At 39.2% G+C, this 115,343-nt stretch carries 111 protein-coding genes and 1 riboswitch (2 of these 112 cut by a window edge); of the genes, 55 read left to right on the top strand and 56 right to left on the bottom strand.

All coding sequences use genetic code 11. The features are described from left to right. A protein-coding gene (gene dnaE, locus G3I01_RS06320) for a DNA polymerase III subunit alpha (RefSeq protein ID WP_219552098.1) crosses the window boundary here: on the bottom strand, positions 1-2,179 show its 5' end (the start). Its footprint begins 2,207 nt before the window's first position; 2,179 of the gene's 4,386 nt are visible here — the first part of the coding sequence; the start codon lies at positions 2,177-2,179; its stop codon lies off the left edge, out of view. Positions 2,180-2,469: 290 nt separating this feature from the next. Then, complete coding sequence (locus G3I01_RS06315; protein WP_219552097.1) at positions 2,470-2,916, bottom strand: PA2169 family four-helix-bundle protein; 447 nt, start codon at positions 2,914-2,916, stop codon at positions 2,470-2,472. Between the two features lie 273 nt (positions 2,917-3,189). On the opposite strand from G3I01_RS06315, the gene G3I01_RS06310 reads away from it, so the two are divergent. Together G3I01_RS06310 and rimM are read left to right on the top strand one after the other, a co-directional pair. Beyond that, positions 3,190-3,786 (top strand): 30S ribosomal protein S16, encoded by a 597-nt coding sequence (locus tag G3I01_RS06310; protein ID WP_219552096.1) that lies wholly within the window; start codon positions 3,190-3,192, stop codon positions 3,784-3,786. 13 nt (positions 3,787-3,799) lie between these two features. After that, the gene (gene rimM, locus G3I01_RS06305) at positions 3,800-4,327 is read left to right on the top strand and encodes a ribosome maturation factor RimM (protein WP_219552095.1); all 528 of its coding nucleotides are present in this window, start codon (positions 3,800-3,802) and stop codon (positions 4,325-4,327) included. On the opposite strand, the gene ald is transcribed toward rimM, so the two are convergent. The 3 genes from ald to G3I01_RS06290 all read right to left on the bottom strand — a co-directional run bounded on the left by ald (position 4,324) and on the right by G3I01_RS06290 (position 9,421). Beyond that, on the bottom strand, positions 4,324-5,424 hold the full coding sequence (ald, locus tag G3I01_RS06300; RefSeq protein ID WP_219552094.1) for an alanine dehydrogenase: 1,101 nt from the start codon (positions 5,422-5,424) through the stop codon (positions 4,324-4,326). The genes rimM and ald overlap by 4 nt on opposite strands. A 102-nt stretch (positions 5,425-5,526) precedes the next feature. Beyond that, complete coding sequence (gene leuS, locus G3I01_RS06295) at positions 5,527-8,340, bottom strand: leucine--tRNA ligase (protein ID WP_219552778.1); 2,814 nt, start codon at positions 8,338-8,340, stop codon at positions 5,527-5,529. A gap of 148 nt (positions 8,341-8,488) precedes the next feature. After that, positions 8,489-9,421: a 2-dehydropantoate 2-reductase gene (locus G3I01_RS06290; RefSeq protein WP_219552093.1), complete on the bottom strand. Its 933-nt coding sequence runs from the start codon at positions 9,419-9,421 to the stop codon at positions 8,489-8,491. 282 nt (positions 9,422-9,703) lie between these two features. On the opposite strand from G3I01_RS06290, the gene G3I01_RS06285 reads away from it, so the two are divergent. Genes G3I01_RS06285 through G3I01_RS06250 form a run of 8 tightly spaced genes read left to right on the top strand, consistent with a single transcriptional unit; the run spans position 9,704 to position 14,948 of the window. Continuing rightward, the gene (locus G3I01_RS06285; RefSeq protein WP_108171183.1) at positions 9,704-10,582 is read left to right on the top strand and encodes a permease-like cell division protein FtsX; all 879 of its coding nucleotides are present in this window, start codon (positions 9,704-9,706) and stop codon (positions 10,580-10,582) included. A 3-nt stretch (positions 10,583-10,585) separates the two neighbouring features. Continuing rightward, entirely contained in the window at positions 10,586-10,849 is a 264-nt protein-coding gene (locus tag G3I01_RS06280) for a DUF3098 domain-containing protein (RefSeq protein ID WP_219552091.1), read from the top strand. 5 nt (positions 10,850-10,854) lie between these two features. After that, positions 10,855-11,649, top strand: a complete 795-nt coding sequence (locus G3I01_RS06275; RefSeq protein WP_108171180.1) for an undecaprenyl-diphosphate phosphatase — start codon at positions 10,855-10,857, stop codon at positions 11,647-11,649. Next, a complete protein-coding gene (truB, locus tag G3I01_RS06270; protein ID WP_219552090.1) occupies positions 11,639-12,355 on the top strand; it encodes a tRNA pseudouridine(55) synthase TruB in 717 nt (238 codons plus the stop codon). Before G3I01_RS06275 ends, truB begins: the two co-directional genes overlap by 11 nt. A 22-nt stretch (positions 12,356-12,377) precedes the next feature. Continuing rightward, positions 12,378-13,106 carry an energy transducer TonB gene (locus G3I01_RS06265; RefSeq protein ID WP_219552089.1) on the top strand — a complete coding sequence of 243 codons (729 nt, stop codon included), beginning with the start codon at positions 12,378-12,380 and terminating at the stop codon, positions 13,104-13,106. 4 nt (positions 13,107-13,110) lie between these two features. Next, the gene (locus tag G3I01_RS06260; RefSeq protein ID WP_219552088.1) at positions 13,111-13,701 is read left to right on the top strand and encodes a DNA-3-methyladenine glycosylase I; all 591 of its coding nucleotides are present in this window, start codon (positions 13,111-13,113) and stop codon (positions 13,699-13,701) included. A gap of 1 nt (position 13,702) precedes the next feature. Beyond that, a complete protein-coding gene (locus G3I01_RS06255) occupies positions 13,703-14,281 on the top strand; it encodes a hypothetical protein (protein ID WP_219552086.1) in 579 nt (192 codons plus the stop codon). Further along, entirely contained in the window at positions 14,262-14,948 is a 687-nt protein-coding gene (locus G3I01_RS06250; RefSeq protein ID WP_219552085.1) for a DUF2490 domain-containing protein, read from the top strand. The genes G3I01_RS06255 and G3I01_RS06250 overlap by 20 nt, the downstream gene beginning before the upstream one ends. On the opposite strand, the gene aat is transcribed toward G3I01_RS06250, so the two are convergent. The 3 genes from aat to G3I01_RS06235 all read right to left on the bottom strand — a co-directional run bounded on the left by aat (position 14,949) and on the right by G3I01_RS06235 (position 17,056). Continuing rightward, positions 14,949-15,587: a leucyl/phenylalanyl-tRNA--protein transferase gene (gene aat / locus G3I01_RS06245; RefSeq protein ID WP_219552084.1), complete on the bottom strand. Its 639-nt coding sequence runs from the start codon at positions 15,585-15,587 to the stop codon at positions 14,949-14,951. It abuts the gene before it with no gap. Between the two features lie 213 nt (positions 15,588-15,800). After that, positions 15,801-16,175 (bottom strand): DUF3127 domain-containing protein, encoded by a 375-nt coding sequence (locus G3I01_RS06240; RefSeq protein WP_011710888.1) that lies wholly within the window; start codon positions 16,173-16,175, stop codon positions 15,801-15,803. Positions 16,176-16,183: 8 nt separating this feature from the next. Then, complete coding sequence (locus G3I01_RS06235; protein ID WP_219552083.1) at positions 16,184-17,056, bottom strand: flavin reductase family protein; 873 nt, start codon at positions 17,054-17,056, stop codon at positions 16,184-16,186. A gap of 114 nt (positions 17,057-17,170) precedes the next feature. Here G3I01_RS06235 and G3I01_RS06230 point away from each other — a divergent pair, with 114 nt between their 5' ends. Further along, on the top strand, positions 17,171-18,319 hold the full coding sequence (locus tag G3I01_RS06230) for a HAMP domain-containing sensor histidine kinase (RefSeq protein ID WP_219552082.1): 1,149 nt from the start codon (positions 17,171-17,173) through the stop codon (positions 18,317-18,319). Here the strand turns inward: G3I01_RS06230 and G3I01_RS06225 are convergent. The 3 genes from G3I01_RS06225 to greA form a co-directional block, all read right to left on the bottom strand. Beyond that, positions 18,316-18,729, bottom strand: a complete 414-nt coding sequence (locus G3I01_RS06225; protein WP_219552081.1) for a thioesterase family protein — start codon at positions 18,727-18,729, stop codon at positions 18,316-18,318. The two genes, G3I01_RS06230 and G3I01_RS06225, sit on opposite strands and share 4 nt — an antisense overlap. Next, positions 18,726-19,121 (bottom strand): HIT family protein, encoded by a 396-nt coding sequence (locus G3I01_RS06220; protein ID WP_219552080.1) that lies wholly within the window; start codon positions 19,119-19,121, stop codon positions 18,726-18,728. The genes G3I01_RS06225 and G3I01_RS06220 overlap by 4 nt, the downstream gene beginning before the upstream one ends. A gap of 97 nt (positions 19,122-19,218) precedes the next feature. Beyond that, a complete protein-coding gene (greA, locus tag G3I01_RS06215; RefSeq protein ID WP_219552078.1) occupies positions 19,219-19,695 on the bottom strand; it encodes a transcription elongation factor GreA in 477 nt (158 codons plus the stop codon). Between the two features lie 253 nt (positions 19,696-19,948). Between greA and G3I01_RS06210 the strand changes: the two genes are divergently transcribed. Next, entirely contained in the window at positions 19,949-20,377 is a 429-nt protein-coding gene (locus G3I01_RS06210; protein WP_219552077.1) for a hypothetical protein, read from the top strand. A gap of 66 nt (positions 20,378-20,443) precedes the next feature. Here G3I01_RS06210 and G3I01_RS06205 read toward each other — a convergent pair whose 3' ends face one another. Further along, positions 20,444-22,825 carry a TonB-dependent receptor gene (locus G3I01_RS06205; protein ID WP_219552076.1) on the bottom strand — a complete coding sequence of 794 codons (2,382 nt, stop codon included), beginning with the start codon at positions 22,823-22,825 and terminating at the stop codon, positions 20,444-20,446. Positions 22,826-22,927: 102 nt separating this feature from the next. Beyond that, positions 22,928-23,022: riboswitch (TPP riboswitch) on the bottom strand. An 87-nt stretch (positions 23,023-23,109) separates the two neighbouring features. Here G3I01_RS06205 and G3I01_RS06200 point away from each other — a divergent pair. Next, a complete protein-coding gene (locus tag G3I01_RS06200) occupies positions 23,110-25,551 on the top strand; it encodes an ATP-binding protein (RefSeq protein ID WP_219552075.1) in 2,442 nt (813 codons plus the stop codon). Here G3I01_RS06200 and G3I01_RS06195 read toward each other — a convergent pair. The 7 genes from G3I01_RS06195 to G3I01_RS06165 all read right to left on the bottom strand — a co-directional run bounded on the left by G3I01_RS06195 (position 25,541) and on the right by G3I01_RS06165 (position 31,427). After that, complete coding sequence (locus G3I01_RS06195) at positions 25,541-26,893, bottom strand: sigma-54 dependent transcriptional regulator (RefSeq protein WP_219552074.1); 1,353 nt, start codon at positions 26,891-26,893, stop codon at positions 25,541-25,543. The two genes, G3I01_RS06200 and G3I01_RS06195, sit on opposite strands and share 11 nt — an antisense overlap. A 345-nt stretch (positions 26,894-27,238) precedes the next feature. Further along, a complete protein-coding gene (locus G3I01_RS06190; protein ID WP_219552073.1) occupies positions 27,239-27,574 on the bottom strand; it encodes a hypothetical protein in 336 nt (111 codons plus the stop codon). Between the two features lie 505 nt (positions 27,575-28,079). Further along, the gene (gene arfB, locus G3I01_RS06185) at positions 28,080-28,481 is read right to left on the bottom strand and encodes an alternative ribosome rescue aminoacyl-tRNA hydrolase ArfB (protein WP_219552071.1); all 402 of its coding nucleotides are present in this window, start codon (positions 28,479-28,481) and stop codon (positions 28,080-28,082) included. A gap of 1 nt (position 28,482) precedes the next feature. Next, positions 28,483-30,021, bottom strand: a complete 1,539-nt coding sequence (locus G3I01_RS06180) for a DUF4301 family protein (protein WP_219552070.1) — start codon at positions 30,019-30,021, stop codon at positions 28,483-28,485. Beyond that, positions 30,018-30,590 (bottom strand): ATP-binding protein, encoded by a 573-nt coding sequence (locus tag G3I01_RS06175; protein WP_219552069.1) that lies wholly within the window; start codon positions 30,588-30,590, stop codon positions 30,018-30,020. The genes G3I01_RS06180 and G3I01_RS06175 overlap by 4 nt, the downstream gene beginning before the upstream one ends. Next, a complete protein-coding gene (pnuC, locus tag G3I01_RS06170; protein WP_219552068.1) occupies positions 30,551-31,183 on the bottom strand; it encodes a nicotinamide riboside transporter PnuC in 633 nt (210 codons plus the stop codon). The genes G3I01_RS06175 and pnuC overlap by 40 nt, the downstream gene beginning before the upstream one ends. Next, the gene (locus tag G3I01_RS06165) at positions 31,167-31,427 is read right to left on the bottom strand and encodes a YkoF family thiamine/hydroxymethylpyrimidine-binding protein (RefSeq protein WP_219552067.1); all 261 of its coding nucleotides are present in this window, start codon (positions 31,425-31,427) and stop codon (positions 31,167-31,169) included. The genes pnuC and G3I01_RS06165 overlap by 17 nt, the downstream gene beginning before the upstream one ends. A 98-nt stretch (positions 31,428-31,525) precedes the next feature. Here G3I01_RS06165 and G3I01_RS06160 point away from each other — a divergent pair, with 98 nt between their 5' ends. Further along, entirely contained in the window at positions 31,526-31,855 is a 330-nt protein-coding gene (locus G3I01_RS06160; protein WP_219552065.1) for a hypothetical protein, read from the top strand. Positions 31,856-31,861: 6 nt separating this feature from the next. On the opposite strand, the gene G3I01_RS06155 is transcribed toward G3I01_RS06160, so the two are convergent. The 3 genes from G3I01_RS06155 to G3I01_RS06145 form a co-directional block, all read right to left on the bottom strand. After that, a complete protein-coding gene (locus G3I01_RS06155) occupies positions 31,862-32,248 on the bottom strand; it encodes a VOC family protein (RefSeq protein WP_219552063.1) in 387 nt (128 codons plus the stop codon). A gap of 239 nt (positions 32,249-32,487) precedes the next feature. Then, positions 32,488-33,201, bottom strand: coding sequence for a geranylgeranylglyceryl/heptaprenylglyceryl phosphate synthase (locus G3I01_RS06150; protein WP_219552061.1), 714 nt, complete (start codon positions 33,199-33,201; stop codon positions 32,488-32,490). Next, the gene (locus G3I01_RS06145) at positions 33,201-33,848 is read right to left on the bottom strand and encodes a 4'-phosphopantetheinyl transferase family protein (protein ID WP_219552059.1); all 648 of its coding nucleotides are present in this window, start codon (positions 33,846-33,848) and stop codon (positions 33,201-33,203) included. The genes G3I01_RS06150 and G3I01_RS06145 overlap by 1 nt, the downstream gene beginning before the upstream one ends. A 64-nt stretch (positions 33,849-33,912) precedes the next feature. Between G3I01_RS06145 and ahcY the strand changes: the two genes are divergently transcribed. Further along, the gene (gene ahcY / locus G3I01_RS06140) at positions 33,913-35,229 is read left to right on the top strand and encodes an adenosylhomocysteinase (protein WP_219552056.1); all 1,317 of its coding nucleotides are present in this window, start codon (positions 33,913-33,915) and stop codon (positions 35,227-35,229) included. Positions 35,230-35,289: 60 nt separating this feature from the next. On the opposite strand, the gene G3I01_RS06135 is transcribed toward ahcY, so the two are convergent. Beyond that, entirely contained in the window at positions 35,290-35,913 is a 624-nt protein-coding gene (locus G3I01_RS06135; protein WP_219552054.1) for an intradiol ring-cleavage dioxygenase, read from the bottom strand. 187 nt (positions 35,914-36,100) lie between these two features. Between G3I01_RS06135 and G3I01_RS06130 the strand changes: the two genes are divergently transcribed. After that, complete coding sequence (locus tag G3I01_RS06130; RefSeq protein WP_219552052.1) at positions 36,101-36,601, top strand: nuclear transport factor 2 family protein; 501 nt, start codon at positions 36,101-36,103, stop codon at positions 36,599-36,601. A 43-nt stretch (positions 36,602-36,644) separates the two neighbouring features. Here the strand turns inward: G3I01_RS06130 and G3I01_RS06125 are convergent, their stop codons facing one another. Further along, entirely contained in the window at positions 36,645-36,878 is a 234-nt protein-coding gene (locus tag G3I01_RS06125; RefSeq protein WP_219552050.1) for a hypothetical protein, read from the bottom strand. Positions 36,879-37,040: 162 nt separating this feature from the next. Here G3I01_RS06125 and dinB point away from each other — a divergent pair, with 162 nt between their 5' ends. Both dinB and dnaE (G3I01_RS06115) read left to right on the top strand, forming a co-directional pair. Continuing rightward, positions 37,041-38,261: a DNA polymerase IV gene (dinB, locus tag G3I01_RS06120; protein WP_219552047.1), complete on the top strand. Its 1,221-nt coding sequence runs from the start codon at positions 37,041-37,043 to the stop codon at positions 38,259-38,261. Positions 38,262-38,412: 151 nt separating this feature from the next. Next, positions 38,413-41,391, top strand: a complete 2,979-nt coding sequence (dnaE, locus tag G3I01_RS06115; RefSeq protein WP_219552045.1) for a DNA polymerase III subunit alpha — start codon at positions 38,413-38,415, stop codon at positions 41,389-41,391. 30 nt (positions 41,392-41,421) lie between these two features. Here the strand turns inward: dnaE (G3I01_RS06115) and G3I01_RS06110 are convergent, their stop codons facing one another. Continuing rightward, positions 41,422-42,984 carry an FAD-dependent protein gene (locus G3I01_RS06110; protein WP_219552043.1) on the bottom strand — a complete coding sequence of 521 codons (1,563 nt, stop codon included), beginning with the start codon at positions 42,982-42,984 and terminating at the stop codon, positions 41,422-41,424. Between the two features lie 109 nt (positions 42,985-43,093). Between G3I01_RS06110 and G3I01_RS06105 the strand changes: the two genes are divergently transcribed. Further along, positions 43,094-43,528, top strand: a complete 435-nt coding sequence (locus tag G3I01_RS06105) for a retropepsin-like aspartic protease (RefSeq protein WP_219552042.1) — start codon at positions 43,094-43,096, stop codon at positions 43,526-43,528. A gap of 243 nt (positions 43,529-43,771) precedes the next feature. Here G3I01_RS06105 and odhB read toward each other — a convergent pair whose 3' ends face one another. The 3 genes from odhB to G3I01_RS06090 all read right to left on the bottom strand — a co-directional run bounded on the left by odhB (position 43,772) and on the right by G3I01_RS06090 (position 49,013). Beyond that, entirely contained in the window at positions 43,772-45,046 is a 1,275-nt protein-coding gene (odhB, locus tag G3I01_RS06100; RefSeq protein ID WP_219552041.1) for a 2-oxoglutarate dehydrogenase complex dihydrolipoyllysine-residue succinyltransferase, read from the bottom strand. Between the two features lie 44 nt (positions 45,047-45,090). Beyond that, on the bottom strand, positions 45,091-47,871 hold the full coding sequence (locus G3I01_RS06095) for a 2-oxoglutarate dehydrogenase E1 component (protein ID WP_219552039.1): 2,781 nt from the start codon (positions 47,869-47,871) through the stop codon (positions 45,091-45,093). Positions 47,872-48,038: 167 nt separating this feature from the next. Then, on the bottom strand, positions 48,039-49,013 hold the full coding sequence (locus G3I01_RS06090) for a polyprenyl synthetase family protein (RefSeq protein WP_219552037.1): 975 nt from the start codon (positions 49,011-49,013) through the stop codon (positions 48,039-48,041). Positions 49,014-49,152: 139 nt separating this feature from the next. Between G3I01_RS06090 and G3I01_RS06085 the strand changes: the two genes are divergently transcribed. Genes G3I01_RS06085 through G3I01_RS06070 form a run of 4 tightly spaced genes read left to right on the top strand, consistent with a single transcriptional unit; the run spans position 49,153 to position 55,843 of the window. Next, positions 49,153-49,755, top strand: a complete 603-nt coding sequence (locus tag G3I01_RS06085) for a TetR/AcrR family transcriptional regulator (protein WP_219552036.1) — start codon at positions 49,153-49,155, stop codon at positions 49,753-49,755. Next, a complete protein-coding gene (locus G3I01_RS06080) occupies positions 49,745-51,184 on the top strand; it encodes a TolC family protein (RefSeq protein WP_219552035.1) in 1,440 nt (479 codons plus the stop codon). The genes G3I01_RS06085 and G3I01_RS06080 overlap by 11 nt, the downstream gene beginning before the upstream one ends. A 22-nt stretch (positions 51,185-51,206) precedes the next feature. Next, positions 51,207-52,376, top strand: a complete 1,170-nt coding sequence (locus G3I01_RS06075; protein ID WP_219552034.1) for an efflux RND transporter periplasmic adaptor subunit — start codon at positions 51,207-51,209, stop codon at positions 52,374-52,376. Between the two features lie 5 nt (positions 52,377-52,381). Next, positions 52,382-55,843 carry an efflux RND transporter permease subunit gene (locus tag G3I01_RS06070; RefSeq protein ID WP_219552033.1) on the top strand — a complete coding sequence of 1,154 codons (3,462 nt, stop codon included), beginning with the start codon at positions 52,382-52,384 and terminating at the stop codon, positions 55,841-55,843. Between the two features lie 55 nt (positions 55,844-55,898). On the opposite strand, the gene G3I01_RS06065 is transcribed toward G3I01_RS06070, so the two are convergent. Beyond that, positions 55,899-56,264, bottom strand: a complete 366-nt coding sequence (locus tag G3I01_RS06065) for a nicotinic acid mononucleotide adenyltransferase (protein ID WP_219552032.1) — start codon at positions 56,262-56,264, stop codon at positions 55,899-55,901. A 230-nt stretch (positions 56,265-56,494) separates the two neighbouring features. Here G3I01_RS06065 and aspS point away from each other — a divergent pair, with 230 nt between their 5' ends. The 4 genes from aspS (at position 56,495) to G3I01_RS06045 (ending at position 60,683) form a co-directional block, all read left to right on the top strand. After that, positions 56,495-58,243, top strand: a complete 1,749-nt coding sequence (gene aspS / locus G3I01_RS06060; protein ID WP_219552029.1) for an aspartate--tRNA ligase — start codon at positions 56,495-56,497, stop codon at positions 58,241-58,243. A 56-nt stretch (positions 58,244-58,299) separates the two neighbouring features. After that, complete coding sequence (locus G3I01_RS06055; protein ID WP_219552028.1) at positions 58,300-60,090, top strand: chloride channel protein; 1,791 nt, start codon at positions 58,300-58,302, stop codon at positions 60,088-60,090. Positions 60,091-60,169: 79 nt separating this feature from the next. Then, positions 60,170-60,397 carry a hypothetical protein gene (locus G3I01_RS06050; protein WP_257710802.1) on the top strand — a complete coding sequence of 76 codons (228 nt, stop codon included), beginning with the start codon at positions 60,170-60,172 and terminating at the stop codon, positions 60,395-60,397. 91 nt (positions 60,398-60,488) lie between these two features. Then, the gene (locus tag G3I01_RS06045; RefSeq protein WP_072553653.1) at positions 60,489-60,683 is read left to right on the top strand and encodes a cold shock domain-containing protein; all 195 of its coding nucleotides are present in this window, start codon (positions 60,489-60,491) and stop codon (positions 60,681-60,683) included. 53 nt (positions 60,684-60,736) lie between these two features. Here the strand turns inward: G3I01_RS06045 and G3I01_RS06040 are convergent, their stop codons facing one another. Then, positions 60,737-61,696: an NAD-dependent epimerase/dehydratase family protein gene (locus tag G3I01_RS06040; protein WP_219552024.1), complete on the bottom strand. Its 960-nt coding sequence runs from the start codon at positions 61,694-61,696 to the stop codon at positions 60,737-60,739. Positions 61,697-61,849: 153 nt separating this feature from the next. On the opposite strand from G3I01_RS06040, the gene G3I01_RS06035 reads away from it, so the two are divergent. The 4 genes from G3I01_RS06035 to G3I01_RS06020 all read left to right on the top strand — a co-directional run bounded on the left by G3I01_RS06035 (position 61,850) and on the right by G3I01_RS06020 (position 67,605). Beyond that, positions 61,850-62,428: a hypothetical protein gene (locus G3I01_RS06035; RefSeq protein ID WP_219552023.1), complete on the top strand. Its 579-nt coding sequence runs from the start codon at positions 61,850-61,852 to the stop codon at positions 62,426-62,428. Positions 62,429-62,443: 15 nt separating this feature from the next. Beyond that, positions 62,444-62,974: a nuclear transport factor 2 family protein gene (locus tag G3I01_RS06030; RefSeq protein ID WP_219552022.1), complete on the top strand. Its 531-nt coding sequence runs from the start codon at positions 62,444-62,446 to the stop codon at positions 62,972-62,974. A 186-nt stretch (positions 62,975-63,160) separates the two neighbouring features. Further along, positions 63,161-65,227 (top strand): M13 family metallopeptidase, encoded by a 2,067-nt coding sequence (locus G3I01_RS06025; RefSeq protein WP_219552021.1) that lies wholly within the window; start codon positions 63,161-63,163, stop codon positions 65,225-65,227. Positions 65,228-65,448: 221 nt separating this feature from the next. Continuing rightward, complete coding sequence (locus tag G3I01_RS06020; RefSeq protein WP_219552019.1) at positions 65,449-67,605, top strand: prolyl oligopeptidase family serine peptidase; 2,157 nt, start codon at positions 65,449-65,451, stop codon at positions 67,603-67,605. A 100-nt stretch (positions 67,606-67,705) separates the two neighbouring features. On the opposite strand, the gene G3I01_RS06015 is transcribed toward G3I01_RS06020, so the two are convergent. Together G3I01_RS06015 and G3I01_RS06010 are read right to left on the bottom strand one after the other, a co-directional pair. Then, entirely contained in the window at positions 67,706-68,065 is a 360-nt protein-coding gene (locus tag G3I01_RS06015) for a YraN family protein (RefSeq protein WP_219552017.1), read from the bottom strand. A gap of 12 nt (positions 68,066-68,077) precedes the next feature. Beyond that, on the bottom strand, positions 68,078-68,659 hold the full coding sequence (locus G3I01_RS06010) for a hypothetical protein (RefSeq protein WP_219552016.1): 582 nt from the start codon (positions 68,657-68,659) through the stop codon (positions 68,078-68,080). A 124-nt stretch (positions 68,660-68,783) separates the two neighbouring features. Here G3I01_RS06010 and metG point away from each other — a divergent pair, with 124 nt between their 5' ends. The 9 genes from metG (at position 68,784) to G3I01_RS05965 (ending at position 83,153) form a co-directional block, all read left to right on the top strand. Further along, positions 68,784-70,859, top strand: coding sequence for a methionine--tRNA ligase (metG, locus tag G3I01_RS06005; protein ID WP_219552015.1), 2,076 nt, complete (start codon positions 68,784-68,786; stop codon positions 70,857-70,859). A gap of 129 nt (positions 70,860-70,988) precedes the next feature. Next, positions 70,989-73,439: a hypothetical protein gene (locus tag G3I01_RS06000; protein ID WP_219552014.1), complete on the top strand. Its 2,451-nt coding sequence runs from the start codon at positions 70,989-70,991 to the stop codon at positions 73,437-73,439. Positions 73,440-73,478: 39 nt separating this feature from the next. Then, on the top strand, positions 73,479-74,090 hold the full coding sequence (locus G3I01_RS05995) for a hypothetical protein (protein WP_219552013.1): 612 nt from the start codon (positions 73,479-73,481) through the stop codon (positions 74,088-74,090). Between the two features lie 48 nt (positions 74,091-74,138). Further along, a complete protein-coding gene (locus tag G3I01_RS05990) occupies positions 74,139-74,351 on the top strand; it encodes a hypothetical protein (RefSeq protein WP_219552010.1) in 213 nt (70 codons plus the stop codon). A gap of 270 nt (positions 74,352-74,621) precedes the next feature. Beyond that, the gene (locus tag G3I01_RS05985; RefSeq protein ID WP_219552009.1) at positions 74,622-77,051 is read left to right on the top strand and encodes a hypothetical protein; all 2,430 of its coding nucleotides are present in this window, start codon (positions 74,622-74,624) and stop codon (positions 77,049-77,051) included. A gap of 21 nt (positions 77,052-77,072) precedes the next feature. Next, positions 77,073-77,975: a histone deacetylase gene (locus G3I01_RS05980; RefSeq protein ID WP_219552007.1), complete on the top strand. Its 903-nt coding sequence runs from the start codon at positions 77,073-77,075 to the stop codon at positions 77,973-77,975. Between the two features lie 94 nt (positions 77,976-78,069). Beyond that, the gene (locus tag G3I01_RS05975; protein ID WP_219552006.1) at positions 78,070-78,327 is read left to right on the top strand and encodes a DUF4212 domain-containing protein; all 258 of its coding nucleotides are present in this window, start codon (positions 78,070-78,072) and stop codon (positions 78,325-78,327) included. A gap of 22 nt (positions 78,328-78,349) precedes the next feature. Then, a complete protein-coding gene (locus tag G3I01_RS05970) occupies positions 78,350-80,122 on the top strand; it encodes a sodium:solute symporter family protein (RefSeq protein WP_219552004.1) in 1,773 nt (590 codons plus the stop codon). 256 nt (positions 80,123-80,378) lie between these two features. Then, positions 80,379-83,153 (top strand): pitrilysin family protein, encoded by a 2,775-nt coding sequence (locus tag G3I01_RS05965; RefSeq protein ID WP_219552003.1) that lies wholly within the window; start codon positions 80,379-80,381, stop codon positions 83,151-83,153. Between the two features lie 50 nt (positions 83,154-83,203). Here the strand turns inward: G3I01_RS05965 and ssb are convergent, their stop codons facing one another. After that, positions 83,204-83,536 carry a single-stranded DNA-binding protein gene (ssb, locus tag G3I01_RS05960; RefSeq protein ID WP_219552002.1) on the bottom strand — a complete coding sequence of 111 codons (333 nt, stop codon included), beginning with the start codon at positions 83,534-83,536 and terminating at the stop codon, positions 83,204-83,206. A 231-nt stretch (positions 83,537-83,767) separates the two neighbouring features. Here ssb and G3I01_RS05955 point away from each other — a divergent pair, with 231 nt between their 5' ends. The 7 genes from G3I01_RS05955 to G3I01_RS05925 all read left to right on the top strand — a co-directional run bounded on the left by G3I01_RS05955 (position 83,768) and on the right by G3I01_RS05925 (position 87,630). Continuing rightward, complete coding sequence (locus G3I01_RS05955; protein WP_219552001.1) at positions 83,768-84,280, top strand: PepSY domain-containing protein; 513 nt, start codon at positions 83,768-83,770, stop codon at positions 84,278-84,280. Continuing rightward, a complete protein-coding gene (locus tag G3I01_RS05950; RefSeq protein ID WP_219552000.1) occupies positions 84,281-84,904 on the top strand; it encodes a class I SAM-dependent methyltransferase in 624 nt (207 codons plus the stop codon). Continuing rightward, positions 84,901-85,191, top strand: a complete 291-nt coding sequence (locus tag G3I01_RS05945) for an antibiotic biosynthesis monooxygenase (RefSeq protein WP_347709001.1) — start codon at positions 84,901-84,903, stop codon at positions 85,189-85,191. Before G3I01_RS05950 ends, G3I01_RS05945 begins: the two co-directional genes overlap by 4 nt. Before the next feature lie 78 nt (positions 85,192-85,269). After that, complete coding sequence (locus tag G3I01_RS05940) at positions 85,270-85,770, top strand: hypothetical protein (RefSeq protein ID WP_219551999.1); 501 nt, start codon at positions 85,270-85,272, stop codon at positions 85,768-85,770. Positions 85,771-85,804: 34 nt separating this feature from the next. After that, positions 85,805-86,758, top strand: coding sequence for a hypothetical protein (locus G3I01_RS05935; RefSeq protein WP_219551997.1), 954 nt, complete (start codon positions 85,805-85,807; stop codon positions 86,756-86,758). 51 nt (positions 86,759-86,809) lie between these two features. Continuing rightward, entirely contained in the window at positions 86,810-87,157 is a 348-nt protein-coding gene (locus G3I01_RS05930; RefSeq protein WP_219551996.1) for a hypothetical protein, read from the top strand. Between the two features lie 47 nt (positions 87,158-87,204). Beyond that, entirely contained in the window at positions 87,205-87,630 is a 426-nt protein-coding gene (locus tag G3I01_RS05925) for a DUF4174 domain-containing protein (protein WP_219551995.1), read from the top strand. Here the strand turns inward: G3I01_RS05925 and G3I01_RS05920 are convergent, their stop codons facing one another. Then, positions 87,631-88,098 (bottom strand): CBS domain-containing protein, encoded by a 468-nt coding sequence (locus tag G3I01_RS05920; RefSeq protein ID WP_219551993.1) that lies wholly within the window; start codon positions 88,096-88,098, stop codon positions 87,631-87,633. Between the two features lie 123 nt (positions 88,099-88,221). On the opposite strand from G3I01_RS05920, the gene G3I01_RS05915 reads away from it, so the two are divergent. Together G3I01_RS05915 and G3I01_RS05910 are read left to right on the top strand one after the other, a co-directional pair. Further along, on the top strand, positions 88,222-90,543 hold the full coding sequence (locus G3I01_RS05915; protein WP_219551991.1) for a M20/M25/M40 family metallo-hydrolase: 2,322 nt from the start codon (positions 88,222-88,224) through the stop codon (positions 90,541-90,543). Position 90,544: 1 nt separating this feature from the next. Continuing rightward, positions 90,545-91,348, top strand: coding sequence for an SDR family NAD(P)-dependent oxidoreductase (locus G3I01_RS05910; protein ID WP_219551990.1), 804 nt, complete (start codon positions 90,545-90,547; stop codon positions 91,346-91,348). 8 nt (positions 91,349-91,356) lie between these two features. Here the strand turns inward: G3I01_RS05910 and G3I01_RS05905 are convergent, their stop codons facing one another. The 3 genes from G3I01_RS05905 to hflX form a co-directional block, all read right to left on the bottom strand. Next, positions 91,357-91,917, bottom strand: coding sequence for a hypothetical protein (locus tag G3I01_RS05905; protein WP_219551989.1), 561 nt, complete (start codon positions 91,915-91,917; stop codon positions 91,357-91,359). Between the two features lie 150 nt (positions 91,918-92,067). Next, a complete protein-coding gene (locus G3I01_RS05900) occupies positions 92,068-92,790 on the bottom strand; it encodes a hypothetical protein (RefSeq protein WP_219551988.1) in 723 nt (240 codons plus the stop codon). Positions 92,791-92,860: 70 nt separating this feature from the next. Next, the gene (hflX, locus tag G3I01_RS05895) at positions 92,861-94,084 is read right to left on the bottom strand and encodes a GTPase HflX (protein WP_219552777.1); all 1,224 of its coding nucleotides are present in this window, start codon (positions 94,082-94,084) and stop codon (positions 92,861-92,863) included. Positions 94,085-94,310: 226 nt separating this feature from the next. Between hflX and G3I01_RS05890 the strand changes: the two genes are divergently transcribed. Further along, positions 94,311-95,402, top strand: a complete 1,092-nt coding sequence (locus tag G3I01_RS05890) for a hypothetical protein (RefSeq protein ID WP_219551986.1) — start codon at positions 94,311-94,313, stop codon at positions 95,400-95,402. Between the two features lie 57 nt (positions 95,403-95,459). Here G3I01_RS05890 and G3I01_RS05885 read toward each other — a convergent pair whose 3' ends face one another. The 13 genes from G3I01_RS05885 to G3I01_RS05825 all read right to left on the bottom strand — a co-directional run bounded on the left by G3I01_RS05885 (position 95,460) and on the right by G3I01_RS05825 (position 105,587). Next, entirely contained in the window at positions 95,460-96,359 is a 900-nt protein-coding gene (locus G3I01_RS05885) for a DUF3078 domain-containing protein (protein WP_219551985.1), read from the bottom strand. A 2-nt stretch (positions 96,360-96,361) separates the two neighbouring features. Then, a complete protein-coding gene (locus G3I01_RS05880; protein WP_219551984.1) occupies positions 96,362-96,874 on the bottom strand; it encodes a DUF2480 family protein in 513 nt (170 codons plus the stop codon). A 9-nt stretch (positions 96,875-96,883) separates the two neighbouring features. After that, positions 96,884-97,207 (bottom strand): iron-sulfur cluster assembly protein, encoded by a 324-nt coding sequence (locus G3I01_RS05875; RefSeq protein WP_026914726.1) that lies wholly within the window; start codon positions 97,205-97,207, stop codon positions 96,884-96,886. Between the two features lies 1 nt (position 97,208). Continuing rightward, on the bottom strand, positions 97,209-97,631 hold the full coding sequence (locus G3I01_RS05870) for a SufE family protein (protein ID WP_219551983.1): 423 nt from the start codon (positions 97,629-97,631) through the stop codon (positions 97,209-97,211). 37 nt (positions 97,632-97,668) lie between these two features. Further along, complete coding sequence (locus G3I01_RS05865; protein WP_219551981.1) at positions 97,669-98,100, bottom strand: hypothetical protein; 432 nt, start codon at positions 98,098-98,100, stop codon at positions 97,669-97,671. 81 nt (positions 98,101-98,181) lie between these two features. After that, on the bottom strand, positions 98,182-99,156 hold the full coding sequence (locus G3I01_RS05860; protein WP_219551979.1) for a zinc metalloprotease: 975 nt from the start codon (positions 99,154-99,156) through the stop codon (positions 98,182-98,184). Between the two features lie 415 nt (positions 99,157-99,571). Further along, entirely contained in the window at positions 99,572-99,763 is a 192-nt protein-coding gene (locus tag G3I01_RS05855) for a PLDc N-terminal domain-containing protein (RefSeq protein WP_219551977.1), read from the bottom strand. 41 nt (positions 99,764-99,804) lie between these two features. Further along, positions 99,805-101,043: a cysteine desulfurase gene (locus G3I01_RS05850; RefSeq protein WP_219551975.1), complete on the bottom strand. Its 1,239-nt coding sequence runs from the start codon at positions 101,041-101,043 to the stop codon at positions 99,805-99,807. Positions 101,044-101,067: 24 nt separating this feature from the next. Further along, positions 101,068-102,384, bottom strand: coding sequence for a Fe-S cluster assembly protein SufD (gene sufD / locus G3I01_RS05845; RefSeq protein ID WP_219551973.1), 1,317 nt, complete (start codon positions 102,382-102,384; stop codon positions 101,068-101,070). Between the two features lie 78 nt (positions 102,385-102,462). Beyond that, positions 102,463-103,215 carry a Fe-S cluster assembly ATPase SufC gene (gene sufC / locus G3I01_RS05840; protein WP_108171096.1) on the bottom strand — a complete coding sequence of 251 codons (753 nt, stop codon included), beginning with the start codon at positions 103,213-103,215 and terminating at the stop codon, positions 102,463-102,465. A 46-nt stretch (positions 103,216-103,261) separates the two neighbouring features. Then, a complete protein-coding gene (locus G3I01_RS05835) occupies positions 103,262-103,648 on the bottom strand; it encodes a hypothetical protein (RefSeq protein WP_219551971.1) in 387 nt (128 codons plus the stop codon). Between the two features lie 25 nt (positions 103,649-103,673). Beyond that, entirely contained in the window at positions 103,674-105,119 is a 1,446-nt protein-coding gene (gene sufB / locus G3I01_RS05830) for a Fe-S cluster assembly protein SufB (protein WP_219551969.1), read from the bottom strand. Positions 105,120-105,257: 138 nt separating this feature from the next. Continuing rightward, entirely contained in the window at positions 105,258-105,587 is a 330-nt protein-coding gene (locus G3I01_RS05825; RefSeq protein WP_219551967.1) for an iron-sulfur cluster assembly accessory protein, read from the bottom strand. A gap of 224 nt (positions 105,588-105,811) precedes the next feature. On the opposite strand from G3I01_RS05825, the gene thiL reads away from it, so the two are divergent. After that, on the top strand, positions 105,812-106,867 hold the full coding sequence (gene thiL, locus G3I01_RS05820) for a thiamine-phosphate kinase (protein ID WP_219551965.1): 1,056 nt from the start codon (positions 105,812-105,814) through the stop codon (positions 106,865-106,867). Here the strand turns inward: thiL and G3I01_RS17105 are convergent. The 3 genes from G3I01_RS17105 to G3I01_RS05805 all read right to left on the bottom strand — a co-directional run bounded on the left by G3I01_RS17105 (position 106,864) and on the right by G3I01_RS05805 (position 109,351). After that, on the bottom strand, positions 106,864-106,989 hold the full coding sequence (locus G3I01_RS17105; RefSeq protein ID WP_257710801.1) for a hypothetical protein: 126 nt from the start codon (positions 106,987-106,989) through the stop codon (positions 106,864-106,866). The genes thiL and G3I01_RS17105 overlap by 4 nt on opposite strands. 198 nt (positions 106,990-107,187) lie before the next feature. Continuing rightward, positions 107,188-107,967, bottom strand: a complete 780-nt coding sequence (locus tag G3I01_RS05810) for an alpha/beta hydrolase (protein WP_219551961.1) — start codon at positions 107,965-107,967, stop codon at positions 107,188-107,190. 91 nt (positions 107,968-108,058) lie between these two features. Next, the gene (locus G3I01_RS05805; RefSeq protein ID WP_219551959.1) at positions 108,059-109,351 is read right to left on the bottom strand and encodes an aminopeptidase P family protein; all 1,293 of its coding nucleotides are present in this window, start codon (positions 109,349-109,351) and stop codon (positions 108,059-108,061) included. A 120-nt stretch (positions 109,352-109,471) separates the two neighbouring features. Here G3I01_RS05805 and G3I01_RS05800 point away from each other — a divergent pair, with 120 nt between their 5' ends. Then, a complete protein-coding gene (locus G3I01_RS05800; protein ID WP_219551957.1) occupies positions 109,472-109,990 on the top strand; it encodes a GNAT family N-acetyltransferase in 519 nt (172 codons plus the stop codon). A gap of 10 nt (positions 109,991-110,000) precedes the next feature. On the opposite strand, the gene G3I01_RS05795 is transcribed toward G3I01_RS05800, so the two are convergent. Genes G3I01_RS05795 through G3I01_RS05785 form a run of 3 tightly spaced genes read right to left on the bottom strand, consistent with a single transcriptional unit; the run spans position 110,001 to position 111,732 of the window. Beyond that, entirely contained in the window at positions 110,001-110,291 is a 291-nt protein-coding gene (locus tag G3I01_RS05795; protein WP_219551955.1) for a chaperone modulator CbpM, read from the bottom strand. Next, the gene (locus G3I01_RS05790) at positions 110,288-111,208 is read right to left on the bottom strand and encodes a J domain-containing protein (RefSeq protein WP_219551953.1); all 921 of its coding nucleotides are present in this window, start codon (positions 111,206-111,208) and stop codon (positions 110,288-110,290) included. Before G3I01_RS05790 ends, G3I01_RS05795 begins: the two co-directional genes overlap by 4 nt. Before the next feature lie 14 nt (positions 111,209-111,222). Then, positions 111,223-111,732, bottom strand: coding sequence for a DinB family protein (locus tag G3I01_RS05785; RefSeq protein WP_219551951.1), 510 nt, complete (start codon positions 111,730-111,732; stop codon positions 111,223-111,225). Positions 111,733-111,995: 263 nt separating this feature from the next. Here G3I01_RS05785 and G3I01_RS05780 point away from each other — a divergent pair, with 263 nt between their 5' ends. The 3 genes in view from G3I01_RS05780 to G3I01_RS05770 are tightly spaced (at most 59 nt apart) and all read left to right on the top strand, a layout consistent with a single transcriptional unit that may run on beyond the window. Then, positions 111,996-112,712 (top strand): succinate dehydrogenase cytochrome b subunit, encoded by a 717-nt coding sequence (locus G3I01_RS05780; RefSeq protein WP_219551949.1) that lies wholly within the window; start codon positions 111,996-111,998, stop codon positions 112,710-112,712. 3 nt (positions 112,713-112,715) lie between these two features. After that, positions 112,716-114,719: a fumarate reductase/succinate dehydrogenase flavoprotein subunit gene (locus G3I01_RS05775; protein ID WP_219551947.1), complete on the top strand. Its 2,004-nt coding sequence runs from the start codon at positions 112,716-112,718 to the stop codon at positions 114,717-114,719. A 59-nt stretch (positions 114,720-114,778) separates the two neighbouring features. Next, a protein-coding gene (locus G3I01_RS05770; protein WP_219551945.1) for a succinate dehydrogenase/fumarate reductase iron-sulfur subunit crosses the window boundary here: on the top strand, positions 114,779-115,343 show its 5' portion. 179 nt of this gene lie beyond the right edge of the window; 565 of the gene's 744 nt are visible here — the first part of the coding sequence; it begins with the start codon at positions 114,779-114,781; the stop codon falls past the right edge of the window.

Genomic DNA, 115,343 nt, shown 5'->3' with positions numbered 1-115,343 from the left:
TCGCCGCCATGGTACCGTAGGTGATGATCTGTGCTACCTGGTTAGCCCCGTATTTCTTGATCACATAATCCATTACCCGGCTTCGACCCTCATCATCAAAGTCGATATCAATATCGGGCATGCTTACACGATCCGGATTCAGGAATCTCTCAAAAAGCAGATCATATTTAATAGGATCAATATTGGTGATCCAGAGGCAATATGCTACCACAGATCCTGCAGCAGAACCACGACCCGGACCTACCGAAACTCCCATTTCCCTTGCGGCGCGAATAAAATCTTCCACAATAAGGAAATACCCGGGATAACCAGTATTCTCAATAACCGATAATTCGAAGTTCAATCTCTCCTCAATATCCGGAGTGATCTCGGGATAACGTTTCTTCGCTCCTTCAAAAGTGATATGCTTTAAAAATGCATTTTCACCTCTTTTTCCTCCATCAACAAGATCTTCTTCACTCCGGAATTCCTCTGGAATTTCAAAAGCAGGAAGCAACACATCCCTGGCAAGTTCAAAAGGTTCTATTTTATCAACGATCTCCTGGATATTACTAATGGCATCCGGTAGATCTTTGAAGAGTTTCTTCATTTCACTGGACGACTTGAAGTAGTATTCTTCATTCGGAAGTCCGTAGCGATAGCCTCTTCCACGTCCAATTGGTGTTGCCTGCTTTTCACCGTCTTTTACACAAAGTAAAATATCGTGCGCATTGGCATCTTCCTGTTTCCAGTAATAGGTATTATTGGTCGCTATTAATTTTATATCGTGTTTTTTCGAAAACTCAACCAGAACAGGATTCACCCTGTTTTCATCTTCCTGATCGTGGCGCATGATCTCGATATACAAATCTTCGCCAAATTCTTCTTTCCACCACAGCAAGGCTTCTTCAGCTTGCTTTTCACCAACATTAAGGATCTTACTAGGCACCTCACCGTAGAGGTTACCGGTAAGGACGATCACATCCTCCTTATATTGTTTAATGACCTCCTTATCTATACGAGGCACATAATAGAACCCATCGGTATAAGCTTTAGAAGACATTTTTGCAAGGTTATGATATCCTTTCTTATTCTTGGCCAGCATCACCACCTGGTAACCATTATCTTTCCGGCTTTTATCGGCATGGTTCTCACAAACAAAGAATTCACAACCCACAATTGCCTTTAAAGGTTTCTTCAGGTCTTCTCCATTTTCCTCGGCAGTTGCATTATGCTCCTTTACACTCTTATTATAGGTTCCCACTTCCTTTACAAAGTGAAAGGCACCCATCATATTCGCATGATCGGTCAGTGCCACCGCATTCATATCTTCTTCTGCCGCAGCAGCAACAAGATCTGGAATACTGATGGTAGATTGCAATACCGAAAACTGAGAGTGATTATGCAGGTGAGCGAAAGGAACCTCATCCAGCATCTCCAGGTTTTCCTGGATCTCTTCATGAGAAATATCGTCTGTAGGCTGTTGTTTTTCCAGCCTCTTTCTTATCTTATCTGAAGCCTTTTTAAGATTAATATGCTTCAGTCCTATCAATTCTATCCTTTGCGGATTCTCTTCGGAAAAGTTTTCAAAATAATCTGAAGGAACATCAAGCTCCTCCACAGTATATATTCTCTGACGGATTAACTCCAGAAAACAACGCGTGGTTGCTTCCACATCGGCAGTTGCATTGTGCGCTTCCGCGAAAGCCTCGTCAAATAGAAATTCGTGTAATTCAGTAAGTGTAGGCAGCTTGAACTTTCCTCCCCTTCCCCCGGGAATCTTACAAAGCTCGGCCGTTTTTTCGGTACAGGTATCCAGAACAGGCATTTCCTGTAGAGAGTTTTCAAAATCCCTTCTTATGAATTCGGCCCCCATGATATTTAGGTCGAATCCAACATTCTGTCCTACTACGAACTTAGATCTTTTTAAGGCCTCATTAAATTTTTCAAGAACTTCATCCAGTGGAATCCCCTGTTCTTTTGCGAGATCAGTGGAAATACCATGAATACGCTCAGAATCATAAGGAATATCGAAACCTTCGGGTTGAACAAGGTAATCCTGATTTTCGATCAGGTTCCCCATCTCATCATGCAACTGCCAGGCAATCTGTATACATCGAGGCCAGTTGTCTGAATCGGTTAAAGGGGCATCCCAGCGCTTGGGAAGACCGGTGGTTTCGGTATCAAAAATGAGGTACATTCCTTAGTATTTTATGCCTTTATGAAGAATAATTAGTGGTTCGCAAAATTAAACCATCCGGGCTAAAATAAGGAACTTTATCCCTGAAATAAAAACTAAGTTTTCAGGAATTATCAACCATAAAAAAAGCCTCACAAAAAACCGAAAATTCAGTTGATTTGTGAGGCCTGATACGAACACTAAAAACTACTACTACTTCAATCAAACATTGCTCGCATCTTTGGGTTTACAATCCTTCAGTATCGTGTCATTGGGGTGATTTTCCCGAAAGACTTTAAATAGTAGCATTACTAAGCCTGTTTCTCCAGTGTCTTTACTTCATTAAGCGATGCTACGATCGCATTTTTTTGCTTCATTAAGATATTACCTGTAGATGCAGGAATATCAGACTCTTTAAGAATGGCTTCATATTCTTCAACGGCAGCTTTTTCTCCTCTAACAGCTTCTTCCAGAACTGCCTCATCCTTATCATTAGAAAGACTTGTCTTCAGGTTCATCCAGGATCTGTGTACATCACCTTTAATGCTAGTTCCTTTATCTGGATTCTCACCGAAATTTCTGATCTCAGACTTCAATTCATGTCCAAAATCATATCTTTCCTGTGCACGTTCTGAAAAGAAATTCTTCAAACGCTCATCTTTAACTTTTTCAGCTGCCAATTTGTATCCTTTTTCAGCATCATAATTCTTCTCTAACAATTCATTTAGTTTCTTAGAAACTTCACTTGAATAACTCATAGCTTTAATTTTTTCTGTTTTTCTTTCGAGTAAAGATAAGGTCAGAGAACCTCCCCAACAACCTCTTTAACAGGGTTTAGCACTAATTAACCTCTTTTAACAGCAAGGCTATTTTTTAACTAAAATTCTTCCTAAATTCAAAAAATCGAAGAGCCATTCCCGTTTTATGGAGGATTTATAAAATCTAATCAGAAAGACTTGAAAATTAGAAAAATGTAGTATCTTTGCGCACTTATTAATAACCGGGGTCGAGAACCCCAAAATTTAATTTTTATGCCAGTAAAAATAAGATTACAAAGACACGGTAAAAAAGGAAAACCTTTTTTCTGGATTGTTGCTGCGGATACCCGCGCAAAAAGAGACGGTAAATTTTTGGATAAATTGGGAATCTATAACCCTAACACGAATCCTGCTACTATCGAATTAGATGTAGACGGAGCTGTTAAGTGGTTAGAAAATGGTGCTCAACCAACAGATACCGCTCGTGCTATCCTTTCTTACAAAGGAGCTTTACTTAAGAAACACTTAGCAGTAGGTGTGAAAAAAGGAGCTTTAACTGAAGAGCAGGCTGAGGAGAAATTCAAAGCATGGTTAGAAGAAAAAGAAGGAAAGATCGGAGCTAAAAAAGAATCTTTGAGCAAAGCTCAGGAAGCTGAAAAAGCTAAAGCACTAGAGGCTGAGAAAGAAGCTAACGCTAAGCGTGAAGCTGAATTCAAAGAAGCTGAAGAGGCTGAGGCAAAAGCTGCTGCTGAAGCTGAAGCTGCTGCAACTGCAGAGGCTACAGATGAAGCTACCGTTGAAAAAGCTGAAGAAGAAGTGGAAGCTGCAACTGCAGAAGAAGCTAAAACTGAAGACAAAAAAGACGCTTAAACAGCAAACTGCAATGACAAAGGAAGAATGCTTCTACCTGGGAAAAATCGTTGCAAAATTTAGCTTTAAAGGCGAGGTGCTCATAAAACTTGACACCGATGAGCCTGAAACTTACACAGAAATGGAATCAGTTCTCGTTGAATACAACGATAATCTGGTTCCATTTTTTATTGAACGCTCCTACCTGCACAAAAGCACCCTGCTCAGGGTGAAATTTGAAGATTTAGACACCGAGGATGATGCCGAAGATATGATAGGCACTCAAGTCTATCTCCCACTTAGCATGCTTCCGGAATTACCAGAAGACAAATTCTACTTCCACGAAATTATTGGTTTCGACGTGGTTGATGCCGAACACGGAAATATCGGCAAGATCGTTTCCATCAACGATACCACCTCACAGGCATTATTCGAAATTGAAAAAGACGGCAAACAGATCCTTATCCCCATGAATGATGAATTCATAGAAAAGGTGGATAAGAAAAATAGAACCGTAAGAGTAATTACCCCCGAAGGCCTCGTAGATCTGTATTTAGGTTAGGCAAAGGATTTATTCCAGTCGAAAGCCTCCAGAATTGGCTCAAAGACCACTTTCCCGTTAATAATATTCAAACCTTTGGCAAGAGACCTGTCATTTTCACAAGCCTTTTCCCAGCCATTTTCCGCCAGCTTCAACACATAAGGCAAAGTCACATTAGTGAGAGCCAGGGTTGAAGTATAAGGCACTGCTCCCGGCATATTGGCCACACAATAATGTACCACGTCATCTATAATGTAAGCCGGATCTTCGTGCGTAGTAGGCCTCGTAGTTTCTACACAACCACCCTGATCTACAGCAACATCCACGATCACCGCCCCGGGCTGCATCAATTTAAGCATATCGCGAGTAATAAGCTTTGGAGCTTTTGCACCGGTTATGAGTATTCCTCCCACCACAAGATCTGTGGTTTGAAGATGCTTTCTTATATTATATTCATTAGAAAATTCAGTTACCACATGACTGGGCATGATATCGTTCACGTGACGTAATTTGTTCATGTTCACATCGAGAACGGTCACCTGAGCTCCAAGACCTGCAGCCATTTTAGCTGCCTGGATCCCGACTGTACCTGCACCCAATACAAGTACTTTACCGGGAGGTACTCCAGGAACTCCACCTAATAAAAGACCTTTACCTTTAACGGGCTTTTCCAGATATTTAGCTCCCTGCTGTATAGCCATTCTCCCCGCGACTTCACTCATAGGCGTCAATAAAGGCAGGGTACCGTCATCATCTTCTACAGTTTCATAAGCAATGCAAATAGACTTACTATTTATCATTGCTTCAGTAAGATTTTGGTTGGAAGCGAAGTGAAAATAGGTAAAAACGATCTGATCTTCTTTAATGAGATCATACTCCTGTTCAATAGGCTCTTTCACCTTTACGATCATATCACTTTGCTGATAAACCCGGTCTATAGACGGCAAAATGGTTGCACCTGCAGCGTGATAATCTTTATCATCAAAACCACTGCAATCGCCAGCGGTAGATTGAACCAGAACCTCATGACCTAATTTAGAAAGTTCAAGTACTCCGGCGGGAGTCATCCCCACCCTGTTTTCATTGTTTTTGATCTCTTTTGGAATCCCAATTTTCATAGTAGAAGTTTTAGATTCCGAAAAATAGTAAAGAAAATAAAGATAGGGGTGTCAAATATAAAAAATAACATTTGACACCCCTATTTTATATTTTTAAGGGGGTTAAATTACAATATTTACAATTTTACCCGGAACCACTATTACTTTTTTAGGGGTTAATCCGTCTAATTGATTTTTTGTTCTTTCGTCTTCCAGAACATTTTTCTCAATTTCATCCTTACCCATATCTACAGGAAGTTCCATCGTAAACCTCATTTTTCCATTGAAAGAAACCGGATAGTTCTTTTTGCTTTCCACTAAATACTTCTCTTCGAATTCAGGATATTTTGCAGTGGTGACAGACTCTGAATTCCCTAGCTTTTCCCAAAGCTCTTCGGCGATATGAGGAGCATAAGGAGCAATTAGCACTGCTAAAGGCTCAAGGATTTCACGGCTATTGCACTTTTGCGCAGTTAGCTCGTTCACGCAGATCATAAAAGTTGATACGGAAGTATTAAAGCTGAACTCCTCAATATCTTCCGTTACTTTTTTGATGGTCTTATGCAGGGTCTTTAATGAATCTGCTGAAGGTTTTTCATCTGAAACAGAGAACTCCTCTCCATCATGGTATAGCTTCCAGAGTTTTTTTAGGAAGTTGTGTACTCCCGTTATCCCGGCAGTATTCCACGGTTTCGCCTGATCCAGCGGCCCAAGGAACATTTCATACATTCTTAAGGTATCTGCCCCGTAATCTTTACAGATCTCATCTGGGTTAACCACATTGTACTTGGACTTGGACATTTTCTCCACTTCTCTACCTACGATGTATTTTCCATCTTCGGTAAGGAATTTAGCGTCAGCAAATTCCGGACGCCATTTTTTAAAGCCTTCAATATCCAACTCATCTGAAGCGTTTACCAAAGAAACATCTGCATGAATTGGCTGCACACTATTGCCTTTGATCTGGTTCTTGGAAACAAATACATTCTCTCCCTCCAATCTATAAACGAAAGCACTGGTTCCAAGGATCATTCCCTGGTTGATCAGTTTTTTGAAGGGCTCTTCAACCGTAAGCCATCCAAGATCGTGTAAGAATTTAGTCCAGAACCTTGAATATAACAAGTGACCAGTAGCGTGCTCGCTACCTCCAATATATAGATCTACATTTTCCCAGTACTTCTGAGCTTCTTCCGAAACAAAACGATCAGGATTCCCAGCGTCCATATATCTGAAAAGATACCAGCTGCTTCCTGCCCATCCCGGCATTGTATTCAATTCTAAAGGAAAAACAGTTTCGTCGTCTATTTCAGAATTGGAAACCACTTTATTATTCTTAGTATCCCAGGCCCAATCGGTGGCATTTCCTAACGGTGGCTCACCGGTTTCGGTTGGGAGATATTTTTCAACTTCAGGCAATCTTAAAGGAAGATGCTCCCGATTGATCATTTTCGGCAAACCGTTCACATAATAAACAGGGAATGGTTCTCCCCAGTATCTCTGACGACTGAACACCGCGTCTCTAAGCCTGTAATTCGTCTTTCCGTAACCCTGACCTGTTTTCTCCAATTCAAGAATTACTTTATTTAATGCCTCTTTATATTCAAGTCCGCTAAGGAAATCTGAATTCGCGATCACCGTACCTTCTTTCCCTGCATAAGCTTCCTGGGAAACATCTATATTTTCAAAAATATTAGGAATTGGAAGATCGAAATGTCTCGCGAAATCATGGTCACGCTGGTCACCGCAAGGAACAGCCATAACCGCCCCGGTCCCGTAACCCGCAAGTACATAATCTCCTATCCAGATCGGGATAGTTTCCCCGGTAAATGGATGTTCGGCATAAGCCCCAGTAAAAACACCGGTAATGCTTTTCACATCTGCCATTCGTTCACGCTCACTTCTCTTGGCACTGGCCTCGATATAAGCCTCAACTTCTTCACGGTGAGCTTCTGTAGTGATCTCTTTTACCAGATCATGCTCCGGTGCAAGCGTCATAAAGCTAACGCCAAAAATGGTATCGGGTCGCGTGGTGAAAACCCCGACTTTATGATCTGTATCCTTGATCTTAAAGTCTACGTGCGCCCCAACCGATTTCCCGATCCAGTTACGCTGACTCTCTTTTAAACTTTCGGTCCAGTCAATTTTATTAAGATCCTGAAGCAATCTTTCAGCAAAAGCTGAAATTCGCATGCTCCATTGGGTCATTTTCTTTCTGATTACCGGATAACCGCCACGTTCAGAAACTCCATTCACGATCTCGTCGTTTGCCAGGACGGTTCCAAGTTGCGGACACCAGTTAACTTCAGCTTCCGCTAAATAAGTAAGACGGTATTTTAAAAGAATCTGCTCCTTCTCATCTGCAGAATATTTATTCCATTCTTCGGCAGAAAATTCTTCAACATTATCATCACAAGCTGCATTTACTCTTGAGTTACCTTCAGAAGCAAATATTTCGTCAAGTTCAGAAATTGGACGGGATTTTTCCACTTCCTGATCATACCAGCTTTCAAAAAGCTGGATAAAGATCCACTGCGTCCATTTATAATAATCTGGCTCACTGGTTCGCACCTCACGACTCCAGTCCAAAGAAAACCCGATCTTATCCAGTTGCTCGCGATAACGAGCAATATTATTCTCTGTAGTTACCGCAGGGTGCTGACCGGTCTGTATCGCGTACTGCTCTGCCGGAAGACCAAAACTGTCATATCCCTGGGGATGCAACACGTTAAAACCTTTATGCCTCTTAAAACGGGCATAGATATCACTGGCAATATAGCCCAGCGGGTGCCCCACATGCAGTCCTGCTCCAGATGGATAAGGAAACATGTCCAGTACATAATACTTTGGTTTATCAGAATGGTTTGAGGCTTTGAAAGTCTGATTTTCGGCCCAGTATTTCTGCCATTTCTCTTCGATCTTATTAAAGTGGTAACTCATCTTCTGTCTTTCTTGTCTTATTCTTGTCATCACCCTGAATTTACTTCAGAGTCTAAAAATGAGAAGCTGAAACAAGTTCAGCTTGACGATTAATTTCTGAACCGCAAAAATACAATTTTAAAGGACTTATGCGGAATGATTGGAAAGCTTATTCCCGGCTTTTTCGCGCGGCTTCTTCCATAGGTTTCAGGCATTCATAGATATAGCGATTCACAGGAGTTTTGACACCAAGCCTCTCTCCTTCTTTTACAATAAAACCGTTGAAATTCTCCAATTCTGAAGGCTTGCCGTTCATGATATCGCGCTGGGTAGAAGCAGTGGTGCCTTCAGGTTGGGAATTTATGATCTCAAAGACCATCTCCAGGTGTTTTTCAGTTAGCGGAACACCTTTGGCTTTTCCGACTTCGATGATCTCCCTGGCCGAATTTCTCATCATTTCATTAAGATAATCGCTATCTCTGATCTTATCTATCGGCACCCTGGTAAGTCCACCAATGCCGCTGACGGTACAGATAAAAAGGAACTTTTTCCAGATTTCTAGCTGGATATTTTCAGGAATATTATTTTCTATTCCAGCTTCATCCAGGATATCATGAATTTTCTTCACCCGATCTGACTGAGAATTATCGGTTTCACCAAAAACGATTTTCGGTTCATATGAGGCATGCTTGATCTTTCCAGGTTTTTCCACGAAACTCACGATAAAGCAAAGTCCGGCAAGCACATTTTTCTTCGGAAGAACTTCAATTAGTTTTTCATAATTATCGGCTCCGTTCTGCAATGGAAGCACTATGGTATTTTCCCCAATTATGGGTTTTAATTCTGCCGCAACTGAAGGGATCTGCCAGGATTTAATTCCAAGGATAATAAGGTCTGGTTTTGGAACATCAGAAACATCAGAAGTAGCAACTTTAGGTTTTACTTTAAAATTTCCGTTTATACTTTCCACCTCGAGTCCGTGTTTCTGGATCGCTTTAAGGTGCTCACCTCTAGCGATCATACTTACATTAAGACCTGCATTGGCGAGTTTTCCGCCAAAATATCCTCCAACGCCGCCGATTCCATAAACCAGTATTTCCATAATTGAGTTTTCTCAAATTTAGGAAACTTAAATCGAACGTCACCCTGAACTTGTTTCGGGGTCTCAAACATTTCACAACCAACTCCCCCTGGCTTGCGGCAAGCGTGAAAGGCTTTTGTTGCATTGAGCTTGGGCGTCATTCTTTGAAGGTATGCTAAGACTCCGTTCAGCAGGACCAAAAAGCAAAAAATTTGTCTTTCCCAATATTTTCAAAAGTTTAAACGTTTTAAAGATTAGGAAAACTTAACTTTCTTATTTTTACAAAAAATCTGAAGTCAATTTATGACCACATCTTTTGAAAGGTATCAGAAACGCCGACTCATATCTTCCTATTTTTCAGTAGTTATCAGTATTTCCCTGGTATTATTCCTTTTAGGAATGCTTGGCCTTCTGGTTTTAAATACTAAGAAGGTAGCCGATCATTTCAAGGAGCAGATCGCCCTTACGGTTTATCTGAAGGATAACGCGAAAGAGGTTGAGATCGAGCAGTTGAAGAAAAGCCTGGCTATGGCAGATTATACCAAGTCAACGACTTTTGTTTCCAAAGAGGAAGCCGCAGAGGCCCATAGTGAAGAAATTGGTGAAGATTTCATGGAATTCCTTGGGTATAACCCACTTCAGAATTCCATCGACGTATATATGAATGCAGATTTTGTTTCTTCGGAGCAAGTGGACAAAATTGCTGATGATCTTACTTCCAAGAATTTTGTAGACGAGGTCGTTTATGACAAACCTCTTATCGCATTGCTGAACGACAACGTTAAAAAAATAAGTTTCTGGGTTTTAATTGCGAGCTCTGTTTTTACATTTATCGCAGTATTACTTATCAATAGCAGCATTAGACTGGCAGTATATTCAAAGAGATTTATCATAAAGACGATGCAGATGGTTGGAGCAACCAAAGGCTTTATTAGAAGGCCTTTTATCTGGCAAAGCGTAAAACTTGGACTAATAGGTGCGATTCTGGCACTCATTGGGATGGCTGCAGTACTTTATTACCTGAACAATAGTTTTACCGAGCTCAATCTTTTAGGTGATATTAAAATGCTGGTAATTCTATTCTCAGGGATTTTCCTGATGGGAATTGTAATTACATGGATAAGTACGTATTTTGCGACCTCGCGTTTTCTAAATCTGAAAACAGACGAACTTTATTATTAGAAGATGAAAAAGGATAAAGAAATACATAACGGAGGAAGTTTTAATACCGGGTTTGTTTTCGGAAAGAAGAACTACACCTTCATGTTTATTGGGATTGGCGTGATCGTTCTGGGCTTTATTTTAATGTCTGGTGGTGGTAGCGAAGATCCAAATGAATTTAATGACGCTATCTATAACTTTCAAAGAATTCGGCTTGCACCCGCTTTGGTGCTGATTGGCTTTGCGATAGAAGTATATGCCATATTGTTGAATCCCCATAAAAAATAATAAGTTTGGACGTATTAGACGCCGTGATCCTTGGTATCATCCAGGGACTTACCGAATTTTTACCAGTTTCTTCCAGTGGGCATTTAGAGTTAGGAAAAGCTATTTTAGGAGATACCAGTGTTCCTGAAGAGTCATTATTATTTACCGTTGTACTCCACTTTGCCACAGCTTTGAGTACGCTCGTTGTTTTCAGAAAAGATGTTTTTGAGATCATTGGTGGCTTACTAAGTTTTAAATGGAACGAAGAAACCCAGTTCTCCTTAAAGATCATAGTTTCAATGATTCCCGCAGTCATTGTAGGATTGCTTTTTGAAGAACAACTGGAAGCTTTATTTGGCGGAAATATTCTTTTTGTTGGGTTTATGCTTCTAATTACAGCCTTACTACTCTGGCTTGCTGATAAAGCCAAGAATACCGGAAAAAAGGTTAGTTACAGCAACGCCTTCGTCATCGGGATTTCCCAGGCGATAGCCATGCTTCCCGGAATTTCCCGAAGTGGAGCTACCATATCAACTTCAGTTCTATTAGGAAATGATAAGACCAAAGCTGCGAGATTCTCTTTCTTAATGGTCGTGCCTTTGATCTTCGGAAAGATCGCTAAAGATCTTTTAAGCGGAGAACTAATGGAGAGCACAGCAGATTTTTCTATTCTGGCAGTAGGTTTCGTCGCAGCATTTATTGCCGGTCTGGTAGCCTGTACCTGGATGATCGCCCTGGTAAAGAAAAGTAAACTTTCATGGTTTGCTGTCTATTGTTTTGTGGTGGGACTTGCGGCTATTACTTTTGCATATGCGCAATAACGAATTTACCCCCGAAGAATTCAAAACAGGCCAGGTACTTCTCTTTGATAAACCGCTGAACTGGACATCATTTCAACTGGTGAACAAAGTGAGATGGCTTATTAGAAAAAGCTGCAAGATCAAAAAGATCAAGGTTGGTCATGCGGGAACTTTAGATCCGCTGGCTACCGGACTTCTGATCATTTGCACCGGAAAATTCACTAAAACGATCCCTGATCTACAGGGACAGATAAAGGAATACACGGGCACTTTTACCATAGGTAGCACTACCCCATCTTTTGACCTGGAGACTGAAATTGACGAAAAATTCCCCACAGACCATATAACTGAAGAATTGCTTCAGAAAACCACAAAAAAATTTCTTGGCGAAATTGACCAGACCCCCCCGGTTTTCTCAGCTTTAAAGAAAGACGGAAAAAGACTTTACGAATATGCCAGAGAAGGCAAGGAAGTTGAAGTAAAGTCAAGGAAGGTTGAAATTTCTGAATTCGAGATCGATACGGAAGAATTTCCGAAAGTTCATTTCAGAGTAGTGTGCAGCAAGGGAACTTATATTAGAAGTCTGGCTCATGAATACGGGCAAGCGTTGAATAGCGGCGCGCATCTTTCTGAATTAAGACGTACCGGAATTGGAGAATATTCTGTAGAAAAAGCGATGGATCTCGAGTATTTTGAAAATTTATTACCTTCACAGGAGAATAAGTAAGTCTACTGACGTTTAATTAAATATGGAGTTTTTCGAGGAATTTTTCGATAAGCATAAAGCACTTATCATTACTACGCTTTTATTTGCTGTCCTTATGCTGGCATTGTATAATTTCAATCTTGCCAACGCAAACAAGGAAACAGCAGAAATGCTCGTAGACCTTGAACAATTCAAAGTAGAAGAGAAAAAAGAGATCGAACCTGAGAAGCCAGAGGAAACTCCAAAGAGAAACCCCAGGGACGTACAAACTCACCAGGCTTATAACCAGGACAAAGAAACCCGCGAAGCAGATTTTAAAAGTCAACTAGACAAGATATTTGAAAAGAATAGTGCTGACCAGGAAGAAGCCGAAAATGAAGATACAGACGGCTCTGAAGGCAACTATTCCGTAAATAAAAAGAACTCGGAGGATAAAAAAGATCGGTCAGATGGTGATGATTCGGCTGAGGAAGCCTCTCAAAAATCTGCCGTTTACGATTACAGTTCTATTTCTTTTTCCTTAAAAGGAAGGCGCGCGGTGAAAATCCCGAATCCGGTCTATACCTGTGATACGGCCGGAAAGATCGTCATCAATATAAGCGTGGATGCGAACGGTTACGTTATTGATTCGTCGGTAAATAAAGCCAGTTCAACATCAACCAACGAGTGTTTAACAGATCGTGCCCTGGAATATTCTGCGGGCGCCAGATTTAGCAAACTTGCAGGCAGAAATTCACAGCCTGGGACGATCACTTATCATTTTAGATCTTAAAATTATGGCTGAAATCAAACGTTGCGGATGGTGCGAAGGCGACCCTTTATATGAAGCCTATCATGATCATGAATGGGGAGTTCCTGTACTTGATGATGAGACCTTATTTGAATTTCTAACTCTTGAAACTTTTCAGGCAGGTTTAAGCTGGATCACGGTACTTAGAAAAAGGAACAATTTTAGAGAGGCCTTTGACAATTTCGACTACCGTAAGATCGCACAATACAAAGACGCCAAGATCACTGAATTGATGAAGAATGCCGGTATTATTAGAAACCAGATGAAAATACGGGCTACAGTTACAAATGCTCGGGAATTCATGAAGGTTCAGGATGAATTTGGAAGTTTCGGTAAATATATCTGGCAATTCGTGGAAGGAGAACCTATTCAAAATGAAATTGAAGATTATAAGAAAGCTCCTGCAACTACAGAGATCAGTGATAAGCTAAGCAAAGTTCTTAAGAAAAGAGGTTTTAAATTCGTGGGTTCTACCGTCATTTATGCCCACATGCAGGCAACAGGGATGGTGAACGATCACCAGGTAGATTGTTTCAGGTATGAGGAAGTAAAGAAACTTGGGGATAAATTTTTTTAAAATGAAACATTTGTTACTTGGCATATTCGTTCTTCTAAGCACTTTTGCACACTCGCAGGAAAAAAAAATAGAGAAAGAAGAGGATATCAAGCGTAATAATATGCCTGAAAATGCACAGAAATATCTGCAGGATAATATTCCGGAAAAATCCCGAAAAATCAGGTTTTATTACGAGACCGATGGAGATAAGGAAAGTTACGAAGCGAAGTTCAAATTCAGGAAAAACCGCTACAGTGTAGAATTTAATGAAAGAGGAATTCTTGAAGATATTGAAGTAGTGATCAAAAAAGAAAATCTTGATAGAGCCCTACGAAAAAAGATCGATGCTTACCTTGAAATGGAAAATGACAGGTACAGGATTGAAAAGATCCAGGCACAATATATTGCCGGTGGTAATAATACTGAAGAATTACTTCCGGGCGGGATAAAAAAAGAGCTTACTCCAGACAATTATGAATTGATTGTAGCGACAAAAAATGCGGGTAAACTTAAAAAATTCGAGATGTTGTTCGATGCAGAAGCAAATTTTAAAAGTGAGCGAGAAATTTTAAGAAATTCATATGACTACCTCATTTTCTAAATTATTCTTATCATTCCTTCTCTTACTATTTGCTAATAATATTGCTGCCCAGGATAATTTCAGTTCCTTTTTAGAACCGGATATTTCCATTAACCTGGACAGGCCAAATCGCTGGTCCTTCAACTTTGGACTGGCCAATAGAAATGGCGTTTATTCCGGTCAGGAAACCGAGTTTGATACCGAGTTTATTGAACTCAGCCACTTCAGCAGTTATGAAGTAGGTTTTTACGGCAAGTTGAGTTTGGGGATTAGATATCGTTTCAATGAAATGTTCAATGAAAGAGCCCATGACGAAATACGAATTACCCAGCAATACAGCCGTTCCAGAAACTACAATGCCCTGAAAATAGCTCATCGTTTTCGGTTTGAGCAAAGATTAAGAAGTAATACCATATACAGGACAAGATACCAGTTTTCGGTACAGATCCCTCTAAATGGAGAGCGCGTAGATCAAAAAGAATTTTTCGTAAAGGCAGATACCGAGGCACTTTATAACTTTTCAAAAGCAAATAAACCTGGGCTTTCACATAGATTTGGACTGGCCCTGGGCCGAGAGTTAAATGAATCTATAACAGCAGATTTTGGTACCGAATACAGATTGGATGATTATAATCTTGATCCAGCCCATGAACTCTTTTTTGTACTCGGCCTCACGCTATCTATTTAATTAACTTAGAAATTTTAAGAATTCTTCTCTTGGGATCTCTTCAGCTCCCAGACTTTCAAGATGACTGGTATACACCTGGCAATCTATGATCTCTATTCCTTCAGTTTTAAGCTTTTCTACCAGTTTTATAAAACCGAATTTAGAAGCATTGCTAGCTTTCGCAAACATGCTTTCTCCGCAAAACATTTTCCTGTCCCTTAAATAAATACCGTATAAGCCTCCAACCAATTCAGTTTTATCCCAGACCTCAGTAGAAAAAGCAATTCCCTCCTGGTGTAACTGAAGATAATTCTCTTTTATCTCGGGAGTGATCCATGTACCGTCCTGCCCTTTCCTATCTACATTCCCGCAATTCTCGATCACCATTTCAAATTCCTGATTAAAGGTCACCTGAAATTTATCCTGATTAATAAAAGGCCTCATGCTTCTAGCAATTTTCAAATTTTCCGGAAAAAGGACCATTCTTGGATCTGGCGACCACCAAAGTACCGGCTGACCTTCATTATACCAAGGGAAAACACCCTTATAATAAGCTTCTTTAAGACGCTCTGGACTTAGATCCCGTCCAACTGCTAGCAATCCCTCTGAATCTGCATAAGATACAGGAGGAAGCTTCTCATGTGGTTGAATGAAATACAAATCGGTTTGGTTTAAAGTCTGAAATTAAAAAAGTCCGGTGAAAATTCTAACCGGACTTTTGATTTTATTTTTATTGATACAAATTTTCCAAAACATCATTCTGAATTTATTTCAGAATATAACAAATAGCTATTCCTTTTTTAAGAACCTGGAACTCCCGAAATTCGGGACAGACTAAGGAAAGATATGTTTGGAAAAGTGTCTTTTACAAGATTAGAATGGAAGATCGTCATAATCCTCTTCATTCAAATCGCTAGCAGGCTCGAACTGGTCTGGTGGCGGTACATTAGAACCACCTGAAGGCTGTTGAGCAGCAAGATTCTCTATTCTCCATCCCTGGATAGAATTGAAATATTTTGTTTCACCCTGTGGGCTTACCCATTCGCGACCCCTAAGGTTTACACCAATCTTCACCGGTTGTCCTACCTGAAAAGCATCCAGCAAGCTACATTTATCCTGTACAAATTCAATCATGATATGTTGAGGATATTGCTCCTCTGTAGTCACAACCATCTCTCTCTTCTGAAATCCGTTGCTACCGAATGTCTTGGTTTCGCCAATAAGCTTAATTTTTCCCTGTACTTCCATTGTTTCCTTTATTTTGCTAATAATATTTTCCAGGCATCTTCCGGTTTCCCTTTTTCAAGATATACCTTCGCCTGTTTATGAATTTTTTCTGTATCACCGCTTTTTACAAGTTCGGCGTCTTCTGAATTTTCTCCTAGGAATGCTTCGATCTCACCGTTTTCTGGCAGAGATTCTACATTGCCTAAAATTCCAAGATCATTTCCCGTTAGCACCTTACTGGTCCTAACATCTTCAGGCATAGCATCTACACCAATTCCCAAAGTGGAAAGAGGCTTTGGAACTTCAAACATTCCTGTTCTGGCACGCGTGTACCAGTTACCGCCCATACGAGCTACCTGGTCTATTTTGTATTGATCTATATACCCGTCCTCGTCAAGGATATCTTCCTTAATATGCATTTTAACCACGTGACAGATCACCAGGTTTCCTGCACCTCCTTCAGTCCCGGTTTCAATTATATCCTGAATTTTACACTCAAACTGAACCGGAGATTCCGCTACGCGAAATGGCTTTACAAGATCTGATTTAAGCATGTTTAGACCCGCCTTTTCAAATTCGTTTACCCCTTCAGCATACTCAGTGCTGGAAAGTGACATTTGCTGAACAATATCATAATTCACAATATTGATCACTACCTCATCTACCTTTTTCGCGTTTTCAAAAGTATGTTTCGTGGTATTATCCCTTCCCCGTCTCGCAGGTGAAAAGATCAAAACCGGCGGATTTGCGCCAAAAACATTGAAAAAACTAAAAGGTGAAAGATTGGGATTTCCCTCAGCATCAATAGTACTTGCAAAAGCAATTGGTCTTGGACCTACCGCACCAAGCAGATACTGGTGTAATTTCCCGACACTTACGTCCTTGGGTTCTAGACTGAACATAGATTAATTTTTGCCAAAGATAAAGAATCGAACAGGGAATGAAAAGCAATGCATTACAATATAAATAGTTTTAAAACGCTTATATTTATTTTTGATTAAAAGCCGGAAACATACATGAATTTACCCGACGAACGCAGCTTTAATCGCTGGTTTATCATTATTTCCTGCCTGGTGGTCATCGTGCTGGTGCTCTGGAATACGAGTATTTTCTTCCAGCGACTAAAAGAGGACGAACGGGCAAAAATGAATATCTGGGCCCAGGCTCAGGAAGAGCTTAGCAACGCCCCTGAAGATGCCGATCTTTCCCTTATTCTAGAGATCTTAAATAATAACACAACCATCCCAATAATTCATACAGATGAAAATGGTGAGATCGTTTATACCACTAATTTAGACCCGACTATACTTGAAGACCCCGAACGCACAAAAGATTATCTTGAAGATCTTAAGGAGGAAAATGAACCTATTGCTGTAGATCTCGGCGACAACCAAATACAGTATTTGTATTACGGAAACTCCCCAGCCCTGAATAAATTGAAGTATTACCCCATAGGTCTTACCCTGATAGGTTTTCTTTTTATTGGAGTAGTCTATTTTTTCTATACCACTACCAAGAATAGCGAACAGAATAAATTATGGGCCGGTATGGCCAAAGAAACCGCCCATCAAATTGGTACTCCGCTAAGTTCCCTTATTGGCTGGGCTGAAATTTTAAAGACCGAAAATGTAAATCCCACTTATGTGGAAGAGATGGAGAAGGATATTGATCGCTTGAGAACCATCACAGAACGTTTTTCTAAAATAGGATCTTCTCCCAATTTACAGCAGACCGATATTGTTGCAGCTACCAGAGACAGTTATGAATACCTGAAAGCAAGAAGCTCGAATCTTATCAATTTCAGTATTAGAGCACCGCGTCAACCAATTAATGTTATGTTGAACGAACAGCTTTATAGCTGGACCATAGAAAACCTGGTGAAAAATGCGATAGATGCCATGCGAGGTAAGGGGGAACTGTTAATTGAGATAAAACAAGACCTGAAACAGGCACATATCTATATCACCGATACCGGAAAAGGAATAGACAAAAATAAATTCAGACTGATTTTTGAACCAGGACAAACCACAAAAAAGCGTGGCTGGGGTCTGGGACTTTCTTTAGCCAAAAGGATCATTGAAGAATATCACCGCGGCAAGATCAAGGTGGCGCAAAGTGAAATAAATAAAGGAACTACTTTCCAGATTAGTCTTAAAAAAGTTTAAAGTTCAGAGATCTTATCTCGCATCCAGTCTGGAACCGGGATGGTCTTATTCTTTTGAAAATCGAAACAAACCACCACATCTGTGCCTTCAGCACATAATTCTCCTTTTTCATTCAGGATCACATGTTTCAGACCGAAACTTTTATTTCCTATAAAATCCAGTTTAGTTTTAATGATCGCTTTTCCGGGGTAATGAAGTGATTTCCGGAAATCACATTTCGTAGAGACTAGCATCGTCCCCTGGCTCGAATTGCGATAATATTCATGGATACCAGAAGCTTCCCAGAAATTCACCCTTCCGCTTTGCAAATATTGCATATATGAAACGTTGTTCACATGCTCATACATGTCCAGATCGCCCCAGTCTATACGCAACTCAAGACTTAACTTGTAATCTGAAAAATCTGTCACAGTTCAATGTTCGATTCGATTGCGGCAGCCAGATCTTTAAATTCCTGCTCGCTCATTTCCACATTATTAGAAAAGTCCATATCCTTCATACTATTCAACGGAATAAGATGAACGTGGGTATGAGGCACTTCAAGACCAACAACGGCCATACCTACCCTTTTACAAGGAACTGTTTTTTCTAATGCAATAGAGACCCTTCTGGTAAATCGCATCAACTCCTGAAACATTTCCTCTTCTAGGTCCCAGATCTTATCGATCTCTTTTTTAGGGATACATAGAACGTGCCCTTTCGCATTCGGCCTGATATCTAAAAAAGCCAGAAACTGACTGTTTTCAGCTACTTTATAGGCAGGCACTTCTCCTTTTACGATCTTGGTAAATAGTGTTGACATGATTAAGTTGGTTTTTAATAAAAATAAAGAATCCTTTCCTCAAATCCGAAATTACAGATGAAAGAAAAGGATTTAATTTTAACTGAAATGGAAAGGATTATTCTCTCCAGATCTCTATAACTTCGAACTTAACGGTTCCATTAGGCACCTCAATTTCTGCGGTATCTCCTACTTTCTTGCCCAATAGGCCTTTTCCAATTGGGGAATCTACAGATATCTTACCCGATTTAAGATCGGCTTCACTCTGGGCCACCAGTTTATATTTCATTTCGGCCCCGTTGGTTTTATTCTTGATCTTCACATGAGAATGTACCAATACTTTTGAAGTATCCAATTGAGACTCATCTATCACTCTGGCATTAGCCACTACCTCCTCTAATTTCGAGATCTTCATTTCCAATAACCCCTGAGCTTCCTTGGCTGCATCATATTCAGCATTCTCACTTAGATCTCCTTTATCTCTGGCTTCGGCAATTGCCTGAGAAGCCTTTGGTCTTTCTACGTCTTTGAGTTGATTAAGCTCATCCCTTAGCTTTTTTAACCCTTCTGGGGTATAATAAGATACTTTGCTCATAACTTTATCGTTTAATTAATCGCGGACAGGAAATTACTCCCGAAACCGGAAAACATACCTTATAATGATTTTAGTAATAAAACAAATCCCTGGGTGCGGAATTGCCCGGATCTAAAAGGTTTTAGCTTTCCGGGTTCAAACTATTGTATCATTAATAGAAAAAATCCCATTTTTAGCGGGATTTCTTTAAACAAATGTAAGAAATTTAATCTTTCGATACAATTATATTATTTTCGTTGTAACTCAATTTTTTATGAAAAAAATACTCTTCTTTTTCCCTTTATTTTTACTAATTCTCGCGTGTTCAAGTTCTGATGATAATTATCAAAATAACCCTAATTTACCCGATGTGAATTTCAGGTTTCAGCTTAACTTAAGTTTTCCTGAATACAACGATCTAGATTACCCGGGTAATTCGTTTGCAACATATAATCACGGAGTTAAAGGAGTAGTGATATATAATATTAATAATTCCCAATACGTAGCCTTCGAATTAAGTGATCCCAACCATCCGCCAAGTAATTGTTCCGGTATGACTGTTAATGGGGTTATCGCCAGTTGCGGATGTGATGATAATAAATATAATGTGATCACCGGTGAACTGGCAGAAGGTGAAGGCCAGTATACCATGAAACCTTACCGCGTCCAACGATCTGGCAACGTTCTCGAGGTCTTTAATTAAAAAAGCCCCCTTTCCGAGCATTACCCTACAATACGGAAAGGAGGCGGCTAAAACCACAAAATTCGTTTAGAACTTAAGCGTGAGTCCTAGCAAAAAGTTAGTAGTGGCTTGTGGGTAATATCCTGCTCCATCAAAGGTTTCTTCGCCAGATGGCAAGTCCTCATTAGGAATATTATAGGTATAATAATATCCGTTGGAGACATATTTCTCATTAAAGATATTATTCACTAATCCGGTTAAAACAATCTCTCTGAAAACCCATGGTTTATTCCAGCTGTACTGAACATTAAAGTCACTAACAAAATAACTATCCAACCTGGAATTCTCAGCCTCGACATTACTCATGAACTGCTCACCAACATATTTTGAAAGCAATTTCAACTCTAGACCATTTACCGGTTCATAATTGATAAATCCACCAGCAACCACTTCTGGTGAAAAAGAAATATCAGTATCACCATATTCTACGAGTTCGCCATTAAAGGTTGAAACAAAGTCAACATTTTTATTCCGGCTAATAGACAGGTTAGACTGTATACTCAATTTCTCCAGCAATCTAACTGTTGCATCTAACTCAAGACCTAACCTGTAGCTATTTCCGCTATTCTGGCGGATAAATGCACCAACATCATCTATACCTCCCGTCAAAACCAGCTGGTTCTGATAATCCATATAATAAAGATTGGCGTTCATCTGAAAATTTCGGGCGGCATGCCTCCATCCCAATTCAAAATCATTAAGCTCTTCAGGTTCTGGATCACCATTTTCATAGTCATTCCTGCTAGGCTCTCTGTGTGCGCGGGCGTAGGAAAGATAGAACTGGTCTGATGGGTTCAACTCATAGGTAAGACCTGCTTTCGGATTAAAAAAGCTGAAGTTATCATCATTAAGAAATCTGGTTTGATTGTCCAGTAGTCCGTCGGTTTCATAATTTACTGTTCTTAACTGAAGATCTGTATATCCTGAAAGCTTTTCGGTAATTTTAAAATTCGCCTTAGCGTAAATATTAAAATCGGTCTTATCTGCCTGATTGAAATAATAAGGTTCGTAAGGATCATTATTCCTGGCAAATCTGGTATAAATAACCTCACCAAAATGATCGCCTTCATATTTGTTCCAGCCACCACCAAGAGTAACGTCCCAGTTAGTATTCTCATAATTCAGGCTGAAAACCGTTCCGTAGAAATGATTATCCAGCCATTTGGTGCCTACGAGATCTGAAGAGGTAACCTCTTCTCCATCGGAGGTAAAAGGACTTAAACCAAATTCTACCAGCTCTGCATCTTCTTCATATTCCTCATAGTAACCTCTTCCATAGGTATAATGCAAGGCGATATTAGAAGACCAGTTACTGTTATAATCCTGGTTCCACAACAATTGATAATGGTCCTGAGCGTAATTATCTGTCTGGTCCTCATAAAATTTTGTGTTCCCATCCTCATCTGTATAAATACCAGCAGGATTAAAGGTACGGTCGTTCTCAAGCGTTTCCTTATCTATACCATACCAGGCCTGGTAAGTTCTTTCATTTCCGCCAAAAGTTATGGCTTTGATAAGGGTATTCTCGTCTACATAAGCACCTTGTAGAAAATAGGATTTCAGATCTGTTGAAGCCCTGTCAATATATCCGTCACTGCGGATCTTCGAGGCCCGACCACCAAAAGAGAAATGATCATTTATAAGTCCGGTACTGAATTTCACCGTGTGCTTAAAAGTATTATAAGATCCAACGCTGTTTGAAACTTCTGCCTGGGCCTTCTCTTTATAGGAATCTGTAAGTATATTAAGACTGGCACCAAAAGCCCCTGCTCCATTTGTAGAGGTTCCCACCCCACGTTGTAGTTGCAAGTTTTCTACAGATGAGGCAAAATCCCCCAGGTTTACCCAGAAAGTCCCCTGACTTTCGGCATCATTATAAGGAATTCCGTTAATAGTCACATTCACCCTGGTAGCGTCACTTCCTCTTACACGAATTCCGGTATATCCAATTCCGTTTCCGGCATCGGTAGTGGTTACCACATTAGGCATATAACTCATAAGAACCGGGATATCCTGACCAAGATTACGGTCTTCGATCTCCTCGTTGCTAAGATTACTGTAGGTAATTGGAGACTTGTCATTGACCCTTACCGCAGAAAGAAAAACCTCATCCAGAGTTTCTTCAGCTCCTGCCAGATCTACATTCAATTGGGTATCTGAATCTAAAAGAAGCTTTTTACTTTTCTGATTTCCGAATGCGAAAACGAGGGTATAGTTTCCTTTTTCAAGGGTAAGGCTATAATTACCATTTTCGTCTGCCACCGTCCCTACTCCGGTACTTTTCACATAGACGGTAGCCTCTTCCAGCGGGTCTCCGTTTTCTGTAATGGTTCCTGATACAGTGAATTTCTGCGCGTAGGTCTGTAGTGAAAAGAGAAACAGACCGGCAAAAAATAATACATTTTTCATTCGTAATAATTTTTACGAATAAAAGGGGCGATTATTCTTTTTGATTTGGTTTAAAAATAAAAAATCCTGAAACTGCCTTATGGCAATAACAGGAGTACATACACTGTGCTTTCGCACAATTCCCTTGGCAGCATTACCTGCCCAGGTTCATTGGGTATGATCTCAGCCATATTTAAATGGCACCCCTTTGAGATTGTGGCGCAAAAGTAATACGCTTTTTTAGAAATACAATACTTTTGAGGAGATTTCACATAATTGGCTTAATTTTAGATAAAACCTCAGTAATGTTTAGTGCTAAACGTTCCATCACTGCAAAAGTTGTAACCGGATATGTCATCGTGGCCATCCTGGCCGCTCTCGCAGTTTGGTATGTATATAACCAGGTGATCTCCTATTCTGAGATCGCTCAATCCAATACAGAAAACAACCGTCAGCTTATTCTGGTTAGTGAGATCACTACAGACCTGAATGAATCTGAGAATACCAGCAGGCGACTTATCCAGACTGGAAAAGAGGAAGATCTGGACCTTTATAATTCCCAAATAGACAGCATCGAATTTAAATTGAGGGAGCTTGAGCAAACCTACGAGGAGATAGATCTGGAAAATGAAGTGGATTCCATTTCAAAACTTTTGGATCAAAAAACCCAGAACCTTAAAGAACTGGTGGCCTTGCGGGATTCAGATAGAAATACGAATTACTATTCCAGGGTTTTAAATGAACTAAAAAAGATCGATGAATCCTTTGCTGATGACGATTATGAACAACGCTTCGCCAATCTGGAACCTCATCAACGGAGGGTGCTTATTAGATTGCTAGAATATGCCAAAGAAGATAATGCCCAGGAATTAACGAATCAAAGACTGGACTCCCTGGTAAGTTCTGTGAAAAAAGTATTATCGGAACTCGAAATGGCCAACCGCCAGTTCAGGAATGAGGTAAACCAGAAAGAAAATGAACTGCTTAACAACGATATGATCCTAAACCAGCAACTGCAAAGTTTGCTGGCCGGCCTGGAACAGAAAGAACGGGAGAATACAGTGCAAAGGGCTGAAACCTTCCAGAACATGCTTAATAAAACTTCCAATATTATCATTATTGGGAGTTGTATCATCTTGTTAACCATTCTTTATTTCATCATCAACATTATTGGGGATATAACACGGAGCCAGCGATACCGGGTGCAATTAGAAGAAGCTAAAGACTTTGCTGAATCCCTTCTGGCCAGCCGTGAACAATTTATGGCTGCCATTACGCACGACCTGAGAAGTCCGCTCACCACGGTAATGGGGTATACAGATCTTATTCAGAAAACAGATCTCAGCGAGAAGCAAAAGCATTATTTGACCCAGATAAAGAAATCTTCAGAATTCATTTTAAGACTGGTGAATGACTTGCTGGATCTTTCAAAACTGGAAGCTGGAAAAATGCTGATAGAGAACCTGTCTTTCAACCCCAAGAAATTAATTCACGATACAGTAAACAATATTATTCCGGCTGAAAAGAAAAAGGATGTAGAGATCGTGATAGAAGTTTCAGAAGGCACTAACGTACAGATCCAGAGCGACCCTTTCAGAATAAAACAGATCCTCGCAAATCTCATCTCCAACGCCTGGAAATTCACTGAAAAAGGTAAAATCGTTATTGCTGCTGAGCTCAAAAAATCAACAGGTGAAAATCATATTCTGGAGATCAGGGTTAAGGATTCTGGGATTGGGATCTCGAAAGAGATGCAGGAGAATATATTTGAAGAATTCTCCCAGGAAAATAGCAGCATTGAAAAAAGATTTGGAGGCTCAGGCCTTGGACTGGCCATTACGAAAAGGCTTACCCAATTACTGGATGGAGAGATCAAACTTGAAAGTGTTCAGGGCAAGGGTAGTGAATTTACGATTTTGATCCCTGTAATAAAACTTTCAGAAACCAGAGAGGAGCCGGAAAGAGCTAAAACCGAGCTGGAAGATGCCGAAACCGCGAATATTGACGCATCTGGAATGAAAGCCCTGGTAATAGACGATGAGCCCGGACAGTTATCATTAACGGTTGAATTGGCCCAGTCTATGGGATTTGAAATAGACACTGCTGAAAACGGAAAGATAGGCCTGGAAAAACTTCATGCCGGCGATTACGATATTGTTCTTACTGATATCCAGATGCCAATTCTTGATGGTTTTGACCTCATCACCACTATACGTTCAAACGAAAAATTTAAAGACCTGCCAGTCATCGCGCTTTCAGGCAGAACCGATATCGAAAAAGAAGTTTATACCGAAGTTGGTTTCAACAATAAACTCCTTAAGCCATATAAGCCAACAGAATTAAAGCAGAATATCGCCGAACTCTTACAATTAAATTATAAAGAAGAAGAGATTACTGCAGCTATCGATAATGACAGGCTAAGGTCAGACAATTACGATCTAACCGATATTTATGAATTTTCAGGAAGGGATGAAGACGCCATGCAAACCATCATACAGGCTTTTCTTGATGGAGCCCAGCAAAGTATGCAGGATTTAAAGACGGCTTATAAGGAAAAAGATACCGATAAAATGGGGAAACTTGCTCACCGCATGCTGCCCATGTTACGACAAATGAAGGCGAATGAAGTTATAGCCATTCTCATGAAACTGGAATCCTGGGATGAAGTCAGCAAACCGGAATTTGATCATTTCGAGAAAAAATTCAAGGAATTAATGGCCGGTCTGGATACTAAAATTACAGTTTAATCCCGTATTGCTTCAGTTTATTGTAAAGGGTCTTACGATCTATAGACAGCATTCTAGCCGCCTTACTTTTATTTCCTCCGGTCTTTTCTAAAGCATCAAGGATCAACTGCTCCTCATTCTTATTTTTGAATAATCCGTAGTCATTCTCATTGGTACGACTGGAAGTCGCGATCTCGTGAGGAAGTACCTTAAGCGGAATGAGATCATCCTTGGTAAGCAACACAGCTCTTTTGACCATATTCTTTAGCTCTCTAAGGTTCCCCGGCCAGTTATAGTTTTTGAAGGCGTGTATGGCCTCATCTGTAAAACCAACAATATTTTTTTCAAGATCTGCATTCGCCTCATCCAGGAACTGGTTGGCAAATAGCATAAGATCTTCTTTTCTTTCCCTTAAAGCAGGCACTTTTATTGAAAATTCATTCAGCCTGTGATACAGATCTTCTCTAAACTCTCCTTCCCTGACAGCTTCAGACAGGTCCTCATTAGTTGCGGTAACCACCCTAATATCTACTTCGATCTCATTATTACTCCCAACAGGCTTGATCCTGCGTTCCTGTAAGGCCCTTAATAACTGTACCTGAAGTTCATAGGTAAGGTTTCCAATTTCATCAAGAAAAAGAGTTCCGCCATTCGCAGCAGCAAAATGTCCTGTCTTATCGTTTATAGCTCCGGTAAATGATCCCTTGAGGTGACCAAAGAATTCACTGGAGGCAATTTCTTTAGGGATAGCCCCGCAGTCTACAGCGATAAATGGAGCCGCGTGTCTTTTGCTTTGTAGATGTATACTTTTTGCGATCTGTTCTTTTCCGGTACCGCTCTCTCCGGTTATGAGAACCGACATATTTGTGGGTGCAACAAGTTCTACATAATCGCTTAATCTGCGGGAAGGCTCACTTACCCCTCTTACGAGATCCTTATTCTCGGTTAGGGGGCCTTCACTTTTTTTAGCAGGTTTAGGCTTTTCTACAACTGGAGCCACTTCATTAGTATGAAGCGCGTTCTCTATGGTCTGTAAGATTGATTCTGGCCTGAAAGGTTTAGAAACATAATCAAAAGCTCCTTCTTTCATCGCATTCACAGCCATACTTATTTCAGCATAACTGGTCATTACTATCACCTGTGTAGAAGGGTTTTCAGTTTTAACATTTTTAAGAATCTCGAGGCCATCATTGTCTGGTAATCTTACATCGGTAAGTACCAGGTCATATTTATCTGAAGAAATTTTCTTAAAGGCCTCAGATGCTGAATAAACCAGTGCTACCTTGTAATCCCTTTTTTCCAGAAAGGTTTTTAACATGGTTCCAAATGCCACATCATCCTCAACGACCAAAACTTTAGACATAGATTAATTTTAAAAAGATTAACAAAGGTAACAATCTTTAAATCATTAGTTTTTAAAAGAAAACATAAAAAAAGAGAGGTTGCTGTACAACCTCTCTTTTCTGGCAATTTGTGGTTATATAATTGCCTTTAACTAATTCCCATTTAACAGATTTTCCGATTACACTTCCATAAACAAGCAAAAAAGTGACCTATAGTGTTAGTTTTTTGGTTGTTTCATCAGGTTATACTCCGATAAAAAAGAGTCACTTTTTTGCAAGTCTGCCGGGGTAGAATTACTTTCTACTTAGCTTTTTCATTGATCTGTCGCCGCGGAGTTGGTTTCTCCTGTACCGGCAATTTTTATTTAGCTGTCCTGATCTTCTTTTTCCAGCCACTTACCATCCTGGTCTACATAGACCTTTTTGGTTTCTCCATTTACATCAAGTTTCAACTTATAGACTTTTTTCTCATCCTTAGTTTTCACCCATGCTTCAGAAGTTGTTGCTCCATTATAATCTGTAGCTACCGCATCTTTTACAGCTTGAGGCAACTCGGCAACATCTACGCTGGCAAATGCCTCCTGCTTCACTTCCATTTCTACAGCTTCAACTTCTTCAATCTCTTCTTCCTGAGCATATGTATTTTGTGTGGCAAAAAACAACGCTCCTACTGTCATAATACTTAATGCAATCTTTTTCATAATCTGTGGTTTTTTGATCTAATTGGTTTGATCTTTAATTAATTATGATATATACAATAGAATAATTGTGCCATTCTCATCAAATTAACGCAAACACCTGTAAAACATATACTTGTTTAAAATCTATAGAGAAAATTTCACAAAATTTTATGTAGAAACCTGTACGAAAATCAACACAAACTGGGGAATTTTCACCTAATGACTCCCTTGATTTCCTGGCCCTAAATAGCGTAAAATAGAAAAGGCTCCAAGATGGAGCCTTTTCAATCCGAAAATCTAAATTATAAAACAGAATAAATTAGTTAGTTGATAATTTATTCCATTCCCAATACTAACCTACTTATTACATTGTAAAAATCATACCACTTGCAATTATGCCCATCTTATTACGTGGAAATACTGAAAAACAAGGCTTTAATAAAATTTGAAAGATTTTAGCCAGAGAAAATTTCCACACAAAAGTTGTAGACTTAACATCACAATTGAGTAAAAATTCCACAGATTTTTATTTCAACGGATCTTTACGATTCGCCTTTATCTCAGATTTTTTCTTTTTGGCTTTCAATCTTTTAAGTTTTGAAGCTTTAGTTGGTTTGGTCTTTTTTCTTGGCTTCTTCTTCTTTAGTGCTTCACCCAACTCAAAAAGAAAGTTCTGAGTCACGATCTCCTTATTTGTGTGCTGACTTCTGGAATCTTCACTCGCCATTTTCAGGACACCATCTTTATTGATACGACCTGAAAGCTTCTTTGAAATTCGTTTCTTTTCATACTCCGATAGGCCTTCAGAACCAGACACATTAAAAGCAATTTCTACTTTGGTGGCTGTTTTATTCGCATGTTGCCCACCCGGGCCAGAGCTTCTAACTGCTTTGTAGTCCAGCTCATTTAGAATAAGCTCCTTATCCATACTATCGAGGCTGATGCGATTCTTTTAACAAGTCTGAGACAGTTTTTACTGGATTAAAAGTTTCTACAGGAACTTCAACAAAAATGGTATTCCATTTTGCCATACCACCATTCCACAAACCAGGTCTTTCAAGAGCCTTCAACGGTTTTCCGTCCTTTGTTTTATCGGCGATAAAGCTCATGTCTTCATCAACATATTCATTGAGATCGTAAGATTCACCTTTATAATCCTTTAATCCGCAAACAATATCTACAGGATTAAAGTGGGTTGCTTCTCTGGCAGTTTTAGCCTGCTCAGGGTTATCGTTATCTATCTGCGCGCCTTCAATGATCTGAAGGGATATTTCGCCATTCTTATCTTTTACCAGGAATGGACCACCTCCGGGCTCTCCTTCATTTTTCACCATTCCACAAACTCTAAGCGGACGATGAAGTTTTTCCTTTAAGTATTCTATAAAAAGGTCTTTTGAAGATGTTCCCTTTATATAAAGTTCTGAATTTAGGAAATCCTGTATTTCGTCTAATTTTTCTGAAGAAACATTGCCTTCTTCCAGGGTCTTTAAATATTCAAAAACTTTCTTCTGAACCTGTAAAAGTTTGCCTCCCAGCATTTTTTTATGATCTACAACACTCTGAACGTTATCTTCAGTTACCACATTATCGATATTCTTAACAAATACGATCTCTTCATCTAGTTGATTCATATTTTCAATAAGAGCTCCATGACCTCCGGGTCTGAAGAAAAGATCCCCATCTTTTGTCCTGAAGGGCTCAAAATTATCATCTACGGCAATGGTGTCGGTTTTTGGATCCTGATAGGAATACTCGATCTCGAATTTCACTCCGGTCTTCTCCTCTACCCTTTCCTGGATCTCTTTCCATTCTCCCTGAAATTTTTCCTTATCTCCTTCAGCTACCGTGAAATGAAGTTTTGCTACACCATCTACATCTATATATTTTGCCGCTTCAAAAAGATGCTCTTCAAAAGCTGTGGCGGTATGGGTACCATATTTATGGAACGGGACCAGTCCTTTAGGTAAATTACTAAGATACAGCCCATCTGAATCCAGAATGGTTTGTACTAGAATTTTATGTTGATGATCATGCGAAAGATCTTCGTAACCGGGATGATTCTCTTTTGCTAGCTTTAAAGCCCTATCATAAAATGGAAGATTATCTGAGTGGTTGAAAAACCTTTGCAGATCTGCATCTTCCTTTTCATCTAGATATCCTCGTAAATTATCATTTTCAGGATCAAATTCATCTGCGAAATTATGCAAGGCTTTGAACATCCTGGTCGCGGCACCAGAAGCTGGCACAAATTTTAAAATGCTATGGTTCTCTTTTTCAGAATCGTAAAATTCTATTAACTGATGCTTTTCTGTGGAATCTATTCTGCTTATACCTTTTCCTACCGTTGCGGCCTCAGTAATATTTACTTTAATATTACCCCGCTTGAAAATGGCAATCTGTTCTTCTACTTCCTTTGTGGTTAATCCTTTTTCTTCAATCTGAAGAATATCCTTCTCACTGAAATTCACGTCTCTCTACTTTTTAATAGTTGGTTTATTTTATTCACTGCGATCTTTAATCGCGTTTCCCGGTCTCCTTTCAAAATCAAATAGGGTTTTTGATGTTGATCTAGAGCTTTTTGAAATCTTTGAAACATTCCCTCACGATCGTGAGGTTTATCCCTTAGATCATCTGGAGTCCAGGGAACATCAATATACGTTAAAAAGTAGAGATGGTAGTGGTTGTTTAACGCATGTTTAAGAAGTTGAGGGTCACAATAGCCCTCGTAATAAGCTTCAGAATAAACTTTAAGTTCAAGTAAGTCTGTATCGCAAATAAGAAGTTCTTCGGCTTTTCTGGCCTGTAAGTTTTCTGCCTGCATCTGGCCCTTTGCAATTGGAATAATATCGCGGGGTTCACAAATACGTTTTTCAGAATCCCATACCTTCTGAAGATACTCCCGCATATATTCCTTTACCATAGGGGCATTGAAATATTCTGCCAGGTCTTCAGATAAGGTGGTCTTACCCGTGGATTCCGGCCCGAAAAGGACAATTTTTATGCAGGTCGCAGGTCGTTGCGCAAGTTTTTCTTCCATGCTTTATAGCCATAAATAGCAATTATGGTAAATACCAGATATTGCAGACTGGTAAAGGTAAGGCCTTTATAAAAATAGAGCGGAACCGAAATAATATCCCCAATGATCCAGTAGATCCAGTTTTCGATCTTCCGCTTAGCCATTAACCACATTCCTACAAAAAAGATGGCTGTTGTAATGGTATCTACATAAGCCGTCCAGTTATTCCATTTATCAAAATATTCATAAACCGCGAAAACAAAAATGAGCGTGGCTATAAAAATGAATACCGATTGAATTTGTTCCCCCCTGGTGGTGCTTGTGATAGGAGTATAATGTTCAGGATCCACTTTTCTGGTCCAGATATACCAGCCGTATATGCTCATTGAAAAATAATAAGCGTTGATCATCATATCCCCTAACAGTTGCCATTGCCAAAGCAGATATACAAAGATCATCGTACTTACGATCCCGGTGGGATAGACAAGAATATTGTTCTGTTTGGAATACCATACCGAAAGAAAACCAAAGATCACCGCGATGATCTCAAGAATTATAAATAAAGTAGGATATCCAGAATACTGATCAAAGAAAAAATCAAAAATCGGCTGCATAATCGCTACGATCAGATTTTACGATTTTTACATACATCAATCCACGATCTATCGCTTCAAAGGCATTTTTGATCTCTTTATTTAATAAGCCCATCACCTCATCATAATCTCCATAAACTTGGGTGCTTAAAGGATTTTCCTTTACCGTGAGACCGGATTCTCTCATCTTCTTAATGAAATTTATGATCGCTGGTTCATAATCATCCTGAATAGGAGTAAGCGTAAGTTCTACTGAAATGTTCATAGCATTATATTTTGCCCACCAAATCTAGCCATTTTCTTTTGAAATTCTGAATCACGCAACCATTCCTGCTTTTTTGCATCTTAATCAAAACGCTTTCTATGAAATTTCGATCGCTTTGGATCATTTTCTCTAGCTTTATTTTATTGACATCCTGTGAAAATGATGAAATAGAGTCAGAATGGGTAGATGTTACTGTGATAGGTGAAGCAGTTGACTGCAGGGAGAATTGGATTATAGAATATGAGGATCCGGTTTCAAATGATGGGTTTGACAGATTTCAGGAAATAGGCCTTCCTTCAGAATATAAAACAGAAGGCCTGGAATTAAATCTGAGGATCAGAGATCCGAAAAAAGAAGAAAGCTTTCCATGTACCTCCTTAGGAATGAGTTATCCTCTTAAAGTGATCCTGGAAGCTAAAAGAGAATAGAAAGATTTATCTCATGGAGTGAATCCCTATCATGTTACCTTCGGTATCCTTAGCCAAACTGATAAAACCATATTCCCCAATAGACATTTTTGACCTTACCAGCTCACCGCCAGCCTCTTTAACTCTTGCTTCCTCAACACTACAATCCTCACTTCCAAAATATACGATCGTACTATTCCCTCCAGCTTTCACGTCTTTAACATGAACCAGGGCTCCTGAAGTTTTCCCTTTAGAATCCATATCGCCTGGAAATGCAAGCATTTGAAAATTTTCTTCTGTAGGATCTCCCAATGGGGAAAGTTCTGTCTTAAATACTTTTTCATAAAAGCTCTTTGCTCGGTCCAGGTCGTCCACATATATTTCAAACCAAACCACCGGATTTTCAGTTTTCATAATTTACTGATTAAGTGTTAGATATACCTAAATTTAAAATTTTGAATTGGTTTTAATAGTAGAGTTTTTGCTAGTTTTTTGTCATGTAGGACAGTTTTGTCCTGCGCTCAGGATGATATTTAAAAAGTAAGGTCATTCTGAACTCTGAGCATTTCTGGAGACCCTAAAACAAGTTCAGGGTGACGGGAAAAAAATTTTTAATGAAATAAGAAAACTGTTCTGAGCCTATCTAAATGATATTAATCGAAAGTACCATCCTCAAAAGCAGTCCCAACCACCACAAGATCAGCTCCGGCCTCATACGATAACTGAAGTTGTTGTGTGCTGCGGATGCCTCCTCCTACGATTACAGGAATACTTAAAGATTTTTTTACCGCATTGATTATTTCAGAAGAAACCGGCTTCTTTGCTCCACTTCCAGCTTCCAGATAGATGAGTTTCTTTCCTGAATATTGCCCGGCAAGTGCCGTATTCACAATTTGCTGAATATCGCTTTGCGCCAGGGGAATGGTATTGCTAACTCTTTGAACTGAAGTTTCCCTTCCACCATCTATCAGAATATAACCGGTAGGAATGATCTCGAGATTCGTATTTCTTATCTTTTCTACAGAACGCACTTGTTGTTCGATCAGAAACTCTGGATTTCTTCCAGAGATAAGACTTAAAAAAAGCAAGGCATCGGCATGAAGGGAGATCTGGCTGTGGTCTCCCGGAAAAAGTATAACTGGTAATCCAGATAAATTTTTGATCGCTTTTACAACTTCGCAAGTCCTGCCTTCTTCCACCATACTTCCACCCACAAAAATATGTGTAGTGAATTTTGGTAATTTCTGAATGAACTGGAAAGCATTCTTTTCTTCAAACTTATCCGGGTCTATAAGAACTGCCAGCAGTTTTCGTTTTTCATAAGCCGCCTCTTCAATTTCTTCCAGATAACTTTGGATCTCTACCATCAGGCTTTCGGTTTACAATTGGAAGGCATGGCATACACGCAAGTGAAATTCTCAAATTCCAGGAATTTTACATCGAACCACCTATCGATCCCATTATACCTCACGTGAGTGGTCGTTTTATAATCATCGAAATCGAAATCGATCACATTGATGTGCTGAAGGAATCCGCAACCGGGTTCTGCCAGAATCTTATACACCGATTCTTTAGCACCCCAAACGATGGTTAGTTTTCGAATAAGAGCCTCTTCGTTTGCCAGGGTATGATACTCATCCAGCGGAGTGAACTTATTAGCGATTTTCAGGATCTTTTCACGCTGTTTTTCAATGTCTATCCCCACATCTTTATCGCTGATGATGATCGCCGTGAAATTGAAGGAATGTGTGATAGAGATATATCTATCATCCTTAAGATGCGGTTTCCCGTGATCGTCATAGTAAAGATCATGATCCTTATAGCCGGCTTCAGCCATTAAATGCCTGATGCTCATAAAACCACGGCGATGAATTTCAGACTTCATACCGTCAACCCTTCTCTGGCAATGATCGGTTAATTCGATACCGTTAGATAACCATTCAAGGGATTCTTCCACCTTCCAAATGAAGACTTTAGTAAGTTCATCAACTGTTATTGTTTTATAAAGAGGCATAAAATTTCTAAGCTTTTCCTTATTTTTGCAAGCACAAAAATTGCTAATATTCAAATATAATAATATGTCAACTAAAACAGTACCGTATACCGCCTATAAAGTAAAAGATATTGAGCTTGCAGAATATGGACGCCGTGAAATAGAACTTGCTGAAGCTGAAATGCCAGGTTTAATGGCACTTCGTGAGGAGTATGGAGAATCCAAGCCACTTAAAGGAGCGAGAATTGCGGGTTGTTTGCATATGACCATTCAGACTGCTGTTCTTATTGAAACTCTTGTTGCTCTTGGTGCAGATGTAACCTGGAGTTCTTGTAATATTTTCTCTACTCAGGATCACGCTGCTGCTGCAATTGCTGCTGCCGGAATCCCGGTTTACGCCTGGAAGGGAATGACCGAAGAGGAATTCAACTGGTGTATCGAGCAAACTCTTTTCTTTGGAGAAGAGCGTAAGCCTTTAAATATGATCCTTGATGACGGTGGAGATCTTACCAATATGGTTCTTGATGAATATCCTGAGCTTGCTGAAGGCATCAAAGGACTTTCTGAAGAAACCACTACAGGTGTTCACAGACTTTATGAGCGTATGAAAAAAGGAACTCTTCCTATGCCTGCGATCAACGTGAATGACTCTGTGACCAAGTCGAAATTCGATAACAAATATGGATGTCGTGAGAGCGCGGTAGATGCGATTCGTCGTGCAACCGATGTAATGCTTGCTGGAAAAAGAGTTGTTGTTTGTGGATATGGTGATGTTGGAAAAGGAACTGCTCAGTCTTTTAAAGGTGCAGGTTCTATTGTAACAGTTACTGAAATTGATCCTATCTGTGCGCTACAGGCTGCAATGGACGGTTTTGAAGTGAAGAAACTTGAAACTGTACTTCCTAAAGCTGATATCGTGATCACTACAACAGGAAATAAAGACATTGTTCGCGGAGAGCATTTTGAAGCGATGAAAGACAAAACGATTGTTGCCAACATTGGTCACTTTGATAATGAGATCGCGGTTGCCTGGTTGAACCAGAACCACGGAGATTCTAAAGTAGAGATCAAGCCACAGGTAGACAAGTATACTATCAACGGAAAAGATATTATCCTTCTTGCTGAAGGTCGTTTAGTAAACCTTGGATGTGCCACAGGTCACCCAAGTTTTGTGATGAGTAACTCATTCACAAACCAGACCCTTGCACAAATGGAGCTTTGGAACAATACAGATAAATACAAGAACGAAGTGTATATGCTGCCTAAGCATTTAGATGAAAAGGTTGCTAAACTTCACCTGGAAAGAATTGGTGTGGAGCTTACAGAACTTAAACCAGACCAGGCTGAATATATCGGAGTTGAAGTGGAAGGACCATTCAAACCTGAATACTACAGATACTAGTCAGATTTTGATCTGATAAATTAAATATTAAAAAAAGCTCCGCAATTAGCGGGGCTTTTTTTATTCATATTTCGGAATTCCTTTTCCCAGAATAAAGTCCCTTTCAATTAGAGTCATTCCGTTGGTCTGCTGAAGCTTTACAATACCATTACTCCCTCGTGGTGGATCTTCCATGTGATCACTGGTAAGCAAAGGATCATCTTCAAAGAAATAGGCAGATGCATAATAATATTTACCATCGGGCTCCAGGATTATAGGATGAATGTGAGCCGGATTACTACCATCTGGATAACTTCCCGGAACCTGAGTATAAAAAGTATAACTTCCATCCCCTGCAGTTTTTATCCAGCCCCGAAGATAGCCGTGCCTTTTAGCCCAATCCTCCTCATCCCCCCTGGTAGGATAGATCCCATTTGCGTTGGTATGATGAATATAGAGAATAACATTTTCTGCCGGTGTCCTGCCATCCTCCTTATAAATAGTTCCGGTTACTTTGAGTTTATTTTCTGCGGAATTAAATTCCGGAAGAGTATCTACAGCATTTAGATCCTGAGTTCCATATTCAAGGACGGCCTCACAACCCTCGCAGAACCCACCAACTAATGTATAGTTTTTATTCTCCTGTGATCTGGCACAGGAATTTAGCAAAAAGAGAAAACAGAAAATTACCAGGCGAAGATCCATTTTATAACTGTTTCCTCTAAAAGTAGTTAAAGTTTGATTATCAGTCAATTAGAAAAACAAAGGAGACATTAGTATGAAACTACTCAAATTGACCGGTGAAAAATATCATTTAATCCAATAACTCATATCTTCTTACCACATTTTACTGATTTTAAGTAAATTATAAACTAAACTAAAACCGACCAATATGAAACCATTAACATTCTTAACAGTATTCGTACTGCTTTTAATTAGTAGCTGCAATGACGGAAAGAAAGAACCGGAAAACATGGCTGAACAGGCTGAAGTCCGCGATCCCGCAGAAGCAAATAAACAATGGATAGATGCGTGGAACAGGAATAATCCTGGAGAACTGGACACGCTTACTGCCACAGATGCAGTACTTTACATGGAAGGCCAGGCTTTTAATGGAGATAGTATACGTAGCTGGTATAAAAATGCCGCGCCTATGATGAAAGATCTGAAAACCAATCCGGAAGTTGAATATGTTAACAGTGATGTGGCCTACGAGGCCGGAACCTACAGCCACGGAGTTAAAAATGACAGTTTGAACATCGTCTATGAGGGCACCTATACTTTTATCTGGAAGAAAAAGAAGAATGACTGGAAACTAGCGGTAATGAATATTGCGGGAAATGAAGGGGATACCACTAACACCAATATGGAAGACGTTAAAGACCCTCAGTAAAATATCAAAAAAGCTCCTTCTATTCTGAAGGAGCTTCTGTATTTTAATTAAGTGAAGTCTGAAAATTCTTCATCATCTTATAAATGCATTTAAAAACTAATTTTCTTTTTTTCTTGCGCGGACCTCTTTCGAAGCGGAATTTTATAAATTTTCCTCCGGGTTCATCAGTAGAAAACTGATAATTAGTGCCGTCCAGCACGAACCTCGTCTTTTCTGAAAATATAAATTCTGATACGTATTTCTTTACCAACCTGCGTTTACCTGAAGAACCTTTCATAATATTTTGGTTTTTGGTTAGAACTATTAAGGTACGAAAAAAAACCTATCGTATTATTTCAATTATTTCTACCTCCTATTTTTTAACGCTCCTTCTACATCTTCATCCGGAATAATTTCATAATTTTGGAATATTTCCAATTAAAAGGAATTATTCCTATTTATGAAAAATGTAAAGTCTATTATTCACCTGGATTTGGACACCTTTTTTGTTTCGGCAGAAAGGCGTTTGGATTCAAAATTAAATAACAAACCGCTTATCGTAGGCGGGCTGGGAGACCGTGGTGTGGTAGCAGCCTGCAGTTATGAAACCCGTAAATTCGGCGTACACTCGGGCATGTCCATGAAAGTCGCGAGGCAGCTTTGTCCGCAGGCTGTTGTTATCAAAGGGAATGCTTCCACCTATACCAGATTCTCCCATGAAGTCACCGAGATCATTCGCAGTAAAGTACCCTCATTTGAAAAGGCCAGTGTAGACGAGTTTTATGCAGATCTCACCGGAATGGACCGGTTTTTTGGAATTACCCAGTTCGCGAAAGAACTTCAGGAAACTATTCTGAAAGAAACACATTTGCCTATTTCTTTCGGACTCTCACAGAACAAAGTCGTTTCAAAGATCGCGACCGGAGAAGGAAAACCCTATGCGCAGAAGATCATAGAAGCAGGTACCGAAAAAGGATTTCTGGCGCCGCTTGCCGTTAACAAGATCCCGATGATCGGGAACAAAACCTTTCAGAAATTACTCAATCTGGGAGTACGAAGAATTGAAACTATCCAGAAGATGCCCGTAGAAGTGCTTGAAAGCGTTCTGGGTAAGAATGGGCGAACCATCTGGAAAAGAGCCCACGGAACTGATAATCCGCCCATCATCCCTTTCCATGAGCGCAAGTCTATTTCTACTGAGCGTACTTTTAACCGGGATACTATAGACATGATACGACTGCACGGCACCCTCGTTGCCATGGCCGAAAGCCTGGCTTACCAGTTAAGACGAGGCAACAAGCTCACCTCGAATGTAAGTGTCAAGATCAGGTATTCAGATTTTCAAACCTACAGCAAGCAGGTGAAGATCCCCTACACCAGTGCAGATCATATCCTCATTCCAAAAGTGGAAGAATTGTTCCGCCAGCTTTATACCCGCCGGTTGCTTATAAGACTTATTGGGGTTCGTTTCAGCGGGCTTGTAGGCGGACATTATCAGATCAACCTTTTTGATGATTCTGAAGAGATGCTGAATCTTTATGATTCACTGGACAGGATCAAGAACCGGTTTGGGGAACACAGTGTGATGCGGGCGATTTCGATGGATGCAAAGACGATCGGCAGAATGGGGAATCCGTTTAACGGAGAACCTCCGGTGGTGCTGGCGCACAGGAAACAATGAATCAATGAACAATGGTCAATGAACAATAAACAGATTTAGGAAGGGCGAGCTGAATTGAAAATGAAGAATTGAAAATGGGTAATGAGATGCTTCGACTGCGTTCAGAATGACAAAATACTGAGATTGCCAACCGAGAACTGAGAACTGAAAAATGTACTTAAACTGTCATACATATTACTCCTTACGCTACGGGACATTTCCGGTTCAGGAACTCTGTGCTCTGGCACGAAAGAATGGAGTAAAACAACTCGCGGTGACCGATATCAACAACACTTCAGCCTGTCTTGAATTTATCAAATTAAACAAAGAAACAGAGGTTAAAGCCATCATCGGGATCGATTTTAGAAACGGAGTAGACCAGAAATATATAGGGATTGCAAAGAATAATGAAGGTTTCCGGCAGTTGAATGAACATCTCTCTAGCCACCTACATAAAAAAAAAGAATTTGAAACCGAAGCTCCGCTCCTCCCCGACTGTTTTGTTATTTATCCGTTTGAAAAAATAGCGGCCCTGAAAAAGAAAGATTTCAGAAGCAATGAGTTCATAGGCGTTTCTATAGATAACCTTAGAAAATTAAAATTTTCGGTATACAGAAAACTGGAAGATAAACTGGTAGTTCTTCAAACGGTGAGTTTCCGGGACAAAAAAGATTATAACGCGCATCGCCTGTTGCGGGCTATAGACAATAATACTTTACTAAGTAAACTTCCCGAAACTGAGCAAGGTTCCTTTTCTCATCAAATGATCCCGGAAACTGAACTCAGAAAAGAATTTGAAGATTTCCCCCACATTCTTGAAAATACTCAAAACCTCATCGATTCCTGTAATGTAGATTTCGAATTTGGCCGCGGGCAGAATCGCAATTTACTGGTGGCCGGGAAAAGTACTGAAGAAGACATAGAAAAGATCCAAAGCCTGTGTTATCAGAAATTACCTGAAAAATATCCCGATGCCAGTGAAGAAGTCCGCACAAGGCTGAAGAAAGAGCTTGATACCATTATAAAACTTGGGTTCGTTTCATACTTTTTGATTAATCTCGACATCGTAAATTACGCCCGCTCCCAGAATTATCCTTTTGTAGGCCGGGGTAGCGGGGCAAATTCCATCGTCGCCTATATTCTGGGCATTACCAATGTAGATCCTATTGAACTGGACCTGTATTTTGAACGTTTCATAAATCCCAACCGGAGTTCTCCTCCTGATTTTGATATCGACTTTTCCTGGAAAGACCGGAATGATGTGACCGATTATATTTTCCGAACTTATGAGAATACTGCTTTGATGGGTACTTACGTGACCTTTAAAAGCAGGGCCGTTGCCCGGGAACTGGGGAAAGTCTTCGGTCTGCCTAAAGAAAATATCGACAAGCTTTCTTCAGGTTTTTTTGAATATAAACAACTGGATCACCTTGAAAAACTGGTGATCAAGTACAGCAGGCTTATAGAAGGCTTTCCTAATTACCTGAGTGTTCATTCCGGCGGAATTCTTATCCTGAATGATTCCGTATTTAATTATGCCGGAACATTTTTGCCTCCGAAGGGTTTTCAAACTATCCAGATAGACATGAACATTGCTGAAGATGTGGGCATCCATAAGTTTGATATCCTCGCCCAGCGTGGACTCTCCAAGATCACTGATGCCATTGAGATCATAAAACAGAATCAGCCCGATGCAGAAATAGAAGATATTGAAAACATCAAAGCTTTCAAGGAAGATCCTGCCATCAATGATCTTTTAAAGGTTGGCGACTGCATGGGGGTTTTCTATGTAGAATCACCGGCAATGCGCGGACTACTCACCAGGTTGCAAACCAACAATTACATGAACCTGGTGGCGGCCAGCTCGGTAATACGGCCTGGTGTTTCCAGCGCGGGAATGAAAGAAGAGTTTATCAGAAGGCACCGTGATCCTGAACTCAGAAAACAGGCGCACCCTGTCATGTATAAGATCATGAAGGATACTTATGGTGTTATGGTCTATCAGGAAGATGTGATGAAAGTAGCCCACATATTCGCCGGACTGGACCTGGATGATGCCGATGTGCTGCGCCGCGGAATGAGCGGAAAGAAAACCTCCAAAGGACAGATGGAGAAGATCGAAAAGACCTTCAGAAAGAATTGTAAAGACAGAGGCTACAGTAAAGAACTAACAAGCGAGGTCTGGGAACAAATATCTTCTTTCGCCGGTTACGCCTTCCCTAAAGGGCATTCAGCCTCCTACGCCGTGGAGAGTTACCAGAGTTTATATCTCAAAAAATATTTTCCGCTGGAATTTATGGTCGCAGCTATTAACAACGGAGGCGGTTTTTATGATCTGCAGACGTATATCCAGGAGATCAGAAAATGTGGAGGTAAGATCCATGCTCCGTGTATCCACAAAAGTGATCATCCCAATACGATCTATGGTAAGGACATCTACCTGGGATTTGGCTACATTAAAGAACTGGAAGCTAAAACCATTCAACAGATCCTGGAGAACAGGCAGTTCTTAGGACCTTTCCAATCACTGGATGATTTTATAGATCGCATCTATATTTCTATTGAACAGCTTAGCCTCTTACTAAAGATCAATGCCTTTAGGTTTACGGGAATAGACAAGCATGAACTTTTATGGAAAGCATATTTTAAACTTCATAATAGCAAACCCAAAAGTAGCCAGGCTTTACTATTCAAACCCCAGCACAGAGATTTTGAGCTTCCGGAATTTGAATATTCAAAGCTTATAGAAGCCTATGACCAGATGGAATTACTGGGATTTCCTCTCTGTAATCATTTTGAACTCTTGCGAGAACCTGTTAGTAGCACTATCAAAGCAAAAGATCTTAAAGATCATATTGGCCAGGACGTTGAGATCTATGGGAATCTTATAAACTCGAGAAAGACGGGCACATCTAATGGTAAATACATGTATTTTGGAACTTTCTATGATGTAGACGGGGATATTTATGACGTGGTTCTTTTTCCTAAAGTCGCTGAAAAATATCCGCTCAGGAGCCGGGGTATCTATAAATGTTTCGGAAAAGTGATGTATGACCTTGGCTATATTTCATTAGATGTAAAATGGATATCCAGGCAGGCTACCCAAACCGATCCGAGGTTGGTGGAAACCGTTTTTAAAGTTGGGAATTAAGATAAACACATCGACTGCGATCAGTGTGACCTAAAATTTATCAGACTCATATTTCTTCGCGATAGCATCTACACAGTTGATACCATCTATCGCCGCAGATATGATCCCACCGGCATAACCAGCACCTTCCCCACAAGGATAAAGACCTTTTACCTCAACATGCTCAAGAGTTTCAGGATTACGAGGTATTAGAACCGGAGAAGAAGTCCTGCTTTCCGGCGCATGTAATACCGCTTCATTCGTGTAATAACCCTTCAGTTTTTTACCGAATTGCACGAAAGCTTTTCGTAATCTACGGGCGATAAGGTCTGGTAAAACCTTATTCAGGTCTACACTTACGATTCCCGGCTGATAAGAAGTTTTAGGAAAATCTCCTGAGACCTTACCTTCCACAAAATCTTTCATACGCTGTGCCGGAACCCGCTGAGTTTTCCCGGCAGCCTCCCAGCAATTCTTTTCAACTAATTTCTGGAAATCGAGACATACAAAAGGATCATCTGGCTTGTAATTGGGAAGATCTGATGGTTCTATACTCACCACGATACCTGAATTTGAATAAGGATTATTACGCTTGCTTGGGCTCCATCCATTGGTAACCACTTCCTCCTGCTCTGTAGCGCAAGGCGCGATAATTCCCCCGGGACACATACAGAATGAATAAACTCCCATCCCTTCTACCTGCTCCACCAGACTATAGGATGCCGGCGGTAAATAAGGATTATTGTCGTCACCATGATACTGGATCTTATCTATCAGTTTTTGCTGGTGTTCTATACGTACACCCAAAGCAAAAGGTTTAGCTTCTATCTTGATATTCTTATCATGCAGCAAATAAAAAATATCCCGGGCCGAGTGCCCTGTTGCCAGGATCACTTCATCAAAAGTATACCACTTTTCAACATTGATCTCTATACTTTCTATGCGATTGTCCTTTAATCTAAGATCGGTAAGTTTGGAATTGAAATGTACCTGTCCACCAGCTTCGATGACAGCTTCCCGCATTGCGGTAATGATCTTAGGTAATTTATTAGTTCCAATATGAGGATGCGCATCTACCAGGATATCGGGATCGGCACCAAATTCTACGAACCACTCCAGCGCCTTAAGCACATTTCCGCGTTTCTTGGATCGCGTATACAATTTTCCATCTGAGTAAGTTCCTGCACCTCCTTCACCAAAGCAATAATTAGATTCAGGATTTACCGTTTGTTCCTTATTGATCCTGGCGAGATCATGCCGCCTGGCCCTGACATCCTTTCCGCGTTCAAAAACAACAGGCTTAAGTCCTGCTTCAACTGCACGTAACGCGGCATATAAACCAGCAGGACCAGCACCAATAATGGCAATTTCCCTAGCATCTGCTACATCCTGAGGTATAAAAGGCGGGATCACCTTTTTTTCTCCATATTTCCATATTTCTACCTGAAGATTGAATCTTACCGGTTTATTTCGGGCATCTATAGAACGCTTTCTAATTCGCCAGTCTCCAATATCGTCTTTCCTGATATTGGATTTCTGAACTACTCTGTTCAGCAAGAGATGATTATCCTCAAGTTCATGTGGCAATGCCGTAATTTGTACTAATGTGCTCATAGGCTCCAAAGATAAGACGGATTTTTCCTAAAATTTAAAATTACCTAATTTCAGAAAAGTCCAATCTTCATTAACTATTCCTTAGAATCCTATATTTGTAAAAAAAAGAATGTCTTTAAAGAAGCTATTAAAAGAAAAAGGATATCATCGCATCAAGATGAAATACACCAAAACGAATCATCTTGAAGTGGTTGCTAAGATCAACAATATCGAAGGCAATTTTATTCTGGACACAGGTGCTTCCAGTACCTGTGTAGGCATTGAATCTATTGAGCATTTCGAACTGCTTTCAGAAGACAGCGACATTAAAGCTGCCGGAGCCGGAGCTACAAATATGCTTACACAGGTCTCCCAGAAAAATAGTCTGCAAATAGATAACTGGAAAAAGAAAAAGGTGGACCTTGTGGTTTTTGATCTTAAACATGTGAACGAAGCGCTTACCAATCATAAGGCCGAAAAAGTACACGGTATTATTGGTGCCGATATCCTCAAAAAAGGGAAAGCCGTAATTGACTACAAGAACAAAGCTTTATTTTTGAAATAAGGGAAAAATCCCCTTTGACTCACGATCTTATTAAACCTAGATTTGAGTGTTATTAATAATAAAAGGAAATATCATCAAAACTAAAGCTTACTCTCAGATCCTATTTGTAATCCTAGCCATTCTAGTAGTAAGCACTTTAGCTTTGAACATAATTCGTTTGTTAGTTTTGTTTTAATTTTCGTTAGAATAAAAAAGGGGTTCGCAATGTGAACCCCTTTTTTTATTTATACCTGCTGGAAAAATCTATAATTCCAGAGCTCTTTTCACATCATTATCCATCAATAACTCTTCAGGATTTTCCAGTGCTTCTTTAACGGCTACAAGGAATCCAACAGATTCTTTCCCATCAATAATTCTGTGATCATATGATAAAGCCACATACATGATTGGTCTTATTTCCACGTGACCATCGATCGCTACCGGTCTTTCCACAATATTATGCATTCCAAGGATCGCACTTTGAGGAGGATTAATGATCGGTGTTGAAAGCATAGATCCAAATACTCCACCATTAGTGATAGTAAAGGTACCTCCAGTCATTTCATCTACGGTGATCTTTCCATCACGAGCTCTAAGCGCAAGACGCTTCACTTCTGCTTCAACTCCCCGGAAGCTTAAATTTTCAGCATTTCTAATTACCGGAACAGTTAGACCTTTAGGCCCGGAAACGGCAATACTGATATCTTTATAGTCATAGCTCACCTGGTAATCTCCGTCTATCATTGAATTCACTGCAGGATATTCGTCTAAAGCACGAATAACGGCTAAAGTGAAGAAAGACATAAACCCAAGGCTTACACCATGTTTATCTTTAAACTCTTCTTTATATTTCTTTCTTAGTTCGAAGATAGGAGACATATCTACTTCGTTAAAAGTAGTTAGCATCGCCGTATCATTCTTAGCACTAACCAAACGCTCTGCCAGTTTACGGCGGAACATAGACATTTTTTTCTTTTCTTCTCCTCTGGTTCCTGTTCCTGGAGTTCCCATGGAAGCTTTAGCTTCTACAGCATCCTCTTTAGTCACACGACCATCTCTGCCGGTTCCCTTAACATCTTTAGAAGAAATACCTTTTTCATCAAGGATCTTTTTAGCTGCTGGTGAAGGACTTCCAGTAGCATAGGTATCCTGCTTCTGCTTAGGAGTGCTGGATTTAGAAGGCTCTTCTGTCTTAGCATCTGCTTTATCACTGTCCTTTTTATCTTCCGTCTTTTCCTGACGTTCTTTTTCTTCCTCTTCTGCAGGCTTGTCATCTGAGCTATCTCCGCCACCCGGCTTTTCAGCTTCGGTGTCTATAAGACAAACTACCTCACCTACCTCAACCACATCGCCTTCTTCAGCCTTAAGTGTGATAATACCACTGGCTTCTGCCGGAAGCTCCAACGTAGCTTTATCACTGTCTACTTCGGCAACTGCCTGATCTTTTTCAACGTAATCCCCGTCTTCTACCAGCCACTGGGCTATTTCAACTTCAGTGATGGATTCCCCGGGTGAAGGAACTTTCATTTCTAAGGCCATGATTGTTATCTATTTAGTCTCCTGAATTCTCAGGAAAATGATTCTTAATTATTTTCTTCTTCTTTTAAATTCTTATCGAAAACACTGTTGATCACGCGCTCATGACGTTTCTTGAAACGCACTGAACTACCGGCAGCAGGGGATCCGTAGAATTTACGGCTGCATACTCTAAATTTACGCGACTCTTCAAAATGTAGTAATAAGTGACTGTAAGCCCCCATGTTTCTAGGTTCTTCCTGCGCCCATACTACATCATCAGCATTCTTATATTTATCCATTATCTCTCTCATGCTTGAGCTAGGTAATGGGAATAATTGTTCTATTCTTACCAGAGCAACATCATTTCTTTCATTATCTTCTCTATGCTTTAACAGATCGTAATAGAATTTACCTGTACAGAAAACAAGAGTTTTTATCTTCTCCACATCTGCTTCAGCGTCATCTAAAAGAGGTTGGAAACTTCCATTGGCAAACTCCTCTTTAGTAGATATCACTTTTGGGTGACGAAGAAGACTCTTCGGCGTGAAAATTATCAGAGGTTTTCTGAATTCAGCCTTCATCTGTCTTCTTAAGATATGGAACATGTTGGCTGGAGTTGAAATATCTGCCACATACATATTATCCTTAGCACAAAGCTGAAGGAAACGCTCCATTCTACCTGAAGAGTGTTCTGCTCCCTGACCTTCATATCCATGAGGTAGCAGCATCACTAGTCCATTTTGTAATTTCCATTTATCCTCTGCAGCTGAGATATACTGATCTATCATGATCTGGGCACCGTTCACAAAATCTCCGAACTGAGCTTCCCAAATTGCCAGTGTCGTTGGGCTCGCCATAGCATAACCATAGTCAAAACCTACCACCCCATATTCTGAAAGCAGGGAATTATATATAAAGAAATCTCCGTCTCTGTCTTTTATATTGTTATGAAGAATGATCTCTTCTTCGCTGTCTTCAACTTTCACAACAGCATGTCTGTGAGAGAACGTACCACGCTCACTATCCTGACCACTAATTCTTACATTATATCCTTCAGTCATCAAGGATCCATAAGCAAGATGTTCGGCCATAGACCAATCCAGCTTATTATCTTCGAAATACATTTTCTTTCGGCCGTCGATTATCTTCTGGATCTTTCTCATGAACTTTTTACCTTCCGGTAATTGAGAAATCGCTTCAGCTACTTTATCAAGTTTTTCCAGATCGAATGTGGTATCCACATCTTTCATCATCTCATCTTCCTGCACGTTCTGGAAGCCATCCCATTCATCTTGCATAAAAGGGGTGATCCTCGTGGTTTCTTCCTTTCTGGAATCTTCCAGCTTTTCTTCTAATGCTGCCTTGTAGGTATCCTCAAGTTTTTTCAGATATTCATCATCTGCTATACCCTCTTTCTTTAGCTTCTCAAAATAAATATCGCGGGCATTTTCATGCTTTGAGATCGCTTTATATAATTTAGGTTGGGTAAACCTAGGCTCATCTCCTTCATTATGTCCATACTTCCTATAACCAAGAAGGTCAATGAAAACATCTCTTTTAAATTTCATTCTGAAATCAAGAGCGAAGAGTATCGCGTGTACTACCGCTTCAGCATCATCTGCATTCACGTGAAGTACAGGAGAAAGAGTTACTTTTCCTACATCTGTGCAATAAGTAGAACTTCTTGCATCCAGATAATTTGTAGTGAAACCAATCTGGTTGTTCACCACTATATGTATAGTCCCGCCGGTTTCATAACCTTCCAGCTGGGCCATTTGTACTAATTCATAAACAAGTCCCTGGCCGGCAATTGCGGCATCCCCGTGAACAAGAATAGGTAATACTTTAGAGTTATCTCTTTCGTATCGTCTATCCTGTTTGGCTCGCGCAATACCTTCTACCACAGCTCCCACAGTTTCCAGGTGGGAAGGGTTAGGAGCGATATTGATGTTTATTTCCTTTCCGGTATCTGTTGTGCGGCAGGAAGTCCATCCAAGGTGATACTTCACATCCCCGTCAAAGATATCCTGTTCATAATCTTTCCCGTCAAATTCACTAAAGATATCTTTAGCATTCTTTCCGAAGATATTGGTTAGGGTATTTAATCGTCCACGGTGGGCCATTCCCATTACAAATTCTTCAACTCCTATTTCAGCAGCTTTTTCTATAAGTGCATCCAGAGCCGGAATCAAACTTTCCCCACCTTCCAGCGAGAATCGTTTTTGACCTACATATTTAGTATGAAGAAAAGATTCAAAGGAAACTGCTTCATTAAGCTTCTTCAGGATCTGTTTCTTTTGAGCTTCATCAAATTTAGGATGATTCTCATTGACATTTAATTTACTCTGAATCCACTCTATCTCTTCAGGTTTTCGAATATACATATACTCGATCCCGATAGACTCACAGTAGATCTTTTCAAGATGCCTGATGATCTCCTTTAGAGATGTAGGCCCAATCCCCAAAATATCTCCTGCATTAAATTTGGTATCAAGATCACTCTCTTCAAGACCAAAATTGGAAATATCTAGCGTAGGAGTGTATTTTCTACGATCCCTTACCGGGTTGGTTTTGGTAAATAAATGTCCTCTTGTTCGATAACCGTCAATTAAGCGTATTACCTGAAATTCTTTTATTACGTGTGCTGGTATATCTCCTTCCGCAAAATCTACAGGAGCTTCACTTAATACCTCTTCTGAAACCCCATCTTGTTGCATTCCAAAGTCAAATCCCTGGAAAAAAGCCCTCCAACTGGGCTCTACACTATCAGGATATTTTAAGTATTGATCGTAAAGTTCTGCGAAATATGCAGTATGAGCAGCATTTAGAAATGAAAATCTATCCATAGAATTGAAACAAATGTTTCTTTTGTTTTGAAAACATAGCAAAAATACAATTTTTAAAAAAAACAGCTTGTAGGCATCATGATAATTCTCTATAGGATTATAGGAATTTTAACAATATCTGTAAATGAAGGTATTGTTAACTGATAATTAGTATGTAAGGATAGAGACTAAACCTGACGCTCCATTAACATTTTGCCAAAGCTTCGTAATGGAATTTTTTTCTCTTCTGGCAATTCAATTTTATCGAGGATCTTAAAGGCTTTATCGGTATAATTTTCAATTTCCCTTCGGGTAAGTTCTGCAGCGCCACTACTTTCAAAAAGAGCTTTAACCGCCTCTATTTTTCCAGAATTCTCTGCAGGAGAAATAGTGTATAAATGCTCCAGTTGTAAGGCTTCGCTTGTATTTGCCAGTTCCAGGGTCTTTAGATAAAGGAAGGTTTTTTTGTTTTCAATAATATCTCCACCGGGTTGCTTTCCAAAAGTTTCAGGATCTCCAAAAGCATCCAGGTAATCATCCTGCAGCTGAAATGCAATTCCTAACAATCGCCCATATTGATAGATAGCTTCCTTGCACTCTTTCGAAGTCTTTGCCACGATCGCTCCCATTTGCAGGGAAGCACCAACCAGAACAGCAGTTTTATATTCGATCATCTTTAGATAATCATCGATACTAACATTATCCCTGGTCTCAAAATCTATATCATATTGCTGACCTTCACATACCTGAATGGCAGTTTTTGTAAATAATGAAGATAATTCCTTGAATGTTTCTCCCTCGTAATTTTCAAAAAGCTGATATGCATTAATGAGCATAGCATCGCCAGACAGAATACCGGTATTGACATCCCATTTTTCATGAACGGTCTCCTTCCCTCTTCTAATAGGAGCATCGTCCATAATATCATCATGCACTAGAGAAAAATTATGAAAAACTTCAATTGCCAATGCCGCATCTAGAGCTTTTTTGTAATTACAGTCGAAGATCTCTGTCGCCATAAGAACCAGAACAGGACGCAAACGTTTCCCTCCTTGTTCAAGGATATAAACCATAGGTTCATACAAATTAGCAGGTTCTTTTACTTTGATCTTTTCGTGCAGATAGTCTATTACGGCTTCTCTATACTGGGAAATGGCAAGCATGAAAAAAAAATTTTCCGCTAAAATACCATAAATGCTAGTAATTCAAATTTTAAGCAGATGTTAAATAATGGTAAAACTTAGGAAACTTTTATTGTTTTTAAAGTTTCCGTATGTACTTTTGCCGAAATTTTATATTAAAGTGCAGGAGAAAATATTGCATATCGCAACCGAGATGTTTCTCAATTATGGTTTCAAAAGTGTAACCATGGACGATATCGCCGATAATATGGGGATATCTAAAAAGACCATCTACGCGCATTATTCTACTAAGAATAAATTGGTACAGGCCAGTGGTTCGCATTTGCTTAAGACTATTTCAGAAGGAATAGACGAAATAAGATCAAGAAACCTTAACCCCGTTATAGAGAATTTCGAGATCAAGCAATTCGTGAACCAGCATTTAAAAGGTGAGAAAACCTCCCCTCATTTTCAGTTAAAGAAATACTACCCAAAAGTTTTTGACAAACTTATTGAAGAACAATTTCAGGTACTGGAAAATTGCGTGGGAGATAATATTTCCCGCGGAATCCAACAGGGATATTATCGCAAACAGATTAATGTGCCTTTTGTATGCCGTATCCATTTTGTGGGAATGATGGGTGTGAAAGACAAGGAAATGTTCCCAACAGAACAGTTTACAGAAGAAGATCTAACCGGAGAATTTTTGAATTATCACCTTCGTGCGATCTGTACCCCTAAAGGAATAAAAACTCTAGAAGAATATATTAATAATGAGAAATAGATCCCTAAAGATTTTTAGCTTTTTCATTCTGCTATCCACCGGATTGTTTGCCCAGGAAGAAAGCTCAAAAAGTTACCGCTTCTCTATTGAGGAAGCTATAGAATTTGGAATCGAAAACAATTACCAATCTCAGATCGCAGAAAAGGATGTACAGATCGCCTTAAAACAAAAATGGGAGATCATTGCGCAGGGACTTCCTCAAATAGACGGTGCTGTAGATTATCAGAATTTCCTGAAGCAACCAGTCACTTTATTGCCTGCTGCTGCTTTTGATAATACAGAAAGCACTATAGACATCGTGGAAACTTATTTTGATAATGCTGAAAGGAATGACACTCCGGTAGATGCTCCGGAAGGTTTTATCCCGGTGAGATTTGGAACTAAGCAAAGCGTAAATGCTACCGCGACCTGGAGACAGTTGATCTTCGACGGATCTTATATTGTAGGAATCCAGTCTGTAAAAACATTATTACAGATCTCCAAGAATGCCAAAACCAAGACCGACCTTGAAATTAAAAAATCTATCATAAGCGCTTATGGAAACGTGCTGCTGGCGGAAGAAAGCGTTGATATACTTGAGAAGAACGTAGCAACGGTTCAAAAGAACTATGACGATACCCAGAAGATCTATGAAAATGGTCTTGCAGAGCAGGAGGATGTAGAGCAACTGGAAATAACTCTATTGAGGCTAAAAAATAACCTTAGCAGAAGCGAAAGAATGCGTGCTATTGCTTATGAGCTATTAAACCTCAGCCTTGGTATACCGGTTGAAGATCAGGTAATCCTTACCGACGATCTTGATGGTCTCGCCATGAAATATTATGAGCCGGCAATCCTTGACAGAACTATCCCTATAGAAGAAAATATCGATTACCGAATTGCTAAGAATTCCGCAGAGTCTGCAGAGATACAGGTAAAACTTCAAAAAGCAAAGGCGCTGCCAACCCTTAGTGGTTTCGTGAATTATGGTTACCAGGGATTTGCAGATAGATTCACTTTTCTAAATAGCAGCCAGGAATATTACGGCCAGTCCATTTTAGGAGTGAGTCTTAACATCCCGATCTTCAGCTCCGGAATGAGAAGTTCAAGAACCCAGCAAAGAGAACTCGAATATGAACAGGCTTTACTGGATCTTGAACAAACCGAAAATGATGTGAAACGCCAGATAAATATGGCTAAAAGCGAATATGAGTTCAGTATAGAAAATTATCAGAATGCGGTAAGAAATCTTGAACTGGCTGAAAGGATCGAAAATAAGAACCAGATAAAGTTCTTTGAAGGAATTGCCAGCAGTTTTGAACTTACCGAAGCTCAAAGACAGCTATACAACGCCCAGCAGGAATATCTACAATCTATGCTAGACGTGATCACCGCCAAAGCAGAACTAGAAAATTTACTGGATACAAGAAGTTACAACGATGAAAACTAATCTCCCATTTATACAGAAGAATATGAAAAAATTAATAATACTATTTGGATTATCCCTGGTCCTTATTTCCTGCGGTGGAGAAGCAGAAAACAAATCTATAGACCAGGTACTGGAAAGTGAAGACCTTAGCCAGATAAGGGCCAAAAAGTCTGAACTCAGCAATGAACAGGCTCAGATCGCCGAACAGATAGATCGCCTTGACGAAGCCATTAAAAGACTCGACAAGAATAGAAGGATGGATCTTGTAAGCATACAGACCATTACCGATACTCTTTTCAAGCATTATGCTGAAGTGCAGGGTAATGTCGCTACAGATGAGAATATCATAATCTACCCTGAGTTTTCGGGAATTCTAACCGATGTTCGTGTAAATGAGGGAGACAGAGTTTCCAAAGGACAGGTGCTCGCACGTATCGACGATGGAGGACTTCAGAATGAACTTGCACAATTGGAAGCTCAGGAAAGACTCGCCAAAACTACCTACGAAAGACAGGAAAGACTTTGGGAACAAAATATTGGTTCAGAAATGCAATACTTGGAAGCGAAGACTAATTATGAGGCTTTACAGAGTTCAGTTAACAGATTAAAGTCACAACTGGACAAAACGGTAGTTAGAGCTCCCTTCAGCGGAGTGGTAGATGAAGTGATAAGCGAGCAGGGTGAAGTAGTAAGCCCCGGCCAGAATCAACTTTTCAGACTTATAAGCCTTGATAAAATGTATGTTGAGGCCGATGTGCCGGAGAATTATCTAAGTAAGATTTCTAAAGGAACTGAGGTAAAAGTAAATATTGGTTCTGTAGGTCGTGAATTTGAAGGAAAGATCAGCCAGGTTGGGAATAATATCAATCCTAATAACAGGACTTTTAAGATCGAAGTTGCCGTGCCAAACGAGAACGACCTTATTAAACCAAACCAGATCGCTACGATCAAATTAAACGATTACACTTCAGAAAACGCTATTGTGATCCCGGAAAGCAGTATTCAGAAGAATGCCCAGGGTGAAAGCATAGTATACGTACTGGAGCAAGAGAACGAAAAGAACTTTGGTACCGCAAAAAAAGTGATCGTAGAAACCGGGCTGGTTTATAACGATTCCATTGAGATCAAACAAGGTCTGGAAAGCGGACAAATCTTAATTACCGACGGAGCGAAAAACATACGCGACGGTCAGGAAGTTAAATTCAGAAAATAAGCAGAATGAAATTAGATAAAGAATTCAAACTCTCCTCCTGGGCGATAGACAACAAGATGACGGTTTATGTCATCATCGCCATAATTATGATAGGCGGTCTACTCTCCTATTATAGTATGCCCCGGGAATCTTTTCCAGAGATCATAGAGACCAAGATTTATGTAAGCTCCATCAACCCTGGTAACTCGGCAGAAGATGTGGAGAAATTTATTACAGAACCCCTGGAAGAAGAATTTAACGACGTTGGGGGTGTAAAGGAAATCAGCTCCACTACCCTGCAGGATTACTCCTTGGTGATCGTGGAATTTGAAGAAGAGGTAAATGTAGATGTCGCAAAACAAAAGATAAAGGATAAGGTTGACCTGGTAAAAGCAGAAACCACCTGGCCTACCCTGGATAATGGCGCTAAGGTTGAACCTAATGTTTTTGACCTCAACCTTTCAGAAGAACAACCTATCCTGAATATCAACCTTACGGGAGATTATACCGTACAGCAGTTGAAGGATTATGCCGAATATCTTCAGGAGAAGATCGAATTACTTCCGCAGATCAAGGAAGCCAGTATTCGTGGAGCCGAAGATATGGAGGTGGAGATTGCCGTTGATATTTATAAGATGAGCGCTTCAGAAGTCAGTTTTCAGGATATTATAAGTGCGGTAAGTGCCGAAAACAGGACCATTTCCGGAGGAAATATTATCACCAGCGGAGTTCAGAAGAATATCAGGATCATTGGAGAGATCGAGGATCCGGCCGAGTTAAGAAATGTCGTAGTGAAAAGTGACGGTGGGAATATCTTTCTCAAAGATATCGCGGAAGTCAATTTTCAGGAAAAAGATGCTACCACTTACGCGAGAGAATATGGTGAGCCGGTAGTAATGCTCGATGTTAAGAAGCGAAGTGGAAAGAATATGATCGAGGCGGTAGATGAGATCAAGGAGATCATCAAGACCGAGCAGGAAGAATATCTTCCGGAGTCTTTAGAAATAAGTCTTACCAATGACCTTTCTACCGACACCCGCAACCAGGTAAATGACCTGGTAAACAACATCATTTTTGGTGTGATCCTGGTGGTACTGGTATTAATGTTCTTCCTGGGCTTTAGAAACTCATTATTCGTAGGATTGGCAATACCGTTATCCATGTTCCTTTCCTATATCATCCTTTCCAGCCTGGGTTATACTCTGAACACCATGGTGCTTTTCGCTCTGGTTATGGGTCTGGGAATGCTTGTAGATAATGGGATCGTGGTTGTGGAGAATGTTTACACGCTAATGGATGAAGGTTGGCCAAGAAAAAAGGCAGCAAAGCAGGGGCTCGGAGAGATCGCATGGCCTATCATTGCCTCTACTGCGACCACTTTAATGGCATTTTTCCCACTAGGATTATGGCCAGGAACCATTGGTAAATTCATGGTGATCTTCCCTATTACACTATCCATAGTCCTCGGTTCTTCATTGTTTGTAGCATTGATCATTAACTCTATGCTAACCTCACAGTTCATGAAAACTGAAGAAGGAAGAATTTCCAAAAAGAGGTTGATCAGGATTAGTATCGTAATGGCTATAATCGGCGTCGTATTACTGGTGTCTGGTTACCTGGTAAACGTTGGAGCTTTAAGAGCAGTAGGTAATTTATTCCTTTTGGGGGCAATATTAATGTGGTTCTATAAATATGTTCTTTCTGGGGCGGTCAAATATTTTCAGTTTAAATCGCTTAAAAAACTGGAAAGCAATTATGAAAGATTTTTAAAGTTCGCCTTAAGAGGAAGAAAAGCCTATGGTTTCTTCTTTGGAACCCTGCTTTTACTATTTCTTTCTTTTGTTCTGATTGGACTTGTGCAACCAGACGTTTTATTCTTTCCGGAAAACCAACCCAAGCAGGTTATAACTTATATTGAATATCCTGAAGGTACCGATATCGAGAAGACCAATGAACTTACCAAAAAAGTAGAGGAACAGATCTTTGACGTAGTTGAAAAGTATGAAGATGAGGATGGCTATAACTTTATGGTGGAATCTGTTATTTCCCAGGTAGGTGAAGGTGCCGGAAACCCTCAGACAGATGGTGGGCAGCAAAATGAAATGCCTCACAAAGGTAAAGTTACTATTGTGATGCGTGAATTTAAGGAACGTCGTGGAGTAGAAAGTTCACAGGTTCTTGCTGAAGTTCGCGATGCTGTTAATGAATTCCCAGGCGCTTCGATCCAGGTAGAAAAAGATGCCGCGGGACCTCCGGCAGGTTATCCTATTAATATTGAATTGAAAGGTGAAGATTATGAGACCATGCTCGCCGAAGCTGAAAACCTTAGGTCTTATATCCAGGATTTAAGCATTCCTGGGATCGAGGAACTTAAAATTGACGTAAATAAATCTAAACCTGAACTGGATGTAAGGGTAGACCGAAGAAAAGCCGGACAGCTTGGAGTTTCAACCTCTCAGGTTGGACAAACTTTGAGACGAGCTATCTACGGTGAAGAAGTTTCAACTTATAAAGAAGGTGATGATGATTACGAAGTAAATGTTCGTTTTAATGAAGAATTCAGATATAATGAAAATGCGCTTTTCAATCAGCCAATCACCTTTAAAGATCAAAACTCTGGGCAAACAAGGCAGATCCCGATCTCCTCTTTAGTAGAGACCGAGGTTGCTTCTTCTTTTAGCTCCATAAAACGAAAGGATCTTAAAAGGGTAATTACTGTCTACTCTAACGTGCTACAAGGTTACAACGGTAACCAGATAGTAGATCAATTGAAAACCGCTCTTAAGAATTATGAAATGCCAGAAGATATTAGCCTGGAGTTCACCGGAGAGCAGGAAGAGCAGGCAGAAAACATGAATTTCCTTTTAAAGGCACTTCTCATTGCACTTGGTGGAATTCTATTGATCCTGGTGGCTCAGTTCAACTCTATCTCCAAGCCTATTATTATTTTAATGGCGGTAGTTCTGAGTTTGGTGGGCGTATTCCTTGGATTAATAATCTTCCAGATGGATTTCATCATTATTATGACGATGATGGGAATTATTTCGCTTGCAGGTATTGTAGTTAACAATGCGATCGTTCTAATAGATTATACCCAGATATTAATAGACCGTAAGAAAAAGGAACTCGATCTTGATGAAGATGAATTACTAACAAGGGTTCAATACTTCGATGTTATTGTTAGAGGGGGTAAATCAAGGTTAAGACCAGTATTGCTTACCGCCATCACCACGGTTCTTGGTTTGATCCCGTTAGCGGTAGGTCTGAATATAGATTTCTTCGGATTAATTACAGATTATGATCCCGGAATATATATTGGAGGTGACAACGTGATCTTCTGGGGACCACTTGCCTGGACAGTAATCTTCGGACTTGTATTCGCCACCTTCCTTACCTTGGTAGTTGTACCGGTTATGTTCTACCTGGTGAACAGGGCCAAGGTGAGATTTGCAGACAAACGAAAAGAACGGCAATTAAAAAAGGCCTGATAACAAAAAACCCGAAGCGATGCTTCGGGTTTTTTATTGAAATATTAATTTCTCTTTATTGATTGCTAACCAATGAACTTTCATTTTTCCAGCTGTTCACGTTTGCAATTACGCTATTTTGATAGTCCACTTCAGTAAGTTTATCTTCAGACCAGAAAAACCATTTCCCGTCTTTTTTACCATTTTCGTAATGCGCGATGGCTGCCTTCTCACCATTTTGGTCGTAAGAAATCCATTTTCCGTGGAGTCTGCCGTCCTTGTACGTACCTTCCTGTCTAACACTTCCATCTTCATAATAAAACGTTCCTTTAATTAGATCTCCCTCTTTCTCAAAAGTAGGTTCAGGAGATTTATCCTGGGCTAAAGCCGTACCTCCTACCAGGAATACTGCTGCCAAAAATATGTTCTTTATAGTCTTCATAGCTCTTTTTCCATTAACGTTTAGTTCACAAATATACCAAAAGTTTACAAACAATCAATATTTAGGTAACATTAAGTTAACATTGGAGATGTTTTTAACTTATTTTCAACCTATTACACAATTAACATTGCGTAACATTGAAATAAAATCGAATAATTTTTAAGCAGGAAAGGTTCAGTAAAAGTGTTTAACTTCTTACTTTTGTGCGCATTCTAAATTTGAAGGATAAAATGTACAGAAGTCATAACTGCGGTGAACTAAACGCACAACAGATCGGTAACAAAGTAACTCTCTCTGGATGGGTTCAAAAAGTTAGAAATAAAGGTTTTATGATCTGGGTGGATCTTCGTGATCGCTACGGTTTAACTCAGTTGATATTTGATGAGGAACGCTCGTCTAAAGAGCTTATGGAAAAGGCCGGAAACCTGGCTCGTGAGTTCGTTATCCAGGTTGAAGGAAGCGTGATCGAGAGAGAGGCTAAAAACCCGAATATGGCCACCGGCGAGATAGAAGTCCTGGTAGAAGACTTCAAGATCCTCAATTCTTCTAAAACCCCTCCTTTTACCATCGAAGATGAAACTGATGGTGGCGAAGATCTTAGAATGAAATACAGATACCTGGACATTCGACGTAATCCGGTTAAGAACAAGTTGATGTTCCGCCACCAGGTTGGAATGAAGGTGAGGAATTATCTATCTAACGAAGGCTTTATCGAAATTGAAACTCCTTACCTGATAAAATCCACTCCTGAAGGTGCCCGTGACTTTGTAGTACCTAGTAGAATGAATGAGGGTCAGTTCTATGCCCTGCCTCAATCACCTCAAACTTTCAAACAGTTATTGATGGTTGGTGGAATGGATAAATATTTCCAGATCGTTAAGTGTTTCAGGGATGAAGACCTTAGGGCAGATCGCCAGCCGGAATTTACTCAGATAGACTGCGAAATGGCCTTTGTGGAACAGGAAGATATCCTGAATATTTTCGAAGGTCTCACCAGGCATTTGCTTAAAGAGATCAAAGGTGTAGACGTAGCCGAATTCCCAAGAATGACTTATGATGAGGCCATGAAAAAGTATGGGAATGACAAACCAGATATTCGTTTTGGGATGGAATTCGCTGAACTTGATGAACTGGCAAAGAATAAAGGCTTCAATGTATTCGATCAGCAGGAATTAGTGGTTGGAATTGCCGTTCCAGGAGCTGCTTCTTTCACCAGAAAAGAGATCGATAATCTTATTTCATGGGTTAAAAGACCTCAGATCGGTGCAAACGGACTGGTTTGGGCGAAATATAATGAGGACGGAACTTTAAAATCTTCTGTAGATAAGTTCTATTCTCAGGAAGATCTTACTGCCTGGGCAGAAGCTACCGGCGCAAAATCGGGAGACCTTATTCTGGTTATGGCAGGAGATGCGGCAAAGACAAGAACGCAACTTAGCGCCTTAAGGATGCATTTAGGAAATGAGCTTGGATTAAGAAAATCTGATGAATTTGCGCCATTATGGGTCGTGGATTTCCCACTTCTGGAATGGGATGAAGAGACCAAAAGATTCCACGCAATGCACCACCCGTTTACTTCTCCAAAGAAAGAAGATTTCGCGCTTCTGGAAACAGAACCAGGAAAAGTGCGAGCAAACGCATATGACCTTGTGCTGAACGGTAACGAAATTGGAGGTGGATCTATTAGAATTCATGATAAGGAAACCCAGTCTCAAATGTTCAAATATCTTGGATTCACTCCTGAAGAAGCCAGGGAACAATTTGGATTTTTGATGGATGCATTCCAGTATGGTGCACCACCTCATGGCGGAATCGCCTTTGGTTTTGACAGGCTGGTAGCTATCCTTGGAGGCCAGGAAAGTATTAGAGATTTCATCGCCTTCCCGAAAAATAACGCGGGCCGTGATGTGATGATCGATGCTCCTGCGAAATTAGACAATGATCAACTTGACGAATTACATCTTCAACTGAAATTATAAAAATATAATCCCGCGTATTGCGGGATTTTTTATATTCATAAGCTAATTAAAAGACAGTGGCGAAATTAAGGAGGTCGTGGCTACATAAGTTTTTGACCTGGAAATCCAGGAACTTATCTCATAGGCAATTCCTTATGATCATTAGTGCGCTTATTGGTTTCATCGCCGGGATTTGCGCTGTTACCATCAAAAACCTTACTCATTTTATACAGATCCTATTAAAGGGAGACACCTTTATCACCTATCATAATGCCTTTTATTTTGTATTCCCGGTGATCGGGCTGTTATTGGTATATCTTATCTTCAAATTTGTTATTCGAAAAAAAGTTCGACAGGGAATTCCTGCCACTTTATATGCCATTTCCAGGCAACGAGGAATCATGAAGAGGTTCCAGATGTATGCATCCTTGCTAACTGCACCAATTACCGTAGGTTTTGGTGGCTCGGTAGGACTCGAGGCTCCCACAGTAGCCACTGGAGCATCTATAGGTTCCAACCTTTCCCGGTTATTCTTATTGAACCAAACCAGCCGCACCCTGCTTATTGGTTGTGCCGCGGCCGGGGCAATGTCATCTATATTTAATGCTCCCATTGCGGCGATCATCTTTGCTATCGAGGTGTTTAGTCTAGACCTTACTTTGACCTCACTATTACCTTTATTAATCGCTTCGGTTTCGGCGGTTCTTACTTCCTATTTTTTCTACGGAAGTGAAATTATCCTGCCTTTCCAATTAGAAGATGCCTTTACAATTTCTGAAGTCCCCTATTATATCCTACTTGGTATTCTTGCAGCAGCTTGTTCTATATATTTTACAAGGGTACACTTCTGGCTCATGAAACTAATGGCACACATTAGGTCTGGCATTATAAGACTCATTTCCTGCGGACTTCTTTTAGGCCTGATCATCTATTTTATTCCGCCTTTATACGGGGAGGGATATAGCGTTGTAAACAACCTGCTTCAGGAAAATTACCTGGAGGCACTGGGCACAAATCTATTTAATGCCTACCTAGAAAATATCTGGGTAGTGATCATTTTGTTAATGGGTCTTGTAATTTTTAAGATTTTTGCTACAACCCTTACCATAAGTGCCGGCGGAGTGGGTGGTATTTTTGCTCCGGTAATGTTTATGGGAAGCGCTATGGGACATTGCTTTGCGCTGTTCATCAATAACATTGGAATATTCAAACATCAAATTTCAGTTAGTAATTTTACCCTGGTAGGAATGGCCGGACTTATGGCTGGGGTGTTGCATGCTCCATTAACGGCAATTTTCCTTATCGCAGAATTGACACATGGTTATGAACTTTTTATACCGCTTATGATCACCGCTGCCATTTCGTATATGATCACCAGTAAATTCCAGCCGCATTCTGTTTATACGATGGAACTGGCCCAAAGAGGCGATCTCCTTACCCACGATAAAGATCAAACTGTTCTTACCTTAATGAATATAAGCAGGGTCATAGAAAAGAATTTTATTCCATTGGAGATAGATATGAATCTTGGAGACGTTATCCACAAAGGTGTGGTAAAATCCTCCCGTAATATTTTTCCTGTGATCGATGAAAATCGTAATTTCATGGGTATCATCCTATTGGACGATATACGTTCTATCATGTTCAACGAAAAGCTTTATGACGAGGTAAAAGTGCAGGATATCATGCAGCAGGCACCTGAAATTATAGATATTGAAACCGACAGAATGAAAATGATCATGAAGAAATTCCAGGAAAGTAATGCCTGGAACCTTCCGGTAGTTAAAGAAGGAAAATATGTTGGATTTATTTCCAAATCTAAAATGCTTACAGCCTACAGGCAGAAATTAATAGAGGTAACAGTATAGAGGTTAAAATCTATTATTTGCATACTTCACTTCCGGAAGTAACACAAACTCAAAATATTTATTATCGATGAAAATTTTTATGAAAATATTAGGAATAGCAATTTTAATAGCCATCGCTGTAGGATTTTATTTTAGGTTAAATGATGATGTTTTGACCGGCGATAGAATTATTGGAATTTCGGTTCTGGTGAGTGCATTTATCCTAATGCCAATCTTTTTAATAGTGCGCTGGAGAGGAAAAAAATTAAAGGATTACACTCTGTCTGAGGAGAATATGAAAAAAATGAGAGATAAAGGAATTGACTAAACTCTGACAAAAAAAATCATAAAAAATTCTGATTTTCAGCGGATTCTAAAATTTTATCTATTATGTTTGTGCTTTATTAATTATTATTTTTATGCAAGGCACAGTAAAATTTTTCAATGAATCTAAAGGTTATGGATTCATTACCAACGACGACACTAAAAGAGACATTTTCGTACACATCACCGGTTTAAATGGAGAAACCATCCAGGAAGGTGACCGCGTTGAGTACGAGGAAACAGAAGGAAGAAAAGGAGTGAATGCTACGGAAGTACGCGTGATCGAATAATATATTTTTTCTGAGAAAATTAAAAAGCCGCTGAAAAGCGGCTTTTTTTTATGTTATGCTTTTTCTTTAAGAGTCTTTCCAACCCCTTCCAGCATGGTCGTGGTCATTTTATCAAGATCAAAATCATGCGTCCATCCCCAATCTTCTCTGGCAGAGCTATCATCTATACTAGAAGGCCAGGATTCAGCGATATTCTGTCTGAAATCAGGTTCATAAGTGATTTCAAAATCATTGATATGTTTTTTGATCTCGTCCGCAAGGATTTCAGGAGTAAAACTTATCGCGGCCAGGTTATAGGAAGATCTAACTTTAACCTTTTCCGCAGGCGCCTCCATAATATCTACGGTCGCCTTTATTGCATCGTCCATATACATCATAGGCAACGCAGCGTCTTTAGCCAGGAAACTGGTATATTTTGAATTCTTTATAGCTTCGTGAAAGATCTCGATTGCGTAATCTGTTGTTCCTCCACCTGGCAGTGTTTTATAACTAATAATTCCGGGATACCTTATACTTCTTACATCTACACCAAATTTTCTGAAATAATACTCACACCATCTTTCCCCGGTTTGTTTACTTATTCCATAAACGGTCGTAGGTTCCATAACCGTGGTTTGAGGAGTCTGATCTTTAGGAGTACTGGGACCAAAAACCGCTATACTAGAAGGCCAGAATATTTTATCGATCTTTCCATCTTTGGCCAGATTCAGGATATGAAAAAGTGAATCCATATTAAGATCCCAGGCCTTCATTGGAGCTTTTTCAGCAGTAGCGCTAAGCATGGCAGCCATCAGGTAAACCTCCTTCACTTCATACTTTTCTACGATCTCCTTTATATGAGCTTCATCTGTAGCATTTAATATTTCGAATGGACCCGATTGCATCAATTCTTCTGCTCCTTCTCTAATATCACTGGCGACCACCTGGTCATTCCCGTGTATTTCTCTTAACTTCAGCGTAAGTTCAGTACCAATTTGTCCGCAGGCACCGATTATCAAAATCCTTCCGGCCATAAATTAAATTTTTTGCAAATATATTTAATTATAAAGAGGAAATCGTAATCTTAGTATTTTCTTGACGTTATCTGTTATGAATTCTTCAATGCATTTTTATTCTGAAGAGATCAGCAAATAATGAATAACTTTGTAGGACATTGAATCTTCCATATGAACAAGTTTATTTACCTGTTATTTATACTCACAATAATATCCTGTAAAACCGACCAGGATACCGATAATTCTGCCAGAGATCTAGAAGACACTACGGCATTTCAGAAAAAATTGAGCATTAAAGATCAAAATTACGCATTAGAGCCCGAAGCAAAAAAATTTGCTTTGAACTGGGTTGAGTTTATCACTGCGCAAAACGAGGTTAATAAACTGGAAGATGCCACAATAAATGAAGTTAAGAATAACGCCGGGACTATCGCCCAGATCATGGAAACCCTTAAAAATTCAGTGCCAGACAGTTTAAAATCGGTAGCGGTTGAAGCGCGACTTAATGTAGTGAACACAAAGGCTCAGCTTCTAAAACAATATTCCGGAAGAAAGGATCCAGATGCAGAAGATATCGCACAGACTTCAAAAGAATTGCACCTGGAATTCAATAACCTTAAACTTCAAATGAACGAGATCTTCCTGAAAACCCTGGAGGAATTTGAAAAAGAACTGGATGATTTTGAAGAAATGGAAAAACAAATGGATAGTTTGGAAACATCAGGAAATGATGAGAAAACGGTATCTTAATATAAATTTCAACCAATGAATAGATCGACAATTTTAAGCGTTTTCGCTTTACTACTTTTTTCCCTTTCAGGAATGCATGCACAGGTTAAAAATACTGAGCAAAACATCAATGCGGTTAAAAAAAAAGTTACCAAAACTGTCGATAAATGGCATGAAGCCGCAGCAAAAGTTGATTTTGAAGATTACTTTGATCTAATGACCAATGATGCCATTTTTATTGGCACCGATGCTACCGAGAACTGGAACCTGCCGGAATTCAAAAAATTCTCGAAACCTTATTTTGACGCTGGTAAAGCATGGAGCTTTACTCCTGTAGAACGAAATATCTATGTTCATGAAAACCTAAGGGTCGCCTGGTTCGATGAATTGCTGGACACGCACATGGGCATATGCAGAGGATCTGGCGTACTCACCAAAGAAAATAGTAAATGGAAAATCAGTCACTATGTACTTTCAATTGCTATTCCTAATGACAATGTAGATGAGATCACTGAAATTAAAGCTGCGTTTGATAAGGATCTCATTCAAAAATTAAAGAACAACTAAACTATATTCTTTCTTATTCTTCAGCCGTTCAGTTTTTCTTCTGAAGCCCTGTTTTTCATGTATAACAGTTTCTGCTCAATTTTTGAGAAACAGCTCCTTACAAGCTAAATTCAAACAAAAATAGCTTTGATTTTTTGGCCATTTTTTTACTTTAGCGACTTTATTTTCTAACAATTATATAAAACAATGAAAAAAATAAACAGAATTCTTTTTGTATCTGTTCTTGGAGCAGGCCTTTTTACGGCTTGTAACGATGACAAGAAAGTTGAAGAGAAAGAAGAGATCCATGGGATTAACCTTGCCTATATGGATACTACCACTACTCCTCAGGAAGACTTTTTCCGTTATGTGAATGGAGCCTGGTTGGACAGTACAGAGATTCCTAATGATCGTACCAGATGGGGAAGTTTTGACGAATTACGCCAGAGAACAGATGAAGATGCCCTTGCCCTTTTAGAAAAAACCGCTGAAAGCGATAGTCTTGATGCGTCTACAGATCAGGGAAAAGCGGTCTTTCTTTACAAAAGTATAATGGATACCGTGACACGAAATGAGCAGGGAGTTGAACCTGTGAAACCTTACCTGGCAAAAATAGATAAGATCCAGTCTAAAGAAGATCTTCAGGCTTTTCTTGTTGAAATGAGCGAATATGGTAGTGCAGGATTTTTCTCTTTTGGAGTTGGTGCAGATAGCAAGAATTCAGATATGAATGCTGCTTACCTTAATCCATCTGGATTAGGCCTTCCAGAAAGAGATTATTACCTGCTGGACGATTCAGATTCGAAGGATACCAGAAAAAAATATAAGGAATATATTTCAGACATGCTTCAGTATATAGACTATACCGAAGAGGATGCAAAAAAAGCTGCTGAGACCATTCTTGCATTTGAAACTAGACTTGCAGAGCCTCGTTTAGACAAGGTAGAGCGCCGTGATGCGCGTAAAACCTACAACCCAATGACGGTTGCAGAATTACAAAAGATCACTCCGGCCATGCAATGGAATTCATACTTTGAAGGAATTGGAGCGAAAGATCTTGATACGATCATCGTTTCACAGCCAGAATATATGAAAGCTCTGCAGGACCTTCTTGCTGAAAATTCTGTTGAAGACTGGAAAACATACCTTAAATGGGACCTTTTCAACAGTGCGGCTTCCTCACTATCTACAGATCTTGAAAAAGAATCATGGGAATTCTATAGCAAGACCCTTCGTGGAGCTAAAGAACAAAGACCTCGTAATGAAAGAGCTTTAAGCACTATTAATGGTGTTCTTGGTGAAGCTCTTGGTAAGCTTTATGTAGAAAAGCACTTCCCTCCACAAGCTAAGGAAACGGCAAAGGAAATGGTGGACAATATTCTAAAAGCTTACGAGAACAGGATCAATAACCTAAGCTGGATGAGCGAAGACACTAAGAAAAAAGCTCTTGAAAAACTTGGTACTTTCAATGTGAAAATAGGTTATCCTGACACGTGGAAAGATTATAGCGAACTTGAGATCCAGAGCCCTGAAGAAGGTGGTTCTTATTTCCAGAACATGCTGAACGCACAGAAATGGAGAGTAGCTGAAAACATGGCAGATCTTGGTGAGCCGGTAGATAAGACCGAGTGGTTTATGTCTCCGCAAACTGTGAACGCGTATTACAATCCACGTTACAACGAGATCGTATTCCCGGCAGCTATCCTACAGCCGCCTTTCTACGATTATAAAGCCGATGCTGCCGTAAACTATGGTGGAATTGGAGCTGTAATTGGTCATGAGATCTCTCACGGATTTGATGATAGCGGTGCTCGTTTCGACGCTGAAGGAAACCTGAACAACTGGTGGACAGAGAAAGATCTTGAGCAGTTTGAAGGACTTGGTAGTGAACTTGCCGAGCAGTACAGCGCAATAGAAGTACTGGACAGTGTTTACATCAACGGTAAATTCACCTTAGGTGAAAATATTGGAGATCTTGGTGGTGTGAATGCAGCTTATGATGGTCTGCAGATCCACTTAAATGAAAACGGTAATCCTGGAGAGATCGATGGATTTACTCCAGAGCAACGTTTCTTCCTTTCATGGGCAACAGTTTGGAGAACAAAAATGAGAGAAGAAGCCTTGAGAAACAGGATCAAAACAGACTCACATTCTCCGGGAATGTACAGAGCTTATGTGCCACTTCAGAATATAGATGCGTGGTATGACGCTTTCGTAATTAAAGAAGGTGACCCTATGTATGTGAAGCCTGAAGAAAGAGTTAGGATCTGGTAATTGCCAGTATAGATATATTTAAAAGGCCGGCTAAAACCGGCCTTTTTTAGTTTTTAAATATCTCCATTTGGATAAGTTTCTGACCTATCGTTAACAATCCTAACAGTTATTTTTTACATCAAAACCTTCCTTCCTTACCTTATTTTTTTAGTTTTACCGGGAATTTTATAAACCTAAGCCAAGCGCAGGTATTCCCTTGAATACAAACTTATAGTACCATAATGAAATATTTTGCCTCCGTGTTATTCATTTTATCGGGAATGAATATCTATTGCCAGAAAACCTATGATTATCCCGACGCTCCAAAAGATACAACTGCCAACACCTATTTTCAGGAAACCATTGAGGATCCTTATCAATGGATGGAAGATCCAGACCATCCAGATCTACAGAACTGGCTGGAAGAACAGGAAAAGCTTACTAAAGCTCAATCCAGTAAACAAACCAGGGTATGGGATCTTAGATCTCAAATTGCATCAATGTACCATAATGTAAGAAGGGAAAAGACGGATGATTATGTAGAACTTGATTCAAAATTTGAAGCTAAATTCGACACTAAAACGGATTGGAATCCCTATACCGGATCGATGGATTTCCTATATAAATTTAAAGATAAAAAGAACTGGAAAAAGCTCATTAACGGGAAAGAATTAGCCGAAAATAATTCGGATCATATTCTTTACGGTAGCACGAGCATTAATGAAAGTGAGAATCTCTTGGCTATCGCGGTTTCATTAAATGGAAGTGACTGGGCAAAAGGATATATTTATGATCTAACTACCGGAACTCAATTTCCCTATGTTCTGGAAAATATTAGGACTGGAGCAAACTTTGAATGGAATGGCAGGGATCTTTATTATCCGGCATATAATAAACCGGAAAAAGGCAGAGAACTTCTGGATAAAGCGAAAGGTCAGGTTTTATATAAGCTCTCTTTAAAGGAAAACCAGGCAACACCGGAAACCGTTTATAAAAATCCGGATACTACCGGGACTAATGGTTTTAGATATGATATCGAGAACGAACAGTTGAGGTTATATCATTCTATTAAATCGCGGGGAACCTGGTACCGGGCTATTTCAATTGCCGATCTTAATAAAGAAAATTTTCAACCTAGAAGATTTCTCGTTTATCCTTCAGATGATAAAACAGAACTAAAGATTATCCACACCAAAAATGATTCTATTTTCCTAAGGACCAACATAGGTGCTCCAAACGGAAAAGTCCTTCTGGCCAATTTGAACACTCCTAATAAGCTAAGTGAATTCATTCCCGAATACGACATCAACCTGCATTACGTGAATAAGCTGGGAAAAGATAAACTTGCCTGTGTATATAGGAAAGATGGTCAGAACATCGCTCTTATTCATAACATGCAGGGGGAACTGCTACGTAAGATAGATTTCCCGAAGGGTAAGAAATTGAATCATTTTTATGAAGCATCAGATGAAGCAGAGATCACCAATTTTAGTATTAGTTCCTTTTATCATCCAAACACACAGTATCAATTAAATCTAAATACACTCGAATTTAAACCTACAGAATCACTTTCTGTTCCATATGATATCGAAAATCTGGAAACAAGATATGTCACCTATACCTCAAAAGATGGGACGGAAATAGACATGTATATCACCTGTGATAAAAATACGGTACTAGATGGTAATAATCCTGTACTGATGTATGGTTACGGAGGCTACGGAAAAACAGTAGAGCCTTTCTTCAGAAATACTACCGGACTTTTACTTGCTCATGGGGGTATTATGGCTGTACCTAATATAAGAGGTGGTGGCGCCAATGGAAGCGATTGGGCTGCAGCCGGGAGAAGGCTTAACAAGCAAAAAGCAATAGAAGATTTTATCGCAGCAGGGGAATATTTAATAAATAACAAATACACCAGTCCAGATAAACTGGTTATTTCAGGCGGATCTCATGGCGCCTTACTGGTGGAAGCCTCAGCAATACAACGTCCAGATCTGTTCAAAGCCGTTATCGCGGAAGCCGGCCCTTACGATATGCTACGCTTTAACTTATTCACTGTAGGTGGAGTTAGTCTCAATCTTAATGAGTTTGGGTCTCCAGAAAATCCGGAAGATTATAAAAATTTGAAAGCTTATTCCCCTCTTCATAATATCACTAAAGGAGAGAGATATCCAAATACCCTTTTAATAACCGGAGATACAGATGATAGGGTACCACCGCTGCATACCTATAAATTTCTGGCAAAATTACAGGAGCTTGCAGATCCTTCTGGCCTTTATCATTTATATGTTACTCCCGGCTCAGGCCATGGCGGCGCGCTATCTCCAGAAGATAATACAGATAAGCTATTATACCAGTACTACTTTATGTTCGATCAAATGGGAATTGAACTTTAAAATTTACAGAACGGCTATAGATTAAAAATGACCAGAATATAGTTGCAATAAATAGCAGTTATATCCTGGTCGTTTTATTCTGAGTTAAAGAATACAGTCCTTAGAAATATAGGAATGCATCCTGAATATGTTCAATTTTCTGACCTGACTTATTTTTTACAATGGCAATGATATCAAATCTAACATCTACATCCAGGCCAGATTCTTCAACATAATGATTCATGGCCTTTACCAGTTGCTGAATTTGTTTTGGTTTCACAAAATCCTGCGGATTCCCGAATTCTGGAGTACTCCTGGTCTTCACCTCAGCGGCGATAAGCGTGTTCCCCCTTTTGGCGATAATATCTATTTCAGCCTTCTGGTGTCTATAGTTCCTTTCTAATATCTCGAATTCCTTCAATAGAAGATATTCCACGGCCAGGTCCTCCCCTTTTCTTCCAAGTTCGTTATGATCTGCCATGATTTTTCAATTTTAGATCGCGTAATTGATCATGATCAATCCAACCTTTAGATCAAGTTCTTCGATCTCCTCGGGTGTAGCCTCAATGATCTTATCTCCGTAAAATTTATTAGAAGGTTCTTTTGTAGGAGTCAGAAAAACCCTTAACCCGCTTTTTTCAAGTTTACCTCCATTCCAGTCTACAGCACCGCTGTAATCCCAGCCAAAACCATAAAATGAAACTTTTTTCCCATTCATTTTGTTCAGTTCCTCATAGGTGGTTCCAATATCTACTCCGGTTTCAGAATTCCATTTTCCGTTATTCGAAAATCGAAGGTCATGAATTTCGGTTCTGTTCTTATCCTGCCAGGTGATATGTAATTCATTTTCAGTTCCCGGATATAGAATAGTGAAAGGCCGCTCATCTGTGCCCTCTTCAAATAGATCTGTTCCCTGTTCAATATTCGCATCGGGATAATTCTTCTGAATATCGGCAGCACTCATCTTACCAAGATTTTCCACGGTATACTTTGCCGTACCGACAGAAGTTCCTTTTTTTGCAGAATTACAGGCAGCCATAAATATCACGGCAACGATCAGGATTATTTTACGCATTTCAATTTTTATTTAAGGTAAAAGTAGAAAGTTATTAATCAGCTCATTTGCCTTTTGCAAGAATTTAACGCGTAATCGAACGTCTTTGCTTAACTTTACGGCTCTTAAAAAAGGACACAGAATAATGAACAAAAATCCTCAGAGATTTACGATTACAGCGGCCTTACCTTATACCAACGGGCCTATTCATATTGGACATTTAGCCGGTGTTTATGTTCCGGCAGATATATATTCCCGTTTTTTACGAATGCAGGGGCACGATGTGGCCTTTGTTTGTGGTAGTGATGAGCATGGAGTGCCTATTACCATCAAAGCAAAAAAAGAAGGGGTAACTCCGCAAGATGTAGTTGATAAATACAACGGGATCATTAAAAAATCCTTTGAAGATTTTGGGGTAAGCTTTGACAATTACTCGCGTACTTCAGGCAAAACCCACCATGATACCGCTTCGGCATTTTTCAAAAAAATGTATGAAGATGGTAAATTTATTGAGGAGACTACCAAGCAGCTCTATGATGAGGAAGCGGGACAATTCCTGGCCGATAGATTCGTGACTGGAACCTGCCCTAAATGTGGCAATGAAGAAGCTTATGGAGACCAGTGTGAAAGCTGCGGAACTTCCCTGAACGCAACAGATCTTATAAATCCAAAATCTGCCATTACCGGTGCAGTTCCAACTTTAAAGGAAACCCGTCACTGGTTTCTTCCTTTAGATCAATATGAGGATTTCCTGAAAGAATGGATCCTTAAAGGTCATAAAGCCGACTGGAAATCTAACGTTTATGGTCAGGTGAAATCATGGATAGACGATGGACTACGTGCCCGTGCGGTAACCCGTGATCTGGATTGGGGAATTCCGGTGCCTGTTGAAGGCGGCGATGGTAAAGTTCTTTACGTGTGGTTCGATGCGCCTATAGGTTATATTTCTTCTACCAAAGAATGGGCTGAAAGAGAAGGCAAGGACTGGGAACCATACTGGAAAGATGAAAACACCAAGCTGGTACATTTTATTGGGAAAGATAATATCGTTTTCCATTGTATCATTTTCCCGGTGATGTTAAAAGCACACGGAGAATTTATACTTCCGGAAAATGTTCCTGCTAATGAGTTCCTGAATCTTGAAGGGAAGAAACTTTCAACTTCTAAGAACTGGGCGGTTTGGCTTCATGAATATCTTGAAGATTTTCCTGGACAACAGGATGTATTAAGATATGTGCTTACGGCCAACGCTCCTGAAACTAAAGATAATGACTTTACCTGGAAAGATTTCCAGGCAAGAAATAATAATGAACTGGTAGCCATCTTCGGAAACTTCATTAACCGGGTGGTGGTTCTAACCAATAAATATTACAACGGAATTGTTCCAGAACCGGGAACTTATTCTGAAGTTGATGAAAAGACAGTTGCTGAACTAAAAGCATATCCTTCGGTTATCGCAAGTTCGATCGAAAGATACAGGTTTAGAGAAGCCCAGGGAGAATTGATGAACCTGGCCAGGCTGGGTAATAAATATCTTGCTGATGAGGAGCCTTGGAAATTGATCAAGACCGATGAGGAAAGGGTGAAAACCATTATGTATGTAGCACTTCAGATCGCTTCTGCCCTATCTATCATTAGTGAACCTTTCTTACCATTCACCTCAGCGAAACTGAAAAAGATGCTGAATCATGTGGATGAGAATTCAGATAATACACCAGACTGGGATATTATCGGAACCAAAGAGGCATTGATCCCTGCAGGGCATCAAATTGGAAAAGCCGAATTGTTATTCAGCAAGATCGAGGATGAACAAATGGAAAAACAACTGGAAAAATTAGAAGCTACGAAAACTGCGAATGCTATGGAAGATCAAAAAGCAGAACCTCAGAAAGAGATCGCTACTTTTGAAGATTTCACCAAAATGGATCTTCGCGTAGGAACCATCATCGAAGCTGAAAAAATGCCAAAAACCAAAAAATTAATGGTTTTAAAGGTTGATACGGGCATCGATAAAAGAACCGTTGTTTCTGGAATTGCCGAGCACTTTAAGGCCGAAGATATCATCGGTAAGAAAGTAACCGTCCTGGTAAACCTTGCTCCAAGAAAATTACGCGGAGTAGAAAGTGAAGGAATGATCTTAATGACCGAAAACGCGGAAGGAAAACTGGTATTTGTTAATCCGGATGAAGACGGTGTAAAAAACGGAACTACGATAAATTAATTTCAGTATATATATTAATAACCCTCCGAAACAATACTAAAATAGAAGCTTCGGAGGGTTTTTTTTATAAGTAACCGTTAATTATTCCTGATATTTTCATATTTTGTCATTATTAATAATAATGACTTTATGATTCGTAAATACTCCCCCGCTTTTCTCCTATTCTTTTTAATTTTTAACTTTCAAAATGCTACCGGACAGAATTATCAAGGGGACGTATTAAATAAACTATTAGATTTCCATTCCACCCCAAAAGAAATTGCTTATCTGCATCTTAACAAGTCAATTCTTTTAAAAGGTGAACAGCTGGGGTTTTCGGCTTATGTGATGCTTCAAAAAGATTTTGAGCCTTCGCTGGAAACTACCAATTTGTATGTACAGGTTAAAGACTCCAACGATGTTATTATAAAGGAAAAAATGCTTTTGATAGATCGTGGTACTGGTGCAGGCACCTTTGATATAGACTCTACTTTTGCCAATGGAACTTACTCCATCGTGGCTTTTACCAATTGGATGCGCAATTTCAAGCAGCAATATTTTTTCACTGAAAAGATTCAAATTGTTGAAAGCAATTTAGGTTTTGAAGAGAAAAAGATTGATAACCTTCAGAAGATTGATGCGCAATTCTTACCTGAAAGTGGACATCTATTAAAGAATACAGTAAATAACCTGGGAATTACAATAAAAGATAGTTTAGGCTACGGTTTATCTAATGCCAGTGTTCAAATAAAGGATAAAAAGAATCGGATTATAGGAGAAACGAAATTGAATCGGTTTGGTATTGGCAGTCTTTCCTTTACCCCAAAAATAGAGGAAGAATATGTTGCTCTAATAAATTACAAAGGCCGCGATTTCACTGAAAATATTGAAACTGAGATCGAAGACCAGGGCATTCTGATAGCTACAGAGAATAAAGAAAATGCTATGGAAATTGTCCTGAATACCAATTCAGAAACAATAGAGAACTTCGGAAAAGACCCTTTTATATTATCCATACAAAACCCGGGAAAGGCCATTACCTATCAGGTAACTTTTAACGATGAAACTGCCATGAGCCTGGCGGTCCCTTATACTGATTTAAATTCTGGAATAAATATTATCACCTTATTTGACAAGAACAAGAGACCCGTAGCCGAACGATTATTTTTCAATTATAATGACTTAAAAGTAGAGGAGCTTGAGAAACCAATAGTTGTAGATCAAAACGATTCTCTTCGATTGACGATACCTACCAAAAAGCTCGCTGATAGTACTTTCTTGAGTGTATCTATTTTGCCGGAAAATACCATTTCAGATCACAGAAACCATAATATCATTTCTTACATGATGTTACAACCTTTTGTAAATGGAACTATTGAAGATGCCAGCTGGTATTTCCAAGAAGTTGATAGTGCAAAAGAGGCTGCTCTCGATCTATTACTCCTCACCCAGGGTTGGAGCAGTTATGAATGGCAGAAAGTGTTTAATAGAACACAGGGTTACAATCACGATTTTGAAAAATATGTAGATTTTAAAGGAATTTCAAATAACAAAAAAGATGGAGATCAAAGATTCCTGATCCATGCATCCCCTACCAATCCTCCAACCGTTGTAGAGGTTCCCGAAGGTGAGGATTCTTTCACTTTTGAAGCTATCAAGCCAATAGAAGGTGAAAGTTTATTTATATCCAGGATCAAAAAGAACGATCAACTGGTCCCTGCTGAACTTTCATTACAATTCTTCCCAAATCATATTGAAGAATTTAAGCACACCGGGGAAAGTCTGTTACCGAAGTCACATCTATATTCACAAAAAACCGATCCGGTATTCTCCCAATTCAATGATTTTGGAAAAGGCATAGAACAACTGGAAGTGGTTGAGATAGATGCTGTGGTAGATAAAGAAATTAAAAGAGAGAGAGAACTAGGAGCATTCAGTTATGGGAAGGTTGATGTTCTAAATGATGATGATATAAATATGTATCAATTTCTTAGTCAGTACCTGATTTCTAAAGGGTTTTTAGTAGAAGAATCTCCAAAGGAATTAAATGTAAAAAGCCCGATCTCTCGGGGTACCGGCTCTGGGTTATTTAGTGAAACGGATGAAGTTGATCCCATTGATTTCAGTGAGGTTTCTGATCCAAGTAGAGTCGGTACTAATGTAACTATCTACCTGGATGGAATACCCATGTTCGACACTGCAATGTTCTACCTATACCCTTTATACAAAGTCGATTATATAGAATACAATATATCTGGAATGGGTACTGGCTTCCTGGGAAGTGGCGGCTATGTCAAGATATATTCAGATTTTGATGTAAGCCCAACTAAAGGACCTTCCAGGAACAGGCTTCAAAAATTTGAATTTCCAGTTTCCTATGCGGTGAACAAAAAATTTTATGTTCCAAAATATTCAAATTTGCGAGATGAATTCTTTCAACAATATGGTGTCATCGATTGGAAAAGCAACCTCGTTTCCGGTAAGGGCGAGGATATTAGTATAGCATTTAAAAAGCCTATAGTTGATTTTAAATTGATCATTGAAGGGTTTACCTCTGAAGGTGAACTCATTTATGAGGTGAAATCTGTATCAATAAATTGACATCTATTTATTCCATAAAAACCAACTAAAAATTATTTTATGAATATCAGAAACAGAAATAGCCTATTCCGGGGAATTTTAATATTATTTTTTATGGCTTTCATGAGTTGTAATGAAAATGATCAATACACCGATGAAAAATATGAAGCTATTCTTTATAAATATCATTCGCAGAAAACAAGTCCAAATGAAATAAAGGATATTGACTTAGTTTTAAGTAAAAAAATTGATTCTAGCTTTACGGGGCTCATATATAAGTTAAATAAAGATCATTATTACGGATTTCTGGATGGAAACAAGAATCTTATAAGTTATGCTAAATTAAATGGGAATGGTTCCAAATCAATGTTTCATAAGAACCATTGTTTTATTTTACTCAATGAGAAAAAGACGGCTAGTTCACCTCAGGAAGAGGATTATTGCTTCACGATATTCGTAGGCCAGGTACCTTTTAAAGATTATTCTGAAATTGAATTGGAATGGAATTGTGCGGAGAAATCTGTTCAACCTTTAGAGAATAATGAATATTTCTTTTTCTTCAGAAATAGTACAAACAACGAAATATGTAATGTAAAACTTAGGAAAAGTGATGGTCAGATAAAAGATCTAGCTTTTAGCCGGTATACAAATTCATTCACAGCTGAAAATTAATCTGCCAGGAACAAGCTTCAGAAATTTGAATTTCCAGTTTCCTATGCGGTGAACAAAAAATTTTATGTTCCAAAATATTCAAATACACTTGACGAATTCTTTCAGCAATTTGGCGTCATCTACTGGAAAAGTGATTTGGTTGCTGCAAAGGATGAAGGTATAAGCTTTAAAAAAACGAAAGTTGATTTTAAATTGATCATTGAAGGTTTTACCGCGGGTGGCGACCTCATCTATGATGTGAAATCTATTTCAGTTAATTAGCAGGTTCACAATATGTTGAAAAAGAAGAAAGTCCAGCCATCATTTTGAATGAAATCGATGCATCATGAAAACTATTATTATAAAATATTTAGATCAAGTTAGCTCGAAAAAATCCCGTTTAAATAATTGAAAAACAACAAATAGCGATAAATATTAAAAGATTTTCGCTTTTACAGGATTTACATCAATGTTATTTTTTAGAGGCAACCGTTAATTTTGGCAGGTTATTTGTGTTCATCAAAAAACCTAACACAACCAAAACTAACCATTTTGAAAAAACTTCTACTCGCAAAAACCGGCCTGTCATTTCTATTTATTTTCAGTCTCTCATTTCACCAATCAATCAACGCACAGGACAATTCTAAGGAAATTCAGGAAAAACTCATCGAATTTCAATCTACTCCAAAAGAAACTGCCTACCTGCATTTAAACAAATCCATATTATTACAGGGGGAACAGTTAGGCTTTTCGGCTTATGTTGTGACTCAGCAGGACTTCAAGCCTTCCCTGAAAACAACCAATCTATACGTACAGATCAAGGATTCTAATGATAAAGTGGTCAAGGAAAAAATGTTGCTAGTTGAGAACGGTTCTGCTTCCAACACCTTCGATATCGATTCCACCTTTACCAAAGGAACCTACTCGATCACCGCCTTTACCAATTGGATGCGCAATTTTGACCAGCAAAATTTCTTTACAGAGAAAATTCAGATCCTGGAATCTGATCTTGATTTCAAAGAAAAAAAGACCGATCAGCTTCAAAAAATTGACGCGCAATTTCTGCCGGAAAGTGGACATCTTTTGAGCAATGTGGTCAATAACCTAGGCATTGTGGTCAAGGATAGTCTTGGCTACGGACTTTCCAATGCCAACGTTAGAATTCTGAATCAGGATAATAAAATGGTAGGTTACACCAGCCTTAATCAATTTGGGATAGGAAAGGTTTCCTTTGTTCCGGATGTTTCTGAACAATACACGGCACTTATAAACTTAAAAGGCCGGGAGTTTTCTCAAACAATATCCACGAAGATCGAAAGACGCGGAGTGACCATTAACACCAATAATAAGGAAAAGGAAGTCGAGATCTTTTTAAATACGAATTTGGAAACACAGGAATCATTTTCCAGTAGTCCCTTACTATTAACCATCCAGAATACTAAAGGTCTAATTGCCTACGAGGTGCTTTTCGACCAGGAGACTTCGGTATTACTTGCGGTTCCATATAAAGAATTAAAATCTGGAGTTAATATCATTACGCTTTTCGATGAAGATAAGAAGCCGGTGGCCGAAAGATTGATCTTCAATCATAAAAACCTGCCAGTCGTGGATCTGGACAAACCTATTATTCAGAATAGAAAAGATTCAATTCAATTAAGCCTGCCCACGGGTAAGATCGCTGACAGTACTTTCTTAAGCATCTCCATTTTACCGGAAAAAACCATTTCAGATAAGCGAAATCACAATATCATTTCTTACTTGATGTTACAACCACATTTAAGGGGAACTATCCAAAATGCTTCCTGGTATTTTGAAGATATCGATGAAACAAAAAAAGAAGCTCTGGATAATTTGTTATTAACCCAGGGATGGAGCAGTTATGACTGGAGAAACATTTTTAAAGGATCCAGGGAAATCAATTATGGATTCGAAAATTATGTAGATCTAAAGGCAGAAATTAATAATAACAGAGACAAGGATCGTAAATTTTTGATCCATGCTTCCGCTACCAATCCGCCAACCTTTGTAGATGTTCCTGAAGACAAGGATTCTTTTATTTTTGAGGGTATTGTACCGGTAGAAGGCGAAAATCTTTTTATTTCAAGGGTAAAAAACAATGACAAGCTTATTCCGGCAGGTCTTTCCGTGCAATTCTTTCCTAATCACATTGAAGATTTTAAACATTCAGGGAAAAGTCTTGCCCCAAGATCTCTATTTTATGCAGGCAAGCTTGATCCTGTTTTTTTCCAATTCAATGATTTTGGAAAAGCGGTAGAACAACTTGATGAAGTATTATTAGAAACAACTGTTAATAAAGAGCTAGACCGGGAAAGAAAACTTATCAATAAGACTGCAGTCTGGAATGAAGTTGATGTACTAAGTGAGGAAGATAGATCACTATTCCGAACCCTGGATCAATATTTATTATCTAAAAGGATTGTTTTAAACAAATCTCCAACAAATTTCTCGATTCATCCTTCCAATAGATCAGAGGGAAATAAAAGTAATAATCTTACTAATGATTTAAGTAGACAGAGAGGCATGTTATATTACCTGGATGATATGCCCTTATTTGACAAAACAATTTTGTATCAATACTCAATGGATATGGTAGACTACGTCGTAATCAATAGGCGAGGATTTGGCGAAGGTTTAATGGGATCTAATGGAACTGTCAAAATATATACTGACTTTAACGTTGGCGCAGAAAATAAATCTACAAGGAACAGGCTTCAAAAATTTGAATTTCCAGTTTCCTATGCGGTGAACAAAAAATTTTATGTTCCAAAATATTCAAATACGCGAGATGAATTCTTTCAACAATATGGTGTCATCGATTGGAAAAGTGATCTGGTTGCTGGAAAGGATGAAGATATAAGTATAAGCTTTAAAAAACCTCAGGTTGATTTTAAAATGATCATTGAAGGGTTTACTGCAAGTGGTGATCTGATCTATGATGTGAAATCTATTTCAATTAATTAGCAGGTTTGTTACATTTGGCTAATGCTAAAAATAGCCAATCATCCTATCTATAAGCATCCTTTACCAGAAGGGCATCGTTTCCCAATGGAAAAGTATGACCTGCTACCAAAACAGCTTTTACATGAAGGCACCTGTGACGAGAACAATTTCTTTGAGCCGGACTTTCCGGAGGAATCCCATATTTTGAAAGTTCATGAAGCAGATTATGTAAAGCGATTAAAGAACCTCGAATTAACAAAAAAGGAGATTCGCGTTTCCGGGTTTCCTTTATCGCAGGAATTAGTGGACCGCGAGCAGATCATTGCCGACGGAACTATAAAAGCCTGTCATTTTGCTTTGGAAAATGGCATTTCCATGAATATAGCCGGCGGAACACATCATGCCTATACCAACCGCGCAGAAGCTTTCTGTTTACTCAACGATCAGGCTATTGGAGCGAGATATCTTCAGGAGAAAGGCCTAGCAAAAAAGATCCTTATCGTAGATCTTGATGTCCACCAGGGAAATGGTACTACAGAGATCTTTCAGAATGATGATTCGGTTTTTACCTTTTCCATGCACGGGAAAGGAAATTATCCCTTTAGAAAAGAACGATCAGATCTTGACATTGAACTTACCGACGGGACAGGAGACGCTGAGTATCTCAAAAAATTAAAGTCTACCCTATCCGACCTAATTGAAAAGACACAACCTGATTTTATTTTTTATCTCTGCGGAGTCGATATTCTTGAAACGGATAAACTGGGAAGACTTTCCTGCTCAATTTCAGGATGTAAAGAGAGAGACCGGTTTGTACTACAAACCTGCCATGACCTGGGAATCCCGGTGGAATGTAGTATGGGCGGCGGCTACTCAAAAGATATAAAACTTATTATCGAAGCTCATGCCAATACCTATAGGCTAGCCCAGGAAATCTATTTTTAGTTTATCGTATCAATTTTCATATAACTATGCATTAAAATTGATAATTTAAAATTATTGCAGTTATATTCGTAAATATTACATTTATTTTTTACGAATGAAAAAACGCTCAAATGCACAGGTCTATTGGAAAACTAACCTGAAATACCTGGCGATCCTTTTATCCATATGGTTTATTGTCTCCTTTGGAGCCGGGATTCTATTTAAAGACGAACTTAATCAAATTCGACTTGGCGGATTTAAGCTTGGTTTTTGGTTTGCCCAACAGGGAGCTATCTATGTATTTGTAATTCTGATCTTTGTTTATATCCATCTCATGAATAACCTTGACAAGAAGCATGGGTATAACGAATAATTTCTCCATTAAATTTTAATCTATGAATGTTCAAGTATGGACCTGGATTTTGGTTGGTCTAAGCTTTGCTCTTTATTTTGGAATTGCAATATGGGCAAGGGCTTCTTCAACAAAAGATTTTTATGTTGCCGGTGGCGGGGTTTCCCCATTAGCTAATGGAATGGCAACAGCTGCAGACTGGATGAGTGCAGCTTCTTTTATATCAATGGCAGGTATTATATCTTTCAGCGGGTATGACGGCTCTGTATATCTAATGGGTTGGACGGGTGGATATGTACTTCTCGCTCTGTTATTGGCCCCATACCTTCGTAAATTTGGTAAATTTACGGTTCCGGATTTTATAGGGGATCGCTATTATTCCAATTCAGCAAGAACCATTGCGGTGATCTGTGCTCTCATAGTTTCTTTCACTTATGTAGCGGGGCAAATGAGGGGAGTAGGAATTGTTTTCTCTCAATTTCTGCAGGTAGAAATAACTTTTGGAGTCCTTATAGGAATGACTGTGGTGTTGGTTTTTGCTTTTCTTGGAGGCATGAAAGGAATCACTTATACCCAGGTTGCCCAATATTGCGTACTTATTTTCGCATTTATGGTTCCTGCCATTTTTATTTCCATTCAAATGACGGGTAACCCTATACCACAATTTGGTATGGGGGGAAGAGTTGAAGATGGCACTTACTTACTTGATAAACTGGACAGCCTGCATACACAACTCGGATTTAAAGAATATACAGACGGATCTAAATCTACCTGGGATGTTTTTGCAATTACCCTGGCCCTTATGGCCGGAACTTCGGGTTTACCACATGTTATTGTTAGATTTTTCACCGTACCAAAAGTAAAGGATGCCAGGAAATCTGCTGGATATGCTTTACTTCTCATTGCTATTTTATATACCACTGCACCAGCGGTATCGGTATTTGCCAGAACCAATCTGATTACAACGGTTAATGAAAAAGCATATGAAACCCTACCTGTCTGGTTTAAAAACTGGGAAAATACCGGGCTTATTTCATGGACAGATAAAAATGATGATGGTAAAATACAGTATAGAAATTCTGATGCAGTAAATGGAAAACCCGAATATACAGATACCAGAGGCATACATGGAGAACGTTTAATATCTAATGCATCAGATGAAAAAAATGAATTATATGTAGACAGGGATATTATGGTATTGGCTAATCCAGAGATCGCAAATTTGCCAAATTGGGTAATAGCACTTGTAGCCGCTGGAGGATTGGCAGCTGCCCTATCTACCGCTGCAGGTCTATTACTTGTAATTTCCACTTCTGTATCTCATGATCTTATCAAAAAACAGTTAAAGCCTGATATCTCTGATAAAGGTGAATTATTATATGCCAGGATCAGTATTGTAGTTGCAGTTCTTGTAGCCGGGATCTTTGGGATCTATCCACCTGGTTTCGTAGCCGCAGTTGTTGCTCTGGCATTTGGACTTGCCGCAGCATCTTTCTTTCCTGCCATTGTCCTGGGAATTTTCGATAAAAGAATGAATAGACAGGGAGCAATAATAGGAATGGTAGCCGGGATAAGTATCATGCTAATCTATATGATATTCTTTAAAACAGGCCTAATGGGAATAATGGAACCTCTTCCTCCATCTGAATGGTGGTTTGGGATCTCTCCCGAAGGATTTGGAGTCGTTGCGATGGTGATCAATTTCATTCTGGCTTTAACAATTTCAAGACTAACCCCTCCTCCACCCCGGGATGTTCAGGAAATAGTTGAAAACATAAGAATTCCAGGCGGGGCTGGTAAAGCTTCTACTCACTAAAGTTTTTATATAAAATAAGACACCGGAAATTCCGGTGTCTCATTATAAATATCTCATAGAGGTACCTCATTTTTCTTCCTCAGCATATAATTTTCTTAGATTTCCTGTTGCCTAAATCAAGGAAGTGTCATCCGTTTTCCTAGCCTTCTACTGCAAAAACACGCAATTTCAATTCAACCTGCTGAATGATAATATTTTAATTTCTATATTTAGGAGCCCTACTCACCATTTAATCAATTTTAATCATTAATTCATTATGAAAAGATTCCTATTTCTAATGGCCTGCCTATTCATTATAGGTTCATCACAGGCTCAAACTTTTAAAGCAGACGATATAAATATCGACTATGAAAAATTTGTTCTCCCCAATGGGTTGACACTTTTAGTTCATGAAGACCATAAAGCTCCAATTGTTGCCGTAAATGTTTGGTATCATGTAGGCTCAAAAAATGAGAAACCCGGTAAGAGTGGTTTTGCACATTTATTTGAACACCTCATGTTCAACGGTAGCGAAAACTTCAAAGACGACTATTTCCAGGCTATTGAAAGAATTGGGGGAACCGATGTGAACGGTACAACTAATACAGACAGAACCAATTATTTTCAAAATGTACCTGTAGCAGCCCTGGACCAGGTTTTATTCCTTGAATCAGACCGAATGGGTCATTTCAAAGGAGTGATAAGTCAGGAATTGCTTGACGAACAACGCGGGGTGGTTCAGAACGAGAAGCGCCAGGGAGAAAATCAACCATACGGGCAGCAGTGGAATTACCTTACCAAGGCCATGTATCCAAAAGGACACCCATATTCCTGGACCGTGATCGGCGAAATGGAAGATCTTAATGCAGCCACGGTGGAAGATGTAAAAGAATGGTTCGAGTCATATTATGGGCCAAACAACGCGGTTATTGCTATCGCAGGAGATATTACTCCAGATGAGGCTCACAAAAAGGTTTTAAAGTACTTCGGAGATATTCCTGCGGGCCCAACTATTGAAAGACAGGAAAGAAATATCCCTGAGCATCCTACAGATACCTACCAGGTTTATGAAGACCGTGTTCCGGAAGCTCGCGTGGTATACACCTGGAACAGCCCAGAGTTTGGTTCAAAAGAAGACCTTCATTTTGACCTTATTTCTGCGATCCTGAGCAGCGGTAAAAATTCACGTTTATACAAGAACCTGGTCTATGAAAACCAGATCGCCAGCAGCGCAGGAGCTTATCAGGCTTCTTCAGAGATCGCCAGCAGGTTTATTGCACAGGCGAACGTTAAGCCGGGCGTGGATATTGAAAAGGTGAAAACTGAAATGCTTTCAGAAATAAATAAATTTATCGCCGAAGGTCCAACCGAAGCTGAACTGAAAAGAGTAAAAGCTGAATATTTCGCAGATTTTATTAAAGGTATGGAGCGAATTGGTGGATTTGGCGGAATTTCAGATATCCTGGCTTCTAATGAAACATATCATGGTGACGCAGATTACTACAAGAAAAAACTTCAATTCGTAGAAAATGCTACCATAGAAGATCTTCAGGCCACCGCACAAAAATGGCTTAAAAAAGGAAAGCATACACTTATCGCAAAGCCATTCCCGGAATATAGTATTACAGAAACTTCTGTAGACAGATCTTCGCTTCCTGCAGTTGCTGAAGCAAAGCCATCTAAATTTCCCGATGTTCAGCGTTCTAACCTGAAAAACGGAATGGAGATCGTATTGGCAAAACGCGAAGGAGTTCCAACGATCGTGATGGACCTTATGTTCGATGCCGGTTACAAGACAGATTACATGGCAAGCCCGGGAACTGCTTCTTTAGCTATGGACCTGCTAGATGAGGGAACTGAAAATCTAAACTCCCTGGAAATTAGCGAGAAATTACAGTTACTGGGAGCAGATCTTTACACAAGTTCAGATATGGATATTTCTACCGTAAGTCTAAGAACTTTAAAACCAAGCCTGGAAGGAAGTTTAGAATTATTCTCAGATGTGATTCTAAATCCTTCTTTCCCTCAAAAGGAATTTGAAAGGTTAAAAACAGATCAGCTAAATGATATAAAACGAGAAAAGTCTCAACCTATCACGATGGCTTTAAGGGTAATGAATAAATATCTTTACGGCGAGGATCATCCCTATAGCGGTCCGCAGACCGGCACGGGATATGAGGATACTGTAGAAAAACTTACAAGGGAAGAGGTTGTAAATTTCTACGACACCTGGTTAAAGCCAAATAACGCCACTCTTGTTGTTACAGGTGATATCGAAATGGACCAGTTAAAAGATCAGCTGGAAAAATCCCTTGGGAAATGGAAAAAAGGTGATGTGCCGCAGGTTACATTTACCAAGCCAAAGACCGATACCAAGAACACCCTTTACCTGATGGATCGTCCGGAATCTCAACAATCTGTGATCATTGCAGGGCATTTAACAGATAAATACGGGGAAAATCCTGAATATGCGGTGGAACAAATGGTGAATATCCTTGGAGGTGAATTTACTTCCAGAATCAACATGAACCTTAGAGAAGATAAACACTGGGCTTATGGAGCCGGAGGTTTCGTAATGGGCACTAAGGAGGAAAGACCATTCCTTGTATATGCTCCTGTACAAACCGATAAATCTGCAGAATCTGTGACTGAACTAAGAAAAGAGATCGCTGAATTCGTCACTACCCGTCCTGCAACGGCTGCGGAGGTAGAAAAAGTAAAGACCAACCAGGTACTGGCACTTCCAGGACAATGGGAAACCAATGCCGCGGTGAATGCGTCTCTTAGAAATATGGTGAAATATGACTTACCAGACGATTATTATAAAACTTATGATGCTGAAATAAGAAATCTAAGTGCGGAAGATATTCAGAAGGTTAGCAAGAAGATGGTAGATCCAGAAAAAGTGAACTGGTTCATCATTGGTGACAGAGCCAAGATCGCTGAAAAATTAGATGAACTTGATTTTGATGAGATCGTGGAAATCGATGTGGATGGAAATCCTATAAAACCAAAAACTATTAAGAAAGAGAAAGATCAGGTAGATCAATAAAAAGAAAAACCCCCGCTGAGAAGCGGGGGTTTTTTATACTATATTATCACCTACTTACCTAGGAGTAAGATTTCGTTGCAAATAACTTCGGTAATATATCTTTTCACTCCATCTTTGTCTTCATAGCTCCTGCTGGTTAACTTACCCTCTATTCCTACTTCCTTACCTTTAGGCACATAGTTCTCAATAAGCTCGGCGGTCTTTCCCCATGCAACGATATTATGCCATTGTGTATCGGTGATCTTTTCGCCTTTGGCGTTCTTATAACTCTCATTGGTAGCAACTGAAAATTTAGCCAGTTTCTTTCCTGATTCAAGATTTACTATTTCAGGATCATTACCTACATGTCCAATCAATTGTACGGTGTTTCTTAAAGTGCTCATAACTATAGAATTTTTTGCAGCTGAAAATCATTCGTTCATTTCAACAGGACAAAGATGTGACCGACTCCAAGCATTATTCGTCTGGAAAGTATTTGTATCTGTTTACTTTCGTTTGCAAACGTTTGTAAACGGTTAATTTTAATATTATTTAGATAATTTATTCATACCCGGTCCACTTCAAAGGGCGAATTAGAAGTATTCCATTATTTTTAAACTTTAATAAATCAGCGTATGAATAATCGGAAGATCAGTAATAAGATTAGAGTATATCATAGATATTTAGGTTTTTTCCTGGCAGGAATAATGGCCATGTATGCCATTAGCGGAATTGTACTGATCTTCAGAAGCACAGATGCCTTTAAAATTGAGAAAACTATCGAAAAAGAAGTGTCCTCTAACCTAAGTGAAGAGCAACTTGGTAAAACCTTGAAGATCCGTGATTTCAAAATTGAAAAAGCAGATGCTGACAAAGTCTATTTTAAACAAGGAGAACTGGATAAAACTACCGGAATTGCTACTTATAAAGTGAAGGAGTTACCGGTAATCCTGGAAAGCTTAACCAAACTTCATAAAGCAAACACTAAACGTCCCTTATTCTTTTTGAATATAATTTTTGGGCTTTCCCTTTTATTCTTCGTCATTTCTGCCTTCTGGATGTTTATGCCATCCACCAAAATATTTAGAAAAGGAATTTTTTTCACAATTGGAGGGATTTTATTAACCCTTATTTTACTTTTTGTATAAATGAGTATCGAAAAAGCATATGATCAATGGTCTTCCCAATATGATTCTAACAAGAACAAGACCCGCGACATGGACCAGAAGCTGACCCGGGAGGTATTAGAAAATACTGAATTCGGCTTTGTCCTTGAACTGGGTTGTGGAACCGGTAAAAACACCAGCTGGTTTCAAACAAAAGCAGAGAAAATTCTCGCGGTGGACTTTTCAGATGAAATGCTGAAAATGGCAAAAAAGAAGATCACTTCAAATAATGTGTCCTTTTTAAAGGCAGATATCACAAAAACCTGGGATTGGGCTTCCGGAAATTTTGAGCTCGTTACCTGTAATCTTATTCTGGAACACATTAAGGATCTTAATTTCATTTTTTGCTTAGCTAATAATCAACTAAAAGCCGGTGGATACTTTTTTATTTCTGAACTTCATCCTTTTAAACAATATTTAGGCTCTAAAGCCAGGTTCGATTCCGAAGAAGGAAAAGTAGAGCTGGAAACTTTCACGCATCATATTTCAGAATTCCTTGAAGCCGCCGACTCCACTGGTTTTCAATTGAAAAAATTGAACGAATGGTTTGATGAAGATGGAAATCAAACCCCTCGAATTTTAAGTTTACTATTTCAAAAAACATGATCGCCAATACTCCAGAACCGCCTTATTACGCCGTTATTTTCACTTCCATCTTGAACAACCCTCATGACGGATATTCAGAAATGGCAGATAAAATGGAAGAATTAGCGAAACTCCAACCGGGATATTTAGGTTTTGAATCGGCCAGAGAGAAAGTTGGGATAAGCATTTCCTACTGGAAAGATCTGGAAAGTATAAAGCATTGGAAACACAATGCAGATCATCTTTTTGCAAAAAACAGGGAAAAGCGAAATGGTACGAACAATACCATATCAGGATCACTAAAGTAGAACGCGATTATCATTTTAAAACAATTTAATACGCAACCTTTTCAGGAAATCCTCATCTACTCTATAAATCCCGTATCAATGAAAAGAATAGTTCTACTTCTATCCCTAATTATTTTTGCCATATCCTGTGATAGTTCAGACGATCATTCGGGAGGAATACAAGAAGAGTATATTGTACATAGAAATTCAGAATTAGAGTTAGAAAATTCAGAATTTGGTACTTTTGTAGACATCGTTCCGGGAAATAAACTGGTTTTTGAATATCATTTAAGCAAAGCAGCAGATCCTGATATTGCCGATAGTGGATATGATGAATATCTATACTTCGAGCTGGAGGAAGGAACTGAGGATTTTCGACTAATTGATGAAGGCATTACTATTAGCAACGCATATTTGCGACGATCCTGTTTCTGTGTTTTTACCGATTTTAGACCGCTTACAGACGGAGAGATATCTGGCGAAAAGATTGGTAATAATACATGGAATATAAGTTTTGATGTTGAAGCCGCTATAGAAGAGGACGGAGAAATTGTTGAAACTATAACCATTCAAAATTCAGGAACCTTCAAACCCGAATAATTTAAATCTTATTAATCAACCGAAATACTTATTTATGCGAACCTTAATTAAATTTCTTCTTTTTTTAGCCGTAATCGTAGTGCAGTCCTGTAGTAACAACGATGATAACGACTGCTCTTCTGTTTTGTGTGCGCAGCCGGATGCTATTCTTGATTTTCAGATCGTAAATATTGAAACGGAAGAAAATATTGCCGGTACAATAATTTCTGGAGATGCAATAGAGGTCATAAATACTTCCTCAGGAGCTGAAACAGAGTATGAATTTATAACTGAAAACAATAGTAATATTTTAAGGATCTTCTTTTCTGAAAGTAGTGATTACAGCATAATTTATGGAGATGAGGAAATATTCACCCTATCTGTAGACGCTGAAAGACAAACTGAAGGTTGCTGCTCTACTACGATGATCAATGACCTGAGTATCGAGGGCGCAGAATTTGAATTTGAAGAGGAAACCGGAATTTATACGATCAAAAAAGACATTAGATCCCATCTTATCACCGGAGAAAGTTTAGAGAATTATCATGCTTTTTTTGAAAATTCGAAGTTGCAGATTGAACCTGAAGAAGAATCACATGTAAATACAGAATCCTTGGAAATAGATGTGGTAGCAGGAGAAAAGCTTGTCTTTAAGTTGCTGACTTACGATGATCCGGAAGAGACAGTCGCCGATGATGAGATAACAAGAATTGTATATTTTGAAATAGATCCTGGAGCGACAGAATTCACCTTAAATCCGGATAATTTTGAAGATGCCAATGCGATTATAGGCCTTTTGTCGAGTGCCAGCTTTATAAAACCAATCGAGACCGGAGAAATCACTGGAACAAAAATATCTGATGACGAATGGAAGGTAGAAGTTAAGGCTGCCGTGGGTGAAGAAGGTGAAACTTTCGGTATTAAGATAGAAGAGGATGAAAAATCCTTCACCAGGAGTACTTATGAAGATGTATGGATGCCCATTTATCTTACCCATGTTTTCAGATAGGCTAATTGCCCAATTATTTCCGGGTATTTAGGTTTTTCCCTATATTTCACTATGGAAAAATCTTGCCCGGAATGTGGCGAAAAGATCATAGGCCGAACCGATAAGAAGTTTTGCAGTGATTATTGCCGCAACGCTTATCACAATAAAGCCAATAAAGACAGTAGCAACCTCATCAGGAATACGAATAATCAGCTAAGAAAGAATCATCGCATTCTCGAGGAGCTGAATCCAAATGATAAAACCTCGGTGACCAGAACAAAGCTTCTGGCCAAAGGTTTCAGTTTCGAGGTTTTTACCAGTATCTATGTTACCAAAACCGGGAACCAGTATTTCTTCGTTTATGACCAGGGATACCTAAAGCTGGAAAATGATTTTTACGCACTGGTGAAAAGGAATTAGCATTTTTTTGAGATATAGAATGCCCGCCGATTCTTATCTTAAGGGATATGAAAAAAGTATTGATCTTTACATTTCTCCTTTTAGCATTTAAATCTATGTCTGCACAATCACTTTCTGAATATCAATGGGAAAACAGGCTTTTAGTCATTTTTACTGAAGCCGAGGATTCAAAAGAATATAAGGAACAAGTGAAGGAATTAGAAAGCGAAATAATAGGCTTAAAGGACAGAAAACTTTTAATTATTCAATCACTGCCTCAAAAACACAAGACGGTTCTTCCGGAAGAATCTGGCTGGAAGGATTCCAACCTATATCAAAAGATGAAAAAATCAGGCGAAAGTTTCGAAGTGATCCTCATAGGGCTTGATGGCGGGGTTAAATTAAGGCAAAACGAAGTATTGGAGACCAAAAAGCTATTCGATCTCATAGATTCCATGCCCATGCGACAGGCAGAAATGCGCAGGGAAAATTAACTAATAAGTCCAGGTGTGTGCTTTTAGTTTTAAAGCTGCTCTTAGAACATCTCGCTGACTGATCTGTCCTACAAGACGACCATCTTCGATAATTGGAAATCTTCGAAATTTCATCTCGATGAATTTCTTCGCCGCATCCAGCACGTTCATATTCCCATCGATGGTTTCAACATTGGTATGCATACGTTTCCCTACTGTTAGATCTGCCATAGGCATATTGTAATAACGGCTATCTGAGATCTGCTTCATACAATCCCCTTCAGAAATTATACCCAGTAATTCCATTTTTTCATTCACCACACACCCACCTGAAATACCATGCTTAATAAGTTTTTCCATTACATCCATGATATTTTCATGTTCCCTGAAGGTCACTAGATTCTCGGCCATATAATCTTTTACCAAAATTGGTGCTTCTGCAGGTTTTTCGGGCGCTGCCCGCTTCCCCATAAAACTTTTGATACCCATAGTATAAACTTTTGATTCTTAATTACTTAAATATAAGGATTTTTAGATTAGCAGCTACTTATGGATTTTCCTTGTATATAAATCAAAAACTTATTTAACTTTAAGACCTTTGAATCCGATTCCATGAATAACCGACTAACCGGCCTCATCGCATTTCTACTAATTATACTGGCGGTATGGCTCAATTTCAATTTTGACCAGCCAGATTTTGAACCCAATGAAACCGGTTCATTAACGCAATTTTCTACCTCCAGAGCCTTTGATCATGTAGAAGCGATTGCGCAGGAACCACATTATCTTGGAAGTCCCGCTCACAGCAAGGTCAGGAATTATATCGTAGATCAGCTTCAGAATATGGGTCTGGAAGTGCAAACCCAGGAAGGATATTATTTAAATAAGAACGGGGTTATGGCAAAACCGCAAAACATACTTTCCAGGATAGAAGGTACGGGTGACGGTAAGGCTTTGGTTTTGATGACCCATTATGATTCTGCCATGCATTCCTCTAATGGAGCAAGCGACGCAGGCAGCGGAGTAGCGACGATCTTAGAAGGGATAAGGGCATTTCTCGAGAAAGATACATCCCATAAAAATGACATTATTCTTCTTTTTACCGACGCTGAAGAATTAGGTCTGAACGGGGCAGGCCTTTTTATTGAGGATCATCCCTGGGCCGAAGATGTAGCACTTGCATTGAATTTTGAAGCCCGCGGAAGTGGCGGTAATCCATTTATGCTTCTCGAAACTAATGGTAAGAATGCCCGCCTTATCGAGGCTTTTGAAAAAGCTGGCACAGAATACCCGGTTACCAATTCACTAGCATACAGCATTTACAAGATGCTGCCAAACGACACAGATCTCACGGTTCTTAGAGAGCAGGCCAATATTAATGGTTATAATTTCGCCTTTATAGATGATCATTTTGATTATCATACCGCCAATGATATCCCTGAAAATCTTGATAAAGAAACACTGGCGCACCAGGGAAGTTACTTGATGCCGCTTTTAAATTATTTCAGTAATGAAGACATAACGAGCCTTTCGAGCGATCGTGACCTAATTTACTTTTCTTTACCCTTTGGAGAATTTGTAAAATATCCCTTCGACTGGATCAACCCAATGCTCATCCTGGCTATAATTATTTTTATTATCCTGGTTATCTACGGTCTGAAACGAGAGAGTCTCAATTTCATAGGGATTTTAAAAGGTTTTATTCCGGTTATATTAAGTCTTATATCTTCAGGCTTATTGGTTTGGGCATTCTGGAAATTCTGCCTTTTCATATATCCGGAGTATTCTGAAATGGAACACGGCTTTACCTATAATGGTTACCTATATATTGCCATAGCTATTTTTCTTAGTCTGGCTGTTTGCTTTATTATTTATCACCTTTTACGTCGAAGCCTCAGAACAGCTTCCGTTTTTGTAGCTCCATTGGCCATCTGGCTTGGGCTTTGCGCACTTCTATCTGTTTATCTAAAAGGAGCTTCTTATTTTATCATTCCGGTATATTTCGGGTTATTGCAGCTCTTTGTTATGATACGACAGGAAAAACCAAACAGGATCCTGATGGTTTTACTTTCAGTCCCGTCTATATTCATACTTCTTCCATTTATCTGGAGCCTCCCCGTAGCCCTTGGCTTGAAAATGCTTTTTGCGACGGGAATATTAACAAGTTTGTTATTCTTCTTTTTCCTCCCACTTTTTGGATATTTCAGAAGACTAAAATCATTTGCCGTTCTTTGCTTTCTGGTTTTTAATGTTCTTATATTCGTATCGCATTATTATTCAGAATTCAGCGTAGAAAGACCTAAACCAGATAGTCTGGTATATCTTAAGGACCTGGACCAGAATACCTCTACCTGGTATTCTTATGATCATATGCCAGATGAGTGGACCTCAGAATATTTTGGGGAAGATGCTAGGGAAAGTTCTCATACAGAATCTAATTTCAGCAGTAAATATGGTAGTAACTTTACTTTTAAAGCGGAAGCTCCAGCCATCAATATTCCTGAACCTGGGGTGATAATTGAAGAAACCGGGAAAGATAGCCTGGACCTTCAAAGTTATTTACTGAAAATCGCACCAAATAGAACCATTAACAGAATGGAACTTTTTGAGATTAAGGATGTCGATTTTAAAGAATTCAAAGTAAATGGTCTTGAAGCTGAAGAAGTTTACCTGGGGGAAAATGCTTTTCATATGTTCAAAAGGCGATGGAAAGAACGTTTATTGACCTATTATGCCTCAAACATGGATACTTTGAGAATTGAATTCAGTGTTGAGAAAGGAGATCTACCAGAATTCGTACTTTATGAGTCGGCATACGATCTTATTGGAAATAAGGATTTAAAGGTCAAAGAACGTCCGGATGGGATTATCCCAAGACCTTTCGTATTGAATGATGCTACTATTTTAAAGAAAACGATCAAGATAAAAGACTAGAATGAAAATAGCGATATTAGGATGTGGATGGCTTGGATTGGAACTCGGAAAAAGACTTCGGGAGCAGAATCACGAAGTAAGAGGATCGGTAACCAGGCATGAAAGAATGCAGGAAGTTAGAGCAGCAGGGCTGGTACCTTATTCAATAAAACTATATGAAAAAGGAATTCAGGGGGATATACGTTCTTTTTTATCTGGTGTAAATACTCTTATCATTGATATCCCGCCAGGCCTTCGCAAGAATCCGGAGGTCAACTTTGTAAAGAAGATCAAGAAGCTTATTCCTTATATAGAAAAATCATACCTGCAGAAGGTTATTTTTACCAGTTCTACTTCGGTTTATGAAGACACTTTAGACTTCCCTACCTATGACGAGAACGCAGAAACAGATAATTCCAACGATATTTCTGTACAGCTAAGAAATACAGAATTGTTATTTCTGAATAACGAGCATTTTAGTGCTTCAATTTTAAGATTTGGAGGGCTTATAGGGCCGGAGAGACATCCGGTAAAATATCTATCAGGGAAAACCGGGATCAAAGATCCTGAAGCACCGGTCAATCTTGTGCACCAGGAAGACTGTATAAAAGCCGTCTTTAAATTGATGGACAAGGAGAAAGATAACTCGGTTTGGAACGTAGTTTATCCTGAACATCCTACCAAAGAAGAATATTATAGCGCAATAGCGAAAAAGAGGAATTTAGAAAGTCCGGAATTTGATCATTCCCAACCTTCCAAAGGAAAAAAGATAAGTTCAGAAAAACTGATCAAAGAATTAAAATTCGAATTCTCAACCCCGGTTTAGGTAATTGCTTATTCGAGAAGTAATTTAAATTCACCTAAAATCTTTTTGTACTGGTCCTTATCATTAGAATTATGGACCATAAGATCTAAACTACCCTTGATGTATTCCTCATTCACAGAAGTTATTTCGAGATATCCTTCTCCTTTTTCAGCATAATGAGAATACCAGGCGGTACCAAGATCAAAGAAATTGCAGTTATTGTTTAACTGCTGGCCGGTTTCATAAAGACCTTCTCCATAAAAATGGCGGATAGTAATACCTAGTCTTCTTACCTGTTTAGTATCATTATCTTCTATAACTCCCCACAAATTGAGAGTATAAAAACGATTGCCGGCATAGTCATAATTCTCAACCAATTTAGACCCGAGACTTTCATCTTTATAATTCTTCATTCCGTCACTAAAAAGCACTTGTCTTTGCCCAACTTGAAGCAGGATATATTCCTGGTAATCTTCTGTCTTAAAGAGTTTAGTTTCGGGTTCTGACTGCTTATTTATAATATGTTCATCTTCTGTGCTACAGGAAATAAAAAGGAAGAAAAGAAATAATATTTTGTAAAGAATACGCATGTCCCCCTGGTTTAAATTAAACGCTCGTAGGGTCTTACGTATTTAAAAGATAAATATTAAAACACTGAATTTCAATTATTTATGTATTTTTTAGATGAAACAGTGAGAAAATCTGTCCAAATAATAGGTGCCAAATAATATTCTTACAATTTACTCGGAATATACCTGAGCATAAGGAGACCATATTTCATATATAGGGTCACCTTTGGAACTTTTTCCCGAATGGTGCCATTCCCCTTCTTTAACCTCAAATTCAAAATCGAGGTTCGCTCCTACTCTGTTGTTATCCCTGGAAAAGAACTCTATATTTTCTATATATTTCCCGTTTTCAGCTGAATATGTTCCCCCTCCGGTTCCAAAAAATTCTCTGGTAGCTGAATTGAAAGCAACCCATTGAAACCTGTTTCCGCCAAGTATCTTAATTGTTCGTCTTTCACCGGGTTGCATCCTGTTCATTTCTCCATTCCTTTTTCTGCCAGTAATTGCCCAGTTTCCACTAAGCTTATTTTCCTCTGAAGAAATTCGTTCCCAGATCTGCACTTCTTTTACATTATTGATCTTAATCTTATCCCCTTCCATAAAGGTAAGTTCAGGATCCAGGGTCGTACCCACCAGCTCTGGTGTTTTGGTGTTGAAATCGATGGTAATTTTATAGTCTCCTGAAGTATATTCGCCTCCCTGGGCCCAAAGGAATTCGTTAGTAGCTATTTCTTTAGCTCCTTCTGCAAAATAATTATCTTGGTAGATCCTTACGACCTCTTTTTCTGAGATACTTCGGCCATTCTCTTCGATAAGCCTCCAGGAACCCTCAACAGATTGGGAAAACATACCGGTAGATAAAAGGAATATGCTAAATATTAAAAGTCTTTTCATGATCTATAAGTTTTTGATTCTTATAAATTTAAAAAAGATACTCTCTTTATTCAGTTAAAGCTTTGCTAAGCTATTCCTTCTTCTCGCCGTACTTGTCGTATTCCGGATACAGAAAATTATTATAGGGAAATCTTGTGATATGGATCTCTCTCACGGCTTCGTATACCTTTTTACGGAAATCTTCCATATTCTCCTTATTCAATGCTGAAATGAAGAGTACGTTATCTCCCATTCGGTTCATCCATGTCTTCTTCCATTCTTTCAAAGTATAGTGAGCCGAGGTCTTTTCTGTGATAAGATCATCGTCATCGATCTTTTCAGGTTCGTAAGCATCGATCTTATTGAACACCATAATGGTTGGTTTGCCCAATGTTTCTATTTCGGTTAGAATTTGATTTACCGAATCTATATGCTCTTCGAAATTAGGATGTGAAATATCAACCACATGTAAAAGCAGATCTGCTTCCCTAACTTCATCCAGAGTCGATTTAAACGACTCTACAAGCTGCGTAGGCAACTTTCTAATGAATCCCACCGTATCACTCAACAAGAATGGCAAGTTTCGTATAACAACCTTTCTAACGGTCGTATCGAGGGTGGCGAAAAGTTTATTTTCGGCAAAAACATCGCTCTTACTAATCACATTCATAAGTGTAGACTTTCCAACGTTGGTATATCCAACCAAAGCCACACGTACTAACTGACCACGATTACCTCGCTGAACCTCCATTTGCTTATCGATGGTCTTCAGTTTATTTTTAAGCAGGGAGATCTTATCACGTACTATCCTACGGTCGGTCTCGATCTCTGTTTCCCCTGGACCACGCATACCAATACCACCACGCTGTCTTTCAAGGTGAGTCCACATACCGGCAAGCCTGGGTAGTAAATATTCATATTGTGCCAATTCTACCTGCGTCCTTGCATAACTTGTTTTAGCTCTCTGGGCAAAAATGTCCAGAATAAGACCGGTCCTGTCAAGGATCTTACACTTCAGGATCTTTTCTATATTCTTTTGCTGGGCGGGAGAAAGCTCATCATCAAAGATCACCCCTCCAATATCATTCTCGTCTACAAATTCCTTTACATCGTTCATCTTCCCTGATCCAATAAAAGTCTTTGGATCTGGCTTGTCTAAACGCTGTGAAAAGCGCTTCACAACTTCCCCTCCTGCGGTATAAGTAAGGAACTCAAGTTCATCCAGATATTCCTCCAGTTTATCCTGATCCTGCTCTTTGGTAACGATACCAATTAGAACAGTTCTTTCATAAGCTAAATCGGTCTTTTCAATCATAGGCACAAAGGTAAGAAATAGGTGCATATCAGTTTTGCTTACAACATTTATTTAGGATTTTTTCCTGGAATTCTGTATGAAAAATATTATACACAGCTATAATCACCAATTTGTTTTTTTATACATTCGTGAAGTATTTTACATCCTTAACCGGGAGGATTAGACCGGTAGTAACTTCCTATTCTGGCCTGGAAAGCCATATACATTCTAACTTATTTATATATTCATGAAAGCAAAAAATCTATTTTGTTTACTAATCCTCGTGTTTGGCTTTGGAAATATAACAGCACAGGAAAAAATGCATTTGATCACTCTAAAACCCGAAGCAGATCTGAATTTTGAATTTTTCGTAACAGAGGTTCAGGATGCTCGGCAGAACAAGGGAAATATCGGTGTTGCTCAAACCGGGCTAATGAACAAACAGGTACCGGCAAATTTTAGCGAAGATTTTTCTCTTCATTTAAAAGCTTACTTGAACTCCATTTTACCAGAAAAACAGTCAGCTCAACCGCTTATTGTAAAAGTACACAAGCTTTATATTTCTGAAAGAACAGCAGCAATGTCTGAACTTGGCTCCTGTGAAGTATCTGTTGAATTCCTCAAAAGCGAAAATGGCAAGTTGTATTCTTTTGGGACTTTTCAATCCAGTGTAGAGGGAAAAGGAATGGATGTAACACCCAAACATGACGATCGCATCAAAGAAGCTATTAATAATTGCATCAATAAATTTACTTCGAGTAATTGGCAGAATTCAGAAATTGCCCAGGAACCTTCTGAGCCAGAGGACAAAAATGAATTCGATTCAAAGGAAACTCTGAAAGCAGGACTATATTTTGATTTTGAAGATCTGGTAAATAATTCACCAAAGCAGGATCTTCCATACCGAACAAAAAGAATCTTGAAAAACTACAAGTCAGAACATTTTCAGGTCTTGCAGCAGGAAAAAAATAAGAGAGTCAAAAATCTATTTGGATATTCAGATGGTGAGAATGTTTACCTGAACGCCACGAGATACACCCAATCTGAATATTTCATCAAGTCTAAGTTTATTGGCAGATATATTTATTTTGAAGATCAATATTCTTCACCTAGTGCTACCGCAGCTTTCGGATTAATCGGTGCAGCGGTCTCTAACAGACATACCGGAATTGTACTGGATACAAAGACAGGTATCACCACAGTATTGAATAACAAGAGCATGGAAAGCCTATTAAAGGATTATCCTGAATTACTGAATGAATATAACCGAAGTAAAAAAACTGTAGAAGATGATCGTAAAATGATAGAGAAGATCAATAACCTACCACCTCTCTCATAATAAATAAAGCCCCCGCACAGTAAAGTACGGGGGCTTTAATATTAGGTGATTCGGTTTTTAGAATCCAAAATTAATACCCAGGCCAAACACTTCCCTGATCTGAAAAGCACCTACGGCATTGTCATCATATATGGCCTGAAACACAAGGTTTGCAGATAAATAATCGTTGATTCCCATTTCTACATTCAAAAGGTAATCTATATCGATATTTCCTGGTTTATCAAGGTAATTGGAATAAAGGGATAGGGTATGTTCCATAGCCACATTTTCCATGATCTCATATTTGGAATATCCACTTAAAGAAGCACCAAGTTCAAATCTCATTGATTTTCCCTCGTCCACACCAAAATAATCTCCGTCTACATAGCCCGGTTCAGTAGTAAAATCCTTGTCTACAAATATAAATCTGGCCGTTGCAGGAGCGAAATTGACCACAAGATCATCACTTTTTTTCCACATGATGCCCGGACCAGTTTGCAGGTAAGCCGGTGACATAAAATCTGAAATTTCTGTCCTGATGGTTTCCCCGGTTTCAGCATCTTCACTAAACTCATACCCCTTAGCAAACTGGGTTCTGAAATTTAAAAACCAGGAATAATAAAAGTTAGATTCCTGAATCCTTTTTCCGGCAATAGAGGTAAGTTCTAACCGGTCACTGGTCTTTCTAATAAATTCGTCGTCCTTTACCTTGGTTAGACCATAATTCCCAAATATCCTGTTGTTCCAGGAAAAATCATCCATTTTATAGTTGAACTGGTAGTCTACTGAAAGATTACCAGCGATACTGGAAGTACCCCCGCCAGTCCATTCTTTATTGAATGCAGACTGATTAAAAAGCAACTGGACATTTCCTTCTGTTGACCAACCGTTTGGTATGGTATCTTTTTCTTCTTCCTCTTGAGATTGTGCTATTCCCATGCAAAGCAATGAAAAAGCGAAAAGTAAAGTTTTCTTCATAACTATTTTTTTGGTTGTTTATATAATGGAACCGAAGAACAGGCTTCACCATACATAAGGCTTTTCACAACGGGCTGGAGCTTTTTAATAAGGAAAATATAAGCATTTTTTGGAACAGGCTTGTTTGAACAACCCTTAATTATTACCGGCTTATCCTTAAGATCTGATACATCAAGACTTTCAATCACCTCCTGATAAAGGTGACTTTCAAGATCTTCCAGCTCACCTATCACTACTTTTTTAGCATACGGCTCGAGATAAGTGGAAATAAGCATATATGCCCATGCCGGTACGATAGCATCTGTAGAACATGTTAACGCGATGAACTGATCCTGATACTGTGACCAGTCATGATTTTTAGCATGTTCCCTGAAATCCTTTTCCCTTAGCACAAAACCTTCATGAAGCCAAACACTCAGATCAAAAACAAACCTTTGACCTTTTGGATAGTAATCCTCAAGATTAAAGGTTAATAATTTACTTTGAGCGACCCGATTTATTATCTCTTCCGCCATAATTTTATTTTATAAAAGTCCGAGCTCCAGTTTTGCGCCTTCACTCATTAGGTCCTGGCTCCATGGTGGATCAAAGGTGATCTCCACCTCAGCGTCTTTCACCATATCCAGAGACTTCACTTTTTCTTCAACTTCAAGTGGAAGTGTCTCGGCAACCGGGCAATTTGGAGTAGTAAGCGTCATTAGGATCTTTACATCATAATCTGTACTCACCATCACATCGTAGATAAGCCCTAATTCGTATATATCTACAGGTATTTCCGGATCATAGATTGTTTTTAATACGGTCACGATCTTTTCTCCTAATTCCTGTGTGTTTATTTCCTGTTCCATTTCAATTCAATTGTGTTTGATATGCTACTGCATACATTTTTAATTGTTTGATCATACTAACCAAACCATTGGCACGGGTTGGAGAAAGATGTTCTTTCAGCCCGATCTCATCAATAAACTTAGTATCTGCCTCTATGATCTCTGAAGGATGCTGATTAGAAAATACTCTAATTAGAATAGCAACAATCCCCTTGGTGATTATCGCATCACTATCTGCAGTGAAGGCAAGTTTATCTCCTTCCAGTTCAGCATGCACCCAGACCTTACTCTGGCAACCTTTGATAAGATTCTCATCGATCTTATATTTCTCATCGATCAAAGGTAATGACTTACCCAGCTCAATCATATATTCATAACGCTGCATCCAGTCATCGAACATTGCAAACTCATCTACTACCTCCTGTTGTTTTTCCTGAATCGTCATATTTTAATTTTACGCAAAAGTACAATAAGAACTAGTGCTATTCAACATTTTCTGCTAATCTTAAGATAGCCTCAACCAATGGTTTTATAGTTTCCGGGGCATTCCCGTGATCAAATGAATTAGTCTTGTAAATGGTATCATTCTTACGAATGCTCAGGATGGCGTGAGGAGCAGCATCTGAAGCCCTGGAATCTGATGGTGCCTTTAACTGGTTGATCCTGGAAACATCTACATCTTCCAGTTTTTCAAGAAGCATTTTCCAATCTTTATTTGTAATACTGTTCGCATTTTCGCTAGCGTTTAAGCCTGTACTTTTAAGATGGATCTTTTCCGGGGTAATTGTATATAAAGTAGTAGAACCTCTGGTAAAGGTCTCATAGGTAATAGAATTAATAGATTCTGCATCCTGGTTTGAGCAATCGTTCGCCGCAAACAGAATTATAATAAAAGTAAGAAAAGTAGTTTTCATGATCGATCTTTTTAGGTTGATAGCATATTACGAAAAAAGGCACCACAAGGGTGCCTCTTTAAAACTTTATTAACTGAAAGATTAGTCAGCCATAGTCGCACGGAAACCTCCGTTAGAGAATACAGAAAGCATTCTAGACTTCTGTCCTTCAGTAAACATGTTAAGACATGGGTCATCAGAATAGTCCATGAAGTTCATGGTCATATCTGTAGTACCACAATTAACTGTTGGGTAAGTAGGACATCCTCTTGAAGGACCATCAGAGTCCGGAGTATCGGCTACATAATCTGTAGCTCCACAACCACCGTCACCCCATATGTGACGTAGGTTCAACCAGTGACCAACTTCGTGAGTTGCAGTTCTACCGGTAGAGTACTGAGTAGTTCCAGTAAATCTGTGATCCATTACAACTCCATCTGTAGCCCAGCTTCCTCCAGGGAATTGAGCGTAACCAAGGATGTTACCACCACGGTATGGCATATTACTTACCACCCAGATGTTAAGGAATTCCTGTGGATTTACCACATCAGATCCATCGCTTGAAGAGAACTTCATAGAATCATCTGGTCTCCACTGACGTTTTTTAGTCTTAACTCTAATTACATCCTCAAGTACAAAACGAACTCCGATATTACTTTCAACTGCTGCAAATTCAGCTGGAATTGAATTTCTTCCAGGGTTGCTTAGGTTAAAGTCTTCGTTTAATGCACTGATCTGGTCCTCCAACTGAGAAGTTGGGATATTCTCACTGTCACTGTTATACAATACATGAAAAACAACAGGAATTTCTATTTTCCCATCGGCAGCCAAACGTTTGGTCAATCCTCTTTCAATAGCCATCTCTGTATGTTTCTCTACAGCGGCCATTTTTTCAGCTAATTCAGGATTTTCTGCTATTTTTTCTTCAAGAACTCCCATGGTACCACATTGATCTGCAGCAATGGCTAGGGTTTCTTGTTCTGCTGCTAAAGTTTCATCAACAGTTGTTTCTGAAGACTTTTCACAGGAAGCAAAAATTAGGGTCAGGGCCGAAGCCAGCAAATAAATTCTTTTCATTAAGAATAAGTATTTAGTTAATAAATTGTTTTCCTCGGTAATCGAAAATGTATTGGTCAAAACAGAATTACCGACTTTCTAATTGTTTGGTTTTTGTTTAGAATTTTTGACACTATTCCAGGATATTTCCTGAAAAATACGAGCCGAATATAGATAAATATTTAAGTTATCCTTAACGTAAAAACAATCAATTATTAACTCATACATGTATTTCACCGATAAATATAGGCTATTCGTCGGCTAAGAGTGAGTGTTAAAATTTTGAATTAATTAAAGTTATTTGGCAGAAATCTGGCTTTTACCTCGATTTTAGAATTGAATTGGGTTTTCAAAAATCCAGAAAATCGATTTTTAAGCACTCATAGAGGAAAGGAATTAGAAATAATAATAGTCTGAAAGTAGAAGTTCTTTCGACCTAGTTCTTTAGAGATTTTCTACCAAAACCAAGATAAGCCAAAGATCCGAAAATTGGAACGACAATTACGGCCAGAATCCAGGCAATTTTAAGCCATATACCACTCCTAACCATTAATAAAATATAAATGCCCAGTATGGATGCAATAATCAAATGGGTTTGCCAGAGAAAAATAGTGATTTCAGGAGCCATAAAATTTTAATTTAAGGCAATATAGGAAAATCTATAAGAAATTACTGGAGCATCATTTTTGCTTTTTTCACCGCGTCGATAAAAAGATCTATCTCGTGAAAAGTATTGTAGAATGAAAAGGAAGCTCTAACTGTACCAGGGATCTTAAAGAAATCCATGATTGGTTGCGCACAATGATGACCTGTTCTTACTGCAATTCCCATTTTGTCTACCAAAGTCCCTATATCATAAGGATGCAAACCCTCAATATTAAATGAAATTACAGCAGTCTTATCTGGAGCTTCTCCATAGATCTTCACACCCTCGATCTCCCTGAGTTTTGCAGTAGCATACTCCAGCAGTTCATGCTCGTATTTAGCGATAGCATCAAAACCGATCTCATTCATATAATCGATGGCTGCACCAAAGGCGATACCTCCGCAAATATTTGGAGTCCCAGCTTCGAATTTATGAGGCAATCCAGCATAGGTGGTCTTTTCAAAAGAAACCGTAGCTATCATTTCGCCACCACCCTGGTAAGGTGGTAATTTTTCAAGCCATTCTTCTTTTCCATAAAGGACACCAACTCCGGTTGGTCCGCACATTTTATGCGCTGAAACCACATAGAAGTCTACATCCAACTCCTGCACATCTGCCTTGATGTGTGGCGCCGCCTGGGCTCCATCGATCAATACAGCCGCCCCCTTCTCATGAGCCTTATCAATAATATTCTTGATGGGGTTTACCGTACCCAAAGCATTGGAAACATGATTAAGAAAAACCAGTTTGGTTTTGGAACTTAAAAGCTTTTCAAATTCAGAATAGACCAGTTCACCATTAAGATCCATAGGAATCACCTTTAGAACAGCCCCAGTCCTTTCACATAGCATTTGCCATGGAACTATATTGGAGTGATGCTCCATAGCCGAAACCAGAATCTCATCGCCTTCTTTCAGAATCGATGAAAAACCGTTCGCCACAAGATTGATCCCGTGAGTGGTACCAGAGGTGAAAATGATCTCATGAGCTTTTTCAGCATTAAAATGCTTCTGAATCTTGATTCTCGCCTGCTCGTACTTATCTGTAGCTTCCTGAGACAGGGAGTGCACGCCTCTATGAATATTGGCGTTGTAATTTGAATAGTAATCCACGATCACATCCATGACCTGTTTAGGGGTCTGGGCAGTGGCCGCATTATCAAAATAAACCAAAGGATAGCCATTAACCTCACGTTTCAGGATTGGAAAATCTTCTCGAATTTTTTCAACCTCAAAAGTCTTAGCCTGAGTTTGATGACTCATCCTTTATGTTTTTTTGAATTTATATTATAGGTTATGGAATCCCAGTTCAACCTCTAGTTTAGAAGCGATCAGTTTATTGATCCTTTTCTTCACTTCAGGAATCTTCACACTTTCCAGTACGTTATTAGCAAATGCGTACATCATTAATCCACGGGCTTCCTTTCTTGGAATACCTCTGGACTGCAGATAGAACAATGCATCTTCGTCTAACTGGCCAATAGTACAACCGTGACTACAAGCTACATCATCTGCAAAGATCTCCAGCTGTGGCTTAGAGTTGATGGTCGCTTTATCGTCTGCAAGGATATTATTGTTAGACTGATAAGCGTTGGTCTTTTGAGCTTCTTTCTCAACAAGAACTTTTCCGTTGAAAACACCCGTTGAACTATCACCATAGATTCCTTTATAATCCTGGTGGCTCTCACAATTAGGTTCAATATGATGAACCAGTGTATTGTGATCTACATGCTGTTTCCCTTCAATGATGGTAACACCTTTCATGGTAGAATCTATACGCTCACCTCTTTGATAGAAATTAAGGTTATTACGCGTTAGTTTCCCACCGAAAGAAAAAGTATGAACAGACACATTGCTTTCATCCTTTTGCTCAATAAAAGTATTATCGATAAGCGAAGCTGAAAGATTATCGTTCTGAATCTTATAGTAATCCACGATCGCCCTGCGGTCTGCGAAAATTTCGGTTACCGAATTCGTAAGCACAGGATGATCTGTTAGACTCTGATGTCTTTCGATGATCTGTACATGTGAATTCTCCTCAACAACTACCAGATTTCTTGGTTGCAAAAGTAATGAAGACTCATTCCCGGTTGCGAAATTGATGATCTGTATCGGCTTATCGGCAAGCTTGTTCTTGTGAATGTGTATGAAAGCGCCCTCTCTTGAGAAAGCGGTGTTCAAAGAATTCAAACCAGATTTTGGAGCCACTTTATTAAAGTAATTCTCAATAACCGGTCTGTATTTATCTTTTGTTAATGCCGAAGACATCAAGCAAACATCGATCTTATCATGAGTTGTTTGCGAAAGATGTGAAGAAAAAATGCCGTCGATAAATACCAGGTCATAAGTATCTATATCATGGATAAGATATTTCTTGATATCACGGTATTCTATTGCTTCTTCTTTCTTCGGGAATACGCTATAGTCATGTTTAAGAACTGAGTTAAGCGAAGTATATTTCCAGTTCTCATCCTTTTTATTCGGGAAACCAAGTTCTTCAAAATCCTTGATCGCCTGATTTCTTATAAGATCCATGCCGCTATCTGGCTCAAGACCTTCTTCGAAAGCTAAAAAAGAGGAGATAAGTTTATCTTTTAATTCCATTTTGTTCAATTTCAATTTCAAAATTTAAAAGTCAATAATCCCTTTTCCGGGCGTATTGAATGCTCAATTCTGAATTATTTAAACTGTTTTTTCCGGCTTTACCCAATCGTAGCCTCTTTCCTCAAGTTCGTGGGCCAGCTCTTTTCCGCCAGACTTCACGATCTTTCCATCTACCATCACGTGAACCACATCTGGTACGATATAATCCAACAGTCTTTGATAGTGCGTAATAAGCAATACTGCGTTGTCTTCTCTTCTAAGCTTATTCACTCCGTTAGCCACCACTTTTAAAGCATCGATATCCAGACCTGAATCTGTCTCATCAAGAATAGATAATTTTGGGTCCAGAATTGCCATCTGGAAGATCTCGTTACGTTTCTTCTCACCACCAGAGAATCCCTGATTAAGGGAACGGGATAAGAACTTACGATCTATCTCAAGCATTTCAGACTTCTCACGGATAAGTTTCAGCATTTCATTCGCCGGCATATCTTCTTTCCCATGCGCTTTACGCTGAGCATTGATCGCAGTCTTAATGAAATTTGTTACTGAAACTCCTGGAATTTCCACCGGGTATTGAAAAGAAAGAAAGATGCCTTTATGTGCTCTTTCTTCCGGGTCCATTTCACTAAGATCTGAACCTTCAAAGATCAATTCACCTTCGGTCATTTCATATTCTTCCCTTCCTGCAATTACAGACGATAAGGTACTTTTACCAGAACCGTTAGGTCCCATGATTGCGTGAACTTCTCCCGGATTTATCTCCAGGTTAATTCCTTTAAGTATCTCCTTATCTTCTATGCTGGCGTGTAAATTCTTTATTTTAAGCATGTCTATCAATTCTGAATCTGCCGTAGCAGATAGTTTTATTATTCTTTTATTCTTTAATCGTATCTGTCACTTTCTCACTTTCAGGGATCTCTATGATCTCCCTGATCTCTATCACCTCGGCCCAACCTTCTTGTTCAGGGTTCGGTACAATTTTAGCTTTTACCGTTACCGGGATCATATCAAAATCATCATTTTTAAGAGGTGCAATTTTTTCTGAAAGCACATTAGCCATTGAGTCCAGGGTCACCCCATATACAAAAGTATCTCCTCTTAAAACTGCAGCATCTGCTGCGTAAATGAATTCTCCTTCAAGAACCTGAATGCTATCCGGAACTTTTTCAACTTCCGGCCCATCCATAAGGTCTCTTCGTTCTTCATCCTGACAGGAGAAAAGCATTATACTAATTATCAATAATCCAAATAACTTCTTCATAACACAGATCTCACAGGTGTTTTGATTATCCAACTGATCCTTCAAGTGAAATCTCTAAAAGTTTTTGTGCTTCTACTGCAAATTCCATTGGTAGCTTGTTCAGCACTTCTTTACTAAAACCATTTACGATCAAAGCGATCGCTTTTTCAGTATCAATTCCACGCTGATTACAATAGAATATCTGGTCTTCCCCGATCTTACTGGTAGTCGCCTCGTGCTCCACCTGTGCAGATTTATTCTTAACCTCGATATAAGGGAAAGTATGAGCCCCACATTTATTCCCCATCAACAGGGAATCACATTGCGAGAAGTTCCTTGCATTTTCTGCACGACCGTTGATCTGAACCAGACCACGATAAGAGTTTTGTGATTTACCGGCAGAAATACCTTTTGAAATGATCGTACTCTTAGTATTCTTACCAAGGTGGATCATTTTGGTACCTGTATCTGCCTGCTGAAAATTATTGGTTACAGCGATAGAGTAAAATTCTCCTACCGAGTTATCTCCTTTAAGGATACAACTAGGATATTTCCATGTTACAGCTGAACCGGTCTCTACCTGCGTCCAGGAGATCTTCGCGTTTTTCTCACAAAGCCCTCTTTTAGTAACGAAATTGAAAACTCCTCCTTTACCCTCTTTATTTCCAGGGAACCAGTTTTGAACCGTACTGTATTTTATCTCAGAACCATCTAAGGCTACCAGCTCTACCACTGCCGCATGAAGTTGATTCTCATCACGCGATGGCGCTGTACAACCTTCAAGGTAGCTTACATAACTATCTTCATCTGCCACTACAAGAGTTCTTTCGAACTGCCCGGTACCGGCCTGGTTGATCCTGAAATAAGTAGAAAGTTCCATAGGACATCTAACTCCTTTCGGAATGTAACAGAAAGATCCGTCACTAAATACAGCTGAATTTAAAGCCGCATAAAAATTATCCTTCTTTGGAACTACCGTACCCAAATATTTTTTAACCAATTCCGGATGCTCTTTGATCGCCTCAGAAATTGAACAGAAAATAATTCCTTTCTCTGCCAAGGTCTTTTTGAAAGTAGTAGTAACCGAAACTGAATCCATTACCACATCTACCGCAACTCCGGCAAGCTTCTTTTGCTCATCCAGGGAAATACCAAGTTTTTTAAAGGTGTCCAGTAATTCAGGGTCTACCTCATCTAAACTATCGTACTTAGGTTTTTTATTAGGTGCGGAATAATAAGAGATATTTTGAAAGTCCGGTTTTGGATAATGCACATTAGCCCATTCCGGTTCGATCATATCTTCCCAGGCGCGATAAGCTTCAAGGCGCCATTCCGTCATCCATTCCGGTTCCTCTTTCTTTTTAGAAATTGCCCGCACGATATCCTCGTTCAAGCCCACCGGAAAAGTATCAGATTCTATATCTGTATAAAATCCATACTCATACTCTTTGGTTTCGAGCTCTTTCTTTAAATCGTCTTCAGTATATGCCATGTTTCTTTATTCAATATTTAAGGCTTTGAGTTCAAATTAAACTGAATCAATCACCTTTAAAATAACTCTTCTGCAGATCAATTACTGCATTTTGCCAAATTTCAAAATGATTAAATCACATTCTGAAATCTGAATAGTTTACAGTGAAAAACTTTCACCGCATCCGCAGGTTCTCTGTGCGTTAGGATTATTAAATACAAAACCCTTGCCGTTCAAACCACCTGAATACTCCAGAATGGTTCCCGCCAGATATAAAACGCTACGCTTGTCAACAACAATCTTTACATCATTGTCTTCGAAGACCTTATCGCCTTCTGCCTGACTTTTATCGAAATTCAATTCGTATGATAAGCCAGAACAACCGCCACTCTTAACGCCTACTCGAACATAGTCGGCTCCAGGATTAAATCCTCCCTCAGACATTAGTGCGGAAATTTTCTTTTTAGCCTCTTCGCTAACTTTAATCATAAGCTATAAAGATTAATTCTAAATTGGGCACAAATATACTACAAAGCATGTGTTTTACCATAGACTAAGCATATGTTTTAAGAATTGACATATAGAGCATGACAATCAAAAAAAGCAACCTGTATTATAGTCCATTTTCACCCGTCGTTACTCAATAAAGCTTTTGCTTCATTCTTCTTCATTGAATTTTATAATCGTACTTTTGCACTTTAAAATTCAATCGCATGTTTGAGAATAGTCAGGAAAGCAGGACAAACCTTTCAGAATTAGGAGAATTTGGACTTATAGACCATCTAACTAAGAATTTTAGTCCGAAACTGGAATCTACCGTTAAAGCTATTGGAGATGATGCCGCTGTGCTTAATTTTGAAAACAAGCAAACCCTGGTGAGTACAGATCTACTCATTGAAGGTGTTCATTTTGACCTGGCCTATATGCCGCTCAAACATTTGGGGTATAAAGCTGTTATGGTAAACCTTTCAGACATCTATGCTATGAACGGTACAGCCACTCAGGTGACGATCTCCATTGCGGTTTCAAACCGTTTCCCGGTAGAAGCACTTGAGGAGTTGTATGCAGGAATTCAGCTTGCCGCTAAATTATATAATGTTGATGTTATTGGAGGAGACACTACGTCCTCAACCTCTGGATTAATGATTAGTGTCACCGCCCTTGGAGTGGCTGAAAAGGATGAAGTTGTTTACAGAGATGGAGCGAAACCTAACGACCTTCTTGTTCTAACCGGAGACCTTGGCGCAGCTTACATGGGATTACAGGTGCTGGAACGCGAAAAAGAGGTTTTTAAAGCTAACCCAAATGCGCAACCAGACCTTGATCAATATACTTACCTTATCGAAAGACAATTGAAACCGGAAGCGAGAAAAGATATCGCTCCCCTGCTAAAAGATCTAGAAGTAAAACCTACTTCAATGATCGACATAAGTGACGGACTTTCTTCGGAGATCATTCATTTATGTAAAAATTCCAAAGTTGGAGCCAACCTGTTTGAAGAAAAGATCCCACTAGATCCTGCGGTTATATCGGTTTGTGAGGAATTTGAAATTGATAGCACCATGATCGCGTTGAGTGGTGGTGAAGACTATGAATTGTTATTCACGATCTCACAGGACGATTATGATAAAATTAAGGGGAATCCGCATTTAACCGTTATCGGCCATATGACCGAAGAAAATGAAGGTATGCATTTGGTTACCCGTGCGAATCAAAAATTGCCATTGATCGCCAGGGGATGGAATTCTATGGAAGAGAAAAAAGACTAAGAAGCCTTTGCTAAGAAAACGCGTTTGCGTCTTTGATGGATTTTAGCCAGGTAAGCATTTGTTTCCTTGAACTTGGGAGTAAGTCTCGCCAATAGGCCGTCTGCAGTATCTGTCATTTCCATTCCGCACTTTTTACATTGGTACTCATGTACGTGATTGGTGATGTTTTTTGACACTCTCAACCGGTGTCCAAAAATGTTGCAATAAACCTTTGCGAATGAAAACAATGTAGGATGTTCTTTTTTCATATAAGGTTAAAATTCTGGTTTCTAGATTTCTAAAGTATAAAAAATAGTTAATAGTTCGACAAAAAGCGTTAATTAATCGATAAAATGCATGATTTTTGTTAAATTATTCAGGTCCTCCATGTAAGAATTATGACCATTTTCCAGCGAATGGAATTCACAGTCGCATCCCTTGGCAAGCCTTTGTAATTCATTGAAATCCAATATAGGATCCTCTTTTGAAGCCGCGATGATCTTCTGTCTGCCAAAGCCATTTAGTTCCTCTAAATAATTTGTACGAATTTTCATACCTTTTAAAGTTGCTTGTATATTTTTTGACTTCATTTCGTAAGCCCTGGCTTTCAAATCTTCAATTTCAGAAGCAAATTTTTTCTTGCTTTCTTCTGGAAAAAGATTCGAGATCGCCATACTTACATAAGCCTTTTTATTTCGACCCACCAGTTTAACAGATCTTTCACGAATTTCCTGTTTTTCTACAGTATCCTCAAGAGGTGTTGAATTTATCAACATTACGCTCTCTATTATCATAGGAAAATTTCTAAGCAATTCCAAACTTGCATATCCACCCATACTGTGTCCGGCTACGCTAACCCTCTTAATTTCAAGAGAATTAAGCACCTCCCTAACCACGTCTGCCATGAGTGTCATAGTATGGATATCTGCAATTCCCTGAGACTTTCCATGACCGGGTAAATCAATGCAAATAATCTGCCGTTCTTTTTTGAGTTCTTTAACAATTTCCTCCCATATTCTGGAATCTTCTAAAAATCCGTGTAACAGGACCAGGGGAACTTTATCCCCTTCTCCGGCAACTTCAAAATATATTTTTGCTCCCTGATAAGTTATTTCCGCCATGTTATAAATTAAAAAACCGCGAATCCAAGAATAAAAATTCAGGAATTCGCGGCAAGTATTTAAGTTTAAATTTCCTTTAAGTATCTAGGAACTAAGAATTCATGATGTCCTCTATCTCCTCTATCTCAATTGGAATATTTCTCATAAGATTAAATGGCTCACCTTTTTCCTGTATCACCACATCATCTTCAAGCCTGATTCCGAATCCTTCATCTGGAAGGTAAATTCCCGGCTCCACAGTAAATACCTGGTTTGCCTGCATTGGCTCGGTTAAGATTCCATAATCATGAGTATCCAGCCCAATATGGTGAGATGTCCCATGCATGAAATATTTCTTATAAGCCGGCCAGTCCGGATCTTCATTCTGAACATCAGCTTTTTCCAGTAATCCAAGATCAAGCAATTCTGAAGTCATCATTTTACCTACTTCTACATGGTATTCTTTCCACATAGTTCCCGGAACCAACATTTTCGTAGCTTCCTTCTTTACCTTATTCACCGCATTATAAACCTGCTTCTGCCTGTCTGAATATCTTCCAGAAACTGGAATGGTCCTACTAAGGTCACTAGAATAATTAGCATATTCAGCTCCGGTATCAAGAAGAATTAGATCTCCTTCCTTACACTGGTGCCTGTTCTCTATATAATGTAATACATTCGCATTATTCCCGCTGGCAATAATTGGCGTATAAGCAAAACCTTTTGAACGGTTCCTTATCATCTCATGGTAATATTCCGCTTCGATCTCATATTCCCAAACTCCGGGTTTCACAAATTTCAAGGTTCTTCTGAAAGCTTTTTCAGTAATATCACATGCTTTCTGCATCAAATCCAGTTCTATAGGATCTTTTACTGAACGTAATCTCTGTAGGATTGGATTTGCCTTAGCCACCTGGTGCGCCGGATATTTCTCCTTACACCATTTGATAAAACGCTCATCTCTTGTTTCAGTCTTATGGTTAGCTCTGTAATGTTCATTGGTATTGAAATAAACCGTTTCACATTGCGTCATCACCTCGAAGAAGATCTTTTCAAAATCTTTCATCCAGTAAACAGTCTTGATTCCACTTACATCAAAAGCATCTTCCTTGGTAAGTTTATCGCCCTCCCAAACAGCAATATGTTCGTTGGTTTCAGTAAGAAAAAGGATCTCTCGGTGCTTTTCTTCCGGAGCATCTGGAAATAAAACAAGGATACTTTCATCCTGGTCTACCCCGCTTAAATAAAAAATATCACGGTTCTGCTGAAAAGGCATGGTACTATCTGCACCAATAGGATAAATATCATTTGAATTAAAAACCGCCAGACTTTTTGGCTTCATCTTATCCATGAAGTTTTTTCGGTTCTTTATAAAGAGTTTAGAGTCTATTCTATCGTATTTCATAAATAAATCTTTTCAATTTTTTCAAAATTAATGGATTTAAATGCAATAGCTAGAAAAGCGATTTAAAATTTTAGATAAGACGGGGTTTTCCTACTTTAGACCTTATTATTAGAAATTTCCATGAAAAGTTATAAGAATTTTGAAACCGAGAGATTGATCATCCAGCCTACCTCAACCGGGGACGCTGAATTTATTCTGGAACTATTAAACTCTCCAAAATACATCCAGTTCGTAGGAGATAAAAAGCTTAAAAATACCGAGGATGCCGAAAATTATATCGAGGATAGAATGATTACTCAACTGGAGAGATTAGGTTATTCTAGTTATACGGTTCTTCGCAAATCTGATAATACTAAAATTGGATGCGTTGGCCTTTATGATCGCGAAGGGGTAGATGGTATTGATATAGGATATAGTTTTTTACCTGAATTCGAAGGTAAAGGATATGCTTTTGAAGCCGCGGTGGAATTAAAAAGGGCTGCGAAGGAAGAATTCAACTTGAAAAAATTAAATGCGATCACTGTACAGGAAAACAAGAGCTCAAGAAGATTACTGGAAAAGCTAGGCTTTGAATTCAAAGAGATCATTCATATACCAAATGACCCTAATGAGCTTATGCTTTTTACTTTAAAGTTTTAAAGGCGGGCATTTACTCATATAAACCAAGCCTGTTCTTCAGTTTTATATTATCCTTCTGAAGTTTTTCTATCTGGTTAAGCAAATGGTTTATAGCCTCCAAACCCTCCAGATTTATTTCCAGCTCGTTATGCAGCCTCATCATCTTTTCAAAATTTGCCAGATGATCACTGTGGATATATTCGGTTTCCTGAATGGTTACCACTTCAATTATCCCGCTTTCATAGAGAGAACTCACAAATTGCCGTTCCACTTTATAACGCACACAGATCTCATCTGCAGGAATCAGATCTTCATTTCTCATATTCCTGTTTTTTTAAGTTCCTGAAATAGTTCTTTTTGCTTTTCAGTTAAATTTTCGGGCACCTTTACCTTATATGTGATATACAGATCTCCAAACTGCCCTTCCTTTTTATATTTCGGAAATCCTTTTCCTTTTAATTTAACCTTGCTACCATTCTGGGTACCCGGCTTCACTTTAAGTTTTACTTCTCCGTTGAAAGTTTTCACTCTTATCTCTCCACCAAGAGCAGCAGTACTTAAGCTGATCTCTTCGGTAGAATAAAGGTTTTCCTTTTCCCTGCGGAAAGATGTATCATTTGAAATATTGAAGGTAATATAAAGGTCGCCTTTTGGACCTCCCTGTACGCCGGCTCCACCGTGACCTTTAATTTTAATGGTCTGGCCATTTTCCACGCCGGCAGGTATGGTAAGTCTTATATTCTTACCATTAACGGTAAGCGTATGTTTTCTACTTTCATAAACATCACTTAATCTTAGCTGAAGTTCAGCATTAAAGTCCTGGCCCTTGAAATGCCTGCCACGATGAGCTCCTTCTGCCCTTGCTCTACCACCAAACATTTGTTCAAAAAAATCTGAAAAAGTATCATCATCAAAATTACCGGAATAGGAATAGGACTGTCCGCCACCACCGAATCCTCCTCCAAAGCCACCGGAAGAAGCTCGTTGTCGTTTAGCCTCTTCGAACTGATCGGCATGCTGCCAGTCTTTCCCGTATTCGTCGTATTTCTTACGTTTTTCGGGATCGCTTAAAACTTCATGCGCTTCATTGATCTGCTGAAATCTGGCCTGGGCTTCTTTATCGTTGGGATTAAGGTCTGGATGGTATTTACGAGCCAGCCGCCGGTATGCCTTTTTGATATCGGCCTTGCTGGCCGATTTATCTAATTCTAAAAGCTTGTAATAATCTATGAATTCCATATAATTAAATGCTTTTATGCTTTAAAAACACCAGAATCTACTTCTTTATTTTTAAGTTGACTTTCTATTAATCCTATTTGCCCCAAATGATATATATCATGTTGAAGGACACCTCTTAAAAGATACTCAAAATCATATTCTTTTCCGGGAACTTTTTCAGAAAGAAATTCATCATTGTCCTGCTTATTCAAAGCCTCATAAATACTACTTTGAGCGGCCACTAGCTCTCTCTTCAAGGCTTCCCACTCTTCCCGGGACTTGATAATAATTTCAGGCCAGTCCTGCTCGGTATCCATGTCGATAGAATATTCCTTATTATTTTTAATCTTTTCAGCAGCAAAGGTTTTCCACGCTATCAAATGTCCTACAATCTGTGAAACACTGTGAGACTCGGGAATACAGGTCTTATATCCGATGACGTACGGCACATTCTCCAATTTTCTCATCACAGACTCTCCGTACCAGGGCTCTCCTTCAAACACTTCTGAAAGCGCCATGATCATACTCTTAATTTTACTATTCATAGGGAAATAATGAAAAATGAAATTACGAAAATTGGATTTCAGGTGCAGTTAAGTTTTTGCCAAAACAAGATCTTAGCAATGATAAGGTCAGAAGCCCATAAATTTATGGGCTTGGTCCAAACCCGCTCTGATTCAAAGATTCAACAAATTATAAAGTACTTTAAATTAGTTCTAAATAGACTCTAAAAAGACTTGTAAAGTTTGTTAAGAATTAGAAGGAAGCTTATTTTTGCTACACTTTATCAAAATAATTCAAAAAATTTATGGCGAAATCTGCGCTTTTAAAGTCATCACTGGCAAAAAAATATTGGATGGCTTTCACCGGCCTTTTTCTGTGCCTTTTTTTAGTAGGACATCTATTCGGGAATTTACAACTTTTAATTCCAATAAGTGAAGGAGCTAGGGACCAGTTTAATGAATATGCTTTATTCATGACTACCAATCCAGCTGTTAAGGTTTTATCTTACCTCACCTACATCAGTATTCTTTTTCATGCTATTGATGGATTGCTGCTTACTATTCATAACCGCAAGGCACGCCCTCAGGGTTATGTAAGTTTTAAACCTTCAACCAATACCATGTGGTCTTCAAGAAATATGGGGATCCTCGGTACCGTGATTCTTGCTTTCATTGTTATTCACATGACGATGTTCTGGGGAGAGATGAAGTTTGGAGGGCTCGACGAAACTATCTATACCACTGCAAATGGCGAAGAGGTAAAAGACCTTTACACCTTAACAATAAAAACATTTCAGGATGCTCAATACGGGTTGATCTGGGCTATAGCTTATGCTGTGGCAATGCTGGCAATAGGTTTTCACCTATCTCACGGGTTCGCCAGCGGATTTCAGTCACTTGGAGTTAATCATCCTAAATACAACGGGTTTATCAAAAAAGTCGGTTTAGCCTTTGCGGTCTTAGTACCACTGGCATTTGCCGTAATACCTTTTTATATTCACTTTGTACTAGAAAAAATATAAGCTATGGGAATATTCGAATCAAACGCACCTAAAGGCCCATTGGCAGAAAAGTGGACCAATCATAAGAATGATATAAATCTTGTTAACCCAGCCAATAAACGTAACATCGATGTTATCGTAGTTGGTACAGGACTTGCCGGTGGTAGTGCCGCTGCAACTCTTGCTGAACTGGGTTATAACGTAAAAACATTCTGCTACCAGGATTCTCCACGTAGAGCACACTCAATTGCCGCCCAGGGAGGGATCAACGCAGCTAAGAATTACCAGGGAGACGGTGACTCTGTTTACCGTTTATTCTACGATACTATTAAAGGTGGTGACTACCGCTCAAGAGAGTCTAACGTATACCGCCTTGCAGAGGTTTCTGGAAATATTATAGACCAGTGTGTAGCCCAGGGAGTTCCTTTCGCTCGTGAATATGGTGGTCTTTTAGATAACCGTTCTTTTGGCGGAGTACTTGTATCAAGAACTTTCTACGCAAAGGGACAAACCGGGCAGCAGTTATTGCTTGGAGCTTATTCAGCTATGAACCGCCAGATTAACCGTGGAAAGATCCAGCCTTTCAACAGGCATGAGATGCTTGACATTGTTAAGGTTGATGGTAAAGCCCGCGGGATCATTGCAAGAAACCTGGTTACAGGAGAATTAGAAAGACATTCAGCACATGCCGTGGTAATTGCTTCAGGAGGTTACGGGAACGTATTCTTCCTTTCAACCAATGCTATGGGAAGTAACGTAACCGCTAGCTGGAAAATACATAAAAAGGGAGCTTATTTTGCTAACCCTTGCTTTACTCAGATACATCCTACGTGTATTCCGGTTTCAGGAGATCATCAGTCTAAACTGACTCTGATGTCTGAATCCCTTCGTAATGATGGTAGAATCTGGGTTCCGAAGAAAAAAGAAGATGCTGAAGCTATCAGGGCAGGCAAGAAAAAACCGACCGAGCTTTCAGAAGAAGAAAGAGATTATTACCTGGAAAGAAGATATCCTGCTTTTGGTAACCTTGTACCACGTGATGTGGCTTCGAGAGCAGCTAAAGAACGTTGTGATGCAGGTTTCGGAGTAAATAAAACCGGAGAAGCTGTTTATCTTGACTTTAGTTCTGCCATTATGAGATATGGTAAGGAAGAGGCAACGACCAGAAAGATAAATAATCCTTCAGACGCTAAAATAAAGGAGTTAGGAAAAGAGGTTGTAGAAGCCAAATATGGTAACCTTTTCCAGATGTATGAGAAGATCGTAGATCAAAATCCATACGAAACTCCAATGATGATCTATCCTGCAGTTCACTATACCATGGGAGGTGTTTGGGTTGATTATAACCTGCAAACAACAATTCCTGGTTGCTATGCGATTGGAGAAGCAAACTTCTCAGATCACGGAGCTAACAGGCTAGGAGCTTCCGCCTTGATGCAAGGACTTGCAGATGGATATTTTGTTTTACCTTATACTATAGGAGATTACCTTTCTAAGGACATTAGAACCGGAGCGATCCCTACAGATTCTGCAGAATTTGAAGCTGCAGAAGCTGAAGTTCGCGAAAGACTGGAAAAACTGGTAAATAACAAAGGGACTAAGTCTGTAGACCATTTCCATAAGATACTTGGTAAGATCATGTGGAATAAGGTTGGAATGGCCAGAAACGCTACCGGCCTTAAAGAAGCCATTAAAGAGATCCAGGAATTACGAGAAGAATTCTGGAAGGATGTTAGAGTACCGGGAAGTACAAACGAAATGAACGCTGAGCTTGAAAAAGCAGGACGCGTTGCAGATTTCCTTGAACTAGGTGAACTTTTCGCTAAAGATGCATTACACCGAGAAGAATCTTGTGGTGGTCACTTTAGAGAAGAATACCAGACAGAAGAAGGAGAAGCCCTTCGTGATGACGAGAACTTTATGTATGTGGCAGCATGGGAATATACTGGTAAGCCAGCCGATGCAATCCTGCATAAAGAAGATTTAGACTATGAAAATATCCAGGTAAAAACAAGGAGCTATAAATAGATTTGAGATATGAGATTCGATAATTCCAATCTCATTTCTAAATACTCAATACTTAAAGTATGAACCTTACACTAAAAATATGGCGTCAGAAAAACGCCGACACAAAAGGAAAAATGGTAACCTATCAGGTTTCTGACATTTCTAATGATATGTCTTTTCTTGAAATGATGGATGTTCTTAATGAGCAACTGATCAGTAAAGGGGATGAACCTGTAGCTTTTGATCATGACTGTCGTGAGGGAATTTGCGGGTCATGTAACTTACAGATAAATGGTGAACCTCACGGTCCAGATCGTGGTGTTACCACCTGCCAGCTGCATATGAGAAAGTTCAACGACGGTGATACCATTGTTATTGAACCATTCAGAGCTAAGGCTTTTCCAGTGATCAAGGATCTGGTAGTAGATCGTAGCGCATTTGACAGGATACAACAGGCAGGAGGATATATATCTGTAAATACTTCAGGAAATACCCAGGATGCAAACTCTATTCCTGTAGAAAAAGAAAATGCCGACATGTCTTTCTATGCTGCCACCTGTATAGGATGTGGTGCCTGCGTAGCCGCATGTAAAAATGCAAGTGCCATGTTATTCACCTCAGCGAAAGTAAGTCAATTCGCACTTT

Source organism: Gramella sp. MT6 (genome assembly GCF_019357415.1).
Classification (GTDB): Bacteria; Bacteroidota; Bacteroidia; order Flavobacteriales; family Flavobacteriaceae; genus Christiangramia.
The sequence above is the reverse complement of the archived record's forward strand: the minus strand, read 5'-3'. Positions and strand labels throughout refer to the sequence as shown.

Bases quoted from the DNA above. Each gene is read 5' to 3' on its own strand.
- G3I01_RS06315 (WP_219552097.1), bottom strand. From the start codon at position 2,916: ATGAGTTATTCAAGTGAAGTTTCTAAGAAACTAAATGAATTGTTAGAG.
- G3I01_RS06310 (WP_219552096.1), top strand. From the start codon at position 3,190: ATGCCAGTAAAAATAAGATTACAAAGACACGGTAAAAAAGGAAAACCT.
- rimM (WP_219552095.1), top strand. From the start codon at position 3,800: ATGACAAAGGAAGAATGCTTCTACCTGGGAAAAATCGTTGCAAAATTT.
- ald (WP_219552094.1), bottom strand. From the start codon at position 5,424: ATGAAAATTGGGATTCCAAAAGAGATCAAAAACAATGAAAACAGGGTG.
- leuS (WP_219552778.1), bottom strand. From the start codon at position 8,340: ATGAGTTACCACTTTAATAAGATCGAAGAGAAATGGCAGAAATACTGG.
- G3I01_RS06290 (WP_219552093.1), bottom strand. From the start codon at position 9,421: ATGGAAATACTGGTTTATGGAATCGGCGGCGTTGGAGGATATTTTGGC.
- G3I01_RS06285 (WP_108171183.1), top strand. From the start codon at position 9,704: ATGACCACATCTTTTGAAAGGTATCAGAAACGCCGACTCATATCTTCC.
- G3I01_RS06280 (WP_219552091.1), top strand. From the start codon at position 10,586: ATGAAAAAGGATAAAGAAATACATAACGGAGGAAGTTTTAATACCGGG.
- truB (WP_219552090.1), top strand. From the start codon at position 11,639: ATGCGCAATAACGAATTTACCCCCGAAGAATTCAAAACAGGCCAGGTA.
- G3I01_RS06265 (WP_219552089.1), top strand. From the start codon at position 12,378: ATGGAGTTTTTCGAGGAATTTTTCGATAAGCATAAAGCACTTATCATT.
- G3I01_RS06260 (WP_219552088.1), top strand. From the start codon at position 13,111: ATGGCTGAAATCAAACGTTGCGGATGGTGCGAAGGCGACCCTTTATAT.
- G3I01_RS06255 (WP_219552086.1), top strand. From the start codon at position 13,703: ATGAAACATTTGTTACTTGGCATATTCGTTCTTCTAAGCACTTTTGCA.
- G3I01_RS06250 (WP_219552085.1), top strand. From the start codon at position 14,262: ATGACTACCTCATTTTCTAAATTATTCTTATCATTCCTTCTCTTACTA.
- G3I01_RS06240 (WP_011710888.1), bottom strand. From the start codon at position 16,175: ATGGAAGTACAGGGAAAAATTAAGCTTATTGGCGAAACCAAGACATTC.
- G3I01_RS06235 (WP_219552083.1), bottom strand. From the start codon at position 17,056: ATGTTCAGTCTAGAACCCAAGGACGTAAGTGTCGGGAAATTACACCAG.
- G3I01_RS06230 (WP_219552082.1), top strand. From the start codon at position 17,171: ATGAATTTACCCGACGAACGCAGCTTTAATCGCTGGTTTATCATTATT.
- G3I01_RS06220 (WP_219552080.1), bottom strand. From the start codon at position 19,121: ATGTCAACACTATTTACCAAGATCGTAAAAGGAGAAGTGCCTGCCTAT.
- greA (WP_219552078.1), bottom strand. From the start codon at position 19,695: ATGAGCAAAGTATCTTATTATACCCCAGAAGGGTTAAAAAAGCTAAGG.
- G3I01_RS06210 (WP_219552077.1), top strand. From the start codon at position 19,949: ATGAAAAAAATACTCTTCTTTTTCCCTTTATTTTTACTAATTCTCGCG.
- G3I01_RS06205 (WP_219552076.1), bottom strand. From the start codon at position 22,825: ATGAAAAATGTATTATTTTTTGCCGGTCTGTTTCTCTTTTCACTACAG.
- G3I01_RS06200 (WP_219552075.1), top strand. From the start codon at position 23,110: ATGTTTAGTGCTAAACGTTCCATCACTGCAAAAGTTGTAACCGGATAT.
- G3I01_RS06195 (WP_219552074.1), bottom strand. From the start codon at position 26,893: ATGTCTAAAGTTTTGGTCGTTGAGGATGATGTGGCATTTGGAACCATG.
- G3I01_RS06190 (WP_219552073.1), bottom strand. From the start codon at position 27,574: ATGAAAAAGATTGCATTAAGTATTATGACAGTAGGAGCGTTGTTTTTT.
- arfB (WP_219552071.1), bottom strand. From the start codon at position 28,481: ATGGATAAGGAGCTTATTCTAAATGAGCTGGACTACAAAGCAGTTAGA.
- G3I01_RS06175 (WP_219552069.1), bottom strand. From the start codon at position 30,590: ATGGAAGAAAAACTTGCGCAACGACCTGCGACCTGCATAAAAATTGTC.
- pnuC (WP_219552068.1), bottom strand. From the start codon at position 31,183: ATGCAGCCGATTTTTGATTTTTTCTTTGATCAGTATTCTGGATATCCT.
- G3I01_RS06165 (WP_219552067.1), bottom strand. From the start codon at position 31,427: ATGAACATTTCAGTAGAACTTACGCTTACTCCTATTCAGGATGATTAT.
- G3I01_RS06160 (WP_219552065.1), top strand. From the start codon at position 31,526: ATGAAATTTCGATCGCTTTGGATCATTTTCTCTAGCTTTATTTTATTG.
- G3I01_RS06155 (WP_219552063.1), bottom strand. From the start codon at position 32,248: ATGAAAACTGAAAATCCGGTGGTTTGGTTTGAAATATATGTGGACGAC.
- G3I01_RS06150 (WP_219552061.1), bottom strand. From the start codon at position 33,201: ATGGTAGAGATCCAAAGTTATCTGGAAGAAATTGAAGAGGCGGCTTAT.
- G3I01_RS06145 (WP_219552059.1), bottom strand. From the start codon at position 33,848: ATGCCTCTTTATAAAACAATAACAGTTGATGAACTTACTAAAGTCTTC.
- ahcY (WP_219552056.1), top strand. From the start codon at position 33,913: ATGTCAACTAAAACAGTACCGTATACCGCCTATAAAGTAAAAGATATT.
- G3I01_RS06135 (WP_219552054.1), bottom strand. From the start codon at position 35,913: ATGGATCTTCGCCTGGTAATTTTCTGTTTTCTCTTTTTGCTAAATTCC.
- G3I01_RS06130 (WP_219552052.1), top strand. From the start codon at position 36,101: ATGAAACCATTAACATTCTTAACAGTATTCGTACTGCTTTTAATTAGT.
- G3I01_RS06125 (WP_219552050.1), bottom strand. From the start codon at position 36,878: ATGAAAGGTTCTTCAGGTAAACGCAGGTTGGTAAAGAAATACGTATCA.
- dinB (WP_219552047.1), top strand. From the start codon at position 37,041: ATGAAAAATGTAAAGTCTATTATTCACCTGGATTTGGACACCTTTTTT.
- dnaE (WP_219552045.1), top strand. From the start codon at position 38,413: ATGTACTTAAACTGTCATACATATTACTCCTTACGCTACGGGACATTT.
- G3I01_RS06110 (WP_219552043.1), bottom strand. From the start codon at position 42,984: ATGAGCACATTAGTACAAATTACGGCATTGCCACATGAACTTGAGGAT.
- G3I01_RS06105 (WP_219552042.1), top strand. From the start codon at position 43,094: ATGTCTTTAAAGAAGCTATTAAAAGAAAAAGGATATCATCGCATCAAG.
- odhB (WP_219552041.1), bottom strand. From the start codon at position 45,046: ATGGCCTTAGAAATGAAAGTTCCTTCACCCGGGGAATCCATCACTGAA.
- G3I01_RS06095 (WP_219552039.1), bottom strand. From the start codon at position 47,871: ATGGATAGATTTTCATTTCTAAATGCTGCTCATACTGCATATTTCGCA.
- G3I01_RS06090 (WP_219552037.1), bottom strand. From the start codon at position 49,013: ATGCTTGCCATTTCCCAGTATAGAGAAGCCGTAATAGACTATCTGCAC.
- G3I01_RS06080 (WP_219552035.1), top strand. From the start codon at position 49,745: ATGAGAAATAGATCCCTAAAGATTTTTAGCTTTTTCATTCTGCTATCC.
- G3I01_RS06075 (WP_219552034.1), top strand. From the start codon at position 51,207: ATGAAAAAATTAATAATACTATTTGGATTATCCCTGGTCCTTATTTCC.
- G3I01_RS06070 (WP_219552033.1), top strand. From the start codon at position 52,382: ATGAAATTAGATAAAGAATTCAAACTCTCCTCCTGGGCGATAGACAAC.
- G3I01_RS06065 (WP_219552032.1), bottom strand. From the start codon at position 56,264: ATGAAGACTATAAAGAACATATTTTTGGCAGCAGTATTCCTGGTAGGA.
- aspS (WP_219552029.1), top strand. From the start codon at position 56,495: ATGTACAGAAGTCATAACTGCGGTGAACTAAACGCACAACAGATCGGT.
- G3I01_RS06050 (WP_257710802.1), top strand. From the start codon at position 60,170: ATGAAAATATTAGGAATAGCAATTTTAATAGCCATCGCTGTAGGATTT.
- G3I01_RS06045 (WP_072553653.1), top strand. From the start codon at position 60,489: ATGCAAGGCACAGTAAAATTTTTCAATGAATCTAAAGGTTATGGATTC.
- G3I01_RS06040 (WP_219552024.1), bottom strand. From the start codon at position 61,696: ATGGCCGGAAGGATTTTGATAATCGGTGCCTGCGGACAAATTGGTACT.
- G3I01_RS06035 (WP_219552023.1), top strand. From the start codon at position 61,850: ATGAACAAGTTTATTTACCTGTTATTTATACTCACAATAATATCCTGT.
- G3I01_RS06030 (WP_219552022.1), top strand. From the start codon at position 62,444: ATGAATAGATCGACAATTTTAAGCGTTTTCGCTTTACTACTTTTTTCC.
- G3I01_RS06025 (WP_219552021.1), top strand. From the start codon at position 63,161: ATGAAAAAAATAAACAGAATTCTTTTTGTATCTGTTCTTGGAGCAGGC.
- G3I01_RS06020 (WP_219552019.1), top strand. From the start codon at position 65,449: ATGAAATATTTTGCCTCCGTGTTATTCATTTTATCGGGAATGAATATC.
- G3I01_RS06015 (WP_219552017.1), bottom strand. From the start codon at position 68,065: ATGGCAGATCATAACGAACTTGGAAGAAAAGGGGAGGACCTGGCCGTG.
- G3I01_RS06010 (WP_219552016.1), bottom strand. From the start codon at position 68,659: ATGCGTAAAATAATCCTGATCGTTGCCGTGATATTTATGGCTGCCTGT.
- metG (WP_219552015.1), top strand. From the start codon at position 68,784: ATGAACAAAAATCCTCAGAGATTTACGATTACAGCGGCCTTACCTTAT.
- G3I01_RS06000 (WP_219552014.1), top strand. From the start codon at position 70,989: ATGATTCGTAAATACTCCCCCGCTTTTCTCCTATTCTTTTTAATTTTT.
- G3I01_RS05995 (WP_219552013.1), top strand. From the start codon at position 73,479: ATGAATATCAGAAACAGAAATAGCCTATTCCGGGGAATTTTAATATTA.
- G3I01_RS05980 (WP_219552007.1), top strand. From the start codon at position 77,073: ATGCTAAAAATAGCCAATCATCCTATCTATAAGCATCCTTTACCAGAA.
- G3I01_RS05975 (WP_219552006.1), top strand. From the start codon at position 78,070: ATGAAAAAACGCTCAAATGCACAGGTCTATTGGAAAACTAACCTGAAA.
- G3I01_RS05970 (WP_219552004.1), top strand. From the start codon at position 78,350: ATGAATGTTCAAGTATGGACCTGGATTTTGGTTGGTCTAAGCTTTGCT.
- G3I01_RS05965 (WP_219552003.1), top strand. From the start codon at position 80,379: ATGAAAAGATTCCTATTTCTAATGGCCTGCCTATTCATTATAGGTTCA.
- ssb (WP_219552002.1), bottom strand. From the start codon at position 83,536: ATGAGCACTTTAAGAAACACCGTACAATTGATTGGACATGTAGGTAAT.
- G3I01_RS05955 (WP_219552001.1), top strand. From the start codon at position 83,768: ATGAATAATCGGAAGATCAGTAATAAGATTAGAGTATATCATAGATAT.
- G3I01_RS05950 (WP_219552000.1), top strand. From the start codon at position 84,281: ATGAGTATCGAAAAAGCATATGATCAATGGTCTTCCCAATATGATTCT.
- G3I01_RS05945 (WP_347709001.1), top strand. From the start codon at position 84,901: ATGATCGCCAATACTCCAGAACCGCCTTATTACGCCGTTATTTTCACT.
- G3I01_RS05940 (WP_219551999.1), top strand. From the start codon at position 85,270: ATGAAAAGAATAGTTCTACTTCTATCCCTAATTATTTTTGCCATATCC.
- G3I01_RS05935 (WP_219551997.1), top strand. From the start codon at position 85,805: ATGCGAACCTTAATTAAATTTCTTCTTTTTTTAGCCGTAATCGTAGTG.
- G3I01_RS05930 (WP_219551996.1), top strand. From the start codon at position 86,810: ATGGAAAAATCTTGCCCGGAATGTGGCGAAAAGATCATAGGCCGAACC.
- G3I01_RS05925 (WP_219551995.1), top strand. From the start codon at position 87,205: ATGAAAAAAGTATTGATCTTTACATTTCTCCTTTTAGCATTTAAATCT.
- G3I01_RS05920 (WP_219551993.1), bottom strand. From the start codon at position 88,098: ATGGGTATCAAAAGTTTTATGGGGAAGCGGGCAGCGCCCGAAAAACCT.
- G3I01_RS05915 (WP_219551991.1), top strand. From the start codon at position 88,222: ATGAATAACCGACTAACCGGCCTCATCGCATTTCTACTAATTATACTG.
- G3I01_RS05910 (WP_219551990.1), top strand. From the start codon at position 90,545: ATGAAAATAGCGATATTAGGATGTGGATGGCTTGGATTGGAACTCGGA.
- G3I01_RS05905 (WP_219551989.1), bottom strand. From the start codon at position 91,917: ATGCGTATTCTTTACAAAATATTATTTCTTTTCTTCCTTTTTATTTCC.
- G3I01_RS05900 (WP_219551988.1), bottom strand. From the start codon at position 92,790: ATGAAAAGACTTTTAATATTTAGCATATTCCTTTTATCTACCGGTATG.
- hflX (WP_219552777.1), bottom strand. From the start codon at position 94,084: ATGATTGAAAAGACCGATTTAGCTTATGAAAGAACTGTTCTAATTGGT.
- G3I01_RS05890 (WP_219551986.1), top strand. From the start codon at position 94,311: ATGAAAGCAAAAAATCTATTTTGTTTACTAATCCTCGTGTTTGGCTTT.
- G3I01_RS05885 (WP_219551985.1), bottom strand. From the start codon at position 96,359: ATGAAGAAAACTTTACTTTTCGCTTTTTCATTGCTTTGCATGGGAATA.
- G3I01_RS05880 (WP_219551984.1), bottom strand. From the start codon at position 96,874: ATGGCGGAAGAGATAATAAATCGGGTCGCTCAAAGTAAATTATTAACC.
- G3I01_RS05875 (WP_026914726.1), bottom strand. From the start codon at position 97,207: ATGGAACAGGAAATAAACACACAGGAATTAGGAGAAAAGATCGTGACC.
- G3I01_RS05870 (WP_219551983.1), bottom strand. From the start codon at position 97,631: ATGACGATTCAGGAAAAACAACAGGAGGTAGTAGATGAGTTTGCAATG.
- G3I01_RS05865 (WP_219551981.1), bottom strand. From the start codon at position 98,100: ATGAAAACTACTTTTCTTACTTTTATTATAATTCTGTTTGCGGCGAAC.
- G3I01_RS05860 (WP_219551979.1), bottom strand. From the start codon at position 99,156: ATGAAAAGAATTTATTTGCTGGCTTCGGCCCTGACCCTAATTTTTGCT.
- G3I01_RS05855 (WP_219551977.1), bottom strand. From the start codon at position 99,763: ATGGCTCCTGAAATCACTATTTTTCTCTGGCAAACCCATTTGATTATT.
- G3I01_RS05850 (WP_219551975.1), bottom strand. From the start codon at position 101,043: ATGAGTCATCAAACTCAGGCTAAGACTTTTGAGGTTGAAAAAATTCGA.
- sufD (WP_219551973.1), bottom strand. From the start codon at position 102,384: ATGGAATTAAAAGATAAACTTATCTCCTCTTTTTTAGCTTTCGAAGAA.
- sufC (WP_108171096.1), bottom strand. From the start codon at position 103,215: ATGCTTAAAATAAAGAATTTACACGCCAGCATAGAAGATAAGGAGATA.
- G3I01_RS05835 (WP_219551971.1), bottom strand. From the start codon at position 103,648: ATGAAGAAGTTATTTGGATTATTGATAATTAGTATAATGCTTTTCTCC.
- sufB (WP_219551969.1), bottom strand. From the start codon at position 105,119: ATGGCATATACTGAAGACGATTTAAAGAAAGAGCTCGAAACCAAAGAG.
- G3I01_RS05825 (WP_219551967.1), bottom strand. From the start codon at position 105,587: ATGATTAAAGTTAGCGAAGAGGCTAAAAAGAAAATTTCCGCACTAATG.
- thiL (WP_219551965.1), top strand. From the start codon at position 105,812: ATGTTTGAGAATAGTCAGGAAAGCAGGACAAACCTTTCAGAATTAGGA.
- G3I01_RS17105 (WP_257710801.1), bottom strand. From the start codon at position 106,989: ATGGAAATGACAGATACTGCAGACGGCCTATTGGCGAGACTTACTCCC.
- G3I01_RS05810 (WP_219551961.1), bottom strand. From the start codon at position 107,967: ATGGCGGAAATAACTTATCAGGGAGCAAAAATATATTTTGAAGTTGCC.
- G3I01_RS05805 (WP_219551959.1), bottom strand. From the start codon at position 109,351: ATGAAATACGATAGAATAGACTCTAAACTCTTTATAAAGAACCGAAAA.
- G3I01_RS05800 (WP_219551957.1), top strand. From the start codon at position 109,472: ATGAAAAGTTATAAGAATTTTGAAACCGAGAGATTGATCATCCAGCCT.
- G3I01_RS05795 (WP_219551955.1), bottom strand. From the start codon at position 110,291: ATGAGAAATGAAGATCTGATTCCTGCAGATGAGATCTGTGTGCGTTAT.
- G3I01_RS05790 (WP_219551953.1), bottom strand. From the start codon at position 111,208: ATGGAATTCATAGATTATTACAAGCTTTTAGAATTAGATAAATCGGCC.
- G3I01_RS05785 (WP_219551951.1), bottom strand. From the start codon at position 111,732: ATGAATAGTAAAATTAAGAGTATGATCATGGCGCTTTCAGAAGTGTTT.
- G3I01_RS05780 (WP_219551949.1), top strand. From the start codon at position 111,996: ATGGCGAAATCTGCGCTTTTAAAGTCATCACTGGCAAAAAAATATTGG.
- G3I01_RS05775 (WP_219551947.1), top strand. From the start codon at position 112,716: ATGGGAATATTCGAATCAAACGCACCTAAAGGCCCATTGGCAGAAAAG.